The organism is Fibrobacter sp. UWOV1 (assembly GCF_900142495.1).
GTDB lineage: Bacteria > Fibrobacterota > Fibrobacteria > Fibrobacterales > Fibrobacteraceae > Fibrobacter.
The window spans coordinates 346,028-461,370 of the sequence record NZ_FRBA01000002.1 but is presented as its reverse complement, the minus strand read 5'-3'; the positions used below and the strand labels follow the sequence as shown (position 1 = coordinate 461,370).

Below are 115,343 nucleotides of genomic sequence, written 5' to 3'. Positions count from 1 at the left end.
CGGAATCGCCCGAAAGTGGGTTAACTCCCCCCGCCGAGGGCGATTCCCCAGCAACGACTCTTCCGGATTCGTCAAACGCTGATTCTCTTCAGGAAATCAGCTCCGAAACCGCTTTCAGCGCAGGCGATACCCATTCTTCGAGCGGACTCACTGCAACAAGTTCATCGGACGTCTTTTTTGTTAGCTCCTCCTCGTCTGGTGAACTTGTAGCCTCTCCAAGTTCTTCAAGCGAAACCGGATTTTCATATATTGCACCCGCAAATTTTACCGATACCGTAAACGGTGTCTTATTTGACATGGTTCATGTTCCGGGAGGTTCGTACACACGCGGGTGCGACAACTGCGCCGAACAAGACAAAATTTACGAGACTCCCGCGCACAAGGTAACCGTCAGCGACTACTTTATCGCCAAAACCGAAGTCACGGTCAGCCAATGGAACGCCGTCATGGGCGGCAAGAAAAACGCATGGGAATCAGAAAACGCCCCCAAAATAGGAGTAAGCTGGTTTGATGCGAACAATTTTGCTTGTAAATTAGGGCAATTGACAGGCAGGCAATACCGCCTGCTCACCGATGCCGAATGGGAATTTGCTGCTCGCGGAGGTAAGGATGGGATTGCCGACAGCTTCAAATTCTCAGGAGGCAACGCCATTGATGATGTCGCCTGGTACTCCGAAAACAGCGGCGGCAAGGCACACGATGTCGCCACCAAAAAGCCTAACAAGCTCGGGCTTTACGACATGAGTGGCAATTCCTGGGAATGGGTGTATGACTGGCTCGTGGGCTATACCGCAGGCGACAAAGTCAACCCGGTACAACTCACGGGGTCTGGCAACAAGACGCGACGTGGCGGCAGTTACGGCGAACCTGCCGAATTCGCTCGGGTGAGCCGCCGGGCCATCCGTAGCCGCGATGGCGCCGCCGACATGGGATTTAGGCTAGGGGCCTCTACCGAACTTCCGCCGGGAATGATTAGCGCCTGCGAAGCGGCGAACCCGAGCGACGCGGTTTGTGCCGGAGACAAAAACCGCGACTGCCGCCTCATTACCGCAGCCGACGAAGCCTGGATCAGCGATGACTACACCGTTGTCATCGGCGAAGACGGAATTGCAGCCGTTTCAGGATTCCCGAACGTTTCTGGACAATGGTACACGCTCAACAACCGCAGCTTTAACGTGGTCACCAAAACCGGGACCAAGACGTTCGCCTACTACGTATTCAGTCAAGATGAGCTCACCATGATCAGTGACGACGGCATTCCCTACCGACTGTACCGCCGTGCTGCAAGCGAAGCTAAGAACAAGGTAAGCCTTACGACCGTAAGCAACCCGAAAACATTGGAACAGTTAATCGCCGCTGTTGAGCCCGAGCGCCTCGTGACAGACGAACAGCTCGCCCACCCCGACACAAGCGTGCGCGACCCGCGTATTGCTGCCGCAAGTGGATACACCTGGTTCTTTGACGGGCGCTGTTGCGGAGGCAACCATAAGTACCGTTTCCACCTCGACAAGAATGGCGACGCCGAATTCGTAGTCATGGATTACGACGATACACACCACGAGAATATTCTCGCAAAAGGCCGCTGGTTCACTGTGGGTAACATCGGGCTACACATCGTGCTGAACGGGAAATACTTCAACTACCTCTACACCGCTGGCGAACGCACCATGAGCTACAGCGAATATATGCCCGCAGGCCCCATTTTCTGTCACATTTCATTCCAAAGTTATGAACGAGGCGACTTCCGCATATTCAACAAGACCCTTTACGATGACAAAATCAAACGTCCCCGCGGCTTCAACGGAGAAAACCCCGTTTACGAACCAGGAGATTATCAGTGGGGGTCATAATGCGCACGTACATTTTCATCTTTGCCACAGCATGTATTGCAGCACTCACGGCATGCAACGACAAAGTATCTAACCCCGATATTGAATCAAGCTCGTCCGACAAAGCCTCCAATCACTCCTGGATACCCGTGCAGTCGTCCGAGCAAGATTCCCCGGAATGGTCGTCCTCGGCAATGCCTTCTCTGGCAATGTCATCCTCGACCATTCCGGCATACTCTTCTAGCGAGTATCTTCTGCTCGCCCTATCATCCTCAGCAGAACTGCAAGTCGGCAGTTCCTCCTCGATTGAGGAATCTTCTTCGTCTGCAATCATGGATACCTCTCCGGAAATCGTCTTGGACAAAGACGGATTCGCCACGGTCGCCGACGTCTACAAAAGCCTCGCCCCCGACGAAAAGGCCGTTTTTATCATCCGCCATTCCGAACGTGAAGACGACGTGGCTTTGGAAACTGAACTCACCGCAAACGGAATCCAGATGGCGCGGGATCTAGGAGCAACCCTCAAGAGCGAAGAAGAATTCTCGTACGTCACTTCGGGATTCGTGCGCACGAACGAAACCGCAAACCAAATCTCAAAAGGACGCGGCGAAGCGACGTCCCCGAAACTCATCACGAATTACGACATTACCGGCAATTGGTTCTTGAAAATTTCGGCCGACTCTCTCGCAAAGCAAGCGACCGCGCTCGGTCTAAAAGGCAGTTCAATAGAACTGATGGCACGCTGGGCATACGAAGGCGGATACCCGGAAACATTTTACGAAATGGAGCCCCGCGCACAAGAATTCATGCAAGCGGTCATCCTGAAAAATTTATCCAAGTGGAAACGCATCACCATCATGGTATCGCACGACATCTTTGTGATGCCACTCGCCGTTTTCGGTTCGCAGAAAAAGGTCGCCCTCAAGTATCACGAGGATTACCATTGGATTAACTTCATCGCGGGGCTAGCCGTTATTGCCGATGCGCAAAACAACCTGCGCTATATTCCTGTAAAAGGCGCCGATTCCGGCGTCATAGACTATCTGGCCCTCTACATGGCCGAGCATAAGATTTACACCAAATAGAACCTAGAACATTACCCTGTAGGGAATCTGCCTGTCGAAGCGGCGTCCCTTCAGGTCGCGGTATTCCTTATGCGTAGCCCCGCGCATGTCGGCAGGGCGTGCACGACGGAAATCCCGTATCACGGTTGTCGAATCCGTCGCCGTAGAATCACCCGCGACAACAGATGACGAGTCCTGCGGCTGCACAGTCGAAGTATCTGCGCCGGCGGATTTTTCCACCAGCACCTCGACGCGGCCCGTATATTCGGTATTGTCGTTACCCTTCACGGTGTACTTGAACGAGGCAAGCCCGCTGAAATTCGCCCTAGGCGCAAACCTTGCCGTATAGCCGTCACCCGCAAGTTCCACTGTCCCATTCTCCGCAGCCGACACGCTGTAGGTCGGCGATACATCCTTGAACCCGCGCGTAATCGTGCGCAGGTCAAAATCGAGGGACTTCCCGCCCGCAGCCGTCGCATGCATGGCGCCCAGCCAGTTGATATACTTCTCGATGCGCACGTAGCCGTCGCTTTCCTTGGTCATCGCGTCATCTTTTGACTTGTCATAACCCATCGCCTCTTCGAAGTAATCCGGCATGCCGTCCTTGTCGGAATCGGTCGCGGCCTTCCCCGCAATCACCTCGCCCCAGCCGTTGTTGGTTTTGATTCCCATGGCACCAACGCTTTTCACCAAGGCTCCTTCTTTCCCAAGTGTCCCCACCTGGTGCCATATCAGGGAATCAATGTCGTCGTACGGGAGCACGCCGCTCTGCGACGTCACGTAGCGCCAAGCGCTTGCCGCACTTAGCATCGGGCCCGATGTCGTAAGTTCGCTCCAGGGTTTTGCAAGTTCCTCGCCCACGCCCTGGTAATAGTAAATGTTCGAAGGCTCGCCGTTCAGTTTTCCGTCGCGGTCCGTATCGATCATGTTGCCGCTTGCGTAGATACTCTGGTTCTTGTCTACCTGGAACCACGGGTTACTCCCCTTCGGGCCATAGACAAAGTAATTGTTCACGATATCGTGATTGAAGTGCGTGCTCGTATGTGTCGTGTAGCCCGCCTCGAAGTTGTAGAGGATGTTGTTCACGAACACGTCGTTAATCTTGTCAAGCGGGTTTCGGTTGTGCGTATTCACGAAGGCGTTGTAGTACCACGCCCAGGTTCCGTCCACCGATTCGATATGCGCACCGAACTGCTGCCCGATGGGGTTTGCAATCAGCGAGTTCTGCACCGTTATTCCCGTCACGCGATAGGAGGCATTGTCCGAGGAGCCGCCGAAATTATTCCACGGAGCAAGTTCCACCGAGCAGTGGTCCACAATCACGTTCTTAGAATCGTAAAGGTTGAGCGCATCATCCTTCTCGGACGCGGTATTTTCGCCCGGACGGATTCGCAAATAGCGGATGATGATATTGCTCTGCTTGCCCGTGCTGAGTTTACCGCCATGAATGGCAATTCCCTCGCCCGGCGCCGTCTGCCCCGCGATGGTAATGTTACTCTTGATAGAAACAGCCGTCTTGATGTTGATAATTCCACCCACGTCAAAAACCACAATGCGGTTGCCCTGGCTCACCGCGTCGCGGAAAGAGCCCGCGCCGTCATCGTTCAGGTTCGTCACGTGATAAACGCTGCCGCCACGACCACCCGTAACCTGCGCGCCAAAACCGAGCGCCTCCGGGAAAGCCAGCGGCTCGGCACCCGCCCCGATAAAACCAAACACTGCTAGGCAAAGCGCCGAAACCGGCAATCCCTTACACAAACCAAAGCCCATATTTCCCATACCTTTTCTAGGCAGGATTCCGAACCACCGGAATCCGCCGTACATAAATATATACTAAAAGTTCCTGAAACGGGCCCGCAAAAGCGCATTAACGTTGTCTACGGACTACGGCGGCATACCCGGAAACCATTCCATCTCTGCATTCTTGCACCTTGTCAGGCAATTTGCGAAACAGCGATCTGTGCAGCCCCTATTTTGTTATTTTTCCGATATGCACAAGAAAATCGCCATATTTTCAGCGGCCGCAATCGCCGCCACCATCCTCGGGGCCTGTGATGCCAACGGGGACCTCATCATCGTAGATGATGAAGGCCGCATTTTGGGAATGGACCCGGTCTACAACTACTGCGAAGACCACACCTGCCTCCCCGCAGCCGAAATGGTGCACCGTCCAACGACACTCCAGATTTCGTTCACCGCAACAGACTCCATCACAAACGTGCACCTGGAAACGCTCGATTGCAAGCTACTCGAGAACGAGAGCGCGGATTCGGTACACCCCGCATGCGTCACGAAAATCAAGGTGGGTGACAGCGATTCCATTAGAAACATGCCGCCTTTCGATTACTACAACAGGCATTACAATTATGGCATGAGCATCGACCCCGACGGCGACAACCACTTACGATTCACCCTCGTCGACATAAAAGGCGAAGAGAAAAAGTTTGACATAGACCTTAATTTGTATGCAAAGATGTACCATAAGGTTTCTGCCGGCGACCACGATACGGCCTACTTCTCGTTCCCCGAGGGGCTTGACTCGCTAGAGGGCTACACGCTCGACACGAACTTCGACAGGTCGCAACTGCCAAGTGGCACCGAGTTCGAGACCATCGAGAAATGTTCTATCGCAAGCTATGAATACGACTACGATCTCGATACCACCTACAAATGCGTCTCATGCCCCGAATGGATGGACGATTCTACCCGGCGCGAGGCCCTCAAGAAAAACGACTGTCCTTTCTACATGGCCGAATCACCCGAAAAATGCAACGGAGACACGCTCTACGTCCTCCCCAGAAGATGGGAGCATAAGGATATAGGCTGCCTGCACTTCACGGCGACCGACCTACCCCAAGACGTCGCCATCGCCGACATGTTCTCGAGTTCGCGCATCAAGAACAACTACGAAGCCGACAAAGCCTACCGCGCCTCAGACCCAAGATTCTTTAACATCTGGCAAGCAACGTTCCGTCTCGGGAACCAGGGCTCGTTCAAGACCGACAGCCTGGTCATCACCGTGCACGCTCCGTACAGTTACGGCGAATAGAAAAGGAACCGCACCCTTTTTTGATAAGACGAATTTATCCCGCAATTTCATCAAGAGTCTGCATCAACTTGTGAGTTTCGATAAGGATGGCGATGATTTTGCGGTAATGCGAGATGTCGTCGAAGGTAAGGGTACGGTTTTTGCGGTCCTTGAGCCACTTTTGGGCGGGTTGGTAGCCGCCGATGTAGAAATTCCAGGCTAGTTCAGGAACTTTGCCGAAATATTGCTGCTTGTTAATAAAAACTTTGCCGTAGTTGTCATCCCCGACTTGGTCGGGGATCTCCCTTTCAAAACGAATCTCGCTTACGGCATTGTCGCCTTCGATGTCGAAGGAGGTTGCCTGCGGTGGAATTTCTTCCATCAGGTGCAATTTGCGGAGCTTGTTGCCGATGGAAACAATGCGTTCGAATTCTTCCTTGTTTTCGGGATAAGGAATTCGCGGGAAATCAATTTTCAGAAATTCCCTATATTTTTCACGATAGGACGGAGTATGGAGAACACCGTAGATGTAATCGAATACTTGTTCTGGAGTTGTAATATGCGAATTGTCATTCTGAGCGTAGTTCCCTGAGCTTGCCGAAGGGAACGGAGTCGAAGAATCTAGGCATGCGTCGATCTTGCGCCAAATAGTTTCATCTAGATTGGGCTTGCGAGTCTCGCCGAGTTGTTCTTCACCATCTGTTGGGTAAAGGTAGAGCGGGAAGAATCTGCAATTATCAAAAGAAGAAATACCATCTTTGTCGACAATAGTATTCGTAATAAAATAATTATTAATCATGCTGCGACGGGTATTCCGAACCGCAAGTAAAGCTATATTCTTTTTTAATAAATGTTGAGATTCCGGCATTCTGGGTCTTGCCATAAGACCGCTCGACTTTCCCGTAAAATAACACCACCGCCAATCAAATGGATGATACAGAACCTTTGCATACGAACCACCACTTTTGACATCATCTATAGCCCACGTTAATTTCCAGGCCACTCCATCATCCCCAATTTTTAAGAGATTTCGGACTATATCAGCATTCTCAACCGATTTCATCATTGTAATAATGTTTTCGACATCTTTTCTTTCAAATTGATATACAAAATCATCTCGTTTTGTTTGAATTCCTGAATTACACACACTCATCAATTCATCAACTTTAAAACCGTTCTCATAATCTTTCTGTATAGAAAAATCTTTGGGTACAAAGAAAAATTGCGGAGATTGTGGAAACACTTCTTTCCAAAGAATATCGCTAAATGATGTTTTTGCGAGAAAAGCGTATTTTTCAAAACGTTTACCGAAGAGTTCGTAATGGTAAACGCGGGCTAGTGATCCTTCGACTTCGCCCTTACGGGCTTCGCTCAGGATGACACTCTGTTTTTTCTTAACAAAAATGTTAATGCTTACGCCTTGCATGATGTCAAAAACATTTTCGTCTTTGCCACCATCAGGCGTGGTTTCTTTTTTCCTTGTATTTCCATGTAAATCAAGAATGTAAATTTCATCAAATGTTTCCATTAACGCTTTGCGCATTTGACGATGCGTTATTCCGTCAATAAAACTATTGTTTGAAATATATGCAAGAACTCCTTCGCCATTTTTTTCTACATAATAATGTCCGAGACGAATAAATTTGATATAATCGTCATCTAGATTTATCTTTCTTTCGTTCAGATTTTTCTTATAATCTTCCAATAGGGTTTGAATCCACGCACCCTTATTGCTGCTACTCACGCTATACGGTGGATTGCCAATCATCACCATCACAGGCGTATCGCGTTTGACAAGGTTCGCCTCGTTCGCTTCTTGTGCAAGCCATTGTGCAAACAGCGTTCCCGTGTCATGGTCACATTCTTCGAGAGAATTGGTAAGGAATATGCGAAGTCGTTTGTCCTGTCTTGCCTTGTAGCCTGTCTGCGCTAACACCATGTCCAATTTCAAATGCGCAACGGCGTATGGAGCCATCATGAATTCAAAGCCATTCAAGCGCGGGAGCAGGTGTTCTTCCACATAGTTTTGCCAAGCACCTTTCTGGTTCTCCATTCCAGAATATATCTTGCGGACCACTTCGGCAAGGAATGTTCCCGTTCCGGTTGCAGGATCGAGAATTTGGACTTTATGGTATTCTCGCGTTTCGTATTTCTTGTGGTCTTTGGTGCGATTGTCCGTATATAGATTCGAAGTCTGCCGAATCGTCACCTTACTCGTGTCAGCGAGACCATCGCTCAAACCAAAGCGCGTTTTCAGAATTTCATCGACAGCATTGACGATAAAATGAACAACAGGTTCGGGCGTGTAATAAACACCGCAGGCCTTTTTCTGCTTGGGGTCGTAATAGCGCAGAAAATCTTCGTAGAAGTGAATCATCGGATCGGCTTGCCCCGTAGCCTTTCCAAAATTCTTCATAACCTTCGGCATGTCCGTCACCCGGAATGTTTCTGCCAGGTCATCTACAATCCATGCGATGCTGGTATCTACATCGAATGCGGCAACATTCTGGAAAACTTTGCGCAAGAACGGATTTGTCTTGGGAATGAGCGTGGCCGCTTCTTCTCGACTGAAAGTGTCGGGAGTATCGTCGTGCAATCTCGCGGCAAACATTCCATAGCAAATTGTCTGTGCGTAAATATCGGCAAATTGACGTTCCGTCAAATCGTGAATCAACACCTTCTGGAAAGATTTCCATTGCCCCGCCAGTTCGCCTGCCTTTTCGCTATCGGTTTCGAGAGTCTTTTCAATCACTTCGGCAAGGAGGCGCGCCTTGGCCGCCATCATTTGCGCCAGCTTCGTAGAACTCGTAATCTTCTGTGGCGTTGATTCTGCAATGTGCGCCACCATTTCCAAAAACATCGGGACATTGGCATCAATCAGCGCAATCTTATTTCCTTTGATTTCCGCAATACGAATGCTATTGATGAATTCGCCGTTTTCATAAAGATGAAAATCAAGGTAATCCGTGAAAAGGATATGGTCTAGCGAGTTCTTGTAGCGGTTGAACTGTTCCTTGTGCTGACGGTTGCCATCCAGGTCACTATCGCCAATGTCTTTAGCTTCTACGAAGGCAACAGGAATGGATGTTGCTGCTTTCCCTTTCGCGATAATGTAGTCCGGAGCTCCGCACTGGATGCGGCTCGGTTCGTTAGTGATGGTGAATTTGGGAAGCAAGTCGCTAAGGAGTTTCGCGAGTGCTGGGCGGTAGCTGTGCTCTGTCGCCTTGCCCGTAGAAAACTGCTTGGAAACCTCGTCGATGTACTGTGCGACGGCTTGAATCTTGCTCTTGTCCAAATCGGCCATGGCGGCTCCAGCGTTGCGAGATCCGCCCTACTTGACTTACGATTAACCCAATAAAAAAGGGCGCGAAGTTGCCTGCAAGCTACTGTGTTTCGAGGCTCTAGCAAAGCCCAACTTACCAATAACTGCAAACAACCCACGCCCCAATTGGGACGTGAGCAGTCTGCCCTATTCTCGTAAGTTGTGAAACTGCTAGATTTCGAAACAGAGATTAGAGCAAATACTCAAAAATTCCGGTCGCTCCGAACCATTCGGTACGGGGCTATTTATCGTGCAATATAGATTATTGGAATGGCAAATATTGCAAAAACCGACCCTAAGGGGCCGGTTAACGCAAATATAAGGCTTAGCCGAAACAGCCCTACGGGCTACAAGAGACTTTTTATTTCTTCGACAACCTGATTGGGTTCAGAATCGATGTTCACAAACCGGATATTCCGTCTTTGGATCTCAGCCGCATCGCATTTAGATTCCACACCGGCACGGCAAATCGCTATATCCCTATAAGGAATGTATATGGGAATAACTTCACCATTCGCAAACAGCGGCCTTGCTTCTAGGAACATCTTTAACTGAGGAAGATATCCCTTTAAGTACTCAAATATCCGCTCGTGACGCTCTATTTCCCATGAGTCACCGTTTGATTTCATTTCAATAGCCATCTTTTCGGCATCTTGGCAAACAGAAACTATTGTTTTAGAGACAGGCTCCGCCGAAGCGTCAAACAGATTGTAAACTTTCGACTCGCATACGACACCAGGCAAGCCCAAATAGCACTGAACCGCATTTATATGTTCTGCCTTCGGAAGTTTCTTGAGTAGATTATACCAGCCCTTCGCATTGTCATATTCAGAGAACTTTTGATAAAGGCAGAACTTGTATAGGGCATAGTTATCGCGAATGAACTTGGAATAATAACCACCCGTAGCCATTATGATATCCATCGGATGGAGCGGAATATTTTCGCGCATGGCGACACCCACCCGCGATTCACTTTCTAATGAACAATGTCCATAGACACGTTGCATTTCTGACCAGTCCAAATAGCACTTGACATCGCCACGTTCAAGAGCCAAATCCTCAATATAAGGCCCACACGATATGAAGAACGTTTCCTCCGTATAGTAGCGTTCACAAAGACGCATGAGAATCCCTTTTAGGGACTCGAATGTCACCGATTGTCTTTTGGCTAGGAGTTCCTGAACATAAACCCACAGATAGTTTACATTTTCTTCGATATCAATGTATTCTTCCTTATCCCAAATCGCCTTGGCCTGGTGGTAAAAAGCCTTTTCTTCGGGCAACATGGCACTTTCAGGCGTGTGAGGCAAGGATATAGGGACTTTGTCTTTTACAAGACTTTTCCTTATCTTGTATACCCGGTCATCCATTATCGCGAGCAAATCACGATAGGCCTTATGGGCTTTTTTGAATTTTGGGGTTGCCTTTTTCCAAAAAGTATTTTCAAATTCTACTTGTTCTTCTGCGGAGAGTCTATCTGTATAAGGAATTCCGTGTAAATCTATAATTTCATATGTAAACCCTCTTACATTCCGCAAATATTCGTATAGCGCATCTGTTTTAACCTTAAGTTCAGAGTCATTTTGAACAAGTTCATCAACAACTTTTTGTCCATCATTAAAGTTTCGCTCCATATAATCGATGCGTTCTTCCATCGTCAAAACGAATCGACACAAATCAATGATACAATCTGATATTCGAAATGAAATGACAGACCAAAGATTTCTAGGAACGCTAAGCAATTCCTTTTTTTTCTCAAAGCAATATGCCAAAGAGCCCATGTACCAAACTAGGGAAGCCCTACTGCTATAGAAACTTTCAAATCTATTAATGTATCGTTTGTCCATATAGACCTACCTTGTTTAGTATTCATCAATGTTAGTATTTTTCCGTTTTTTCTTTGCGTCTTTCATTCCGCATGAGCATAATGACCATAAACAATAAGAAGAAACAGTAGCAAAAGAAAAAGAGCGTTCCAAAGTTTTTATCGAATTTACAGTCGAAAATCGAATTGATGGCGATAGATATTATTATAGCCTCTGCAAATGCACCTAGCGAAGCCGCCAACAAACCAGCAAACATGTCTGTAAAAATATCAGAGAAGAAACGGAGAACATAAGATATTCCGACAAACACAAAGATTGAGACTCCCATATACACGCAATCGAAATCAAGGCAGAAATTTTCTACAAACAGCACAGCAATAAGCAGGACTGCCGCCACTATGGCTATAATTCTGCTCTTTTGACTTGCCCGCATCGGCAATTTAAGATTTATGATGTTCCGATCCGACATAAGACACCCTTACTGCAATAATAGGAAAGAACGCAAATTCAGTAATATACTAATCCAAATACCAGACTGTTTCAACATTGACTTTCTATAAAAAAAGTGGTATATTAGGGAGGAAAGGTGTTATTTTATGAAACTCATCAGTACAGATTTCTCTAATTTGGGAGAAAAGACCATATACGATTTTGGCGATGACGAAGCCATTGATGAACTTTTGAAGGAGCATAAATCGACTAGAGAACATATTACACGCGATTTTTTCGACACCGCAGATTCGATGGTGCGCTTTAATTGGATGCGTGATTTAGCTAGTATGCTACTGCATGTAGACCCGAATGCGAAAAAATTTTTCAAAGCAGTCGAAAAAGAACTTGACAAATACTTCAAGCATCGCGACAAAATGTTTGCAAAAGGCATCATCATAGATTGAATATTGTTGCCTTATTGATTTTATCAACAATAAAATCAATCCTCTATTTTGTCTAATCCAAATACCAGACTGTTTCAACAGTATCTCCTGCTTCAATATCATCAGGGGTATAATCAACAGATTGCGAGCCGGAACTTTCTGCTAAATCAGCCACCATGTTATAATCTTCCCGACCAACATAAACGTCAATGCTACGTCTGGAGTAATCGACACTTACGATACCGCCTAGTTTATGTCCGAGCGTCATGGCGATCACCTCGGCTTTTTCGCGGGCATCCTTGACTGCCGATTCGAGAATTTGAAGCTTGACATCGTGAGAATCTTTCCTGATAAAAGATATGTTCACTTCGAGTTCAGGCCACGCGGCTCCCAAAGTCGACATAACCTTTGATGTAAGAACACTATCCAAAGGCAACTCAATAGAGAGACTTTGATTCAAATGATATTCGACAAGCCACCGGACTTCCTTGCTAATCCATTCCCGATGTTTACTTATCGAGAAATCTGATGTCTTAAGAGATTCCTTCGGAATATTCAGCTTTTCAAGAGCATCCCTCAAACCTTTGTTACCTAGGGAGGCCTCGTTATATGCCTTTTCATAGGAATCGTGCTTGGAATCTATAGAAAAAGTGAGTCTCGTGGTGTCCGGAGAGATTTTGACAAAGCCCGTCCCCATAACTCTAATAGTTTTCTGATTCTGTTCCATAATAGCCTCCATTTGGTTATACCACAAATATATATTCATAAACTGTCATAAAATGACAATTTATATTTTTTCAAATCTAGTTTCAAAAAAAACGAAAATCTCTTGACATTCACCCCTTGTGGAGTTATATTTATTAGTGCACAAACGTTCTAGTGCCCAAAATTTCAAACACGACGGTTTTACGCTTGTCCGTAGTAAAAAAGGAGTAAAAGATGAAACGAATAAACGTCATGAACCGTGAAATCAAAACAATGCTCGTTAACGGCGTCGATTATGTCTGCATTACTGATATTGCTCGGCAAAAGAATCCTGTGGAGCCTAAGGATGTTGTGAAAAATTGGATGAGGTCAAAAAATACAATAGAATACTTAGGTTTATGGGAAATGTTGAACAATCCCGACTTCAAAGGGGTCGAATTCGACCCCTTTTTAAAAGAAGCTGGTAGCCATTCGTTCACTATGAGCCCTTCTCGATGGATTGAAGAAACTGGTGCAATTGGACTCATTTCTAAAAATGGTGTTAACGGCGGGACATTCGCACAATATGATATCGCCGTCAAATTTGCAAGTTGGGTTTCTGTCGAATTCGAATTGTACTTGGTTAAGGAGTTCCAACGCCTCAAGGCTGCGGAACAAGCTCAATTAGGATGGTCACTACGTCGTGAACTCTCAAAAATCAACTACCATATCCATACGGACGCCATCAAGCAGAATTTGATTCCGGCAACACTTACAAAGCAACAGATGAGCATGGTTTACGCAAACGAAGCCGATGTTCTAAATGTTGCTTTATTCGGATTTACGGCTAAGGAATGGCGCGATGCACACGCCGATTTGCAGGGCAATGTCCGCGACTATGCGACGGTAAACCAGCTCATATGCCTTTCGAACATGGAATCGTTGAATTCCGTACTGATTAAGGAAGGCTTGCCGCAGCCAGAACGATTGCAAAAGCTGAACCAGATTGCGATTTCGCAGATGACAGTACTGGAATCTATCGGAGAGAACAAGCTTTTGAAATAAGAAAGCCTAGGCTCGTTTGAGCCTAGACTTTGAGGGGATACGGTATTTCTTTTGTAGTTTACTTGCGCATGACCTTGATGGTCTTGTTCAGACGGGATCCGTCGTGGGCCATTCCGCGGACGTTCACTATATAGACGCCCCTGCCGAAGGGTTGCAAATCCACCGAAGCGGTTCCGTCTGCGGTCAGCACATTCTTGCTGAGCATCGGGTTTCTGCCGCTCAGGTCGGTTACGCGGATTTGCGCATTTGCGGGAATGCCGTAGAGGCGCACGATGTTATCCGCAACGGTGTAGTGGAAAATTTTCACAGGAGAGAACGTCGCAATCGAAGTCGTCGAAGAATCCGTTGCCGTAGAATCGCCCGCGACAACAGATGTCGTGTCGTTTTCGTCTTGTCCGTCCTGCGAAGCGTTCACGGCAAGTCCCTGCGTCACGCCGATGTAGCGGCTAAAGGTGTCGCCCGCATTGTCCTTGAGCGTAAACTGCACGTAGTCCGCACCTGCAAAGTTTTCGGCGAGTTTCACAGTCAACCTGGAACCGTTCACGGTCGCCGTCACGCCGCTCGGGGCCGACACGGTGTAGGTTCCGCCGTCGTAACCGCGGGTAAACTGCGAAAGGTCTATCACCTGGGTTTCGCCCTTCGCGAAGGTGTAGTGCGCGCGGGCCATCCATTCCAGGTAGCGTTCCAGTTCCGTCCAGCCATCGCCCAGGCGGTCCCTGTTCGCTTCGCTAAAGTCACCGCTCTTCGACTTCGGATTGTATCCGTACATATTTTCCCACCAGTCAGGGAGCCCGTCCAAATCGCTGTCGTAGTCGTCGGCCCGGATTTCGCTCGGGTAAGGTTCCCAGCCCTTGATGTTCGCCGTATCCTTCACGTCGGTTTCGCGGTCGGGAATGCCCGCCATGCCGCCCACGGAACCCTTCATGCTGTAGGTTCCGTTCTTGGTCTCGTTTATCACGCGGGTGTCGTGATTGTCAAGTACCGGCATGCGCTGGCCCACATCGCTCAGCACATCCTTGTAGGCGGCCTTCGCGCTCTGGACAGTCGCATACGAGGCAAAGAAGGGCTTGCTGTTCCAGGGTTCCCAATCCAGCACCTGCCCGCCGGAAAGCGAATACTCGCGACCGCAATTGTCGTTGGTGCCGTCGCAGGTGAACTTGCCGCCCGCGGCCTCGAGAATATTGTTGTGGTAGTAATACGCCTGCGAGCCCTTGCCCGTACCTTCGAACTGCGCACGCAATGTATAGCCGTGCAAGGTAGTGGCGGCGCCCTCCTTGTAGTAATTGCCCACGAAGTTCACCTCGTGCGCACCGCCATCGGTCACGCGGCTCACCCAGTTATAGACAACGTTGTTGAATATGTCAAGACGACCCGCGTAATAGCCGTTCCCGTCGAGGCCACCGCCCAGGCTCCAGTTGCGGCCCGCATTGTGCGCAAGCAGGTTGTGGTGGAAACTGCCGATATCGCCGCCAATAGTCGCCGCATACCCGTGCCCCGTCCCGACAGGGTAATTCTGGTGGTCCGCAATGTTCAGCGCCTCCGAAATCAGCGTGCGCTGCAGCGTAAGGTTCTTGCCGCCTCGGCTACTGAAGGCTTCGTCAATCGTCCAGCTGATGCTCGCATGATCCAGTATGCTGTGGTCGCCACCGGTGAGCCCCATGCCGTCGTAGGTGGCGCCGTAGCCCAGGCGCACGCGCATGAAGCGGATAACCATATCCTTGCCCGTGAACCCGATGGGGGCGCTCTTGATGGTAATACCCTTGCCGGGAGCCGTCTGCCCCGCAATCGTCACGTAATCCTGATTGCAGACCAGGCGCGATTTCAGCTGGATCATTCCCGACACCTTGAACACGATGGTACGCGGGCCAATTTCTGCCGTGCACGCCTCGCGCAAGGAGCCTGCACCGTCATCGTTCAGGTTCGTCACGTACACCACCTTGCCGCCACGCCCGCCGACCGCATTGCGGCCGTAACCTTCGGCACCTTCGAACGCAACGCGGCCCGGCTTGAACGACCAGACATTCCCTGCCGTGACCATTCCGTTCGCATCGACCTCATCTACGCGCCAGTAGTATGTCTGGAGCGGAGTCGTACCGCTCACCTTATACGAACTGCCGGATTGTTCGCCCTTGTAAACCGCAGTGCTCGAGGGCGTTGCCGCAAGCACAGCCGCCGAATCCGTCCCGAAATAGACGCGATGCTTTACGGCCGACTTCGCCGCCGTCCACGAAAGTGTCAAGGCTCCGTTTTCGTGCGGTGCGTGATAATCCAGAGCCGCAGGCGAAGGCCCTGTCGCCTGTGCCGCCGCATTGGGCACGTTCAGCTCAAAGCCGTTCAGGGTAACCGTTCCCGTATTCAGCTTTATCGCAGTCGAGGCGCCCGTCCCGCCCACATTAAAAGTCACGTAGGCAATCGCCGCCTCGCCTGTCGAGAGCGCACGATTCGTGGGCTTGACCGACGCCTGCTTCGAGTTGTTCACATAGACATCGATGCTGTTGCTTGCCGCCGTCCCATCGACATTGTTCAGGTACAAAAGGAGGCTGTGCGTCCCTGCCGCAAGATTTGAGAAGGTGAGCGTAATCGCCCCACCGCCTTCGACCATCACGCCGTCGCACACAAGGCGCGCATAGCTCGGGGATTGCACCCCGGCCTTGTACCAGTTGGCCTTGAGGTTCGCGCTTCCGGCGATATTCACCTTCACGCCCGAAAGCGTCGTATCTTTCGAAGCGACACCCGAAACCACCCAGGGCACGTAATTCGGTTCCGTAACCTCGCTCGAATTGCGGCCGCTCATGTCAAAATCGACCTTGATGACGGGCGATGCGGCAAAGGCAAGCGCCGCCGAGAGGCCCAATACGCGAATAGAGTTCAAACATCCCATACATAACTCCTTTCTGCCCACAAAAATACCCTCGGATTTGCTCCGGGGGTAGGGTAAAAGAAATTTCCAGTTGTCCGCGGACTACGGCGGGCACCTGCGGTGCAAAAAAACGCCCCGGCTTCCGCCGGGACGTATCGTTTAGTTAGGAAACTACCGTTCTACTCTTACCTGCACCGCATTCTGCATCGTGCGACCATTGAACTTGACACGGACCATGTAGACGCCCTCGGGGAGAGTCCTGATTTCGCGGGACAAGTCAGACGCTCCTGCCGGAACATTTCTTGCAAGGCGCGCCACCTGGTGGCCAGTCATGTCAAAGAAATCCACCTGGGCATACCCCGATTCGCGGGCAATCAGCGTACCATCTGCAAGATTCAGGTGTATTCCGGCAGCAACGCGAATGTTACCTGCAAAGTCGTCTTCTGCGGTGTAATCGCCACGGGTAAGTCCCGTCGTTCCCGAAGAGTCTCCCGCGACTTCAGCGCTCAAGGTGTCTATCGCCGAGAGTTGCGTTGAATCCTCAAAAAGCACCACGCCTTCGACATCAAAACCGATCTGATCGATGTTCGGTGCACCCGCCTCTTCCAGCGATTTCAGATAAAGCACATTCAACCCCTTCTGGAGCGAAACGCCCACCGAGACGCTATCCCAGGTATCCCAATCGGCAGTGGGCTTGAACGTCAGCGAACCGACCAGGTCTTCATTCATCTTCACCATAATGCGACGCGTATCCGTTTTGCCGTGGGCGTAGCGCAGCACCATCGTTGCATTCTTGTATTCCTTCGGCGAAACCAGGTGGTAAATGCCGTAGCTATCGAGACTGTTTTCGAAATCGTAGAATCCCGTGCCGCGGAAATTCTCGTGGTTGTCGGCAAAGGCTCCCTTTGCATCGGTCGGTACCGCCGCCTCGATATCGCTCCGAACCATAAGAGGAGCAGGCCCCGATTCCACGACACTCAGGATGGTGAATTTTCCGTTGCGAGTCGCTTCGCCAAAGTCAGCATTCCCTCCTTTCGTCGTAATCGTATAGGTAAACTCGCCCTCGACAACGGGAGTCCCGCTAAAATAGAGCGATGATGTCGTCGCATTCCACACGGCCGTCACGCCTGCCGGGAGCCCGTCAACATTCGCCCCGTCCGCATGCTGGATCGCGAAGGTGAACGGGACAATCGAATCACCCTTCACAATCACCTGGCTTGAACTACCTGCGCCCTGCTTGACAATCGCGGCCGCCTTCGGCGTGTTATCGCCTATCAGCACGATGTCCGGCTTCGGGAACTTGCCCTTGTTGCCATGCAGCCAAAAACCCAGATGCGGCGGCTGGTTGTAGGCGGTATTCTGCCAGCTCATGCCATTGCGATAAACCGGGTCGTGCGCAAGCGTGTACATGCGATGTTCGGTAGGCGTGGTCGTCGTGTAAATGTAAAGCTTGGAGGCTCCATCGTGCAAGATGACTTCCTCGCGCCAGTCGCCCAGAATGTCACCGCTGAAATTCGGTGTCGCCTTGGTGGTATTGCAACTGTTGCCCTGCATCTGGAAAAGCGTATTGCTCTGTTGCTTTGCGTGGTCCCACTTGCTGATGGTCGTATTGTCCAACAATTCGTCAAGCAGGTCACCATCCCAGTAGATACGGAAGTTGTAGGCGGGACGCTTGTCGGCCTTCCAGATTTTTCCCTTAGCCGTATAGGTGTTCCAGTTTGCAGCAGACCAAAGCTCATGTCCGCGGCTGTTGGAATCAACATCGCCCGCGACACCGCGCCCGTTATCGCCCGAACTGGTTTCGTAGAAAAGCACCTTGCCAGTACGTGCGTCGTGCAAGTTGTAGCCGTAGGGCTTTTCCTCGTGGACCTGCCAAACCTCGAGGCCGTCGTTATCGGGGTCCAAATCGCCAAAGTGGATTGCATCACCGTGACCGTAACCTACACGGTACATGAACTTGCCATCGTGATCGATAGCGCAGTTACCCTGCATTATTTCATCAAATCCGTCGCCATCCACGTCACCCGCCGAAAGGTTATGGTTTCCCTGCCCGTAGCATTCCTTGCCGCTCGTCGCCGAATTGTGGTACCAGCGCTGCGTCAGCGATTTTCCGTCCCAGTCGTAGGCCGTGAGCGCCATGCGCGTGTAATAGCCACGCTGGAAAACCATGCTCGGTTTCTTGCCATCGAGATAGGCATTTGTCGCAAGGAAGCGGTCGACGCGGTTCCCGTAACTGTCGCCCCAGTTCTTTACCGTACCGCGCCCTGGATTATAGGCGACGGTCGCCATTTCAAGTCCCGTTTCGCCGTTGAAAACCGTGAGGTATTCGTCACCGGTCAGAATGTATCCACTCGAATTGCGGTAATCGCTGGTATGTGCCGCATTGGCCGCTGCGCCCTTGCTCAGGTACTTTCCGCTGGCATCCTTCGTTCCCGGCGCTGTCTTTACGGCAAGTTCCGCCTTGCCGTCGCCATCGTAGTCACCCACGAGCATCTGCGTGTAGTGCGCCCCCGCACGGATGTTTACGCCCAGATCGATGCGCCATAGTTTTTTGCCGCTCATCTTGTAACAGTCAATGATGACGTTGCCCGTCTTTCCCTTCTGGGAATTGTCCTTGGAATTGCTCGGATCCCACTTGAGAACCAACTCGAACTCGCCATCACCATCCACATCGCCCACGGCAATATCATTGGGACTGTAGGTGTAGTCGCTACCGCCTGCAGGCCTGTCCAGGTTCACTGTCAAGAACTGCTCGCCCCACACGGGTACGGCATCGTCAGATGCAAGTTCCTTGCCGTTTATGACAGCCTTTACGGAATACCTGCTCGAGGTTGTCCCTTTCGCGTCGGTATAGTTGCTCGCCTGTGTCCCGCTGAGGCTCGCGATTTTCTCGCCATCGCGGTACAGGTTAAAGCCCGTTTCGGAGCCCTCGGTTCCAAGGACGCGCCAGCTGAGGAACACGCCCCCGCCAGTCTTAACCGCCACAAGCCCGCGGTTCAGCCATTCCATCTGGCGAGCCGCCTGCGACATGCCCACTCCAAGCGCGAGCGAAAGCCCAAACATCCACAACTTTTTCATCATCCAATCCTTTCTTTGAATTACAGGCCCCCGCACCACCGGGAACCTGCACCTATAATATATCTCCGGCACTCCAAATAGTACCTTCACCACCACACTTCCGGTTGTCCATAGACAACGGAGACAAAGGAGACAAGTTTCTTCGTGGGCACCTGCGGTGCTTTTGTTACTTCGCAAAAACGGGCTGTCGGGCCTTGCGCAAACGCATTTCCTTTACCCGCGGGCTGTCCGCAGTTCCCAGAAGGCGACCGCGCACATCGTAAACCTTCGCGCCACGCATATCCTGCAGGCTGCGTCCCGTTTCAACGCCATTGCGAACCGCAAACGACGTGGTCAAAGAATCAGGATCTTCCACCTGGATTTGCGTGCTGTCGCCCGCCACGCTATTCACGGAAACCGAAAGCAGGTCGACTACGCTCTTCTCGCAGGTAAACCCGAGCGACATCTCGGCAGTCGATGCGCCCCTGTTTACCGCCTTGTAGTGATACGCCTTGCCATCTTGCGCCGTGATGCGGGCCGAGTAGGTAACGACATCCTTTTCGCGCGAGACATCCATCACCACTTCGGCGTTGCGCATGATGCCAGCGAAATCGTCCCAGTTCCAGTCGAAATCGTAATCGAACGTCCCCGCGTTATCCATCGCAAAGGCATCGGCACGCAACAGCGTCGTCGCCCCGCCGGCAGTCGCACGCACAATGTAATTGTCCCAGTTGTTCACCTTGTTCGCATCAGCAAGCCCGTAAACCGGCTTGTTCCCGTAATTCATAAAGCGGAATGTTGCGCTAAAGTCGCCCGAGACCTTGTATTCAGCCGTCTTCTGCGCATTGAACGCTACATTGTATTCGCCACCGTCGTTTATCGTACCCGCCACGATGCGATTTTCAAGTGCTCCGTAGGCAACGCGGCTCAACTCGAGCGACGCCGCGTCGGCACCGAGCAAGATTTCGTAATCGCCAACCGGTGTCCCCGTAGCCGTAACCGCATACACTAGCGAGTCGGATCCATCCTTCGCCGCACCGCGCAAGAACGCATACACATTTATCAGGTAGCCGTCCTTTTCTGCACGCAGGCGGACTTTTGCACCGTCGTACATCTTCTTGAAGGCATCCCAGTTTTCACCCCAGGCATTCCAGTAGTGCACCGTATTTTCGCCACCGAACGTTTCCACGGAATAGCCGTCGGCACGCAGGTACCACATGTCGCCACCGTTCCTAAAGACGAGCACCCAGTTGTTCCAGTTTTCGGCTCCGCTCTTTACCTTGTTCCTGAATTCAAATTCCGCGATAAAGTTTCCGCTTACCTTCACGGACTCAAATTCGTCATAGGCATCCCATGCCGTGCTAAAGTCTTTTTTCCCAACGACCTTCACGCTGTCGCCGTAATAGCGGGCATCCTGCAGCACTTCGGTTTTCGGCACACGGTAACCCCAGAAGGCACGGTTCCCCGCCTTGTTCATCGCCGAGAACGTAAGCGTCCGCTTGCTCATATCGTTCTGCAACTGGTCAAGCACCACGCCCTCGTAGACAGTTCCACCCAGAGTGAGCGTCACGTAGCTCCGGCCCTTCGCATAGTCGTAATCCCAGGTTCCCGTGTAGGCGCCTGTCACCGTACCGTCGGCATTGAGCTGCATGTTCTGTTCCTGGTTCACCGCCACGGAATCTTCCCAGGTCTGCGGGTTGTTCCTGGGCGGGTTATGCATAATCACCTTGTATGGGCCCGCGATATCGCTGCGGTCGAGCGCACGCGCCGGTAGCCCGTAACCCTCGTGATACTCGAAAGGTGCCGCCACAATCCAGCCCATCCTGTTAAAGAACAGCTGGTGAGTCTCGACATTGTGCCAACCCGTATGGTTGTTGAACTTGCGGTGATAAACCAGGTACATGCCGCCATCGTCGTCGCGCAATAGCGAATTGTGCCCATCCGCAATTTCGGCCCGGTCTTCGGCCCAGAAACTCCAGCGGTAATTCGCGATAATCGGGAATCCGCGGTCGGTATTGCCCCAATAGTTCAGGATAAACTTTTCAAAAATCGCAGGAGTTCCATCCACATCGACATAGGGCCCCTTCACGTCCTTGCTGCGGAACACGCGCATGGTGTAGCCGCCCTCGGGCGAATAGAACCCGTAACTCACGAACAGATAGTAGTAGCCATTGCCATCCGCATCCTTGAAATACTGGATGTACGAACCCTCGCCACTCACATAATAACCGCCACCCACGTGGATGCCCATGTAAGGGTCCTCGAGCATCGAAGTCCCGCTCCACTTGGCTGCGCCGTTGTTCCCGTACTTGTACGAATAGTCCCTGAGACCGGTAGACTCATCGAGCTTGACCAGGAAAAGCCCGCCGCTCCACGAACCGTACAGGAGCCACAGGTTTCCGTCCTCGTCGTAGAACACGTTCGGGTCGATGCAGCTGGAACCATAGCCGCCATCCCACTTGCCCAAATTAGTGACACCGTTGTTTGCGATATAGTAACGCTCGTCGATTGTCGAAGAACCGGTCACCTTCGCGTAGTCGGCATTGGCGGCAGAACCCGCCGTCTGCTTGTCCATCCCGCCGTAGACGACCGCACCCTTGTACTCGTACGGCCCCTCGATCTTGTCGGATGTCAGGAGCACAATGGAACTTTTCCAGTCCTCGCCCGCCATCGAAAAGTACAGGCACCACTTTTTCAGCTTCTTGTTCCACACGATATCGGGCGCCCACAGGTTCCCCTTGGCGGTCGCGGAATTCGTATGTTCCGCATAGTCGGCTTCCGCCTTGAACACGCTGTAGTAATCGTCCTTGGCCTCGTTGCCAGTGACATACACCGTGCCGTCCCTCGAAAGCTGCGGCGTAAACGGGGTCCAGTCCAGCATATCGCGGGAATATGCCGCCCCGTTCATGGTCCCGAATATGTAATAATACTTCGTCCGCGACTTGGCCGCATCGTTTTCAGGATACGAATTCCCGCCCGCGTCCTTATAGACCACAATGACGGAAGGATCGTGAACGGCGACCGAGGCCGCAAATGCGGCAACAGCCGCGAGAGATAAGGCGACACACGCCGCCCTGAATGTTTCCAATACACCCATACCACACTCCTTTCCAGAGAATATATAAAAAATCTACACTTTTTGCAATTAAAAGTCAATAGTTTTACAATATTTTAGAATAATATGATGAGATTTTAACAACGTTTTGCATAAAAAAAGTCCACATTATTAAAAACAAGAAGCCGAGCTCAAGGCCCGGCTTGTGTAAAAGGTGATCCCGCAACGAGTGCGGGATGACAATGTCAGTTAGAGATTGCCGCGACGCTCTCAGCCGCGAAGACTCCCTACCCAAACGTCATCCAGCCTATCGCTAACGTGGAGGCATTGATCTTCATCAAGCCCGATGTCAAAAACCAAAACATCATTGTGGGCGATTTCACCTACTTTGCCGACAAGGACTTTGAGCAGCACGAGTTTCGGTGGCAAAAAAGGGGAAAAAAGAGGGAAAGTAGAGGTCTATGCCTCCAATCTCCCTAGAGGGCCCTCTTCTCTGTTAAGGTTCCTTCTGGAAAACGGCATAATAGTTTTCACCATAAATGGACGCCACATATTGTCCATTGCCATAGACAACCCGCAGAATATCCCTATAGGCGACCTTGTCTTGCTGTACCCAGTCCTGACCATTCTCAGAAACAAGTAAATACGAAGTTGAACCGGCCATCATCCCGCCGCCATAGGCAAGAAAGATTCCGCCATCAAAGATAACGCCCTCGTAGAAAATAGACGACGCATTGCCATTTTCAAGCCTCGTCGGATTCCACTCAAGACCATCCCTCGACCACTGCAATGCATCGCGTCCACTATAGGTGCCCCTTACATAAACGCCATTACCAAAAGCAATCTGATATCCGTTAAGAGTACCACTCGTACTTGTAGAATCCCATGTAGTACCATCATCCGAATACATAATTACACCACTTGCACCCGACATTCTATAGCCGGGTTCGCCCCAAGCCACATTGTTTCCACATGCAGATCCACCATTACGCAGTTTCATCTCGTGCCATGTTTCCAAGTCGGACGTCACATAACAAGGTACGTTGCCAGTCACAAAGACTTTGTTGTTCGACGCATGGAAATTGGCCCTTGTCAGTATAGCATCGTCCATAAATTCCGCAGGGAGCCCAACCAAAGGAATCGAGTCCCATTGAGCGCCATCTTCCGAGCTGAAAAAGAAGGTTGTCTCCTCATCTGTATGAAGCAAATAATAAAAGCGACCATTCCATGTAAAAGCCGATTTTATATTGTCAGATCGATTACACCTTAGCGTATCCGTTTTTTCCCATGTAGCCATATCATCTTTGGATACGAAGAAAACGTAATAACGATCATATATTGGCAGTCCATTCTCTTTCGTCCCTACCCTTTTTGTTTCAAAGCGACCCATTACCCACTTTCCGTCATTATACAAGGGAGGCGCAAGATTGCTAATAATCGCATTAAAATCTGGGTTATATTCCCTGCCCGACAATTTAGGAGGAGCTACATATTCCAAGGTATCCAAAGAAGAACTACTTTCGCCCTCATACGACGAAGACAAAATATCGTTCTCTGCGCTAGTGTCAACAGAACTATCATCACAGGCGACAAAAAGAAGCGTCATCACGAATAATACAAGAATATTTACCATAATAACTTACCCCCGTATTGCAGTTCACAAAATATATATTTATTTTTCACATTATGACATACAATCTTCTCTTTTGCATTGCAATTACTCTATTTTCATTAGCATCATTTGTCGCATGTAGCGACAAACCTTCCTTGCCAAGCAATCAAGAAGAGCAAATCGATTTCCAACCCAAATGGTGGGAACTTCAAGACCAAACTAGATATATGTTCCAAAGCGGATCCTTAGTATCCTTCACCAAGGATAGCGATACCGGATTAAGAATGTTCTTTCGCGACATTCACACCTGGACAGGTGATGCGCAAAATATACTGGACACGACCTTCACACTCAATGATTTCCGGTACATCCTGTTGGACTACACTATCTCGGATACAAGCTCCTGCACTGTAGACAAAATGAAACTGTACATGGACGGAGAACCCATCGCCTTCGACTTAGACTCTACCCAAGATTTCCCCCAAAAACATTTCCGAAATACATTCGACTTCCCTGATTTTATCAACGACCATATTTTCAAGATCCATTTTGACTCAGAAGAATGTCGCAATATCCAAATGACCTTCAATGTCACCATGAGTAAAGAACCCGGCACCTGTTGGATGGCTTCGGACATTCAATCAAATCCAGAATACAAAGATTCTTTCTACAAAGGCGATCTCATTATCGGATTGCAGCCAATACTTTGGTACACTTTTGGCGAATTTCTAATTCCCGACACCACATACTCCCATTGCATCCTGGTAAAAGCAGGAATGCCTCCAGATACACTCCGGCTTCCACTCCAATTTACAGAGCCTTCAGGCCACGACATTCCCGAAGCATACCTCAGTTACCACAATAGCGAAGAACTTTCCAATTTTTTGGGAACAGATTCTATAGCCCAGCTTTCCTGCGCCCTTTTCTATCAAAAATGGCACATCCCTTCCGCACCCAAAAACACAAATCATTATACTTTCTCTAGAACTTTGAGTTTCTCCCCGAAAAAGACCACACTCCCTGAACGAGAAATCGTAAAACAGGACAGCGTCAAGTTCCAAGTCATCTCGAGCAAGAATTACGGGTTCGGCTATTTCATAGCGAAGTACAAATTGAAGGGGAACGACACCCTCTACTATCAAAAAGTCAATTCAGACAACAAAAGCCAAGACCAAGATATACAAACGTTCTCTATTTCACCAAATGATACGATTACAGCGCTCATTGACACCGTGAGCATTCTTATGGTCAGAGATGGCGATGCAGAATCATACCCCATCTATAAAGACTTGATCTATTTGAAATACTACGTTCCCGCACCGTCCAATGGAACACGCCTCCCCATTGACAGCACCGGCATCATCACGGAGACGTTCAACCGTCTGGCAGAAACGCTTGTCAAGGACACAACCATAAGGTCCTACATGATACTCAACACAATTATCGAAAGCCCAGTCATTGAAACTATTCCAGATGAAGCTATAGATGAATAAGCCTGGTCGCGTGGTATAACCTAAAGCCATATAAAAATCCCCGGCCACCTCGGCTGGGGATTTTGGATTGGACCGCACAACCCATTACACAGCTTTTACACGAAAACTCAACGGCACCTTGCCCAAAACCTTCTTTTTCGCTATATTGCGTAGCGAGGTGTAAAAATGGGACATGTTTGTAGACTGGCGAAAGGTGGGCTGTTTCTGGTTTTACTATCAATCTGCGCCTGCGGAGATTCCGTTTCCGAAGCACCAACCGGTACCGAAGTCGCAGCCACCGAAAGAACCACAAGCATTACGCCCGTCGATTTTCCGAACAGTTCATTTTTTAACAGTTCATCTTCTCTTTGGGCACCGCAAAGTTCTTCATCGTCTCAGGTGCAGCAAGGCTTTTCTTCGCCTCAAATGCAGCCGACATCGTCTTCACTATGGAATTCGCAGACATCGTCTTCTTCCGTCAAAAACATCCACCTGCCGAACAACGGCATTCCCTACGTGCGAATCATCGCCACCGACAGTATCGACACGGAGTACGTCGCCTGCACTATCGAGATTGCAGGTAACGGTCAATACGAGGACATCACACCGGCAGGTGCAAGAATTCGCCAGCGCGGCAACTCCACAAGGCTCTGGTACGACAAGAAGCCGTACCGCATCAAGCTTGACAACAAGACAAGCATTCTCGGGCTCCCCGCCAACAAGGACTGGGTGCTGCTCGCCAACTACCGCGACCAGAGCAAGTTCATGAACGCCATCGCGTTCGACATGGCACGCTATATGGGCAGTTTCCCGTTCGTGAACGCGAATCGCTTCGTGGAGGTCGAAATCAACGGGGATTACATGGGCATGTACCAGTTGACCGAACAGATCGAGAGGGCCACAAGCCGCGTAGACATCGACACAAGCGGCCTGCTGCTCAGCCTCGACATGGATGACGGCCCGGAACTTTCCCCCGACGCAGGCAACAACTTCTACAGCAAGGTATACGGGATGCCCGTCGCCGTAAAATACCCGAAAAACATTTCCGCAGAACGGCTCGAAACCATCGCTACCGACTTCGCCACCCTGGAACAGGCAATCGTAAGCGCCGATTACGACAACGTGCAGAAACTGATGGACATGGAAAGTTTCATCGACTTCATCCTGCTACAGGAAATCACGCGCAACGTGGAACTGGAAGCACCGCGAAGCATGCACCTCTACCGGGACGATACCGGGAAATACCACATGGGGCCCGTCTGGGATTTTGACGGAGGTTTCGGCTACGGCTGGGACGAGGATACCAAGGAGTACTTCACGAGCCAAAGCTGGATTCTCGGGACAGGCAACCCATCAAAAAGCCCCTACAACTGCACAGCAGAAAGCAAGAACGACTGGGGAATGTGCAACGGCACAAACACGCGCTTCAACAATTACGACGGCAGGGCGGTTCCAGGTTTCTTCACTAACATGTTCGCGAACGGCACGTTCCTCGCCGCATACAGGGCGCGCTGGGAATCGCACAAAAATGGAATTCTCGCAGATGCCTTCGCAAAGCTCGACGCCTACGTTTCGCAGACCGCAATCGCTCTCGAAAACGACGCTACCCGCTGGCCGCCAATCCGCCGGTACGATACCGAAATCCAGACGCTAAAAAAATGGCTCGCCGAGCGAGCCGATAATTACAGCAGCGTGCTGATGCAATACTAGCCCCCTCCATGTAACATTCACCCCAAAAAGATTATATTAAAATTTCCTATGATCTGACACAAAAGCCTCCGGCGAAACTGCCGGAGGATCTTTGGTGTGAATAGCAGAGGAGCAAGCTATCTGGTAATATTGATCGGTCGTGCCTCGCGGTAGCTGCCGGTCGTCACCTTCACGATATAGGTCGCCATAGGCAAGCCATTCATATCAAACGCAAACGTATGCGCACCGGCATTCTGCACGCCAACCATTTCTTGGGCTATTAGAGCGCCAAAGCCCGTAAACAGGCTGATTTTTACATTGTCACGCAGCGGAAGCGTGTAACGCACCTCGATCTGGCCGCGACGAAGCGCAAGGTCGATATGAGTCGAAAGTCCCTCGAGTCCATACATCAACGCCGCTGTCGCCTCGCCACTCCCCTTTTCGTTGGTGATAGTCACATTTACCTTGAACAGCACCGACTTTCCGTTGTACGAAAGCCCCTGCGTAAAGCTGTACTTTTCGCCGTCCTTCACGCTGTTCGGATAATGTCCGACGGCAAGCGTCCCCTTCGACAAGTCGGCTTCGCTGAACACGTAGGCGGACTCACCCCATTCCACCACCTTGCCGTCTTTACCGAACCAGTGTCCCGGAGCGGTGGCGGTGCTGTTGGTCACCACTTTGCCGTCGCTTTCCTGGGCAAAGAAGGTCGCCTGGGAAAGAGTCGCCGCAGTAAGTCCAAGCTTTTGCGCGATTTCATTTACATCAAATTTTGCCGCAACCGTCGCATAATTGTCGTCAATCGGCAGCGTCACCGTGATGGTGTAAGTCGTGGCACCGTCCAAGACAACCTTTTCGGAACTGCTGGATGCCGGCACGCTGCTAGAACTTGCTGGTGCGACAGAGCTGCTCGAAGCTACAGAGCTACTGGACGCAACCGGGGTTTCGCCGATTTCGGGCCACTTGTAATCAAGCTTGAAGTCGTTGTAATACTTGACGTTTGCTGCACCCGCGCCACTTACGCCCGTTTCCAGTTTCAACTTATAATCGTAATGCAGCTTGCGAATTCCCGTATTGCCGGTGTACTGGTAATCGGTATTCACGATGACCGCGAAAACCATCTGCGTGCCATTCGTCGAAGAAGGCGTCTTGTCCAAGCGAAGCGTCGCAGAGCCCTCGCCCGTAATGGGTTCACTGTACACAGGTGTACCGTCAGTTGCGCGGTAGCACAGCAAGAAGTTCATGTTCTTGTTATTGGAATTTGTGCCGTTCGGGTAAAAACTCACCGTCACTTCCTTTGCGCCGTTTTGCACCTTCAGCGGAACCACGTTCGAGCCAGACCAACCCGGAGTTGTTTCCTGATTCGGTACAAGGTAACCGTTGCTTTCCGTTACCGTCTGGTAAGGCGTCATGGTCCAGGTGTAGCTTTTCCTGTTATTGTCCCACATGTCCTGTTCCCAGTAGGTGTCGCTTCCAAAATGCTGGTTCAGCAAATTCTTGATTTCGCCGGACCATTTTTTCATGTCAAGCATCGCAAGCCTTGCGCGGAATTCGGTAATGAGCCTGCGCACGCCCGCATCGCCAAGGCCCTTGTCGAGGCCGTAGGTTTCAAGCAGGTATTTGGTCTTGCCGTAAGCGTTTCCGTAAATCCAGCGAACCGCACCCGTTCCAATCCATGTGCCGATAAACGTCGGGAAAATGTTACTATACTGCGAGCCGCCCAGCAGGTAACGCTGATTCTTGCCGGTCACACCACCGCCATCGGCACCGCCGCCGGGGCCACCGAAAGTACCGTCGATGAGCCAGCCCGAATAGCATTCGATCGGCATAAACGGCGCAATGACCGTTGCCGCATTCAAAAATCCCATACCGCTGTATACACCATCGCGGTGGCTGAACATATCCTGCTGAATCCAGGTGTTACCCGCTTCCTGAAACCAGTGCGCATCCTTTGCGCCAGGGTAACCGTTCGTCATCGAGTGGATTCCCTCGTGAATCATCGCATCCATCTGCGCCACACGATCGCGGTAGGGGCAACTCGTGTTAAAACTGTAGAGCGGATAGAACGAAGCCGCCACCGCCGTGTAGCCCGCCACCCATGTCTGCCAACCACCCGTGGTATCGTCCTTCGCACCACCGGCACATGTCCCCGAGCCGTAGTAATAAACGGCACTGTACTGGCCTTCTTGCGCCTGGGCATCCGGCGCCCAGCCCATCTCATTGTACAGATACTCGAAGTCAGTATCGTACTTCTTGAGGATCGAATCAATCGTCACGTCGGTAATGCGGCTGTCGCGATCCTTGCCCCAGTAGAACGCCCACCATTTACCGGCCTTCTTTCCGGTAACGCCCGAACAATTGTTATTGAACTTGGTCGGCGGCTGAATGTCGCCCAGATTAGACTTCGTGTCGTAATCCAGGTCGCTGCGGTAACCGGGCCATGTGTAAGCATCACCCGACGCAGCGTATGTGTGAACACCTAGGGCAGCCGACAAAACGGCGCCCGGAATCAATCCCAAACAATTTTTTTGCATAACACACTCCAACTTTTATGCTGACATAAAAAATACTCCCTAGCAAGCTAAGGAGTGTCGAAAACTTTGTTTACGTGTTGTCTACAGACAACGATTGCTCCACTACCTTAAAGACGAGAGCATTTTCTTCGGGACTGGAATATTAATGTTTGGTGAAGCCCTCGCACAATGTAGTGGCCTTGCGGGAGGCTAGACTTCAATTGTTCCCATTCGCTGTAAAAGCCCTGCTTGATCAGTTTTCCTGTCAAGGAGAAAATTTGCACCTTGGTCATAGGCGAAATGGTGAACTCGACATCGGTTGCAATCAACCGCGTTGTGTTTTCGGAGCTACTTGAAGAATTCGTAACGCTACTAGAACTCACTTCGGCGACAGAACTTGAGCTAACAATCACCGGGTCGATTTTCGTTCCTTTTTCATATTCGCTGATATCAATTTTACCAATGCCAGAATAATTTGTCACCAAGCCCTTCACATCGCCTACGGGATCTGCACTATAGCTGTAGACGCTCTTGGGATTGAAAGTTCCCTTAGGGATTTCCGTATCGTAAGTGACCCATGCGGTATCCTTGGAAGTAAGCGAAGTACCGGGATTTACGGAAATCTTCATTTTTTTGCTGTTACAGCCACTACTCTGGAAGTTGGCGCAGCCTTCGTAATAGTTTCCAACAATGGTTGCCACGCCATCATCGCCAGCGAAAATCGCCTTGCTGAGGCCCGCATAGTGATTATTTTCAAAGTAGTCGTCAGAACCATAGCGAACATTCGGGCCGTTGCCTGTTCCCTGACCGAGAACATAGTTGTTATAAAGGTGAATTTTAGTATGGCGCATCATGGGAGTACGCGCATCCAGGTCCTTATAAAAGTTATGGTGGATAGTTATTTCATGACGAAGACTATCTCCGTTGCTATTGCCAATGAGGCTTCCCTTATGATGGTTGTGGAAATAATTCCAGCTAAAAGTCGCATTGTAAATGTTGTTCTTGGCATCCAGCAGACCATCGTAGCGGTCCTTGTTGCTGGTGTAGGCATTATAGAATTCGCAGTGATCGATCCAAATGTTATGGCTTCCCTGCTTATTCTTGTCAGCCCAGTTAGTGGCAGCAGAGTCCGCAGAAATCGCGATGCAGTCCGGGTCATTGAGGACAACTTCTGCCCCATTGCGGAAAGCGATCACCTTGTTTTCGTCGGTCTTGCTAATGGGAACATCGCTCATGGTGAACTTGATGTTACGAATGATGATGTTATGTTTATTCTGAATCATCAGGCCCACTCGATTAAGAAACGCCGATTCGCCTTTACCGATGATCGTCTTGTTATTGCCGACCAAGACCAATTCGCCATAAGTCGTTGCCGTACCCGAAGAGGCCACATGGCCATTTTCATCGATAAACGTCTTGATACCGGTATTGATTTCACCCTTCACGATAATGACGTAAGGAGTTTCCAAATCTTCGGCGTACTGCTTAAATTCTGCAAAGTTGGAGACTTCCACAACCTTGCCCCCGTTACCGCCGGTAGTGCCCCCTTCCAAAGTGGCATACCCCACCATATCGAAGTTAGGGGTAGCCGCAAAGAGCCCCACATTCATCAAGAGAATTGCCAAATATTTTGCTTTCATTTTTCCTCCTCTTTATTAAAACCAACTGACGCTCCAACGGAAAGGTTCCGCGGATTTTACCGAACGCCCCAATGCATTGAACCTCGGAGCAACTTTACGCCTGTCAGCAGGGGCCACCCTGCGGCGAATAACAGTCGTTGCAGCACTGCTAGAAGACACTTCCGAAGAACTGGATTCTGCTGCAATTTCGCCATATTCGTAAGGTCCAAGATCCGGTGCCGAGCCAACATAATCAAAGCCAATTTCCGTCCCCTTGTCAATCAAGACGCTCCCTTTTTTCAGGCGGAACAACTTTGTGTACGGGAGCAGTCCATCCGCATTTCGGGCAATCGTCGCAAGGCTTGTGTCCAACGACTCAAAGTCATCGTCACTCACAGTCACCGAAATGTTCCAGGAATTCGTTTTCTGTTCGCTAGACGAACCAAAAGAGTCGGCATTTTTGCCCTTATAAGAGATATTGTTCCGCAGGTGATGCTTTTGCCCAGCATTCAGCGCCCCACCCATTCCATAATTGGCGGCACCACTGCTTCCGTTGCGGTAAGCAAGGCTCTGTTCCACCGTAATGCCACCCGTATTGTTGTTCTGGTCAAAGCCCTTTACCGGATTGTCAAACGCAATACAACGCGTGCAACGGTGATTCGCTTGGGCTTTATTGCCGCCCATCTTAAAGCCATTACCGTTTCCATCAAAGAGCTCGGCCGCATAGCCAAAAACATTGACCCCATTCCGGAACGCCCAGGAATCATAGACAATGACACTGTCGGGTGAATCAAAAAAGTCAAAACCGTCGTCGGAATTTTCCCAAGCACGGCAGTTGATGAACACATTTCCTGCTCCCTGAGTCTGCTTGCTCGCAAAGCCGTCAGCCATGCCGCCCTTTTTCTTGGGGTCATAATTACGGTACGCATCTACGTTGACCACCAGCGTATGATTCCCGCCCTTGTTAATTTCCAAACCGGAATTGCGGTTTTCGAAAAACGACATGTTGTAGAACTTGTTGTACGACCCTGTCACATAGGCTCCCTGATATCCCGCACGGGTAATGGCGAGACCGTGAAGTTCGTAATAACTGCCGGTCATGCTCAGCCCCACGCCCTTGTCGACATAGGTGAGTTCCGGGAACTGGAAGTCTATCACGGCAGTCGCATGGCCCGCCGCATAGAACACAATGGGCTTGTCCGCCATTCCTGACTTAGAAAGTGTAATCGTATTCGCCTGCCCCTCTGTATAGGGCACCTGGTATGTTCCCGCTTCAAAAAAGACGGTATCTCCGGCGGAGGCCTTAGTCATGGCCGAAATAAAATCGTCGCCAGGCTTTACATGGGTATTCCCGGCAAGCGCCAAAACGGCAAAAGCTGCCGTCAAAATTTCCACCAAGCGGATATTCTTCAAATAATTCATCCCAAGTACATCCTTTGATATTCCGACAAACATTCATTCCCGTTCTCAAAAATGTTCTCAAAATATCAAAACAGAATATAAGTTATTCTTTTCGTAAAGTCAATAGATACAGCGATTTTTTTTGTAAAAATGTTCTCATTTTTACAAAAAAAAAACAATTATTTATGGATTACGCCTAGCGGGCCGAAAGGGCTGGCCAGTAATTTTCGGGACGCTGGTTCAGGTAGGTAAGGCGTGTCCAGTCTTCATCGCGGAAACAGCTACCGAGCATGAGTTCGTCAATCGTACCGGTAAAGCCGCCGACTTCAAAGTCTGCGATATCACGGACGCCCGTCCAAGCGATTTGTTCCGGCTCCGTTTCTATCTTACGGTCGTTCACGTAGAAATTGGACTGCGATATCGTATGGCGGCTAAAGGCGACATACACCCACTCGCCCGCCTTGATATCTGACATTCCCGACAACCAAGCATATTTCACAGAATCGGAACTTGAATCGGGAACCCAGAGGTCAACCACAAAGCCCTTCTCCGGATCATAGCGCAACGCATATTCCTTGGACTTTTCAAAGAAGGTCTGTTTTTCTTCGAGATTGTCAAGTTTTACCCACACCGAGAAGCAGAAATACCCGCTTCCGTCATAATTCAAGTTCACCTTGCGCGAGGAATCAGCCGCACTCGAATTCTCTGCAACAATAACATCGCCTTCATCAAGCTTTGCACCCTTGCCCACAACACCGTCGGCAGGCACAACCCCTGTCGGCAGTCCCGCGAAGTAGCCCTTTTCCGCACCATCGCCCACAGGTTCAAGGCCGCTATCGAAATGCCACACCAGCGAATAGCTGCGGTTTGTCGGGAACACATCCTTCGCATATGCGGGGTCCATGGTGTTGTCAAAATGGAGTTCCAGCGAATCGGAAACATTCAGCGAATCGACACTCACCCAGAACACGGCTTCCTTGGCAGAAGCGTCAAAGTAGGTTTGCGCAATAGGGAGCTTCTTGCTGCGGTTTCCGTCCTTTGAAATGCGCACGGCCTCCCAACGGCCGTTCACCACCTCCGCAGAATCGAAAGCAATTTCTTTTTCCGTCAAGCGGATGGCCAGCGGGAAATCGCTCACGACGGTACCGAGCGAATCGATTCCTTCGGGGAGTGCGAGCGGAACCTTGAAGGTGTATGTCACCGAATCACCCCAAACAGTCGTTTCTTCAGGCTTTACGGAAACATCCTTAAATCCAAACGGACTCATGCCATCCATGTAAACAACAAGTTCAAAAGTATCCGCAGGGAGGCTATCGACCACGATTTTCCCGTTCTGCACGGAGACACTTCTGCGAATAGTCGTCCCAATGACAATCGCCTCGCCGCTTTGGTTTTCGCGGAAAGCGCCCGATACGAGAAGTTTGACCGTACCCGGACCTTGCAAGGTGTCATTTACAGCAAGGGGCTCGTCCTCTTCGGCATTCAGGTTCTGCAGCAGGAGCATCTGGCCAGATTCCTGGTGGAAAGCCTCGAGAGAAAAATTACCCGACGGAATGGAGTCAAATTCATAGTTTCCGTTTTCATCCGTTTCGGTTTCGAACGCGGAAGGCAGAACCTGTTCGGCCTCGCTTGCGGCAATGATGTTGTAGTTGCCCGGCACGCACTGAACCTTAGCATATGCGGCCGGCTTGCCGTCGTTCAACATCAAGACACCCGCGAGTTCCGGGGAACCCGTTTCAGCACTATTGCCCGCCACTTGGCTGTTCGAAGAACAACCCACAAAAAGGGCAACGAAACCCGCTAAAAAGTATTTCAAAGTATCCATCACCACTAATATAAATATAGTTTCGCTAAAAAGGAAAACAAATATTCCCTATTATAACGCGTTGTTTCTAGACAACGGGAATATTGCACTATCACCCCTCTTCGCAACCATTTTTCTTACATTTAAGGCATGGGCGAAAAGAAACCGACAAAAAGAATCTTCGAATACCTGGATTACCGGGAATTTTTGAAAGATTACTACAACGCAAAGAAAGAGGCGAACCCCGCCTTTTCGCTTCGCGTGTTTTCGGACAAGATCGGTTTCAAGGCCAAGGACTTTATTAGCCGCGTCATGAACGGCGACAAAAACCTTTCGAGCCAAAGCATTCCCAAAGTGGCTTCGGGGCTTCGCCTCGGCAAGCACGAAACCGAATTTTTCGTAGCGCTTGTCAAGTTCAACCAGGCCGAAACAACCGACGAACGCAACGTCGCCTTCGAACAAATGCAGGCCGTGCTCAAAGTCGTACGATTCGCCGAGAAGCAGCATTTGCTCGGGCATGCACAGTACATGGTGTATTCCGACTGGCGACATCTCACAATCCGTAGCCTGATTGGCATGTTCGGTTTTGACGGCAACTACGAGGCGCTCGCCAAGCAAGTTCGTCCGAACATCACTGTCGAACAGGCAAAACAGTCCGTAAAGCTACTCGAAGAATGTCAACTCATCAAGAAAGATGAATCGGGCAAGTACGTGCTGACCGAAAGCGCCATTACCACTGGCGATCGCACCTCGAAACTCGCACTCCGCGGCTATCACCAGAATTGCCTAAAGCTCGCTGCAGATTCCATTGACCGCGACGCTCCTGGCACGCGCCATGTTTCGGGCCTTACGCTTGGAATCAGCCAAGAAGGCTACGAACGCATTGTAGAGCGAATCAACGCCTTCCGTAAAGAAATCGCGCTCCTCGCCGAAGAAGACGAAGGGAGCGATAAAGTTTTCCAACTGGAATTTGCCCTATTCCCCGTCGGCGGGAAATAATTTTCCATAATTTTTATACAAAAACGCCCCGACATTCGTCGGGACGCCTTGTTTGGTATTGAAAACTACTTCGTGAATGTGGGCTGCATTGCCTTGCGGTTACCTGCACGCCGGGCATTCACCGAGCGACCGTTCACGTAGAACAGGCGGCCCGGCCGTTGCATGTTCGGCCTGCGTTGCGGAAGCGGGCGCACAAACGTCGTCGAATCACCCGCAGAAATTTCCGTAGAATCCGCAGTCGAATCGACCGGCGCAACCGACGTATCGACCGGAACGACAATCGGCGTTACAGCAGTATCCTTCGGCGTGGTATCGACCGGCACTATAACAGGCGACACATAGCCGTATTCGTACGCACCCAAATCCGGAGCCTTGCCCTCGTACTTGAGACCCACATTCACGCCCTTGTCAATCATCTGGCTATTTTTCGCGAGCTTCAGGAAGTCGATATCCGGAAGGCTACCGTCGGCCTGACGCGGGCCGAATGCACCGCCGAGAGGCCCGAGTTCCTTGCCCGTCACGGTCATGCTCGGGTCAGACACGCTCACGAAATCCGATTCCTTCGGGGTAATATTCAGGTTCCAGGTATTGTATTCGCCCGCCGCATATTCACCGCCGATGTAGGCCGTCTTGTTCGGGAAGGCGATGTTGTTCTTCATCACGTGAGCCTTGCTCCCCTTGAGCACGACGCCGTCGGTGCGGTTGTCGTTTGCATCCCAGGTACTCGCCCACATGTTGAACGCAGTGCCGTTCATATAAGCCGTATTGTTGAACCAGTCGTTACCACCGCTGCTGTGATTTGCATAGAAACCAGACGCCTTGTTTTTCCAGGCCACGCAGTTGCGGATGGTGTGGCGCACCCCCGTCTTGCTGCTCCCCGCCTTGAAACCGTTGCCGTTGCCATCCTTCGGCTTGCCGGTGCCGTAGTTGCTGTAGCCGTGGCCCATCGCCCAGCTGTTCTCAATAACCACCGGGAATTCCTGGCTAATAAAATCCCAGCCGTCATCGCTGTTCCACCAGGCACGGCAACCGATGAACTTTGTCGTATCGCCACCCTGCTGGTAGTGCACGCCAAAGCCGTCGGCATTCTGACCATCTCCCTGGCGCCCGTTCGGGTCGTAGTTGTCGTGACTGTCGCAGTTCAAGAACAAATGTCCGCCGCCGCTTCCCGAGCCCTTCTCGTTCACGAAGAATCCCGAACCGCCGTTGTGGTGGCTATCGATCAGTTCCAAGAAGATATGCTTACTGCGGGACACGTACACGCCCACATTTGATTCGCCCTTCATGGGAACATTCTTGATTTCGAGCCCCTTCAGGTGCAGGTACTGCGCCTGGATAAGGATACCCGAAGTGTACCTTACGTTGTTCGAACCGTTGGCAATCGGCATCTTGCTGAAGTCGATGACCGGCTTTTCGCCCGGGTATGCGAGGTAATGAATGCGCTTGTTGTCGCTTGAACCGCTCTTGGTCAGGTGAATGCCCGCGAACATGTTGTCGTTTTTCACATAGTTCGTGTCCGTATGCAGGTAGGTTCCGCCGCGAATCCACACGGTATCGCCCGCGTTCACCACGGAATTCGCCTTGTTGAGGGTCGCAAACGGGCTATCCTTCGTTCCCTTGTTCGTATTCTTGCCAGCGGGGGCCACATAGTAGGTCGCTCCGAAAGTTTCCGCAGCAGCCAAGGCAATCACGGCCGCACACAACACGCGCTTCATTTTCATAAACACCTCATCCCGTTACTTTGAATATATCTTAATTTTCGATGCACGGTTCTTCAATGCACCCGCAGAACGCCCGTTCACCAGGAAGTTCCGGCCACCGTTACGGAGCGTATTGCTACGCACGGGAATCCTCTGGAGTACCGTCGTGCCGCTGTCGCCCACCACCGAGTCGCCGGGATTGACGGGGATTACCGCATTCTTATTCACGAACTCGATACGGTCGATATTCGGGCCGCCATCCTTCGTGAGCGAGGCGATAGTGATGGTGCTTGCACCCGCAGGCAACTTGAGCGTCACCGTGCTCGAATCCCACGATTCCCAGGCACCCGTCGATTCGAAGTCCACCGATTCCACCTGCACCTTGCCATTCACCGCAATACTTACCGGGCGATTTGCCGTAGAGCCGTTCGCAAAGACAATTTTCACGTCCTTGTCGCCCTCGCCTGCAGTAACCACGGAAAGCGTCAACGAAGAACCCACCTCGTTATCGAGATTCGCGTAGCCCTTGCCCGAAAAGCCCTCGTGCGTCGACTCGAGAACCGCCTTGTTGAACACGCCGTTTTCCGCTTCGTACTTGAGCGAATCCTTGCCCACGAACTTGAAGGTCGCGCCCAGGTTCACATCCTTGCCGAGACTTGCCACCGTGTATTCCTTGCCGTTACCCGTGTTGTCGCCGGTCCACGCCACGAATTCCCAGCCCTCCTGCGGAACGGCCGTAAAGGTCACCTTGCTCCCTTCCGCAATTTCACTACCCTCGATGCTCTGCGCAATCGAACCGCCGTAAGCGACCGTTGTCTTCACGTTGTACTTCTTTACGGCCTTGCCGTTTTGCACCCAGTCCGGGAGCGTCGCGTTGTATTTTTTCGCGATATCGCGCAGTTCCCTAAGGCGTGCATTCGCCGTGTATTTCTGGCCATCGCGATCAAACATCGGTTTTTTGCTGTAACGGGTCGGCTCCCACACGAAGGTTCCCCAGCCCAGGTCGCCAAATTCATAGAACACCGAGTTCACGAGGGCCGTGCGTTCGCCCGTATATTCGCAGCTCAACACCGCCTTCTTGTTCTTGACCACCAAGCCGAACATATCGCGCCAATCCTGCCCGTTGTTCGTGGTGCCGTAGGTGGAACCGCAAATGGCATCGTAGTCGATATTCGCGTGAATCTTGCTGTACCAATCCGCGAAGCCCTTCTCGGGGCGCGGCTGTCCATGCTGCATCACAATCTTGATAGAAGGATCCGTCTCGCGCACCGCACGCACGCCCGAATTGATGATGTTCGCGAAGTCCGCCGTCTTGCTCAGCGAAACGCCCGCCACCTTCGAGTTGATTTCGTTACCCACCTGCACCATGTCGGGGCGAAGTCCCGCCTTCATGAGCGCATCCATGGTCGTCTTCACGTGATTATAGGCGAGTTTGCCCATCTCGGCATTGCTCTTGCCCGCCCAGGAAGCCGGAACATTCTGGTGGCCGATGGATGCCCACGTGTCGCTCATGTGGAAATCCAGGAAGAATCCCATGTTGTGCGCCTTGATGCGCTTGGCGAGCGCGATGGTATGTTCCAGGTCGCACCAGCACACGTTGGAATTTGCACCGGAGTAACTCTCCTTGGCGTAGCCGATGCACGAATTTACGAAGGTGCGCACGCGGATAAAGTTGATTCCGTGATTCTGCAGGATATCAAAGAGATCCTGCTGCTTGCCGTTATCGTAGTATTTTGCCCCCAAGGACTCGTCTTCGAGCACCCACGAGACATCAACACCCACGATATACGGGCGCGCAAGCGCCGCAACCGCCACGGCACCCAAGACCAGCGCCGTTTTCTTGATGATTTTTCCCAATCCAAACATCCTTCACTCCTTTGTTTTTAGTTAATATTTTGTTGTACTATAAGTTGTACTACAATTTTCCATAAATATAACTCTTTTTACTATAAAACGTACTATATTTTTTGAAAAAATTTAAAATCGCCGTTTTCGAGCAAAAAACGGCGATATTTAATGTAGAACAAGCGTTTTCTCACCCATAAACAAGCCCTAGCGCGATGGCAAGCAGGCCGAGCACCGCAATCTGCTTGACGATGGCGAAATTTTCACGGTCGAACACGCTTTACCTCAGCTCGATTTTCTGGATGCGGCCGCCGAGCCTTACCACGTATGCGCCGGGAGCAAGATCCCCCACCGCAACTTGCGCAGCGTGACCGCGGGCAACAACCATGCCGTGCAGGTTCATCAGGGCGTAATCCGCAGCCTGCGAGAACCGCAACCCATCCACGCGAGAAACCCCAACAATCCGCACACCGAGATTCCCAGGCGCTGCGACTAACGACGTGGTTTCTGCGGAACTGCTCGATACAGCCTCGGAGCTGGAACTTTCGGGCGCGACCTCTACGCTGGAAGAACTATATGCAGATTCGTCGCCCATATATTCAAACTTGAACGACTGATTCTGCGTCCCGGTCTGTTTCCACACGACAAGCGGCATTCCCGCCTCCGTAGAGATGTTCAGGACATCGCCCAGATATTCACTTGCGGTATCCGCGTACAGGCGGTAACCATCATCCACGTTAAAGTTCTCGATGACAATGCGGTTTTCGGCCACAACAGTTCTTGCCGTATCAAGCAGGTTTCCCTTTCCGAACGAGAGATACTTTCCCGTTTCGATGTTCCTGAGCGTGTAGGTGTAACCATCGATTCTCTTGAGCGCCCACAACTGCGATTCGCTTTCTTCGGAATCCATCTGGATTACGACGCTACGGCTGTCTTCGAGACTCAGGCCGCTGTGCCGCGCCTTGATGCGGTAAACGCCATCCCTGATCGGCGCGTGGTCAACCTTCTTTACGCCCGCGTCGGTCATGGTGATGTTCGCGATGGTCGAGTCGTTTTCGTAGTAGGCGTAGTCCACACACAATGCACGGCGAAAACTGCCGCCAATCGCGCCCGTATGGTATATGTAATACCACTGGTTATGGAATTCAACGAACGCCTGATGGCTCGTATTGGAATTCTTGTTGTAGCCGACAATGACCTTGGAATTGGATACGGGCCCCGTCGGGCTTTTCATGGTCGCCTGGCCAATGCGTTCTTCCCAGCCGTAGGCATACGTCAAGAAGTAGTAGCCGTTCCTTTTATGAACATACGGAGCCTCGGTAAAACTGGGCGGCGTCACGTTGAACATGTTGCCTTGCAGTTCGACCATGTTTTCCTTGAGCCTGTAGCCCATCACGGCGCCATTTCCCCAGTAAATATAGGCCTGTCCGTCGTCATCGATAAAGACGGTCGGGTCGATATCGTAATTCACGCCGCTATTTGCCGGAGTCATGTCGCTGGTAATGAGCGCCTTGCCGATGGCATCCTTGTACGGGCCAGCCGGATGGTCCGCGACGGCCACGCCAACCGCAAAGTCCCTGCCGTCGTGCACGGTCACGTACCAGTAGAACTTGCCGTTCCGTTCGATAGTCTGGCTCGCCCAGGCGCTGCCACGCGCCCACTTGAACGACTTGATAGAAAGCACGGCCCCGCGATCCACCCAGGTATCCATATCTCCCGAAGAGAATATGTGCCAGTCGTTCATTATGTAGCCTTCATGACCGGCGGGCGCCTCGTCATGTCCCGTGAAGATATACATGGTATCGTTGTAAACGAGCCCTGCGGGGTCTGCCGTGAACATATTCGTGACAACGGGATTGCTTGCCGCAAATGCGCCAACGGCTAGCGACAAGCCGACACCCATAAAGCCGCCCCGTAGGGCGTTTCCCAATCCGAACATCCAAACACTCCTGTTTTTAACAAACTAATTTTTGTTAGAACATCACCCGATACGGAATCTGCCTGTCAAAACTACGGCCCTTGAGGTCACGGTAACCCTTGCGAGCAGGCACCTGCATTCCCTGGCGAGCTGCGCGCGGAGCAATCGCGGTAGTTCCGCTGCTAGAACTTTCGGGCGCAACTTCACTGCTCGAAGAATTTTCGGCGACAACAGAGCTGGAAGACTCCTTGATGCTAGAGGACGATTCCAGTCCAACAGCCGGCGGGGTTGCCTTCGCGAGTTTCACCTTCTGGTTGTCCGCACCGGTGCGCACCCAGGTAATCACAGGCATGCCCGAATCCTTCGAGACATTCAGCACGTCGCCCACAAAGTCGCTGTCATAGTCGCCGTACAGGTAGTAGCCCTTTGCGGCAGAGGCATTTTCGATGCGGATTTCGCAGGCGGTCGCCGACGTCTTGACGGTATCGAGCAGCGTCTTGGGCGGGCAATAGTAGCGGCCGGTACCGTAATTTCTGAGCGTGTAATGGCGGGCATTTTTCGCGCTGCGTTCCACGGTCCAGAACTGGTTTGCATCCTTTTCGCTTTCGGGACGCTGCACCACGATTCCGTTTTCTTCAACCAGCGAAAGAGCGCTGTGCGAAACGGTCAGGCGGTACGTGCCGTTTTCCACGAGCGCGTTATTTACTTTATCTACACCCGTGGTGGTACGCTTGATTTTCTGGATATTCGCATTCTCGTCGTAGTACAGGTAGTCGATATTCACGGAGCGGCGGTAGGTCCAGCCACCCGGAGCATTCGCACCATGATACATAAAGTACCAGTGGCCGAGATACTTAAAAATCGCCTGGTGATTCGTCTCGGAATTGTCGAGTTTGTCGTTCAGCACGCCCTTCTGCGTCCACGGGCCATTCAGGCTTGTGGCCATCGAGTAGTTCGTGGTGGACGGGTAACCCGAAGCATAACTGAAGTAGTAGTTGCCGCGGTACTTGTGCATCCAGGGCGCCTCGAAAAAGTCCCTGATCTTGATGTCTTCGGGCGTACTCGCAAGTTCAATCATGTTTTCCTTGAGTTTCACGCGACGGCCCGCGTTCCACGAACCCCAATACATCCAGATATCGTTCCCATCGTAGAAAATTGCGGGGTCGATATTCAGCGCGACATCGTTCGGGGTGTTGTCGGTCACGAGCGCCTTGCCAATAGCATCCTTCCACGGGCCCGAGGGGTGATCGGCCACCGCGACGCCAATCGCAAAACCTTCGTCTTGTTTGATGGTCGCATGATGTACGGCCACGTACCAGTAGAACTTGCCATTACGGTATTCGCAATGGCCCGCGAAGGCGTTGCCGCTCGCCCACTTGAAGGTCCGCCACGAAAGTACCGCACCATAGTCATGGTAGTTTTCCATGTCGTCGGTCACCAGCACATGCCAGTCGTTCATCAAGAAGAACTTGTTGTTGTTCCCCTGAGCGCCCTGCTCGTCGTGGCCCGCAAAAATAAACAGGCTATCGTTGTGCACGAGCGCCGCGGCATCGGCAGAGTAGAATTTTGTAGTGAGGGGATTCGCAGCGAAACAAGTCGCAGCAAGAAGCAGCGTGATTGAAGAAATTTTATGCATAATAAAGCCTACCTTAAGGGAGATCCCCACCTTGGTGGCCACGCGCACTAAGCAACAAGTTGCCAAGTGCTGTCCGCCCGCCTACGCGGGGATGACAAAAGGGTTACATCATTAGAACATCACCCTGTACGGAATCTGCTTGTCGAAACTACGGCCCTTGAGATCGCGATAACTCTTGCGTGCAGGCACCTGCACATCGTTACGAATGACGCGCGGGGCAATCGCGGTCGTTCCGCTGCTGGAACTTTCCAGCGAAGTCACGCTGGAGCTAGATTCCACCGGAGCCACGCTGGAACTAGATGCAGGCGGAACCACACTGGAACTCGAAACAGGCGGTTCAGCAATCTTGCCGAAGCGAATGTTGCCTACCAGCACTTCGCCGCTCATGCCGCTACCCGTGAGGTAGAAGTCCTTGATGCCCGAAAGCTTCTTGGTGGCAGAGCAGTTCACTTCGGTCCAGGCGCCGCTTGCGCAGCTCGAAGGAACGGTGCACTTGGAAAGTTCCGTACCCGAGACAGAACCTTCGCGGATACTGAGCGTTCCGCCGCTGCACTGCTGCAGTTCGACCTTGACTTCGGTACTCTTGATGGAATCCGTCACCACGTTTTCGAAGATTGCATAACCGCCGTTCTTGACGGCAAGCTTGTCGTCGTTCGTGAGGCGCACTTTGATGCCGTTATCGAAGCCGTTGCCCGGAATGGTATCGCGAATCACGCGCAAGAAGTCGATGCGGTCCAGTTCCGCAAAATTCTGGTCGGGTTCCACCTCGATAAAGTTGCCGCCACGCTTGAGCTTTGCAGGCACCATCGCCACAGACTTTTCGGGGAAACTGCCCCAGGAGCCCGTTTTCGGGAGTTTTACCGTCTGCGCCTTTCCGTTGACGGTTACCTTGTGCGTGGCGTCGGCATCGCCGCCGTTCGCGTAGCGGTAACGCATAATGTAGTCGCCCGCCTGCATAATGTTCATCGGCAAGCGAATCTTGGAACCTTTCGTATTGATGTAGCCCACGTATTCGCCGTTCGAGGCTTCCTTCGTGTAATTGAAGGTCAGGTCATCCGTCGCACCGCGTGTCATAATGCCGTGTTCCGCCTCGGCACTCAGGTAGCGTCCGAGGAAGGGCTGCCCCATTTCGGGCCAGTTGTCGTCGGTAAACACCAGGTCGCGAATGTGGATGTGGTTGAACTTGTCGCCGGTCAGGTCGTAGTAATGGTGCACGAAGCGGATGCGGTTTAGGTCCTTGAAAGCCTCACCGCCGCCCGGGCCCACGTAACGGCTGTATCGCTGCATCAAGATGGTTCCGCCACCCTTGTTGAGTTCCTTGCCGCTGCGGTCCTTGTAGGTTCCGTTCACCTTGTCGGCGCGGCCCATGGCCGTCTTGTAAGTGGTCTGTTCGATTTCATTACCTTGTTTGCAACATACGTCCCAAGCCGTGAACAAGAAATACTTTCCACCGTGCTCGATGAGGCTCGGGCCTTCGATACCCGTACCACCGCGCGTCGCAATCTGGTAGTTCGTCTTGTCGTCGCTCGCCTGCTTGCCCGTCTTGGGGTCCAGCTTGATCAAGCGGATACCGCCCGCGTTCCACGAACCGTACGTCATCCAGTACTGGCCATCGGGAGTCACCACCACATCGGCATCAATCGCGTTGTAGTTGTTGCTGTTCGTAGTGCGCGTTACCTCACCCTTGTCCGTCCAACCCTTCGCCGGATCCGAGAAGTTCAGGTTCGCGTTCGTCGCAACACCGATGGCAGACGTGCGCTGGCCAAAAACGGAGCCGCAGTAGAACACGCCGTACTGGTTATTGAAATGGAACAGGTCCGGAGCCCAGATGCCGTCAGTCCTTCCGCCCACGGCATTCTTGAGCCACTGCGGGCTGTCGTTGAAAATTCGCCCCTTCGAACTCCACTTGACCATGTCCGTCGAGGTCCACATTGCCAGGTTGTTATTCGTGGACATAAGGATGTAGCCATTCTCGTCCCTGTACATGGAAGGGTCATGGCCCCCTTGGCGCACGTCAGTTGCATACCACGACTGGGCGAACGCACCTTGGCCCGCAAAAGCGAGCGTGAAAATTGCCGCGGACACCACTCCGCGAGAATTCAATCCCATCACACCAAACATAATTATCTCCCTTTTTACTATAAGGTTTACTACTTTAAATATACACTAATTTTTAATAAAAGTCAATAGTTTTTACGCAATTTCAAACTAAATGATGTAATTTTTACAACACTTTACTTAAAAAATGTCCACATTTTGCAAGATGCGCCACGAAAGGGGCCTTAGGCGCCCGTTTATTCCCTTATAACCGCATATTGCAGGGCGTAGAAGAGTCGCATCCAGTTGTTGGACTGCGTACCGTCGAAGAAGAATACCTCGTCGATACCGCCGCGAAGCCCGCCGTAGCCAATTGCCGGGTTAAACGCGGCAGCAAAGCCCTCGCCCGAATCGAACTGCCTGGATTCCAGCAGCGTTCCGTCAATGAATGTGGTCACGCTATCGCCGTGAATCTTGAATGAATAGTTATGCCAGGTTCCGTCAAGCACCCCGTTCGCACGCCCCACGACCGTGTTGTAGACACCCGTGCGCGTATCGAGCCTGAGGTTCACCGCACCCGATGTTCCGCGCTTCTGCAGGGTGAAACCCACGCTGTCTTTCTTGGCCGAAATAATTTGTGCGTACTCGTCCACCTGCATAGAATCGATATTGAACCAGATGGAGAGCCCCATGTAGTAGCCGTCTTCGGAGAAGGGCTTGAAATCGGGAATGTAAAACCAGTTGTCGGTAGAATCCACCCAGCGGGAATTGCCGAGCACAGACGCAAGCTCGTTGCCGGTAGCGAGCGCCGCTTCGGACGGCACAACCGAATCAAAATGCTCCACATAGCGGGCCAGAGCCAAGTCAATGCGGTCGCTGGACTGGCACGATTCCACCACGTCGAGAGACACGGCATTGTTCTCATCGAAGGCAACCTGCGGCAGCACGCCCCAATAAACAGCGGAATCAGAAGCCTTTGCCGTAGGGGCGTCCGCAAGTTCGGCACGACTGAGGCGCACCATGCTGCCGTCAGCATCCAACAAGCAGGGGTTCTTTACTTCCGGGAGCCGGACCGCGAAGGGCATGCTTTCGAACACCTCGTCCGAACTGGCCAAATCTTCGAACCCCTCGGGAAGCACAAGCGCGACAGCGCCCTTGAATTCCGCATCCAGCGCACGGTCGATATTCGTGGAATTTTCCTCGACGTTCCAGGAAACAGCCACCGTACGCACGTTACCCTCCAGAGGGTGCACCGAAACGGATTCGTAATCGCCCACGGGCAGGCTATCGAGCGACATCACGCCCGACGCACACTCAATCGAGGTCGCCACATGCCTGTAGTCCACCGTATCTACATACAAAGTGTCACCCACGGTATCGGCACTCGCCTTGAACACCACAACAGTATCGCCCGCGACAACATCCAGATTTTCGGCAGAAACAAGAATCCGCGCAAGCCCCTTGTTGCCCGTATTCGTCTCGATGAGGATTCCTGCGGAATCCGTAGAAGACGTATTGCTGCAGCCCGCAAAGAAGGCGAGCACGCACACCGCGACAAAAGCGAACGCAAGACGCTCCGCATCAAAGATATTCCTAAAGCATCCCATAAACACCTCCCTACGCCTCGCCCGTTCCGGACGGTTTATTGTTTTCGCGGATGTTGCTGAACACGTGCAGGTTCACATGCTCCACGACGGTTGGAGTCTCGTTGTCGGCCATCACGATCTGGCGCACCTGCGCCTTGAATTTTTCGGCAGCCTTTTCGACCTTCGCCTGCGCGGATTTCGACACCGCGAACGTGAACGTGGTCATGTCGCGGGACTCGCTCCCTTCGGACTCCAGCGCCTGCTTCGAGAGTTCCAGGCACTGCTTCTGGAACTGGAGCACCATCTGGCTCTTGCTCTGCTGCACCGTGGCAAGGCTATCCTTCGTCGGCTTCCAGAATCCGCGTTCGTCCTTGCGCACGAGCGACATCTTTTTCATAAGTTCAAGACTCGCCTTCAGGCGCTTCTCGGATACGGGCGGGAAAATCTTCGCCGCGAGTTCCGACACGTCGTCGCCCACATCCATCACCTCGAGAATCGCATAGACCGTGCTGTTGTACCAGTTGCCAAAGAACTCGTAACTGTCCGGGTCCACAATCGCCTGCGGGTTCTTGTTCAGGCGCATCATGGCATCGAACGCCGCCTCGCGCACCTGGGCAGTCTTCCCCTGGTCAAAATCGACCATCGCCTCGAAATACTTTGCCTCGTTCCCCTTGAGCCCGATAACGTTGATAAAGCGTTCGCGCATGTTGTCGGTCACACGCTTGCCCTGCACCACGTCGTTGAAATAGCTGCGGGTATTCGGGAGCCCCAGCAAGTTGCAGAACTCGGTACGCGAAAACGATGGCTCCGCCGCCTGACGGCGCTCCTGGTATTCTGCCAGGAACTTGCGGAACTTGGTAAACTCGAAAATGTTTACGAAGGTATTCATGATATTAAATATACATAAAAATGTAGTACATAGTATAGTAAAAGTTGAAAATTTTCCCGGTACGGGACGCGTTCAAGCCCCGCCTCGGGGTGTTGACATTCGAAACAGGCGCAAAAAACGGCGAAAACGGAACTTTTTTCAGCAATTTTTCCAAAAAAATGTAGACATTTTACAACAACGAACAACTAACAATCTTTGTAAATTAAGGTAAATTATTGAGAAAATGTAGACTTTTAATAAAATTTAGATTATATTAAAAATCGGTACGATAAGTACCTGTTTGGTATAACTTCGACCCTTTTGGGGAGGAAAATATGGTGTATTGTGGAAAGAAAACGCCGCTTGCGGCGTGTGTAGCGTTGTCCTTTGGACTCGCCATCCCGTCTTTCGCGGCCCCGCGTCAGATGGAAAACCTGAGCCGCGGTCTCGTGGCTTCTAACGTCGGGAAAGGCATGCTGGTCAGCTGGCGCCTGCTCGGGAGCGACGCCCCGAATACCGAGTTCAATCTTTACCGTGACGGGACAAAAATTGCGACCATCGCAGGGAACGGCGCGACAAACTACCTCGACGCTTCGGGCAAGGCGACCTCCAAGTATACGGTCGCCGCAGTCGTGGGTGGCAAGGAAGGTGCGCAGTCCGGACTCTCGTTTGTGTTCGACAAGTCGGCCAATTCCGATGGTAAGAACATCCCGTATGCGACTCTCAAGCTTGACCGCCCGGGCGACCTCAAGATGCCCGACGGTTCCAGCTGCAGCTACACCTCGAACGACATGAGCGTGGGCGACCTGGACGGCGACGGGGAACTCGAGCTTGTCGTAAAGTGGGACCCGAGCAACCAGAAGGACAACTCGCAGAGCGGCTACACGGGCAACGTGTATATTGACGGCTACAAGATGAACGGCAAAAAGCTGTGGCGCATCGACCTGGGCAAGAACATCCGCGCGGGCGCCCATTACACGCAGTTCATGGTCTACGACCTAGACGGTGACGGCATCGCCGAAGTTGCCATGAAGACAAGCGACGGCACCATTGACGGTACAGGCAAGGCCATCGGCGACAAGAGCAAGGATTACCGCACAAAGACCGGCACCATCATGAGCGGGAACGAGTTCCTGACCGTGTTCAACGGCAAGACGGGTGCAGCCATCACGACCATCGACTACGTGCCGGGCCGTAATGTCACCAAGAACTGGGGCGACAACTACGGCAACCGCAGCGAACGCATGCTCGCGGCCATCGCCTACCTCGACGGTGTACACCCGAGCCTTGTGATGATGCGCGGCTACTACACCTACGCCTACGCGGTCGCCTACGACTTCGACGGCAAGCAGCTCAAACAGCGCTGGTACCACAAGTCCGAAACGAGGGGCAAGGGCATCTTTGGCGAAGGCAACCACAACGTTTCCGTAGGCGACATCAACGGCGACGGCAAGGACGAAATCGTGTTCGGTTCTGCGGCGCTCAAGTCCGACGGCACGCTCCTTTACCGCACAGGGCTCGGACACGGCGATGCACTCCACCTCTCTGACATGGACCCCGACCGTCCGGGCCTTGAATCGTGGGACGTTCACGAAGAAAAGTCCGCCGCCTATACCGACGACTTCCGCGGCCCCGACGGCAAGATCATCTGGGGCACCAAGCAGCCGAACCCGGGCGTCGACAACGGCCGAGGCCTCGCCGCAGACATCGACGCGGACCACCGCGGATTCGAGATGTGGAGCAGCGCGGGCGACGGCGTGAAGAACGTGAAGGGCCAGAAGATTTCGGGCAGCAAGCCCTCGGTGAACTTCCGCATCTATTTTGACGGAGACCTGCAAGACGAACTGCTTGACGGCGCAATAGACAAGTGGAGCACCAAGGACAAGAAGGCGAACCGCTACTTTACCTACGGCAACGTGAACAAGTCCACTACGAACAACGGAACAAAGAAGAACCCGAGCCTCGTGGCCGATTTGTTCGGCGACTGGCGCGAAGAACTTATCCTGCGTTCGGGCAGCGACGCCTCCATGATTACGATTTTCGGCACTCCGGTCACGACGGATTACCGCGTGTACACCCTGATGCATGACCCGCATTACCGCGTAAGCATTGCCTGGCAGAACGTGGCCTACAACCAGCCGCCGCACCTGGGCTACTACCTGCCCAACGCGGTAAAGAACCTGAAGCAGCCTTCCATTTATCTCGCAGGTGACGGTACTACCCCCGTGGTTATCGACCCGGTGATCGTCGACCCCGTCATTCCCGAAATCAAGCACGACATGACAAAGGAATCGTTCGTGGATGCATCCGCCCCGGCAGAAGGTAAAGGCTCCTTCGAAGACACGAACGAAGGCTGGAAGGAGAAGGGCTACTACAACTTCGATAACGATGCAGCAAGCTTCGCCACCTGGAAAGTGACCGCAAAGGAAGACGCGAAGACGACCGTCTCCATCGTGTTTGCAAACGGCGGGAACGATGCCCGCGACATGAACCTGTCCGTAAACGGCGGCGATGCGGTCAGCGTAAGCCTACCTTCTACCGGCAGCTGGACCACCTGGCAAGAAGTCCAGGTTCCCGTGAACATCGTGAAGGGTGAGAATACGCTCAAGCTCTCCTCCACCACGGAGAACGGCGGCCCGAACGTGGACGGTTTCTACTTCGGGGTACCGGGTGTGACGCTTTCCTCTGCAGAAGGGACGACCGCCCTTGCGACAGGCGTGCAGAATTTTGCCCGCGGCGGCTACGCCGAAATCGAGATTTACAACATGAGTGGCCGCATCGTGGGGACCATCGCGAAGTTTGTCGCCGCGGGCGAGAGCGCCGTGGACCTTTCGCAGGAACCGCTCCCGAAGGGGAGTTACCTTGTGCGCATAAAAATCGACGGCAAGTATATCTCCAAGGGAATCTTTAAGAAATAGAACCCCCATAAACTCCCCGTCTAGCGCCCTTTCTCAGAGGGGGGCTAGGCGGCTTTTTACCGTTAACGGATTTTAAAAAAAATTGAAATTTTTCTTGCTTTTTTGAAAATTTTATAGTACATTTTGTAGTACAAACACAAACGTGTGTAAAAGGGATGTTATTATGGATTACAAAACTGAAATCAAGGGCTACGACACCCTTGTCAAAACCGCCACGATGGTGACTATCGCAGCGCTTCTGGCCGCATTCTCCATGGCCGAAGCCGCCGAAAACTACAAGTTCGACTTCGGCGAGGGCCCGGTTGCCGCGGGCTACACGCAGGTCAAGGCCAACACCAAGTACAGCGACTCGCAGGGCTACGGCTTCGAAAGCGGGACGGTTTCTTCGGTAGACCGCCTGTGGGACGACGACCTCACCACGGATTTCTTGACGGCGAAGGGCGACATGGTTTTCTCGGTAGCTCTCCCGCAAGGCAATTACGAAGTGACGTTCATTCTCGGTGACGGCGAAAACGAAAGCGAAACCACCGTATGGGCCGAAAACCGCAAGCTCATGCTCGACCGCATCACCCTCGCCGGCGGCGTGTTCAGCAGGCAGACCGTTTCGCTCAGGCGCATGGAAACAAGAAGCATGGACGGCTCGGTGACCATGAGCATCAAGGACCGCGAAAAGGATTACCGCACCTGGGACAAGAAGCTCACCTTCGTCATCAGCGGCAAGGCGCCCGCCGTCGCAGGAATCGAAATCAAGCGTAACGACAACGTGACCACGCTCTGGCTCTGCGGAAACTCCACCGTGGTCGACCAGATAATGGCACCGTGGGCGGGCTGGGGCCAGATGGCCCCGGGATTTTTCAAATCCAGCCTTGCCATCGCGAACTACGCCGAATCGGGCCTTACCGCCAGCGGGTTCTACAGCATGAAGCGCCTCGCAAAGATTCTCGCCGAAGTCAAGAAGGGCGACTTCGTGACCGTGCAGTTCGCGCATAACGACCAGAAGAATCAAAACGACGTGAACAACTACGAAGCGACTCTCACCAAATACGCAAACGAAATCAAGGCGAAGGGGGCCACTCCGCTGTTCGTGACATCTACCGCGCGGCAAAACGAAACCGACCCGAAAACAGCTGTGGGCGGGCTTCCCGAACGTATGCGCGCCATCGGGAAAAAACTCGGCGTCACCGTACTCGACCTGAACCAGCACAGCATCACGCTCGGCAAGGCGCTCGGAGGCAACAAGGAAAAAATGTACATGTACACCGCGAGCGACAAGACGCACTTCTGCGAATACGGCGCCTACGAGCTCGCCCGCGCGAACATCGAAGAAATCAAGGCGAAGGTGCCCGAACTCGCCAAGCACCTGCGCGACGATCATGAAGCGTTCGATTCCAGCAAGCCCGACCCGCTCGACGTCCTCACACGGGCAAAGACACCCATCACCGAAGGCGGCTTGATTCAGGTGGAGCCGGAATCCAGCAGTTCCGAAGAATCGGAATCCTCTTCAAGTGCAGAAATCGCCGGTCCGGAATCGTCCAGCGCAACAGAAGGCGCATCCTCCGGCACAGAAGATACCGAGGGCATCACCGCCGCCGAATCCATGACTCCGCACAACGCCATCAGCGGACGAATCGACGGTAGCAAGCTCCGTCTCGAGGGCATCGACGGCGGCGCACACGACATCAGCGTCTTCGACATGCAAGGCCACCGCATCGCGGAATTCCGCGCCATGCAGGGGAACGAACTCCACATCACCCTGCGGCAAGGCGCCTACCTCGTCAAGGTCGCGCAAGGCAACAGAACCCTCGGGATATTCAAGGCCGTAAGGCGCTAACTCTCTCGCAACAACACACCTCCAAAAAATCCCCGGCCATCTCGGCTGGGGATTTTTCTTAAAGTTCAATTCAGTTGCGACGTAATCAGTCTTTTCGGACCAGCTTATTTATTACGGTTACCTTGGAAATCCCATAAAAAATATCCTTTTACTGAAAGATGTGGACATATTTGTCCACAGCATAAACAATTTGAACACCATATCTATGCTATTCAAGCATATATTTAAAGTACCCATTATAATTAAGGTTGTTTAACACAATGGGTTTGGGTTTCTGTTTGGCGAAAGGAGTGAAACATGAAAAAGGGCCTCCACACGGCGCTTCTTTTTGGTTTATGTTCCATGGTATTTGCAGAAATACCGCTCAATTTCGACCTCGAAAACCGCGGCAAGGATCTTGGCGCCAAGGCGGGCGAACTTAAGAGCAATAGAAAACTCCCCAACCCATTCGAATTCCACGACGGTTCCAAAGTCACCAAGTATGGCGACTGGAGCAAGCGTCGTAACGAAATCAAGGCCGATATCGAAAAGTACGAAATCGGCGACAAGCCGATTCCTTCCGACGTGAGCGCCACTTACAGCGGCGGCACCCTCACGGTCACCGTCAAGGAAGGCGGCAAGACGATGACGATTACGTCGAAATTCAGCATTCCGTCTGGCAACGGCCCGCACCCGATTATCATCGGCATGAACAGCGGTACGGGGTCGCTTTCCTCTAGCCTGTTCAGCGGCTTTGTGCAGGTGCCTTTCAGCCACGACCAGGTGGCGAAATACTCCATGAACGGTCAGAAGGACACGAACGTGGGTTTCTACAAGTTCTACGGCAACAAGAACCAGAACGGCGACTATTCCGCATGGTCTTGGGGTGTAAGCCGCCTGATTGACGGCCTTGCGCAAATTGCCGACCAGTACCACCTGGACATGAGCAAAATTGCAGTCACAGGTTGTTCCTATGCGGGCAAGATGGCACTCTTCGCAGGCGCCTTCGATGAACGCGTGACGCTCACCATTGCCCAGGAATCGGGTGGCGGCGGCATCAACTCGTGGCGCACTTCCGCAGACTTCGCAAGCCGCGGCACGAACATCGAAAAAATCGACAACACGAACTACAGCTGGTTCATGCAGAGCCTCAAGAGCCAGGACCCGTACAAGCTCCCGCACGACCATCACGAACTCATCGCCATGATCGCCCCGCGCGCAGTGATTGCACTCGGCAACCCGCCCTACGAATGGCTTGGCGACGAATCGGGCTACAAGTCCATCATGGCAGCGACCGAGGTGTGGAAGGCCATGGGCATCGAAGACCGTATCGGTTTCGACTTTACCGGCGGCCACGAGCATTGCCAGGCAGCGCCGAACCAGAACAATTCCGTGACAGCGTTCGTGGACAAGTTCATGCGCGGCAAGAACGCCAATACCGATATCCACGTCAAGCCCACGAACGGCAAGGGTTTCAAGATTGATAACTATGCCGACTGGATTGACTGGGAAACGCCTTCGCTCCCGTACGAAGAACCCAAGCCGGACACTTCCAAGCAGGACACGACCGTGCAGGATACTTCCAAACAGGACACTTCGAAGACCTCCCTGAAGATGGCACACCTCGCTCCGTCAATGAACATGTTCGTATCAAACGGCTTCTTGCATGTACAAGGCGCACCCGAGGGCACCAAAGTCCGCTTGTTCGACTTGCAGGGTAACCTCGTCCGTGAATTTGGCGAAAAAGGCGGAAATCTTGCAGGCATTCGCGTCGGTAAGTTGACCGCTGTATTTGTCAGCAGTTGTGGCCAAAAGCTCGGCCATAAATCGTTCAGCTATACCGGACTCTAGAAGTCAACCTGAACAAATTCCAAATTATCATTCCTTATTGATTCGAAAAAACTCCCCGACGAACGCCGGGGAGTTTTCGTTGTAACAAAGAGCCTTAGCGCAGATTCACTTTCAACTGACGATTACCGCTTTTGGCGATATAGACGCCTTGGCGCAAGCCCTGCAACGAAAGCCCGGAAGTTCCTCTGCGGAGCATGTTGCCATTCATATCGAACAGCTTGATGGCTCCACTAGCATAAAGCATCGCTCCTTCGCGGCGGAGATTAACGCGACCAAAAGAACTCGTAACGCCGCCATTCCGCACGGCAATCGTTCCGGCTCCGCCTTCCACAAAGTTTTCGTCATGAGTAATTCCCGTATTCACGTAGTCACCAAGACCATACGCTTTCCGCATAATGTCTAGCACATCTTTGTCAAAAATGGAGCCATCGGGCTCACTCTGCCTGCGGATAATGGTCATGTTGTTTTCACCTTCGTGACCCGTATCCCAAGCAATCGGCACCACCTGATTCGCCTTGCAGGAACTCATGAACGCCTGGTAATATTCAAGGCGACCTTTGCGGTGCTTGTCATAGTTGCTACCCGTAAGCACGCCTACGCGGTCGTTTGCGCCAAATTCACCGATAATCACCGGCACGCCTTTATCCACGTAGTTTTTCTTCATCTTGCCAAGCGATGCATCCATCTGGCTCTTGGTGCAGGGATCACCCATGCCACCGCCCCAGGCATTGTAACCGCAATTATGGACGATATCGTCACCCGTAGCAAGATTGTCGCCCGTACCCCAATAATACTGCGGTTCCACAATGGCGCCCCAGTTGGCAGGTTCATTCATCAGCGTATAGGTGTACGGATCGTAGTAGTGAACCTCAAACATCAAACGGTTCTCGATCACGTCTTTCGGGAGCTTATCCACCGTATAGACTTCAACCGAGCGGTCAATACTCGTAGAAGGCCCTTGAATCACAAGCGTACGGCTTGCGTTGTTACCACCCGTGGCACGCACGGCGTCCACGAAAGTCTGGTGGTATGTTGCCAAGATTTCGGTTTCATGCTTGTAATTATCGTCAGTCGTAGCAGGCTCGTTTGCGCTCGCGAAAAGCAGGCGTTCGTTGTAGTTCTTGAAGCGTGTGGCAATCTGGGTCCAGTACGCCTTTTGCTTGGCGTTCACCTCGTCCTTCTTGTCGTCACTCAAGTTCCCTTCGAGCCAGCCGCCATCCCAATGAATGTTGAGAACCGTCACTAACCCTGCGCGCATGCACATGTCCACCACCGTCTGCACGGAATCCATCCAACTTTCGTTAATGACTCCGTCTTTGGCGTGGCTATCCCAGGCGCAAGGAATGCGAATCGTGCTGAATCCGGCCGCCTTCACCGAATCGATGTAGGCCTCTGTCGGGAACTTATTGCCCCAACCGGTCGGATTGCCCGGCACTTCCATCGTGTTACCGATGTTGATGCCGAAGCCCATTTTATTGAAAATTTCGGTCGCAGTCGGAAGCGTAGCGCCCCACGACATCGAAACCAAAGACACGGAAGCGGCCACCGCCGCAGTCCTGAGGAAGCGTCTTTTCATAACAACCCTTTAGCGCCTCTAACTCCAGAGGCACTTATTTAAACAACCTTGCCCTAAATATAATATCAAAAAGGGGACGCTCACGGCATCCCCAAAATATTCTTTTTTGACAAAAAATCCACACCGGCAAGCGCGTTGCCGAATGGGGTTTAAGGGCAAGACAACTTGCGTTGCGAAGTAAAGTTCCCCGCCGTAAAGCGCACCACGAATGCGCCGTGGCTCATGCCCGCAAGATCAAGCGTCATCGCGCTGCCGGAGAACTTTTCCGAATAGAGCAAGCGGCCCTGCATATCAAACAGACGTACCGTCTTTAAACCCGGCATATCGGCCAGTACATGAAGCTGGCGACCTTCCAGCGAATAATGCACCTGCGGCATTACGGCGCCAGCATCAGCGATACCCATAAACGCAGACGAGCTGGAACGCTGCCAGATATTGAAGCTAGACGAAGACACAATCTTTACGCTGGAGCTGGACGCCACACTGCTTGACGAATTCCGTTCACTGCTAGAGCTGCGTACGCTGCTAGAACTTCTGGCCAAACTACTGGAACTTCTCGCAATACTACTGGAGCTTCTGGCGATACTGCTAGAACTAGCAATGCTGCTGGAACTGGCAACAGATGAACTCGATTCTTCGGGGCAAGCCGAAAGCGACATTCCCTGCGATGTGGTAAAGCAAGCCCTGTCGTTACCGTCTAGCACAATATTGTAAACGCCCGGCACAGAGGCTTTGCCATTCTTGTTTACGTAAGTGAAATTGGCGTAATAGCCCTTAGCGCCCTGCACGGCCACAATCGCCACTCGCTGGTGGTTAATGTCACCGTTTGCATTATTGTTCGTCACGCAAATTTTCTGGTCAAAGTCAATATACCACACGTACACGCCATTGGCACTGGAACGCGCACCCCAGCCCAGAGAATTCTTGATATACGAATCATATGATTCCGCAGGGCGATATTCAACAACAAAGTATTCGTCGTTTTGGTTCGGGTTCGTAACGGAATACGCCTCCATCTTGCTCAACTTCTTGAGCGAGTATGTTTTATCGGCTTCCAGTTCTTTCAGCTTCAGCCAGCCCATGATTTCTTTTTCGTAGGCGGAATAGCCCATGGGTGCATTGCCCTCGTTCATCGTAGAGCCGTTATACATACCCAACGACATAATGTCGTAGACACTCGGACCGTCGACCTGGTTATCGTTTGCGTCCTTGCCGTAATGGTCATTCAAGCCCATCACATGACTGAACTCATGGGCAAACGTACCCATCTTGTTGATTTTCGAATTCCTGGAACCATCCGCATACTGGGCGATAAACAAGTACTTGTCAAAAGTGTAGCCGCCTGTTTTATACGCCGAAGGGAACCAACCCGAAGAAGATCCGTTCGACTGCATCCAGAACTGGTGTCCCCAGAACAGACCGCTCTGCTTAAGGGCATCTTCTTCCATGCCCGGGAACAAGAAGATAAAGCCATCGACATTGGTTCCGCTGAAACAATACTTGGCCGCATTAGCCTGGAAATCGGCACGTTTTGCCAACTCCGTAAGGCCCTCGGCAGTAAACTGGCCTTCCTTAAAATTGTCGCCGGTGCCATAGTCCGTCAACGCCTTGTTGAGCTTGATCGGGTACACGTCGAAATGCGGCGAGAACATGCTGTCGGACACATACAAGAAGTAGTCACGCAGGCTTCCGATATTGTTGTTGACGTTGTAGCCCGGCTTGTTCAAGAAATCATAGAACGCAGCCGAATCGCCATGATTTTTATCGGACGTGCCAATCAGAAGTACCGGGAACCAGCGCTCTCCCTTCGTCCACTTTTCAGAAACCGCACGGCGAAGCATCAAGGCAGATACGCCATCTTGGTTGTATGCCATTACAGGCGTATGGGTAAACTTCTGTTCGCTGTTCAGTCCTTCTTCATCGGGAAATCGGCCACCATTCAGTTCTTGGTGCTTTTGATGAACCGCCTCCTGATTTAAACCGTTCAAAAAGGATTTTTCTTCGGCTGTACGGTCCACCGGATTCTTTGCAATAAACTTGCTCGGAGTGCCGTCTTCACCCACATACACGTAACTACCGTTGCCATCACCCGCTACAAGGAAACCGTCAGAAGTTTCTGTAAAGAAGTAATGTTCATCACCGAAATGACGAATCGAAACGGAGCTACCGTCTTTGTTGGAAACAGTCTGGAAACCCGGAGCAGCCGGACGCGCACTCACTTGCGAAACCAGAGTGCATACCGCCGCCATCATGTATACAAATAACACCTTTTTCATTTCCCAAAATCCTCATCTATAAAATAACCCCTTTTTTCCGAAATATTCCAACTTGTTGTAGTAAAAATGTGTTAGCATCGTGTAATAAAAGCTTAAAAACAGCTCATTTTGACGAATTCGGTGTAAAAATTCCCATTTCTTAGCCGTTTCCCGCCATTTTGTGACCTGCGTAACATGTTCTCAAAAATTTCAAAAAAAATTATACAATATCCGCGTAAAAAATCTATATTAAGACCGTGAATCGTTTTTTAGACATATACCAGTTTACTCACTTCCGCAAGTTCTTGGAAGAATACCAGGTTGCCCGTGCCAAAGAGGAACCCGGTTTTACCCGTACTGAAATTTGCAACCTGCTCGGCCTCGAAAAGAGCCGCAGTTACTTTGCAGATGTTGTCAGGGGCAAAAAGGTTAGCCCCCGCATGGTGCAAAAATTTATTGAAATCCTGGAACTCGACAAAAAAGAAGCCAAATACTTCGAAACCCTGGTCGAACTGGACCAGGCCAAAAACGAATCTATTCGTAACGCCGCGATGCAGGAGCTCTTGAAGCAGCACCCGAATCCGCAGCACATTTTAAACGAAGACGCCTACGACTACTACAGCCACTGGTACAACAGCGCCCTTTTCGCAATCCTCGACGCCATGGACGTGGACGACGACATGACTCCGGTGCAAAAGCGTATATTCCCCAAGGTTCCGCTCGGAAAGCTCAAGGACTCGCTTGCACTCCTGGAGCGCCTCGGACTTGCGCGCAAGAACGAAAACGGCTTCTGGAAGCCCACCAAAGAAAGTATCAGCAGCGGCCCGTACAACAACGCGGAACTCATCAAGCAATACCAACTGCAATGCTTCGAACTTTCGAAACAGGCCCTGATGACGCCGCCCAAGCAGCCGACCGTCATGAGTACGCTCACCTTCAGTATTTCGAGCGAGGCATACAAGAAACTCGAGGCGGAACTACAGGAATTCAAGGCGAAGGCAAGGCGCATTATTGGCGAAGACAAGGAACAAGCCGACGGCGTGTACCAAATGAATATTCACCTGTTCTCAAATTTGGAGTAAACCATGACAAGACGAGAAATGACAAAATTTGCAACGCTCGCCTTCTCCATGGCGACACTTTTCAGCGCATGCGCAATACCCGAAGACAACGGGACCTCTACCGCAGGCGTACTCACCGAGACAGAATCCGGGCACACCGTGGCTTTCGCCATTGAAGAAGATCTTGACCATGTCATGGTCCCCATGTCCGCCAAAAAATCGGGAACAGTCCAGTTTGCCCTGACAAAGATTGTAGACGGGAAAACCAAGTTAATGGATTCCGCCACTGTCGAATACGGGGATTACGCCGTATTCGAAGACATAACGGGCGCATACAGCGTTGTGGCAACCGTAACCGGAATGGACGGCGAAAAAGACACCCTCTATGGTGCCGACATTTTGAAAAGGAACGATGTCGACACCGTCGTGGTCGGAGTTCGAAAGCCAGCCACATTACAGATTTCAACCGATTACAAGATTTGGGAAAATTCCGATTCTGTCAGTGTATTCGCCAAAGGCGACACGCTCTGCATTACAGGCACACTCGCTTGCAAGCAAGTCACCAAAGAAGACATTAAACAAGGCTATGCCACCCTCGGAAACATTCCGCTTTTCAACAATGGCGATGTTGCAAAGCAAATTGAGATTTCTAACGGCGAAGATTTCCGCGCTGTCGGAGTCACGCTGAACCTGAACGCCGGCGACACTCTGTTTGTTGACAACGTCTTGAGCATCAAACATCTCTACGACATCGAGCTTACCTTGCCGAAGTCAGACCTGTTCGATTCCCTGGGTGAATACTCGCTAGATTCGCTTATAGTGCCGATCCATTTCTGGTACAACAGCAAATCTTACATAAGAAGCGCCAGTTACTACACAGATAAATTTATTGACGCTCAGAAAAACATTCTTCTTGGACCAAGATACAGCAGAATGTTCGCAGAAGACTCCTTTTACGCCTGGTATGTGATTCCCAAGATGGATTCCATCACGATGTTGACCGCATTCGAAGGAGATATCAACTGGGACAACGTTCCTAGTTCGTATGACCGCATTCGCGAGTTCGTTTCTGAACCCGTAACCGATTCTCTCCTTACGACCCGCAAGGTATTTACCGACAGCAGTTTCGCACTTTCGTTCTGGTTCGAACTGGACAATCTTGAAAAAGACGGTCGACTGTTCTACTCGGGCACCGACAGCCTGGGCTTTGAAATCCGCCGCTGTGAAAAGGATTCCACCGCACTCTGCGCAAGAATCTACAATGGCATCGATACGGTATCGACCGACTCTATCGAATACGGCAAGGCAAGCGTCATTGACGGCAAACGCCACCACTATTCATTCGTCATTCACAAAAAGCACCTGACGATTGCCATAGACGGCGAAACCGTTCGCGACACCGACCTCAAGCTTTCAACGGAATTCTTCAAACTCGAAGAAATCTACACCGGTAGCGCACCAGCGCAAGACGTGATGCTCTACTCCTTCGGCGACTTTATCAAGCACAAGAAGGACAAGAACTGGACCCGCCTCAAGGCCTGGCTCTACGCCTTCTACGAAATGCAGAAATAAATTACTCGCCGACAACGAATTTCAAATAAAGTTCCTTAAGGGCATCGCCCCACAAATACATAAACGGGGCGGCCACTGCGAGGAACGGGCCAAAGGGAATCTGGCCGGCGCCTTCGTCTTCCGCCTCGTCTGCGGAAGCTTTTTTATTTTGCGAAGCCTTGTTTTGAGCAGCCTTTTTAGCAGCCCTGCGTTCAGCAACCTTTGCGTACGGCACCATAATGAGAATGCCAAGAATCGAAGCGACCACCAAGACTTCGACCGCGCGGGTCACACCCATAATTGCGCCAAAGCCGGCCAGCAACTTGACATCGCCAAAGCCCATGGCAGCCTTGTTCAGCACCTTGGTCGCCACCCAGCCGAGCAGGTAAAGTCCACCGCCCGCGGCAACAGCGCCCACAATACTTTCAACCGGAGTCATGCCACCCGGAATAAAAGAAATGACAAGGCCAGCGACAATGCCGCCCACCGAAATGGAATCAGGAATTAATTTGTACTTAAAATCGACAGCGCTTACCGGGTAAATGCCAAGCAACAACCAGAACAGGGCGAGGGCATCGGCCCACACTTCGAGGCTTTGCACCGGAGCCGTAAAATCCGTAGTGAATCCGGTCGCCGCATACAGGGCAAGCGCCCCCAGCAAACCGCACAGAGATTCGCCAATCGGGTAAATAATGCTAATGGGCTGCTTGCAGCAGGCGCTCTTGCCGCGCAAAATGAGCCAGCCCACAATAGGCAAGTTGTAATACAGCGGAATATGCTTCTTGCAAAGCGGGCAGTGCGAAGGCGGGTTAATCAGCGAAATTCCGCGGGGCATGCGGTACACAATTACGTTATAAAAACTGCCAACGCAGGCGCCCAGCACAAAAAATACGGCCAGGCTGTACCAAAGGGGGATTTCTTCCATAAACTTGCTCCATCAGTGTAAATTTTCACTCACGCTTTTCAAATAAAAAAGATAGATTTAAAGTGTAAAAATTGTTTAGTATTTAATTGAGGATGTGCTATGCGTGTACCCCATTTTTTATTGTTCACCCTCGGCCTTAGCGCTACGCTAGCCCTTTTCGGATGTTCTAGGGAGTCGTCCGTCAAGGAAAACGTAAATCTGAAGAATAACCACTCCCGCGTATTCGCCTTCGACAAGCCGATCGAAGATGCGCAGGCATTCGCCGACTCCATGGCAAACGTCGCCGCAAGCGAAGCGGACACCATTCCGGACACCCTGACCGTGACCGTGAACGACACCGTGTACCTGATCGGTCTCTTGCCCTACAACGTGGACAAGATATACAGGTTCCAGTGGACGCTTACCAAAAAGAACGGCAAGGACACCACTATTATTGGTGACAACGCCAAACCGCAAGCATGGGCTTACGCAAAACCGGGTCTCTACGAACCCAAGTTCGTCGCCTTTGACGGCAACAACGCAACCGATACCGCCGGTACCGCCACCCGCAAGTCTTGGATTCGCGTCATCGACACCAAGCCGATCCTGGTCCTCCCCAAGGACACCCTCTGGACCAAGCACGACGGCGACATCACCTTCCCGATTCTCGCAACCGATTCCTTCGGAACGATTGTCGACGTCATGATCGACCTGGACGCAAGCGGCAAAAAGGAATCTGCCAAGACCGTCAAGTACAAGAGATACGAAGACAACGACTCGCTCTACCTGACCATCAAGAACAAAGACGCCAAGATGGATTCGCTCGGCAACCAGAAGATTTACGTAATCGTAAAAGACGACGATGGCAACGAAACCAAGGACAGCGTGAACTTGCACTTCAACCGCATCCCAAGGCTCAAGGTCATTTATCCGCAAGACGGCGCACGCCACAACATTAACGATCGATTCTACTTCTACTACGAAGGCGAAGACGACGACAACCCGCAAGACCTGCAGTACTTTATTTACGCCCAGGTTTCCAAGAACGGACAGCCTCCGCAAAAGGCGTTTACCGACGAGGACTTGATTGCAAAGGCATTCACCTCGAACATCTTTGAACCGATCGATGCCAACGGCAAGAACAACATCACCCTGATTAGCGACCCCGGCAAGACCATGACGGGTCGCATTTACTGGGACATGTACGCCACCGACGGTTACGACATCGTAAGACTCACCCGTATTTCTACTGGCGAAGAGACAAGCCGTCCGTGGAACTTCTATATCGGCGACTTGAGCTCGACACAAGGTTCGTTCACCGGCGTCGTCAAATACCAGGGCCGTACGGTTCATTCCGGCATTCACGTGGAATTCAACAACGGCAACAAGACCTTCGACGCTTACACCGACAGCAAGGGTAACTACACCGTCAAGGCCGATGCCGGCAACTACACCGCAACCATTACTTCCGATTCGCTCAAGGAATACCAGAGCGCAACGGTCAAGGATCTCTTTATCGAATCGGGCAGCCTGCTACGCATGGACGAAATCGAATTGAAAGATTCCGTCAAGCCAGTCCTGCTCGTAAAGAACATCGACACGCTCAGGACCCGCAACTACAATCAGACCATCTACGTCCGCGACTTGGGTGCAGGCATCGAATCGGTCAGCGCAAGCATTGACGGCGAGGCAAAGTCCTTGACATGCAGTGTCAGCGAAGACAGCGCCGTTTTCAACTGCGCCCTGGACCTGAAAAACCTGCTCGACGGTGACCACAAACTCGTTTACAACGCCAAGGATAAAGCCGGCAATGTCGAAAAGTTGGAACAGACTATTACTATCATGGCGACTAAGATTGCTCTCAATGTCAACGGAGACAAGAACGCTCGTATTGGCGAAGGCGAATCGCTCGTATTTACAGCGATCATCAGCGAAGCGGTTCCTGCTCCCAAGAAAGTTGAATGGTCCTGGGACTTGAACGACACCAAGAAAACAGGCGATGTCGACGAAGACGGGAAGGCCTCAATCACATACACTTACGACCAGCTCAAGGATTTAGCTGTCGCAGGCAGCGAATACCTGATGACGGTATCTTACACCGAAAACGGAGCAAACGTAAAGGCCCAGGTCAAGTTCGGTATCCGCGGAGACGACCCCACAATCATCTTTGCGGAGCCCGCTTTCGACGATACCGTAAGCCTTAACGACCCAATCGCATTCAAGATTAAAACCTATCCGGGCAAGGCCAGCACAAGCATGGTTATCAAGTGGAACTGTTCCAACAGCGATAAGCTAGCTACCGGTTACAGCTGCCCTGCAGACGATACCAAGGAAACAAACCTGGCTTACAAGGCTGTAGGCACGTACACGGTTACCGTAACCGTTACAGACCAGGACAACAAATCCGGTACAGCCTCTACCAAGGTAATCGTGATAAGCGACCCGCCAACGATTGATGTCACTACCGACAGCAAGACGAACGAATACAAGATCAACAGCGTTGTCACCGTGAAGGCGTCTGCAAGCGACAAGTTCGGCACCATCAACAAGATTGAATGGGGCTGCAGCAACGGAATGGTCAGCTACGACTACAAGAAAGACATTGACCCGCCCGCAGCATCGGTCAGCGATATCGCCCTCCAGTTGACACTTCCGGGCGCCGAAGTCAATAACCACCGCTGCATCTTTAGGGCAACCGACGACGACGGCGAACAAGGCTTCGACACACTCACCTTCAAGACTTTGCTCGACCCGCCCACCGTGCGCCTGAACACCAAGAGAGACACGGTCAAGATCAACAGCAACCAGACTATAAAGGCAAACGCTACCGACAAGCTCGGTTACATTGCCAAGTACGAAAACGCCTGTAGCGAAAACTTGAACGAACTCAAGAACCCGACGTGGGAAGAATCGACCTCGTCCCAGTTCACCGTGCGCATGCCGCAGACTGCAACGAATGCCTACTACTGCGTGGTTCAGGTCACCGATGATGACGGCAACACCGCCCGCGACACGGCGATTTACAAGGTCATTGTCGGCATGCCGTCTGTCACAGCCTATGTCAACCACAACAAGGTCACCATCAAGGACGTCGTCGAACTGAACGCGCACGCCCAAGATTCCTTGGGCAGCATCGCCAAGTACGAATGGGGCTGCGGTTCCGCCTCGGCCGAAAACATCGGCTTTACCTATTCGTCGTCCACGACGCCGCGCACGACCATGACCATGCCTTCTACCGCCCAGAACGGCTACAAGTGCATTGCCCGCGTCACCGATGACGACGGCAACATTGCCAAGGACACTGTCGAAATCGATATCGTCCTTGCACCGCCGAGCATCGAAGTGACCAAGAAGAACTTGACCGTTCGCGAAGGCTACAATATCACCTTGAACGCCGACGCCTACGACAACAACAACCTGCCTTCGGACCCGGGCAGCATTGCCAAGCGCGAATGGAGCTGCGGCACGCCCGAACAGATTGCAGGCAAGTGGAGAACCGTAAGCGACTTTGACACCGTCTGGAAAGCGCCAGCCGCCGAAACGCAGTTCTACTGCGTTGCCCGCGCCACCGACAACGACGGCAACATGGTTTCCGACACCATGAAGATTACCTTCTCCACGGACATTCCGCTGATTCGCGTCAAGGAAGAACTCATCTATATTAACGAAGGCGACGGATTCACTCTCGACGCCACCGTAAACGACGTATGGCAAGGCATTGACTGGTTCACCTGGGAATGTAAGGACAAGGCCACCGGCAAGACTTTGGAATCCAAGGTCAGCAAATACGACTACGCCGCCAACGGCAAATCGTTCCGGATCAGCAAGGATTCGACTTACTCCGAAAAGGGTAAAGACATGAATTGTATTGTGTCCGCTCAGGAAACCAGCACCAAGGCAACCTTCAGCGATACGACCGCAGTCCTCTTGATGAAACACCATCCGGTAGGCGTGATTTCGGCAGCGGACACCGTTTACCTATGGAGTGGCGACGAAGCGGTCGATGATGAAGCCATCTACTTCTACACGCCGGAATGGAACGCGAAGAAATCCATCATGGGAGACCTCGGTAACGAAAGCATGCAGGATTACTGGTGGAAATTCAGCAATGTCGACGGCAACTTCTATCAGGGCAAGAAAGACGGTACCCTTGATACAAGCATCGCCGAATTCAACACGGCCTTCATCCGTAAAACGACCGAAGGCTCCATGACCATTACTCTGGACTATCGCGACAGCACGTCTACAGCCCCGACGCATTCCTTCTACAACAGGCACCGCGCCGAAGAAGTCAGCCGTAAGGTGTACTTCCGCAAGGCATGGCAGAACCAGGGCAAGGACACCGTCTTCGCTCAGACGAGCGTCAATACGGCACCGGCAATGGCCCTTGTAAACAACAAGCCTGTCGTTGCTTATCTTGAAAGCAAGAACGTCCTTGCGGCGGCACGCTTTGACGGAAGCGTATGGAAATCGCTCGGAACGGTTTCGCTAACCGATTCCATTTCACAAATCTACGTAAACGCCCATGGAGGAAACTTCTACGTCGGCGCTCTGGAAAGCAGCAAGAAACTCTCCGTCTACAAGTCGACAGGCGGAACGTCGGCTCTTTCGACCGTCGGCTCAGCATTCACCAAGGCGCTCGCCGCAAAAATCGTGAGCAAGGAGTCCGAATCGTCCCCGCATGTCGTGCTGCTGAACAGCGATGACCAGAAGATCCACCTGTACGACTTCAATGGCAGCACCTGGAGCAAGAACACAAAGTTCGGCACATTCGACGGCAACCAGAACTACCGCGAAGTCGAAGCCACCTACGATGGCAACGGCAAGCTGATCGTGATGGGCATTACGACCGGTTACACCGCCTACTACGGACTATACAAGACCGACTACTCGCTGATCAAATGGAACGGTTTCAGCGCAACGGATGCAAGCCAGCCCAAGCTCGTTTGCGACGGATCCACCATCTACATGGGCTTCCTGAGCCGCGACGTAAACACCTACGGTCCGCGCATGGGTAAGGGAACGATTAAGGAGGGCGAAATCTCCTGGATCAAGCAGAACTCCAAGTTCGCAAGTTCCCCGATTTCCGAAGGCATCATCGCCTACCACATGAGTTTAGTCATCCATAACGGAATCATCTACGCCGCCGTCGACGACAACGGCAAGGCAGCCTACTCGCAGGTGCATGTCTACAGGTACGAAAACAACAAGTGGCACCTGCACGGCGAAAACCAACTGCCCTACTTCAACACGGTCTTCTACAAAAGCAAGGGATACTTCCTGCGCGGCTGGGGTCCGATGCTCGACATCGATGGTTCCGGCAAAGTTTACTTATCCATGCTCGCCCGCGAAAACGTGGGCGGGGCAAGCCGCAACAACGGCCCGCTCGTCATGAAGTACGTGGCCGACAACTGGGAGATTAAATAATGAATATTGAAATTGCCTCTATTTGTGATGCTGCAACCGCCAACGGCGCTGGCGGACGCTTGAATATCCTTGGAGCTTTCGACCGTATATATGCAAACTTTCCGCTGGTGATTCCGCAGTGCTCTACGGCTTTTAGAATCCGTTACATGCGCAGCGAAGCGGGCCTGCACGACTTGACACTTGTATTCGAAGACGTTTGCGGCAAGCCGATCGTGCCGCCCATGCAGTCCAAGATTCCGCTGGAACCTGTGGCCCAGGGCTTTGACACCGCCGCGGTGAACATGGTCCTGAACTTGCAGCGTTTCCAGATCAAGCGCCCGGACAAGTACATCATCCGCTTGCTGGTCGACGGCGAAGAATTGGTCAGCTTGCCGCTGTATGCACTCGAAGCACCGCAGCAGGGCGGTCAGGCTCCCGACGCCCCGATTGCCCAAGGCGAGCAGGACTTGCCGAATTAGACGAGAGACGAAAGGACGCCGCTAAGCGGCTACAGACGAGAGACTGCGACGCAGAATGCAGCGCGCATCGGGGCCCCGACTGCAGCCGCTTCCAAGTCCACAAAATGAACCGCTACAGGTTCAACAGAATCCGGCCGCTCCACAAGCACCGGATTTTTTTGCATATCACGCCTAAGGGTGCCTTCAAAGAATTCACCGCCCACACACTTGTAAAACGCCTCCTTGCGGCACCAGAGCTTAAAGAATTCCTGCATGGCGCACGCTTCATCGAGGCCCGCAAGCCACGTAGATTCCTCTTTGCTAAAGAACCGTTCGGCCAGGTGCAGGCGTTTCGGCGAAAATTTCTCCAAATCCACCCCAATCTTCAAGCGACCACGGGAGCCGCGCTCACCATAGGCACACACGCAGTAGCCCTGGGAATGCGTCCAGTTCACATCAAAGTCTAGCTTCGGGAACTCGGGGCGAGGATTCACCTTGGACTCACACAGGTCGGCCGCACTCACGGGGCAGCCCGAATACTCCGACAGAAGGCCAAAAATCACCGAACGGTGATCCGGCTTTTGGGCAAACCCAGCCAGGTGGATTACCCCCAAAGGAGTTTCGGCATCGAGCCTATGGATTTTATTTTCACTCATAATACGTTCAAACCAAAGATAATTTCTACTTTAGGGGCATGAATTTGACTTTCCACAAAAAAGCAGGTTTGGCCCTAGGTACAATCGCGCTTGCGCTCGCTGCATGCGGCGACATCAACAACAGCTGGGAAATCAAAGGCGGCGGCTACCTCAAGTACACGCTCAACGGCGACGGCCCTTACACCATCGAGCTCGACAAAAACGACGTAGAGCCCCCGTTTTACGTAAACAACAGCCATCACTACTTTTACTTTTGCACACGAATCGAAGAAAGCAAGGAAGGCGACCAGCTTTCGCTCATGGTCAACAGCCCCCAGACCGGCAAAGATCTCACTCCGGTGGGCCGAGCAAGCTTGAACGGCAGAATGCAGACCGTTTCATGGTTCCGCGCCAATTTCGCGACAGAGGCCCCCCTTATCGTCGACAGCAGCACCATCAAGTTCGACGAAATCATCAAGGATTCCCTGTGGACAGCCGATTTGGACCTGTATTTCATGGATTGCCGTTCCGGAAGTTGCAGCGACAGCCTTCCACCGCTCCATTTGACCGGCCGATTCCGCTACTGGGTACCCGATTCAGAGAGATAAGTTGGCAGAACTTAGACCGCTGCGCTCTTAGAACTTAGAAAAAAACATCTAATCACTAAGATCTAAGTTCTAATAGCCCCTTGACAACCTAATTTATATTTTCTATAATTGGTCTCACCTCGGTCGATTAGCTCAGTTGGTTAGAGCGCTACCTTGACATGGTAGAGGTCACAGATTCGAGTTCTGTATCGACCACTGAAAGAACCTCGCTTCTAGCGAGGTTTCTTTGTTTTCTAGACTTTTTTATTCATCTCTTTAAATTTAAAAGGGAGAAGGCTCTCCCTAATTACAGCCCCTGCTCGAGCCTGCTCCGCACACGAACATGGATTCGGCCTTCGGCCTCTAATGTTCGCTTAGCGGCCAGTCTCTCACCGGGTCTTCCATTACCCTTTCGCCTAAGGGCTCTGCCCTTAAGAACCCGAATTTCAGAAAACAAATCTTGTTCCGTGAGCAAAAAAGCCCTCGGGTGTTAACCGAGGGCGTTTGCGAGAGCGAGGCGATATCACATTTTCATTTATGCGATAAAGCCGAGCGGTCTGTTACTTTGCTGCAGTGGAGTCGACAACTTCCACCTTAGCAGCGGCTGCGCTATCGACGGCAACAGCAACGGTAGAGTCGGCGGCAACTGCGGCAGCGCTGTCGGCGACGGCTTCAGCAGCCGGAGCGGCCGGGGCCTCAACCTTTTCAACTGCAGCCGGAGCGGCAGGAGCGGCTTCAGCGGCCTTCGGAACCGGAGTGCCGAAGAAGTTTACCTTGGCAAGGAAAATCATCATCACCCAGGAGAGGGCAAGGCCGGAAATACCCATCACGATACCGGTCTTAGCCATACCGTTGGTGTCAGTGTAACCTGTAGCGTGGGCCAAGGCGTTAGGCGGCGTCGAAATCGGGAGGCTCATACCGAGAGAGCTTGCAAAGGCGACGGAAACAAGCAGAGCGGTCACGCCACCGAGGCCAACGAGGTTGTCCTGGCAAGCAATGCCCACGGCGCAAAGAATCGGCACGAGCAAGGTCGCGGTAGAAGTATGGCTCATGAAGTTAGCCATGAACAAGCAAATGACACCGCAACCGATCATGAGGGCGAGCGGAGACCAGCTTGCAAACGGAATCGTCTTGATCAAGTGAGCAGCAAGGCCTGTAGCGTTGAGGCCAACACCGAGAGCGAAACCGCCTGCTACGAGCCAGAGCACGTCCCAGCTCATTGCGTTCAGGTCTTTCTTGGTAATCACGCCAGTGAGAGCAAACACGGCCATCGGAATCATGGCAATGGCGTTATCGTTGATGCCGTGGACACCCTTACCGGTCACCCACAGGAGCACGCACACGACAAAGGTAATGTACACGATAATGGCCTTGGGGCTGGTATCGAACTTGCCGGCACCTTCAATGTTCAAGACCATTTCCTTCATCTTGATCGGGTAAATCTTGAGGAGCAAGAGCCAAGCAATCACCATCAAAACAATCACGTACGGAATACCGAAGGCCATCCACTGACCGAAGCTCACCGGGTTAGCAACGAGGTCGCCACGGGCAATAGCGTCGTTCAAGGCACCAAGGGCGATAGCGTTCGGGGGTGTACCGATCGGGGTGCCCATACCACCGATGTTGGCACCCAGCGGAATAGCAAGGGCAAAGGCTGCTTTACCGCGGTCATCTTCGTCGAAGAGTTTGAGCACCGGGGCGAGAATGGCAAGCATCATGGCGGCGGTTGCGGTGTTGCTCATGAACATGGAGAACACGGCCGTAATGAGCATGAGTCCGAGGAGCACGAACTTCGGGTTCTTTCCGAAGGGCTTCAGGAGCACGCGGGCGAGGTTCAAGTCCATCTTGTACTTGGTAGCGGCTGCAGCGAGGAAGAAGCCGCCCAAGAAGAGCATGATAATCGGGTTTGCAAACGTTGCCATAATGGACTTATGGCTGATCATGGTCACGCCGTCCACGCGGAAAGGCGTCAGGGACGAATCGGACATCGTCACGATCATGAGCACAATGACGAGCATCGAGGTCGACCAGATCGGGAACGGTTGCAGAATCCAGAACAGAGCCGCCATCACGAAAACGCCAATGACGCGAATTTCGAGCGGATTCAGGATTCCCATGGGGCTTGCGGCATCGAATCCGAGGGATTCGTAGGGCAAGAAGAGGGCGACGATGGCGAGCACCGACGCGATGATGAACTTGATGAATTTAGCCTTTGTCATAGTGCGGCCAAATTTAGAAAAATGCCGCACTTATGGCAAGATTAGCGGGAAATTGCCACCTTGCGGACAGCATGGTGGCGGCCGAGGGTCACGCGGAGCAGGTACAGGCCCGGTTTCGGGGCTGTAAGTGCGAGCGTGTTGTGGCCTGCGGTCGATTTGCCGCTATAGGTGGCGGCAACCTTACCGTTTACGCTCACGAGCTGCACACGGTAGCCGGCACCGGCCAAGTCGCTGGACACGTCGAACCCGACCTGGAGGGCGCCCGGGACGCGCTCAAAGCGCAGATTTTCAATCTTCGAGGCGACGGTCGTGACTGCAGACGAGGTTACCTGGACGGTCGCCGTAGAGCCTGCGGCCTTAAGCAACACCTTCAAGGAGTCCCCGGCACCCATTTCGGTCGTCTTGCCGTCAATCGTCACATAGACCTTCAGACCTATCTCGTTCAGAGCCTTTACGCCCTCAAACTTGAGGTAGCCCACGCGGTCAGTCGTCGCGCTCAAGGCAAACTTCCATTCATGTCGGTCGTCTTCGGCACTCTTGATAGACTTGAGCAAAGCCTTCTTGCCCTCGACCACCGACAGATTCACAAAGTCGCCCATGCCTGCAGGCGGTTCCAGGCGTTCCTCGGCCGCGCCCACGCCAAGCACGTTCCAGGAATCGCCGTGGCCGCGTGTATCGCGAAGCTCGGCCTGCAAGGCCCAGCTTTCGCGAGTAGCCTTCGCCAAGGCGGCCTTCTGCAAAGCGGCAACATTCACAGGATTATCGAACGAAGGTTCCGCCGCAAAGCCAATCGGGGTCTTGGTATCGGAATGCAGCCACACGGCCTCGTAAGGTTCCAGTTCAGTCACCGGAGCAAATCCAGACCCGGCAGACCACTTACAAATTTCAAAAGTATTCAAAATATTCTCGGGCAGTTTCACTTTCCAACCGTAGGGGTTTGCCACCATATTCCAGCCAGCGTTCACTTCCCAAACGATTTGAGGAGCACCCTGCACATTGCTGCCTGTTGCCACATCACGACGCAACGGGAGCGCCCTACCTTCCCGGGAATTGTACCAAATGCCCTGCTGCGCCTTCACAGCGCCGCCATTATACCTCTGGTACTTCCAGACAACGCCATATTCGGCAGATTCGTCCCAGTAATAGAACGCCGGATCGGCATCCCACACGATTGCACTCTCGTCTACATCCGAAAGCGAAACCATGCGCCAGGTATTCGGAGCAACGGCAATTTCGGGCAAAACCGTAAACACCTCCGTTACATACGACACAGAGTCAACACTGCCGCTCTTCATTTTCACGTTGACACGATAGACACCCGGCAACAGCGGGAACACATCCCAGTTGAGAGAGCCATTGCCAGCAACACTATCCACCAACGGTTTAACCTCTACACCCAAAGCATCTAGAAGCGTCGCACGCAATTCTGCAACGGCACCTTGTTCCACATGCCATTCAATAGGCAGACGCATTGCATTTCCATTTCTAGTCCCAGACAGTTTCACCTGATTCTCAGCTAACACAACATTGCCATTGGGGCTTACCACCTGTTTCTTTTCTTCAGAGAAATAAGCCTTCATCGGCAAATAGCCCGTAATGGAATCCGCCAAGACATCGCCATCGGCAAGCTTAATACGGCCGTCGATTACAACGGAATCGAGCTTATAGCCTTCCTGAGGAACGCCATGAATCACCCACTTGGAGTGAGCAAATTCTAGCGGCAAAAGCATCGTGGAATCGGCCGCAAAAGAATGCATCTTTACGGAGCCATCATCCACTTCGCCAATTTCCACAGTCCCATGGTCCGATTCCAGTTTCAGGCGACGGTAATCTGCATTTGCCACGCAAGCATCCGCATTGCCCCATACCCCATACAAAGTTTTTTCGCTCGTCACCTTGGCACTCAAAACATCACTCGAGACCGAGCCATGATCATAATCTGCACCATCAGGCGTTACAGACCATCCAAGCACGCATTCCGTCGGGGTATAGACCCACATAGGCAAATCAGTGGTTCCACCATCCACCAAGTGAAGCGTCTCCTTGTAAGAATCATAGCCATAAAAGACATTGTTTCGACCGACTTTAACATCAACATCAATGTAACCACCAAACATGGCATACAGCGTATCCGTCACACCCGCCGCAGGCGCAATCTTGAACGAAGTATCTTGAGAACCAAGCGGAATCGACAATTCAGTTCCATCAGCCTTTTTCAACGTGAGTTTTGCAAGATCGTAATCCTTATTGGTTTGAGTAGATGTCACATGCAGAGTCATCGGTTCGGCAGAGGTCGGGACTTCAATTTTTCCATCGACAAAGTCGTGTTTTAAAATCACCTTTTCTTTTCCTGGGTTACGGTAAGACTGACTCAGCGTAACCGTACCAAAATTACCTTCGGCACCCGTTTTGTCAACCACCTTCAAAAGCACTTCGGCTTTTTCAACCGTACAGCCAGCATCCCAGGCTCCATACAGATCGAACGATTCTCTATCTTTCGGGTTTGCCTTTTCAAGTAGCGTGCCATCCATTTTTATCGACGGCGTCAACGCTGGATTTTCAGCATTTTCAATCCAGCCGGTAAAGCAGGCATCCGTTGCAAGCAGACCTTCGGGGAGTTTTGCCGTTTCGTCATTTTCGCGGGAATAAGAATCCTTAATCACAAATTCATCCGTCAGGAATACGTTCTTGCCGCCCGCGTTTATATCAAATGCAACCTTATACGGGATTCCCGTCAGATGAGGTTCCACGGCCATGAACATTGGCGCCTTCGCAGCCATTTGGGGAGCAACTATAGACATGGCCTGGGCCATCGAATCCAAGTTCAACATTTCATCGGCGTCAAGCTTCGTCGACCACTTCATCAACCGAGACTTGCCGCTGGTTACCATTGCATTCAACTGATTTTCTATGTCTGATTCACTATTGAAATAGTTCTTGGAAAGATCTCCATACATATTAGTTTCTGCGCACTTCGCCGTTTTGCTTCCTTCATTATAACATTCTTTAATCACGTCTGTAGATGTTTCGTTCAATCCGAGCCAAAAATCAACTATTAAAGAATCCAGCTTAAAGCCACGTTCTGCCAGGTTGAACCCATACTTCGAAGCCATGTCTACATCGGATCGCAAAGGCTGGGTGATTCCTAGCTCATACGAATCAATCTCATCAAGTGCATCATTTTTATTATAGCCGTATGTGGTAACATTGATTTTAGCTTTGCTATTGAACAATCCTATATCCAGCTGCGGCATGTAGCTAATGCCCTCGCTTAAATCAACCAGCTTATAGTATAACTGTATTTCATCTCCATTGTTATTGTTTATATGCGTTCTCACTTCCTTAAGAACAGCCTCAATATTATTCATTTGCTTTTGCGCCAACGAAATTCCACTTGCAAAAACATTTTTGCAACCGGCAAAGAACGCTGCGCCCGCCGGACACGTATACGCTTGATATAAAACCAATTCATATTTGGCATTGTTATAATCTAAAAGAGCCGTCGGAACGATATCCTTACTAGACAACAGGCGAACTTTTTCCACCTTCGGCCATGCAAAAGTCACGTCATCCACATAATCGTCCATTGACACAGGCATAGGAGTTCCCCCGCTTAACTGAGCCGGATTTTCTAGATAGTAAGTCACCTTTATTTCACGGTCCGTTAAGCCTTTCGCTTTATCATCTTTGGAAAATTTTTGACTAAAAGCATAAGCGCTGCCGTCATCATCAACAATCATTAAACCGGCGCTCAAAAATTCAGAATTCAAGCCCGATTTTAACATTTTATCATTTTCTGTATAGACATACAAGGAACATTTTCCGGCTTCACATTTTGCCGGCAAATAATCTTTTAAAGCAACCTTATCTTCATCCTTCAATTCTTTATAATCCGCATCTGTCAAGCTAATCGCTAGTTTATATGCAGTTCTTTCTTTCGACGAAATCACAGGCAAACTTGACGGTTCACTTTCCCAAGTGACAGTGGAACCACTAGGTTGCGTTGCATTCATCACGTAAGTAAACAAGCGAGACTTCATGACATCGGCATCGATAACGCCGTTATACCCCAATGCACCAGTTTCCGCATTCACAATAATATCACCGGAGCCATCCTTTTTCAACTCACCATCGGCACTCAACGTCGAATCTGCTTTCGAATTCAATGTATTGCGGTAATTGTAGCGCACATCCAAATCTGACGAATATGTATTTCTCCAAGTCGAAACAGGAATTTCCTTAGAATCGACCTCCAAGACGCCAACAGCAAGGTAAGTTCCCATATCAATTGAACCATAATGAAAATTGTTTCTTACCTTGATTTTTGATTCAGAATTGTTACCCTGAAGCTTTCCAGCAACATACCCTCGACAAATCTTTGAACCCGCAGCTCCTACAGCTTTTTTAACAAGCAAATCACCCACAGAGGTATTGTTGTATATCTTCGCTCCGTAAGACCACGTTAAACCTGCTTCGGCACCAACACCCCCCGGAGCAGTCAAACGATCGTTAGCGATGTAGACAATTCCTTCGGCATGATTTTGTTCAATTTCAACATTTCCACCCAGACTCACTGCATTACCCACCAAATAGCTGGCATTGACCAATATGCATTCTTTTGCAGTAGTCGTAATTAAATTCGATTTTTTAGCTTTAACGTTTGATTTTAAAATACGAAGAGAGCCGCTACCGATGATATCATCTTTTTCAAGATTCACTCTTCCCAAAATTCCGCCTGCATAGACATTTCTCGAAGATGTCAACATTTCAGCCGTTACCGTATTGTTTTCTGCCAAAACATCAACAAGGGAAACGCCGTCTTCTTTACCTGTAATAAATCCTGCAAGTCCTCCCATATAGGCCGTTCCTGCAAAATCCTTATCCCCACGCCAATCCGCCGAGACATCGACTGTATCATTCGACAAAACAACTTTTCCCCTTAGCCAAATCCATTCGCCAACAAGTCCACCAAAATAACGATTCCTGTTATCGCCAGTATTTCCCAAATATACAGGCGAGTTCAACGTCACCTTCGCGTTCGTTACATTAAAATTAGACGAACCTAAAAGATTATCATTATCAATAGAAACCCTTCCAAACAAACCGCCTACCCAAAGGCCGCTCAAATCAGCAGATACTTCTATACTATCCAAAGTAAAATCAGTATCCTCTGCCGAAGGGGTAAAACGCCCCGCAATGCCACCGACATAGCGATTCCCAATATATTCAGTCCCCGAAACATCCTTATAAATTTTCGAAATCGAATCCGGAACACTCAAATTCAGCACTTTGATGCTATCTTCCATTGAAACATGTCCGCCGACATCAGCAATAATGCCTCCACTAGCCGATGGAGCACTTTCAATAAGGTCTAGCATCGGGTGTTCTGCAATGACATCGGGTGTCATGCCCAAAGTCACATGATCAATTTTAATCTTTTTAAGAGAAACCGCCGGTGTATTCTTGTCCGTGTTCCCAGTTCCAGCAGTTATAGCCAGCGTCGAGGTTTGCCAACCATAAACCACGGCACCTCGTACCACCACATTTTCAAAGTTGACATTTTGCACAGTGTTTGCCACAACCGATGCATTACAAGCCCCACCACAAAGATGTGCCCCAGACACCGTTTTCGCCTTGACATAAGCATCGGAGAATGTAATATTCTTAACAGTTGTACTACTCAGATTTGAAAAGAACGCAGCATTTACATCTTCGGCAATGTAGCAGAAATTCTTGATTGTTTTATTTTGACCATCAATCGTCGGCTGGAACGCAAGCGGTCCAAAATTCATGGGAGCAAAAGTATTATCCCTACAAGTGACAACACCATTTGTTTTTTGGTATCCACCAAAATCGATATTAGAATTAAAACGAATTACAAACCCACTATAATCAGTCTTTGCAGAAGGATTTTTGGAAATATCCAATTTCGATTCAATCTCAGTCTGAAAAGCCTGTAAAAAACTTCCCCATGTCGTGTAGGTATTTGCAGTCGGCTTTGACGATTGAAGCTGTTCAATATCGCAAGTATAGACATCATCAGTAGACTTAGAACAACTAAACTTAAGCGCATACGGCAAATCTGCAAAAGACTCCCCTACCAAAAGCAGGGTGCAAATCAAAAAAAGCTTCGCTATTTTTCCCATCATAGCCTCCAACAACGTTTATCCCAAACGCCACAAGTTAATAATAATTTTTTATGCAACAAAAAAGTAAGAACGAGTGCAAAAAAGGCGGGCCCCAGGCCCGCCTTTTGAGTAGCGTCACATTTCTGCTTATATTTCCGTGAGTTATCTCACAAGTACCTTGCCCGAGAGCTGCTGGCTACCGACCTTGATTCGCACAAAGTACACGCCAGACTTCGGAGCGTTCAGGCTAAACCGGTTCGTACCGGCGGTCGCCTTGAACTGGCCCGCGGCCACCTTCTTGCCGTCGACACCGACCACGGCGTAGCTTGCGCGTGCCCCGGCCAAAGCTTCAGGAGCCGTAAAGCCAACCTGCAGCGCGCCACCCGCAAGGGTCGAGCCAAAGCCGCTGATTTTGGAAGAGGCCATCACCGCATTGCTTGCAGCCACGCGGACTTCCACCTGCTTGGCGGACTTGGCGAGCGCCACATTCATAGCCTTTTCGTCCGTAACTTCCGTCGTCACGCCTTCTGCGGTTACAAACAGCTTGAGTCCCTGGCTGTTCAATTCCTTGACGCCTTCGAACTTAAGCTTGCCTTCGCGGGCAGTGTTTGCACTCACGTCCAGAATCCAGCTGTATTCGCTTGCAACCGCCTTGATGCTCTTGGCAAGCTTAGCGCCCTTTTCGCTATTGCGGATGGCAAGCGACACACGGTTACCCATGCCTGCAGGCGGTTCATCGAGGCTTTCTTCGGCGCCGGCACCAATCACGTTCCAGGAATCCTGTTTGCCGTAATCGTCGGCAAGCGAAACCATCAGGCTCCAGGCTCCCTTGATACCAGCGGCATCCTTATGCATCGCTTTCTTCGTTTCGGCATCGGAGGGCACAACATCAAACGTGAAATCCGGAGCGGCAGGCATGCGCCAGGTGGTAGACTTGGAAACCTTAGCCCACACGGCTTCGTAGGGCCCAATCACATCGTGCACCAATTCGTAACCGCCCTTAGACGGGATCCAGCGCCAGAATGCAACCTTGGTTCCATTATCGGAAGAACCCTTCTTGATGTTCACATTCCAGCCATACGGGTTAGCCACCAGGTTCCAGCCGCTGTACAGGCTATCGAGTTCCCACACGATTTCAGAATCCTTGGAGCCGGTAGATTCGCGAATCACCAGCGGATTGCCTTCGGTCGTACCATACCAGAAGCCGCGAGTGGCATCGGTATTTTCGCCGTTAAAGGCGCGGTACTGCCAGTAGTCACCCACCGGGTTCTTTTCATCCCACCAGTAGAACGCGGCATCGCTAGTCTTTACCTTCTTCTTGTCGAAGGCGGACAGCGAAACCATCTGCCAGCTACCCGGAGTGGCCTTGATTTCAGAGGCGACTTCGAAGTATTCCTCAGTTTTGGCATGTCTTGTACCGTCGTCCACCATCAAGACCACTTTGTACTTGCCGATCGGAGCAGGAGCCAGTTCCCACTGGCTACTGCCAACAATCGGATTCTTAAGGGTATCAATCCAAATGGTATCTTTTCCGCCAATCACAAGGACGCGTGCGACTGCAGATTCACTGACGTTTTCGGTACCGAAGGTCAAGCGGATTGCATTGTTGCCGGACTTTTTAATGGTCGGCTGCACAATCTCGATTTTATCGGTGAAGCTAGAGCTAGAGGCCGGAACGCTGCTAGAGCTTTCGGGTTCACTGGAGCTAGAAACTTCGACAGAACTCGAAGATTCTTCGACACTGCTGGAACTTTCGGATTCGCTAGAACTAGAAACTTCGACAGAACTCGAGGATTCCGGCTCGCTGCTGGAACTTTCGGGCTCGCTCGAGCTAGAAACTTCGACAGAACTCGAAGATTCCGGAAGTTTTTCGTAGGTGGCCTTTACTTCGACACTCTTGGTAATCACATCGAATTTACGGTCCCAGCCCACAAAAGTGTAGCCTTCACGCACCGGGTCAGCAGGCGCCACGGCCGCAGAGCCGTATTCCACCATTTGAACGTCACCAATCTGGGTATCATCGTAATCCAAGAAGGTTACCATGTACTGCACCTTGGTAGAATCGTAAACAGCCTTGTAGACGGCATCGCCCTTGACCCTGATCACTTCAGGATCCCAGCCCACAAAGGTGTACACGTATTCAGCCGTAGCAGCACGCGGTTCCGGAATCGGAGCCAACACAACCGCACCGTATTCAATGGAATCGCTAGCAACTGATTCACCATCGAAATTCTTAAACACAATCCAGTATTTTTTCGGGTTGTACTCCGCCTTGATATTCAAGTTGTCCTTGACCTGCATGTAAGACATGTCACTCCAGCGAGCAAATTCATAGCCTTCGCGGGCCGGAGCCGGCGGAGCTTGAGCCGATTCCATATACTTCACAATCTGCTCTTTTCCAATCTGCGAACCGTCATAGCTAAAGAACTTGACCGTGTACACGTTAACGTCATACTGAGCTTCTACAGTCAGGTCACCCTGAATATTATGGAAATCCCTATCCCATTCGCCATTAAAGGTATGACCCTCGACCGGGTGATCTAGCACATCTTCTAAGGTCGGTTCGGGGGAATCTTCGCCAGCCTTCACCTGATATTGCTTAATAATATCCTGCTTATCCTTAGTCACAAAAGTGACCATGTAATAAACGGTTTCCGATTCAGGCTTAACGGGGTCATACAGGCCCTCAACCGCAAAGATCGGGAGGTCGCTGTTGCTGCCCTTCAAATAGCTCCACGCATAATCCGCTTCTTTGCTATAGGCGCTGTTCAAGAACCCGGCAAATTGGGAATTCTTTACAGACTTGACCGTTCCGTTATGGTCGCCCGAAAGAGATTCCGTTTCAGCATTGCGGACCACATAGTGGATATTCTCATCTGCAGCCCATTCCGTGGCTCCGGAATAGCCCAGCTGGCCAAACGGGACCAAAATGTCGGTATTGTCAATGTCATCGTAATGGTACACCGACTTAATCTCATAACCCTTGCTAGTCACCATCTTGCCGAACAGGTACCCCACCTTCTTTTCGTAGCCGGCAACGGCATCGCTATGGGTAGCGGTCACCGAAATTTCGCCAATGCTAAAGGCGTTGCGCAATTCCATTGCAACTTCGTTTGCGCTGGCAGCCCCCACAAGGCCACCCACCATGAGCGTATTGCCGGAATGCTTACCACTTACCATGATTTCGCCCGAAACACCGACCCTGTTCATGAGGGTAATTTCGTTACAGACGCCGCACAGGCCGCCCACGTTCGTTTCTTGCCTGTTCGTGGTAGTGACTGCAGCACCTTCTTTCGCCTTGTAAGAAATCAGGTTTTCGTTGCGGGCAATCACGTTCTCGAACTTCACCGTCTTGCCGCCCTCGACCTTGGTAAAGCCGCCAAGAATGCCACCCACGAACACATTGTTCAAGCTGTCTTCAACCACAATGGATCCATCGTAATACACGCCAGAAAATGTCGCGGGCTTATTGGCGACAGCGACACTTGCAAAACCGATTACGCCGCCCACGAACACGCTGTCACGAGCAGGGGCGCCATTAACTTCTTTTCCACCATCCACAGCCGTTTTGACCTTCGAGGTAATCTTGACAGAAGAAGTATCGTTCACAAGGCCCATGTCCTTTGCCTGGGCCAAGCAAGCAGACCCCACGATACCGCCCAAGTAGGCGTCACTATGCAAGCCGTCAACAGCCGCAGCCGATGCCGAAAGCGAAATGGCGCCTTCGGTTCTGGAATTCTTTATACTCAAGAAGTCGGTGTCCGCAGTGCTTCCGCTCGTGCAAGAGGCGCCATAACCGACAATGCCGCCGGCAAAGTACTGGTACTTGCCCGCCACCTGCAATACATCGGTCAAGTCAATGTCGGCGTAACCATCCACAACCTGGAACGACGTGTTCGTTTCCGTAGAATCAAAGCCCACAAGGCCGCCCACCGCGATTACATCAGTAGAAGAAGCGTCGTAGATTTTACCGCTAAACTTGCTATTACTGAGAACGAATTTTCCGGTATTGGCGTTTGCACCGAACGCATTCGACTTGAACACCGTCAGCACGCCGAAAAGGCCACCCATAGACGAACCGCCCGAAATGCGGGACGGCAAGACTCCGCTTTGTGCTCCGACCGCTTTAACGACCTGCAAGTTTTCATTGGTATTGCCAACCGTCTTGACAAAACCCGCAATACCGCCCAAAGCGGACTTGTGGCCCTGAGCCTCGTCGCGAACGTCAACCCAAATAGAATCGTTTATAAAAGTATTGTCGTCTTCGCTCGTGTCACGGACAACAAACCCAACCAAACCGCCCAAGAATACGTTATAACCAGTCTCACGCTTTAATTCGGCAGAACCGGCATAGCCTTCGGTAATAGCGACCGTATTAGAGACAGCAACGCCATCGCCTACGACATTCGAAAGAGTCGAATTGCGGACATAACCCGCAAGGCCACCTGCAACGGGCCCTTGGATTACGGCATTCGTAATACCGATGCTGTCGACCAGCGAATAGGTCACCACGCCCGCTATGGCACCCACAGGGTGGTAAGCATCACCCTTGGTGCTTTCGCCACTGACAATAATGCGTACGCCATCGAACTTGACGTTTTTGATAGTCGAGCGGTTAACGCTTTTGAACAAGCCCACAGGTTCTTTCGCATCGGATGCTACATAGCAAAGATTTTTAATGTACTTGCCATTTCCGTTTAACATGGTGCTGTCAATAGCCGAGAACGGCACATGGTTTACGTCACACTTGCCCTCTTCAGTCGTGGCGGAATATTCACCCAAGTCGATATTGGTAGCGAGTTCAAGGGTCACGCCTTTGTACGTAACCGACTTGATCCAGTTTGTTTCAAGCATTTGGGCTAGGTTTTCGGGAGTAGCGGTAACACTGGCTACACAGCCATTGGTGGCCCCCCCCCACATACCCATGCCAGGCGTCACTACAGGCTTACAATCTTTGGCTTCTTGGCTAAGCACCAATATGGTGGTGGCGTTCATGCCGAAACCATTAACCTGCGATTTCAGGTTAAAATAAGAGGTTGCCGCCACTTCGTCACCGGGTACAGCAAAACCCATGCCGGTCCACGCCAGCATGGCAAACAAAAACAAACCGATTTTTGCTTTCATAAAACCCTCAACTATCTTCTTCTATATGTAAAAATACCTTAAAATTTTCAAAAAAGATAGGGGGGCGCCTCCAAAAACCCCGTGTCTGTGACATGGAACAAAAACCGCTCACATATCACACTCCACTAAAAAAAAGCGATTTTCGTAACTCATTGTCTGACAAGCACATATTTTACACACTTTGTTGTGAAAATTATCACACTTTACGCAAAAGCCATTGACGCAGGCGCACGTTTATGTTACATTTAGGTTACAAACATTTTATAAGGAGACACTCTAATGCTTAAGAAGATCGCACTCGTCGCAGCAGTCGCTGCAAGCGCGTCCTTTGCAACCTACAACTTCTTCCCGGTAATGGATGCAGGCAAAGGCCAGGTCGAACTCGGTGCCCAGTACGGCTGGACCGACCACACCTCCGACATGGAAATCATCGCCGGAGCAGAATACTCTGTCATCCAGAACTTGGCTATTTCTTTGACCGGTATCGGTTACCAGCTTTGGGACGAAGATGACGATTGCGGCGAATCCGGCCACCCCGACTGCCCGGATAACGACGGTTTCAAGGGATTGACCCTTGGTGCCCGTTACCAGTTCATGCCGATTTTGATCGCCGCCTTGGATGTAAGCATCCCGCTGACCTCTGACGACGTGATTGGCCCCAGCAAGTACGACCCATTCGGTCTGTATGGCGCCATCCAGTTCACCAAGGAATTCGTACCCAACCTGTGGTTCGGTAGCGAAGCTGGTATTAGCTACAAGTTCGAAGACGAACACACTACCGAAGGTCTCGGCCTCACTGTTCAGGCAGAACTCGACTACACCATTGCAAGCATCGGTCTGACTCCGTGGATTGGCGGTGCTTTGAACATGCGCATCAGCGATGTTGAAGAAGATTTCGGTGGCGTCAAGACCGAATACGGTTCTGGCGACAAGGCTATCTTGGTTTGGCTCGGTGCCGGTTACGACATCAACCCGATGTTCACCATCAAGGCTAACTTCATCATGAAGTTCGCTGACGAAAAGGAATCTATGGGTGGTGACTGGACTGGCGTTAACGCTAAGCTCGCCATCAACTTCTAATTGTAAAAGAAGTTTAAAACTCAACGCCCTAGGCAAGCCGCCTAGGGTATCTTTTTTTTACACCCCTAGCCCTAATGCATTTACTAAATTGTAACACAAAAACTTTTTCCAAGGAGTCTGGAATGTTCAAAAAAATCGCACTCGCAGCGGCCCTCGTTTCTAGCGCCGCTTTCGCAACTTGGGACTACTACCCCGTTCTCGAAGCCGGCAAGGGTTCTGTAAAGGGCAACCTCTATTACAACTGGGACCACGATTGGTCTAATGCCGGCCTTGGCATCGGCGTTCGCTACAGCGTAATCCAAAACCTCGAAATTTCCTTGCAGGATTGGGGTTACCAGTTCTGGGGCGAATCGGACTGCAGCGGCTGCGTGAACGGCGGTAGCGGCCTGCGCGACCTGACTATCGGCGCACGTTATCAGTTCGACCCCTCGTTCAACGGCTTTGTGGACCTTATTCTGCCCGTCGGTAACGACGAAATAGAATACGGTGCAAACGGCAGTAGGACTACGCCTCCTTCTAGCGAAGAAATCGCCCTCTATTTGGGCGGCCAGTTCAGCATGCCGATTAAGGAGGCTCCGGGTCTCAAATTCGGAACCGAAGCCGGTTTGTTCTGGGGCTTTGAACACGACAACAGAGAACGCGGTTTGGAATTGCACATGGGTGGCGAAATCGCCTATACCGTTCCGAACACCGAAATTACACCGCTCTTTGGCATGCAGCTCAAGTTCCGCCTTACCGAAAGCACTTGGGAAGAAGGCGATGTCGAAGTGGGTGGCGACGACGATGGCGACCACCAGATTACCATCTGGCTCGGATGCGGAATCTACGTAATCCCGAAGCAGTTGGAAGTCACCGGCAAGCTCTTTGTTCGTAGCGGCGACCATGATAACATGGGCGGCGACGCAACCGGCCTGTACGTCGGTGCCGAATTCTTCTTCTAAAAAGAACTTAGTCGGTAGAGCTTAGAACTTAGACAAAAGGCGTGCTTTTCAGCCCGCCTTTTTATTTTACATTCTTCTAAGTTCTGCAGTGCCGAAGGCACGATCTAAGTTCTATCAACTATTTCACGTCGTATTCAGGCACGGGCAGGCTCTCTCCGGCCTTCATGGCCTTGTCGAGGGCAGCAGACTTCGCGGGGTCCAGCCACCAGTATACCGGAATGGCGTCTTCTCGGTTAAAGCGATCAAAGACTTTTTCGGGAGTGCCGTAGCGGTTCCAATAGAGAATGCGGTGATGGTCGCATTGCCACATGAGCACATACGGCACGATTTCGGAGAGACGATTGTCGAGCGCCTTCAGGATTTCGTTACGCTTCGCGAGGTCGAATTCAGTCTTCTGTAAGTTGATTAAGCTGTCGACGACTTTATCCTGTACACCGGCCAGGTTGTTCGTGCCCTTCTGCAGTGCGGTTGTGGAATACCAGCTAGCTTCCGGATCGCGAAGGCGGCCAGCGCCCCAGTTCACCCAGTACAAGTCGAAGTCGGCATCGTCAAGGCGCTTGCGTAAGGTACTCTGCGACATCTGTTCGATGGTCGCCACGACGCCCACCTTCTTCAGGTCTTCCTGGAAAAGCGTGAGGTGACGCAAGTCTTCTTGGCTCGTGATAAAGTTAATGGCAAACGGCTTGCCGTCTTTTTCCAGCACACCCTGGGAGTTTACCTTGTAGCCCGCCTCCGCAAAGAGGGCGCGGGCACTATCCGGGTTGAACTTGTAGAGCGGCGCCGTCGGATTCTGGTTGCCTTCCCACAAGTCAGGGTAATAGCTGTTGAGCAAGAAGTACTGGTTGTACATGTACTTTTCGTTCATGGCTTCGCGATTCAAAAGCATGTTGAGGGCGCGGCGCACACGTACGTCTTGGAATTGCGGCTTGCGCAAGTTGATGGCCATCCCCTGGAAACCGATGGGTTCCTTGTTGAAGATACGCTGCTTCACGGCCCAGCCTTTTTGAAGGGCGTCAAAGTCAGTCTGTTTCATCCAGATGCTGCTAGTGTAGATGGCGTAGGCGTTGATGTCCTGCTTCTTGAAAGCTTCCAGCGCTTTAGTCTGGTCATTCATGAAACGGTAGCGGATTTTTTCGAAGTTATACTTGCCGCGGTTCCAGTTCTTCTTGAAGCCCCACCAGTCGGCACGGCGGGCAAGTTCCACATAGCGGTCTTCGCGGAAGGTCTTGATCTTGTACGGGCCCGAGACCACCGGGAACTCGTAGCGGATCTGGTTGAAGTCCTTCCCTGCCCAGGCGTGCTTCGGGAACGCAAGCATGCCAGCAGCTTCCCAGAAGTTACCCCAGTGGCTTTCCTTCGCGGTCATCTTGATCGTAAGGCTATCCACGACCTCGGGGCGGTCGAAGCGGCTGAGTCCCACCTTGAAAATGGGCGTCAGGTTTTTCTCATCCATGATGACGTCGTAGTAGAACTGCACATCTTCGGCGGTCACCGGCTTGCCGTCGCTCCACTTGGCGCGGCTGTCCACGTGGAAGGTAAACGTCTTGCCGTCTTCACTCACATTCCAGCTGTCGGCGAGAATACCCACTTCGCGGTCTTCGGTAGAATGCAGGCTCACGAGAGGCTCGAACATCATGCCCATGAGTTCAGCGGAGAAGCTGTTGTAGTCTTCCCACATGTTAAAGGACTTCGGCATCGCGGAGCCCCACAAGGTAATCGCACCGCAGGGGCGGGCATCCTTCGAGGCAATCGGGTCGAACTCGCCCGTGGCCGTAGAATCAAGCGGCAGTTCGGGGCAGTTGAGTTCGGCAGATTTCGCAGACTTTGCCCCCTTGGAACCGAATTCGTTGCAAGCGGTAAACGACAGCGTCGAGGCCATCAAAGCCGCAGAAATAAACGCAACACCATAAAACTTTTTCATATTTTCAATCTTCATTTTTCACTATGGATTGCTTCGGGGCTACACCCCTCGCAATGACGTTTTTCACAAAATAGTTTATTTGGGATAAAGCATCAAATCACTTTATCGGTAACCACGCGCCACTCGCCCGGTTTTAAACCACCCAGGGGAATATTACCGATTTGTACACGAATCAGGCGAAGTGTCGGGAACCCCACCGCTGCCGTCATGTGACGCACTTGGCGGTTTTTGCCCTCGATGAGCGTGAGTCGCACCCAGCTCGTGGGAATATTCGCACGGAATCGCACCGGCGGATTGCGGGGCCAAAGCCAATCCGGTTCTTCCGCCATTTCTGCCTTGCAGGGCTTGGTATGGTAGCCCTTGATATCGACACCCTTGGCAAGCTTGCGCACCGCCTCTTCGGTAATTTGACCATCCACTTGCGCCAAGTAGGTACGCGGGTGTTCAAACTTCGGGTCCAGCAGTTTTTTGATCAGTTTGCCATTATCCGTCAGCAAGAGTGCGCCCTCGCTGTCGTGATCCAAGCGCCCTGCTGCATACACCCCCGGCGGGAACCCGAAGGTATCGAGCGCTGCATGGCCCGACTCCGGCGTAAACTGGCTTAAAACGCCGAAAGGCTTGTTGAACAGAATGACGGTGGACATCGGGAATAAAGGTAGAAAAAATTGCCTTTTGTCATTCTGAGCGAAGAACCGCAGGTTCGTAGTCGAAGAATCTAAAAAAGTTAGAGATCCTTCGACGCGCTTCGCTTGCTCAGGATGACACACCGTTTCAGTTCTAAGTTCTAATTACTATATTATTATGTATGAAAATTCTTGTTACAGGTGCAGCAGGTTTTATTGGTTCCAAGCTCATGTTCATGCTCGCGGAACGCGGCGACGAAGTGGTAGGCCTCGACAATATTAATGACTATTACGATGTACGCCTCAAGTACGGTCGACTCCGCGAAGGCGGCATCGAACAGCCCGGCGACAACTTCGCCTACGGCGCCATGGTGCAAAGCACCAAGTACAAGAACTGCCGATTCGTAAAAATGGGAATCGACGACAAGGAGCCGCTGGACAAACTCTTTGCCGAAGAAAAATTCGACAAGGTCGTGAACCTCGCCGCCCAAGCAGGCGTGCGCTACTCTATTACGAACCCGTATGCCTACCTGCAAAGTAATTTGGTCGGATTCCTGAACATTCTGGAAGCCTGCCGCCACAACCAAGTCAAGTACCTAGTGTTCGCCTCGTCCAGCTCCGTGTACGGTCTCAACAGCAAGGTGCCCTACAGCGAAGACGACAAGGTGGACAATCCGGTGAGCCTGTACGCCGCCAGCAAAAAGAGCAACGAACTTATGGCCCACAGCTACAGCAAGCTTTACAACCTGCCCGTCGCGGGTCTACGGTTCTTTACCGTTTACGGGCCGTGGGGACGTCCCGACATGTCGCCCATGCTCTTTGCCCGCGCGATTTCCAAGGGTGAACCCATCAAGGTGTTCAACAACGGCGACATGATCCGCGACTTTACCTACATCGACGACATCGCCGAAGGCACCATCCACACACTGGATCATGTGCCCGATGCAGCCAAGTGCCCCAACAACGTACCCTACAAGATTTACAACATCGGCTGCAGCCACCCCGTAAAGCTTATGGACTTTATTGCGGAAATCGAAAACGCTTACGGCGAGCCCGCCAAGAAAAACTTCTTGCCCATGCAGCCCGGCGACGTGTACCAGACCAACGCCGACACCACCAAGCTCGAAACCGAGTGCGGCTACAAGCCCCACTGGAGCCTGCACGACGGCATCGCCGAATTCATGAAGTGGTATAAGAGCGACAAGAACCCGTTGAGGTAAACATTTTCGGAGGAAACAACATGAAAGCTATCTCCCGCACTATTGCAGGCGCACTGTTCGCAACCGGTCTAGCCTCTGCTCAAGTCCAAATGGGCGGACACGCCGCGGTCAACTTCAGCACGCTCTGGGGCGACGGAGCTTCTGAAAAGGAAATTCCCTGGAGTCTCGGCCTTACAGCCGGCGCCGCCGCCAAAGTCACCGTAAACGAAAAAGTCAGCGTTGTACCCGAGCTCGATGTGGACTGGCGCCGCCAAAAAGACGACGAATTCACATGGAACACGTGGGCACTTGAATTACCCGTTCTCGCCCGTTACAACGTGTTACCTCAAATGTACTTTGAAGCGGGCCCGCGATTCGCGCTGCTCCTGTCCTCTGAAATGGAGCAAGACTTAGGCAGCGTTGTCGAAACAACCAACTTCGGCAAAAATGACGCACTCAACGTCTTTGAATTCGGCATCGACGTAGGCATAGGCTGCTCGGTCACGCCCAATTTGGACCTGGGCATTCGCTACGGTGTGGGCCTGACCTCTATCATTGACGGCAAAAAATTCGAAAGCGACGACCAAGCCTTCAAGAACATGCAAATCCAAGTCGGCGGAATTTACTGGTTTATGTAAGAGAACATGGCGTTCTAAAAAACGCCTTTTGTCCCTTGGTTAATCTGAAAAATCTGCCGGAGCGGCTGTCAAAATCGTCAGTATACGCTGACGATCTGATTTTGTGAATTTGCCTTTCAGCGAATTACGAATTGCTAATTGACGAGATGCCACATCGACTCCCGTAAACATCGGAGAATTGACCAAGCCCCGTATATAGCCATCCTCAGACTCAGTCACCTTTATCCGAGCGCCCTTAACGTTGCCATAAGCAGAGGTTTTCAAAACCATGCGTACACGTTCTTTCAGCGGTACATCTTTCGCTACTGTTTTAATCTTTCTATTCTCCATAATACAAGTCATACCCTCTCGCAACAATTGCATTTGCAGCATCATTACATTGGTCCGCAAACAGCCTTAGCACGTTAACTTTCTTTGAATCTCTCTCAATAAAAGCCCTTAAAATACTTTCTACTGCGACTCCCGCAAAATAAATTGATGCCGAAAAACGTTTCTTCTCAAAAAGGATGTTTGACGTTTCAATACGAGCAAGCGCCGCATCTATACGATTTTGCGGACGAAACAGCTCTTTGTGATTTCCCTTTTTCTGCATATAATTAAAATAGATTAATGTATTCTAAAATGCAAGACAAACAACCTTCTCTCATTCATGTTGCAAACAACTGTTTGCAAGAAACACGCATTTTCTTGCTGTAAGTAAAAAAATTATTCGCACGGAATAAAGCTGAAAAACTACGAAGAAAACTACGGAGGCTAGGTCGGATTCGCCGAGTTGGTGGAAATCGCGGCGGCCACTGGGAGATTGTAGAGTAACATTGACGGCAAAAAGTTTGAAAATTTGCCCTGCTTACGCAGGGCGTTTTTTTTGATTACCATAGTTTTAGGACTAGTACACAGTCACCGTTTTAGTGCAAACACGAGCACTTTCCGGAGCCTGTCCTTGAGTACATACAATACTAAATGTTGTATTTGACTGAACCGTATAATTCATAGTACTAGTTGTAAAATTCTGGTTTTGGTTATTATTCAACCAATTTCCATTTATCTTAAATCCACAACTTCCAGCTTGCGCACCATAATCAGTATTTGCGCCTCCCGAGAATGTGATTTGCGTCCCTACAGGAACACTTTCGTCTGGAGACACACTACAACTTACAGGAGGTACTACATTGAACGTTGGCAAAATTGCGCAGGGATTGAATCCATTCAACTCAAACGAACATATATACGTTCCCGGAACAGACGGAGCTGTAAAATTCACATTATCACAATTGCCACCAGGTCTACAAGTTGGAGTAGCCAACGTTTCTCCTCCACATTTTAAAGGAATTTGCGTTTCCGTGGTGGGGGCAGGGTTCATACCAGAAACAGAAAACACAAGATTCTGTTCACCCGCCCTAACATTCGTCTTGTTTACAGTACATGTTGCAACACCACCTCCTGCATTTCCCTTATTATAATCCACAGAGCAGGCGTGCGTTGTTGTACCGGACTCATTTGTCAAGGAGACATTATAGCTCTTAAATCCAGCATCTGTTACAGAATTATCCTTAAACGAAGGTAGTGCACCCGATTTATAGCCATTACCCGACACTGAAGTTCCTTCAATAACGTAACTACAATCCGTTACTTCTTCATCGCAACCAGAAACACTTCCCAAAGTAAATGTCACATTGCTTCCAATCGTAACACCAGGAGCCGTAGGACAAGCAAATCCAGGCTTATTTTTTGATAAAGATACAGAGCAACTCGTTTCCTCACCATTAATCCAGAGGACATATGTACCATAGCCATCCAAATTAAAGTTGTATGTTTGGTTTGATAAGTTTGTCCCTGAAGCATTTGCAAGATTAGACGTCGTGTTTTTATAAGTCTTCTTCACCTGATATGGGCAAGCATTATTTTGACACGGGTTAGCAACCTCAACATGGAATTGACCATTGTTTGAGCATTCCAAGCCAATGTTCAACACGCTCAAATCCGCTACGCAAGAATTTTTATAGGTTCCATCCGTATCTTTTATTTTCAATGTAAACGAACGACTCTTGCTTGTTGCCGTACCATTTATATCGAACGAAACTTGAGTATTCGTTCCCATATTTCCCGTTTTCACTTCTATTTCTTCTGTACCGGACATATAAACCAATTTGTAATCTTTACCGGCCACATTCGAGCCATTGGTCGCAACGAAATTCACGTTGGCACCCGGTTTAATAGCAGCTGTATTCTTAAAACTACAAGCCGTTTGCAAACCAACATCAGGGCCAGCGGCTTTCGTAATTTCAAAAGAAACACCGCATTCCTTGAACGGGAATTGCGAATTAGACGGGTTTTTCGCATAGTAATGATACGTTCCTTCAGAAAGATAACTTGACACAGTACCAACTTCCGATGTAGAGCCTTCACCAGATGACGTTGTATTCGTATTTCCATTCGGCGTCACCGTAACAGTTCTATCAGCCTGTGTCGCTGTACCGGTAAGCACAGGATAACTTTCTAGATACAATTCATACGAACATCCCGCATCGGGACAATTTGCAAATTGCACCTGGAATGTAGGCAAACCTGCCCCCTGCACTACAGACGTTACCCCACCAACTATTGAACAAGAAGCCGACATGGCACCAATTGTTTCCGGAGATACAGAACATTCCTTCGATGCCGTTGTACCTGTCGAATTCAAAATAGTTGCCGTAAACTGATAAGATTTGCCTTGGTTATTCAAGTAAGGATTATCAGCCTTTACAAACTTAGCCTTTCCATCAGTCCAAACCGGCGTCACTCCGGCAATAGTGAATTCATTAAGGCCATCCACCTTAGCGTCAATGGTATACGAGGCAACATTGTCCTTATTGGCAACGTCAACTAGAACTTCCCATTGATCCAGAGCATCATTGTACGTTGCAGAACAGCTATTAATATCAACCGCTTTTTTACAGGAAGCAACGGCACTCGTTATGGTCACATCATCGCTTCCGTGGTTCTTGAATCCAATACGCACAACATGCTCAGGATCAAAGCCATCCGCACCGCCAAGCATTTCGGCATCCACATCAAATGTGCCATGAGTTCCCGTCAATACGACTGACTTACTCGTATATATCGGAGACTCATCATCTTCCTGACTTTCCAACCAAATTTCTATTTCAACGTTGGATTCATTCTGCAAGGTAATTGACAAGATTGTCGCACGCAAATTAGCAGGCGGCTCGGTAGTACTCTTAAACAACGAGGGCACCTCTTCTTCTTGCGCTTCAACACCTAGATTCGTAACATTATCAAAAACAACATGTTTAGAACATTCATGAATTGTTCCCGTCCAGAACGGACCGCAATGAGCACGTTCAGCGGCGGTTTCCGTTGCCCACGCACTAGTCTCAACATCCGATGAAGTACAATTAATCCACGCCTTCGCCGTTTTTATATCTTCTCCATAACCATGTTGTCCGGCACCATCTGCATCAAACGAATAATAACCACTTGAACATTCCGCTGGAGTATTTCCAGAAGAACCTCCGCAAGCATCACTACCATTGTAGTAGTAGAACTTGGTTTCGCAATCATAGCTACGCGAATCAAACCATCCGGAATGGCCCACCCATGGTGTTATATTATGCGGGTCTGTATCCGTTGCCGTAGGAATCACACCTTGATTCGCAACCGCAGCAAAAGAGCATTTTACCGTCGGGAATTGCTCATGACATTCCGATGAATAGGTGTCGCTCTTCCAACCGATTCCATAAAGTTTGAAATTGGGGTCAGCTAAGCTAAAGCCTACATATTCATGCGTAACATCGTTATACATCGATCCAAGTGTCGTCAAGTCAAACGAGCACTGGTATTCCGTCGGATTCGTTCCGTAATAATCACCCGTAAACGCGCTCACATTCAACTTACTATCCGTCGTCAGCGTCGCCGCCATCATAATCATATTAGAAACAGATACCGACGCAGGGTAATTATTTTTTTCAAGCAGGGCATTTAGGCAATTACCCGAGCTCGTACAAAGTTGAGCTTCCAGATAACCAGACTGATTGGCAAAGAGGTTTAGCATCAAATACTCCGACCCCGTCGCATTTGAATGCAGCATAAAGCCGGACTTTGCGATATTCATGGAATTGCGTTTGAAACTACTCGTTTCTTTGGGCAACTGGAACAACGCTTTCATTGTTCCATACACACCTGCATTTACCGTACTCATGACAACCACAGGGTTGACCAAATTTTTAGTGGTATAACGCTTTATAGCAATTCTAGTCGATGTAACATCGATGTCGCTCAACTTACCCGAAATCAAATGCCATTTTGCATTCTTATACTCCCCCTTTGCATCTACCACGCCAGTACACACATTGCCATCTGCGCTACCGCATTGATCAATGCAGTATTTCGGGTTCAGCGAACTACATGCAACACTTCCCGACTTAAACTCATCAAAGAAACAATGCTTATCATTTTCTTTGAAATGAGCGTAGATCGTCGTATTGTCATCCTGAACCTTAAAAGAAGGATAGGTAACACTGGTAATCGTCCCTGTCTGATCAGGGCAACTCGGTCCAGAGCACTTCCAGAAGCTAAAATCCTTGTTATCCGTATATTTTTCCTTATCAATATACAACGAAACAAGTTCATTATTGAAAACAGTCACTTGACACGAATGGTTTGTCGTACTATATACACAAGGCGGCTGAACTTGGTCACCAACATTAATGCTAACAACCGGTTTGTCGCCATCCATTTCGCCAACAAACTCAATCGTAAGGGTACGTTTTCTCGCCTTTAGACTAGCCGGCAATTCCTTGGTAGAATTCGCATTAAATGTTCCAAGATCAATGCTTTCATCCGGAATAATCGCGACACAGTCCCCCGCATTCCTTGGCGTCAATTTCAAGGAGCCCGAACCGCCCACAACGATTTTCCATTCTTCATTTTTCTCAGACACACTAAAGCTTGCACCAGAAGGTTCCACCCAGGTATCAGTCGTCGTACAATTCGGCCAATCTTCACTACTGCGCTGGTCTTCCGGCGGGCAATCACCCGGGTTGCTGTTACAATAGGCCGTAATATCAGCATGGCTCACTTCTTTTCGTTTCAAAATCGCACTGGAGGCAACCTTGACTTGCGTATTCGCCGGGTTACCAATTTGATACTCCGGATCCTGAATCAAGCTAAAGTCCACAGAGCCTGAAGTCGCATTCGTCGTATAAACGCGGAACAATTCTAGCACTACGCCTGCATCACTATTGGCAGAAATATTAAATGTGCAAACACCACTAGCTTCATCTCTTGCGCTTGTCACCATGGTTGTCAAGGAATATTTCCATTGATCCCCATCCGGATTATCAGGACACGAAACTTTTAGCGTATAGGGATTACTATGTGGCGGAATGATAACATTGACACCAACGCCAACCGTATTGTCGTTTGCAGCAATTTCATACCAGCTTCTTTCAAAGACCACCGGAGACGATCCACGGGCTTGGTTGCCCACCACAACCCAGAACGGGACCTTGTCATAGCTGGCGGCACTGGCTTCGCACTTATAAATACCCCTAGCCAGGGTTGTACCATTGTACAATTTTCCTGCCGTAGGCAAGGAGCCTGCAGTTCCTGTACAAGAGGTCACCGCGACATCAGCACGCTTAAGAGTTGAACCATTCAGCGGGAGCACACTATAGTAATCGCTCAATTCGCCATACGGATCGGACGGCATATAAATAATTCTCGGCAAAATAATAAAGGACGGCGTCAGCACGCTTTGAGCAGCAGCTGCCGGTTCCGGCTCCTTGTTCTTATACTGCGATTCAAGAGAAATGGTCAACTGCGGAGCCATCGATACGTAATATTCATCAAGACCCGCGACGGTTGTCGTTGTTTCTTCGCTACCGGTTCCTTCACCAGAGCTACTACTAGATTCCGGTAGTTCACTCATTTTGCCACCGCAATCACCGCCGTCATTATCACAAATAACACCAGAATTGGTTAGTTCAGACACCAGGTCAGCGTTATAGGTAACGGACGACGATTGAAGTTTTCCGATACCCGCACAAGATTCCGCCGTAGCATAAATAGAACCGGTCAAATTAAACTGGTTGCCGTTCGAGATGTCGCCTTCGGTATAAATGAAGTAATTTTCAACGGTTACATCATTTAACGTATTAGCTCCCTTTTCTAGATAAAGGAACACATACGTCTTTTTACTGGGATCCGACTGGTCTGTCGGAGGCAATTTTGTGTAAAGAGCATCCTGGGCGATAATAATGAACTTACCCTTCAGCGTTCCCGTCGGATTCGTGCTATTCGTACCACCAGACACCTTAACCACTAAGTATCCATTATAAAGATCCGTTTCAGCCTTAGTCTCATTAGTTGACGTAGACTGATAGCATTCGTTCAACTTTGTCACCAAGTCCTTATCATACGTCTTAATATCTTTGGCACAACCCTTTTCTGCATACGGCTCAAACTTCGCCTTTGCGGTAACGAGAATGTCGTCAACCTTATACGCAGAGCCATCACAACCCGGCTTTTTCTCCCAAATATCATCACACTGCGACTGAATATCATCAGCACAATCAAAATCAGGAGTTCCGCTCACATTGCGAGACACCGATGTGCTCAAAGACTTAAACCACGGAGTCACATTACAAGAAACCCTATATTTGTTACGGCCATGCTTATCTTGGCTATCCGTACAATACGGAGAACCTGTCGCAGTCGTTCCATTGTGGTTCAAGCGATGATGCGGGTGAAACGCTTCGGGGTCGTAACCATCCCAATACTTGACTCCTCCCACAAAATACGCTCCATAGCCCACGCCTTCTGTAAAGTCTTCACAGAATTTAGCCGCGCCATGGCCCCTCCACTTGTTACACTCAAGCCAATAAGTATCTACATAATCCTTAAATTCAACTTCATTTCCCGTTCCTCCATAGTAGAAAGAACAATACAAGCTATCCTTTTGTTCTCGCAGCGGATAAGGATAATATTCATCTCCATTCCATTTCTCTTCAGGACCCGTATGGCAATATCCATGGCCAACAGGGCTCACCACGCCAGGTTCATAATTGCAACGAGCAATCTTGTCTTTTTCTTCAACAGCCTTTGTAGCAGTACGATGCGCATCATACTGTTCCCACGAAAAAGCAGATTTCATAAAGACCTTTGATTCTTTCGTATCCCCAAGAATAATCTTTCCATAAGAGTCATAATTATCACCACCATACACATAGGATGTATCCGAACAACCGATTAACGTGTAGGTAGCCTTACCACCTCCCCAAAAGCCCATCATTTCATCTTTCTCTTCGCTCTTTGTACAAGGAACTGTCATAGAGGGAGTACAATGGCCCATATAGGAGCACCACGTTTTTTTACAAGTACATCCGGTATACTTGACCGAGCCATACCACAAATTCTGTGCGCCCGGCATCCACACGTTTTTCACGACCTTGAAAGTATAGTTGGTGCCATGCGACACGATCTTGGCATTTTCATCCATACAAAGGTTTCCGGATAAGGTCAGATTCTTTTCAGACTGAACCGTCGTCAGGACACCATTCAAAGTCGTATTGCCGGCAATCGAAAATTCACCTGCAGAACTCGGCGAAACATCCTTGTTGAAATAAGCATCACCCGTCAGCTGGATATTTCCTGTAAAATCGCCATTGACAAAAAGATTATGCCCTTGCAAACCATTGTTTTCCGGTTTCATGCTGCCGCCAACGCACGCAAGCTGTCCGATATTGACCGTATTACCGCTCAACATCGCATTACCCGTCACAATAAAATTCTTTGTAATTGACTGCGGGTTTCCGTGCCAGTCACCATTCACCACGGCAGAGGTCAACGTCAAATCACCGGCACCATTATAAGTACCACCGAAATAGGCGTAATCAAAACTAGTTTTCTTTGCAACATGCTGAACCGGCAGCGAAACCTGATACAAACCATCCACATTAAAGATGGCCACCTCGCTATGTTTTGAACCTCCGCGAGCTTCACCCGAAGAGAGAATTTTCAACTTGTACGTTTTATTTTCGGTATTTACACCCGTCAACCACACATGATAATTCTGGCCGGCGCGCTGCAGCGGACGCAATTGTGCATCTAGATTCACAGGTACATTGCCGCCCTCAATATACTGCTTAACAAGAGCACCCACGTCATTTGCATGGAACGTCATCCACGAGCGAGCATTTTCAATACCCGCCATAGAGCTCTGATACGCTTCACGCTTAAGCATACGGCTTGTGCTGGAGAAGCCTTCACTCGTGATCCATTTCCATGTGGCCGTGGCCGCAATGGTCGCAATCAGCATAAACAAAAGCACGGCGATTAAGGATACGCCGGCCTTATTCAATTTGAAATTCGTCTGCATAGGAAATCCCTCCCTTAATCCCTAGGTCCATTACTAGGAATAGGAACAGCAATCAAAACTCTACCTGTTTCGCCAGGGCCGCCATTCTTTTTACCACGGCTGACCTTCAAAAGCAATTGCAAAGCCTTAATATTCTTCTTCAGCTTCTTATTGGCCTCTGCATCAAACGGCGGGTCATCAAAGGTGTAAGTCGCAGTCGCCACTTTTTTCACTCTCAAGTCCTGAATACTAATTCGACCTTCAGAAACCAACGGAGAATAAAGAGCAAATGTGAACGCAAGGCAGACATCCGTAATCTGTTGCGGAACGGAGAAGCGCATTGTACGGAAACCATTTCCTCTAGTATCCAGCGGCGGGAAGAAGAGGAAATCATCAATCAACTTTTTCCCGTTCTGTCTGGGGAAATCCCCCGTTCCAATTTTTCTAAATCCAACAGACATATGGTCTTTGCCAGGGACAAACACAAGGCTTTTATCCCCTTCTCCCGGATACGGGACTTTAAAGGAAATTTCGTACTCCTGATTCGCTTCTAACGTCAAGTTTCCATAAGAAGAGCAGGAATTTGACCATACCGGAACTCCCGCACCGGGAACAGTTTCATTTTTTATAGCAAATGCTTGATTCATCTTCTGGTTCGGAGAATCGAAGACATCTTCTGTTGCGACATTAAAATTAGACGCAAATTCGGAGACAACCACACTTGTTCCACCACCATACAAAGTACCCGTGGGGCTGGCCGTTTTAAAGGAGGCATACTGCATTTCCCCGGTTCGCGGAATCAACCTGAACTCAGTCGCATTGTTAGGAGGGAAAATCTGTTGAGTCGTTTCGTCTGTCACACCCGGAGTTGCCGGGATAACATAGAAAGAATCCACACTCGTTGCCATTTCAACGGGAGTCTTTTCAGTCGCTCCCACATCAGAGCAAGGATCGTCGTTTGCGACCACCAATCCCGTTTTTTTCGCGAGCAATTTACAGGAACGCTTCAAGACATTGTTTTCGACAAACCATCTCACTTCTTCAACAGCCTCATAGTACCCATTTTCGTCATAGCGCAAACGCCTAAATGTAACGTCGCTCATACCATCTGTTGAAGTAATCGTAAAAGAAGAAGAGTCTTTCTGGTCTGCATCAAGATTGTTCGGATCCATATAGACATTAGGATTTACCGCACTGAACTGGACGCCATATTCAGCACCTGAAGTAGCATCTCCCGATTCTCTCGAACTTTTGGCGCCTAATTGGGCCGCATCTTCCTTGAAGAGCATCGCCACGTTTTCGGCTTCTTGCGTAGCACGAATCATATTGTCGGTACGAACACGGAACTTGGTGGAATTACTGAAAGCTTCACCAGCAATTACGACAATAATGCCTACAATAGCCATGTAGACAAGGAGTTCCATGAGGGTAAAACCGGACTTAGAGAACTTCATCGGATAACCCCCGAAACTGTAATTGACTGGACAGAATTTTTAAAATGCCAACTCACCTTGACATCAAGACGCTTGGCATACACATGCGAAGCACTATCCGTGTTCAAAAGCAACGACGACGTTTTCGCCATGTAATCGGCATCCGGAGAGACCGTCACCTCTGCATTATAGACAACCGTCATCTTATTGGGAAGTACTCCCGGCTGACCATCCCAAGTACGGGTAATGGGAGGCAGAGCCTTCGTGTACTCTACATCGCCGGCCGCATTTTTAAGCTTGTCGTCAGAAAGGCTTGCAAGACCAAGGGAGCCGAGGGAATCAATAATGTTTTGAGCGACTTCCGTTGCACCATCACGGCCACGAATGCGCAACAGGGCATCGCGATTTCCGCCTTGCAGGTTGAGAATAGCCACGTACAGAATGCCAAGTACAGCGGCTGCGATCAGCGCTTCAACAATGCCGAAGCCTTGCTTGTTTTTAAAGAACTTTCCCATACGCACCACCTACACCTACAAATCCATCCAAGAACCCCAACCAGCACCAGCCGCAGGGAGATCACCCACTTTCCACATCGGCTTTACTTTGTTGAGATTCTGTTCTTTGACGACAGCCCCATACACAGCATCGGAACCATACTGAATGCAAATTCCCCCGTGCGGAGGTGCAGCAGACAGTCCTAAACGGGGTTTAAAAGCGGTATTTGCACTATACGCTTTGCTAAACCAGTCCGTTTCTACGCCACGACAAGTTGCCAGAGACACAAACTTACAAGGTTCATCAATTGAAAATTCAGCGATTACGCCATCATGCGGAGAGGTACAATCTTTGGTTCCATCATCCCTTACCACAAGCAAGGTTTGATCACTATGAGGATCCACTCTCAAACACAGCACCTCATTACGCTGGTTAGCCAAATTCGCCACCCTTTCTACAAAGGCAGCGGTGTTAACAGCAGCATCTTTCACTCTGGCATTTGCGACAGCACGCTGCAGGCCGGCCACACCCATTGCCGAGAGAATGCCCATGATAGAGACAACCACCAGGACTTCGACTAGGGTGTAACCCGCCTTAGCATAACAAGCTGTTCGCTTTGCAAACACCATATACCTACCTTACACAACTTTCCATAAAAATAGAACAAAGTACTGTGGGCGTCCGACTTCGGGCGTTTCCGACAGGCTTATTCTAAAATAACTTATTTTTTTACAAAACGTTCAAAAAAAACACAAAAATGGCGAAAGAACGTCAAAATCGCCCATTTTTTGTAAATTTTATAGCAAAAAGGGTGTTTTTCCGCACACCCCTAAAAACCGCAAGTTTTTTGTAAGATTACTTGGTGTAATAGCTGATGCCGCCCGTTGCACCCCAGTGCCAGCCGGGGAACTCGCCAACGATATTAGAGGCGCCCAAGCGGACTTCCCAATTTTCGTTTATGCGGTAGCCAGCAGTAATGTATTCCGTCACGACGAGCGGGAAGTCGAATTCAGATATTGTGCGTCCCAATTTGGAGGCACTGCCGTCATCGTCTGCAGGATATTCGGGGTCAGGTCGATAAATATTTACCGAGAAGTTCAATGAGAGGGGGCCATAATAGGCGCTGGCGTACCCGCCATAGGTAACGACCACGCCCACGCCATTGCCGCGTTCAAAGGAGGATTTGTCAAAAGAACCACCTGCGCCATAGAAGGGGTCGCAACTGTATGTTGTTCCCGAATAATCGAAATCGCGGAAGTGCATCCACATACCTAGCGAGCCACCCACTTCGAAATACTTAGTGTTTACGCCTAAAAGAAAACTGCCGTACACGCCTTTATCGAGCGCGAAACTAATACCCCAAAGGAAGAGCTCTTTTTTGCTGATGTAATCTAAAGAGGCTTCTACGTACGGGTACTTCATTTTGTAGGTACCATCTACCGTCTCATTAACTTCTTCGGATTTATAGGCCTTGCACTGGGTAATATCATTACAGCCGTCCATTTTGTTCCTGAGGCCGCGAAGCTGTTCCTTGTCTTGCGAGCCCACGTGCACGTTTGCAGACATGCGAACGTTAGCGGTGTTGGGTTCTTTATAACCGCCCGCACCGCGGATTTCGGGAGCGGCGAACGTTTCCATTTCAAATTTTTCAACATGGGCATAATGGCGGGTATAGCCACAGCCTACGAAAAGAAACGAACTTAGCAAAAGGACGCATAAATATTTCATACAACATTAAATATACATTCGTTTTTAAGAAAGTAACCTTTTTTTCAAAAAAGAGATTATTTTAAAGACAGGTTGTTTTTAAAAGGGTGTTTTATGAAAAGTATTCTGACCGCGTTCTCCACGAAGGCAAGTCTCGCCACCGTGCTCATCGCAAGTGCTGCAACATTGTCCTTCGCCGCTATCGACATCACCGTCGACGCACAAAAAGGCATCAAGAAGATTTCGCCATACATTTACGGGCGAAACATCGACAAAATCAGCGATACGGACGCCGCAAGCGACGCAGACGAAGAGGCTTTTATCGCCCAGATGCTTGACGCGGGCATCCACATGATGCGCGCGAACAACGGCAACAATTCTACGCGTTACAACTGGAGCCACAAAATGACGGTTCACCCGGACTGGTTCAACAACGTGTATGCGCACGACTGGGATATCACCGCGAAAAAGGTGCTCGACAAGATGCCGGGTGTCGACGCGATGTACGCTTTCCAGCTCACGGGCTATGCGGCAAGCAGCACCGAGTATAATTTTCCCGACTGGAACTGGAAACAGGAACACGGCTCTTATCCGTCACGAGCGTTCGACCTTGCAGGCGGCGGCGAAGTTTCCGACGATGGCGAAACACTCATCAAGGCGGGCGACGCCTCGCTATACAACATGGAATGGCCCGCCGACTCGACCGTCGCGATTATCCCGCACTGGAAAGACGAACTCCAGTATGACATGAGCCGTTTCAAGTACTGGAGCATGGACAACGAAATGGAAATCTGGCGCGGCACGCACAACGACTTGGACCTGCCCGTCACGGGAGACTTTCTCGTTGAACGCTACATCGATGTCGCCAAGAAGGCCCGCGCGCAGTGGAAGGACATCAAGCTCACCGGCCCAGTGGTCGCAAACGAATGGCAATGGTGCCACATCAATGCCTATAACGACGAAAGCAGGCCCAAGATCGACGGCCAGGAATACTGCTGGTTGGAATTTTTCACCAAGAAAATCGCCGAAGCTGAAAAGGCGAGCGGCGTGCGGCTCCTCGACGTGTTCGACATCCACTGGTACCCCACCGAAAAAGACTACGAAAGCCGCGTCAATTGGCACCGCGTTCTGTTCGACACCACCTACTACTACAAGGGCGGTAACGGTGTGCGCTGTGCCACAGGCAAATGCGACTGGAGTGACAAGGAGAAGGGCTACAAGTCCTACATCTTCGTACGCATCAACAACTGGCTCGAAAAATATTTCGGCAAAGGTCACGGGATCTCGCTCGGCATCACCGAAACAAGCCTGATTGACGAAGACGACCCGATGGTCACGGCGCTCACTTACGCGTCTTTCCTCGGAACCATGCAGGACAACGGTGTCGAGATTTTCACCCCGTGGACATGGGGCGACGGCATGTACGAAACGGTGCACCTGTTCAGCCGCTACGGCCACCCGAACCGCGTGCAGTCCACCTCCAGCAACGACTCGCTGGTGTCCGCCTACAGTTCCATCAGCAACAAGGGCGACTCGCTCACGGTCATCTTCGTGAACCGCGCCGAAAAAGATGCCCAAGACGTGAACCTCAGTCTCGCAAACTTCGCCTCCGACGGAAAGGTCAAAACACTCACCTTGCAAAATCTCCAAGGCGAAACATTCGTTTCGCACTCAAGCAACGCCTTGAAAGAAAATGCAGTTGAGGCAAATGCGCAGGGCGGAACAACCACTGCGACGAGCTACAGCATTAACAGTTTCAGGATGACGCTCCCCGCAAAGTCAATCACCGCAGTGCTACTCACTTCCAACAGCCCGACCGTCGTTGACGCCATCAAGCCCAAAGCCACGATTCGACCCGCGCCCCAATACGGAAACACGAGCCGCTTCGACACCAAGGGCCGAAACGTCACGCACACCCGCACAAGCCCCGGGTTCTACATTCTGCGATAAAAAAACTCCTAATGGCAGGCATACACCTGCCCCCTCCGGGATTCGCGGAGTAATCCTAAATAGACATCGCTGCCCAGAAGCCCAATGTAATATCAAGGGAAAATGTATAATACACTTTTTTGGAATTGATTAAACAACCAAATTCGTGAGAACCAAAGCCTAATCCCGCAAGTCCTCCTATACGGACAGACCATCCGTAGTCAAATCCAGTTTTGTATGCCCATCCAATTTCTGGACCAGAGGTAACCGTGAATATCATGTTTTCAAACATATAACGCAAATTGGGCTGAAAATAGAATCCCACTTGATCATTATCAAAATCATAAATCAATCGAATTCGATTGGTCCACATGAGCTCATTGGTTGGTTCCCAAAATCCTATCAAAGAATCTGGTCTAGCAGTTTCGTACAAAATAGCGGATGCGCCAACTATAAAGTCAATCCCGCCAGAAGCTATATATGGTCCGCCGCCCATAGACCATCCCCAAAGCGTCGGTGAAAAGCCATCTAAAATGCAGTAGTAATTATCTGATTTTTGACATGCCGATTCCTCTGCCATCGAAATACCCGGCAAAAGCAAAGCTAAAACAAAAATCAGGTTCCTAACAAACTTCATTTATTATCGTGGACCAACGACAACTATCACTTAGACTCTCCGCAAGCAGCTAAAGCGTTTGCAATATCGCGTTCAAGTTCCGCTTCGTCCATGTCAATATACGGAATGCCCATAGAACCATACAACTGGATAAGAGACCACTTGTCCATTTCAAGAATCTCGGCAGCACGGCCATGCGAAATCGTCCCGTTCTGGATATAGGGGTACAGGAGCATCGCACGTTGCTTCAGCCACATGTCACGCTTATTTACATAAGGTTCCATCGCAGTCGTTATTTCAATTGTTGCGGTTTGCATATTCATACCTCATCTATAAATATACACTTTTTCAAACAAAAGACAAAATAAGAAAAACGCCCTTTCGCAAGGAAAGAGCGTTTTTAGAATCTTTTTGAGAGTATTTAGGCTTTTACTGTCGTAAACGAGAACGCTTCCCCATCAGCGTCGTTGGCTTCGAGGCCATCGGCAGCGGCAGCCCAAGCAATCTTCACAGCCTGAGTCTCGCCAGCAATGTAAGCCTCGTTCTCCGCGACAGCTTGCTTGAATACGTCGCTTGCAGAGAACAGAGTCACTTCGATCTTGTCGGTGATGGCGTAGTTCTGGTCCTTACGGCGGTTCTGGATGCGGTTCACGAGTTCGCGAGCCACGCAAGCGCGGCGAAGTTCGTCCGTAATCTTCAAATCCAGAGCCACAGTGAAGTGCTGGTTGGCTTCCACGGCCATGCCGTCGGCCACGATGCGGTTGAGCATCAGGCAGTCGGCACCGACTTCACCGAAGTCGAACTTGATGGTTTGCGCTTCGCGCCCAACCTCTTCGGCTCGGTCATGAGAAGACAAGTCTTCTCGCGACTCTCGCCTTGCGTGGTTGTCGCCATTCTGCAGAGCCTTGATTTCGTCAACGCTCAGCGAATTCAGTTTGGCAGAAATCACCTTCATGTTCTTCGCGTAATCCGGGCCCTTCGCCTTGATGGCGAGGAAGTTCGGCTTGGCGGAGAGCTTCACGAGCTTGGTTTGCACTTCGTGCCAAATGCTAGGCTCGGTCATGCCCGTGCAAGCACGGTCGCGACTCTCGCCTTACGCATTTGTCGTCTTCGAGGAACATCATTTCGCGAACGTTGAGTTCTTCTTTTTTAGGGCGTTCCCCACCTTGGTGGCCATGCGCACTAAACAACAAGTTGTTAAGTGCTGTCCGTCCACTTCGTGGGTCGGGCTATATTTTATGGGTTGCCCGGTTCACTTCGTTCCCGCCCAACCTCATAAAACCGAGACCACAGTCTCGGCCCCAAGGGGGCACTTATAGAACACTTGGGAGTTTACTCCCTTAGTGTTCTTATCCTCTATGAGGAATCCCTAATGCAAATAGTCTCCCCTAGAAAATGTCAACTACAATTTAATTCGATAACGATATTGGCAAGTTATAAAAACATACTCTAATTCTTGACACAACGAAGCCTAGCTTTGTATTCGCCATGAAATTGAGAAGAAACATCTGCACTAGAGGAAACAACATTTTCAATAGTCGTACGAGTCATTGTTAATCCCAGCGCTTCAGAAAAACTGACTATCCGCATACGCATGTTAAAAACACTACCATCAGAGTTATACAAAAAATAGTCATCTTCAGAAAATTTTGAAGCTAGGGATGACGTCCAGAAATATGTGGATCTACTCCCACCATCTCCACAAAAATTCATTGGGAAACCTGCCTGAGCAAGTTTATTTTTATTAAAATAATAGAGATAACCATCATTAAGGGACGAGTCACTCAAAGACTGCGCCAAAACCAACCATTCACTTTCTTTAGGAATATGCCAGCCTACAGGGCAAGCTCCTTGGATAGATTGAGAAAAGGCTTGTTTACAATTTATGGTATTGCTGGAACAAGAATAAAAACCGGTGTTAATATCAGAAATAGATCCCCAAGCCCCCTCACAAACACCATCTTCTGGTTCACAATATCCTCCTAAATAACTCCAATAGCCGCTATTACCACAATTTCCACTCACATCAATATCCTCCGCCATCCAGACCTGACTTCCAATTGTCACCGTCCGATATGTTTTATTGCGCCCCCAGCGCAAGTCCGTCACATATCCAGGACCTTCCTCAACTTCCTTTGCCGTCCCATTGGCATACTCATTCCAATTGGACGGCAATCCATTATTGCATGTGCCATCGGCAAGTATACCATTAGGACAATTTTGGGTATTGTTTTCTCCCGACTGAACAGGCTGTTCTGTTTGAGGATTATCTTCCTGGACTAAAACCCAAGTCCAAGCACCTGTTGCAGCATCCACAGTGCAAATGAAATTTGCATTTTCCAATGCCGTATAAGCAACAGAGCCATTCACGCTCTCGTTACATACAGCATTTGCGGTAAGTTCCTCGTAGCTATTGAACGCGGTACTTTGCTGTGGCTGAGCAGGAGTCGGAGTTGTGGTAGCGGCATTGTCACTACAACCAGTGATGGCCGCAAATAAGCATACAACTCCGATAAAAACGGCTAGAATTTTGATATGCATAGAAAAGTCTCCTTATTTCTAGTCTTTCTGCTTTCTAATCCTTAATGCAACGGACAGAGTAATCTGATGTTCGAGAATCTCCACCGCGACGATAGAAGCAGGGATATTCTTCTCCCATATCCGCAGCATCATGGCCAAAGTCAAGGCATACCCCGTATGCCATATCAAAACCATAGGGCGTTGAACTCCAAAAAGACGCAAACCCTTCAATGCCAAAGTAATCTTCTTTTCCTACGCCGGAACGATAACCAGCCGGAAGTGCCGAAAAACCATAGGAATCAAGGCCCCCGCCTGCTGGTCCCCATCCACTCTGAGATTTGAGTATTTTCCCTGCTATGTTTTTTCCGCCTACGGCAACAAACAACACATTCCATTCATCAAGACTCGGCAAATGCCATCCATCTGGACAAACTTCTATCGCACTAAACCATGAATAGAGTCTGCCATACTTATCGCAATTAGAAGCACTTTCGTTATAGCAAGTACCCCTTCCATCCTGGTAGTTTAAATTCTGCGCCATCCAAACTTGTGTACCTATGGACACAATCTTGTAAGATTGCCCATCTCGGGAATCAGTCAATATTTCTACAGTTGCATCTGTTGTTGCAGGAGTCGGAGATGTTGTTGCTGCATTGTCACTACAACCAATAAAGAGCACCACCAAACCAACAAAAGTCATGAAGTTTGTTACATATTTGAAATACATGTTAGCACCTCCTTTATTCGGTTTTTATTTGACATGAAAGATTCATACGAGATACAAGATTCTTTTGTTCTTTCTCGTTAACAAAATCCATTCCACCAGGATTGTAGATTTCTTTAATCTGTGAGTAGTTTTTCAGAATCATTTTTATTAATTCTTCTAAAGCGGATATAGCCGTGTCATATTCGCGACCAACTTGATATAAGATTCCGTCTTTTATTGTATCAGCAGCAATGGTGTAAATGCCATTTTCTGACATAATGTGGGAACGGACGATATAATCACCAATGACTTTGAAATAAATTTCTTGTATTCTAGGCATACTTTTCTCCTTACTTAGTTATGTTTAAAAGTCTAATCATTTCTTCAATAGAATTCCGTGATGCAATGTCCAGCGTTCTAAAATGCATCATGGCATTTCGAGCCACACGTACTTTTTCAAGCAACTGAACGAACAAACTGTAATCCAGAGACCCCATCTCCAATTTTTGCCAATTCTTTGTAAAAAGGCCGATGAAGTCACTAAAAACAAATTTATTCCCATAGGCATCATCTGAAGAGAGAATGTTGAATTTAACAAGTCTGTCTCGAATAAAGCATTCAATGAATTCAATTTGTGAATAGGGAATGACTTTTTGCTTATACAGGACGGTAATATCAAAGGCCGTAATCAAGCGCTTAACAAAAGTTCCTTTACTATCCAGCACCAAGATATACTCACTTTTTCCCAGGTCATCCAACACAGATAGCAGGCTACTATCTTCGGTGCATAAGGACATTTGTCCTTGCTCAACAAATTTGCGCACGGGCATTTCCAGCGATATGCTAGAAACCATCAAACGGCTAACAATAGATTGCAGGGAAACCACCCCAACAATATGCTCTCTCAACACCATGTCTTTCGGCATTCGCCTCAATACCAACAACTGCGAGAATCCCTTAGACAGCATTATGGTGGTTGCCTTGGATAAAGGGTCCGTTTCCAAGACACAAGCCACATCTTCGTCAAGATTTATAAGGTTCTTTAATGTGTGGTCTGACATATAGTCATAAGCCTGTTCCTGTTTTTCCATAGGATTGCATCTCCATCGTTTACACCATTGGAGTTCCGCCCCTGCTCAACAAGGAACTTCGCCAAATTTTGTATGAATACAAAAAAGGCGCAGATCGTTGCATTTATCCAAACGGGGCTCTAGACTGCCTCTACACGATAAACACAAACGACCCACGCCCCAAAAGGGCTGTTGCCATTGGTCGATACGACCGTAAATCAGCCGAATAGCTGACACGACAAACCGAGATATGCCGAAAACGGCATACCTGCGTGAGCGTTCGCCTTGTCCTCGTGTATTTGGAAGTGTCTAGATTCCGTTTGGAGAACAAGAGCAAAAACTCTTTTACTCTTTAAAAATAACATAAAAACGAGAAAAAAGTCCTAAAAGTTTACAAAAAAGTTCTTTTTTGCAATGAAAACGTTGAATTTTCGCTATTTTGTAAAGAAAAAGGGTATTCCAGGTTGTAATGCATAAGGTTAAGCCGATTAAATCGATTGCTAAATCACAATGAAAAATCTATATTGTACAAGAGGTGATATGGCTGGATTTATTTCTGTACATATTGATGATTTTACCCCTTGTCTCAAGGACAATTCCACAGGTGAGCTTGTGGATACCGAGGTCGTGCGCATTCGTCGGTCATCCTTTCTTTCAAAATACAACAAGCAAAATGGTTGGTATGTAAATTGGGGCTCTTTGGCAAAAAACTCTGAAATCTATGCTCTTGTTGTTAAGGGAACCGTAGATATTCAAGGGTTAGTTTCTCTTCAAAACAATTCTGACGCTAAGGCAATCTACATCCAGTGGATGTGCTCCGCCCCACAAAACAACAAACTGCTAACCGAAAACATTAAATATTCTGGTGTAGGCGGCCATTTATTTGCCATAGCCGGGAAAAAATCGGAAGATTATGGATACAACGGCGATGTATTTGGGTTTGCTGCAAGCGAAAAGTTACTTGGTCATTATGTTGAAAAATTGGGAGCGGTTCCAATTTGCATGTTGCACCAATTCCATTTTGGGATTTTCAGTGAACAGATGAAAAATATTATGGAGGTATATACTTATGACTGGACTGACGAAGAAATATAAAGAATACCTCAACGACAGTTATTCGCCCATTGACGTCAATACATTACCCGCGTTCGTTGATATGCGGGCGATGTTTGAGTATGCGAAAAAGAAATGCGTCCAGATTTCGCAATTGACCAAAGAAGAGAAATCAAAATTTTTAATTCCAAACACAAGGGTTTCTGTCCCCTAGCATAAAGAACTTAACAATCTCTGATTTAGAGTGATTTTTGTACAGAAAAGACCGCAGCGGTGAGCTACGGTCTAAATTTTTGTCTTGCGAACCTTCGGTTTCAAGGTCGGTGAGCTTGCCGAACCGACTTTGCGGTGTTCACTTCGGCAAGCTCAGCGAACTTATGCGCGGACCGTCGTGAAGCTGAACGCTTCACCGTCGGCGTCGTTGGCTTCGAGGCCATCGGCAGCGGCAGCCCACTTGATTGCGACTGCTTGCGTCTCGCCGGCAATATAAGCCTCGTTCTCCGCGACAGCCTGCTTGAAGACTTCGCTTGCAGAGAACAGCGTCACTTCGATCTTGTCGGTGATGGCATAGTTCTGGTCCTTACGGCGGTTCTGGATGCGGTTCACGAGTTCGCGGGCCACGCAGGCGCGGCGGAGTTCATCCGTGATCTTCAAGTCCAGAGCCACGGTGAAGTGCTGGTTGGCTTCCACGGCCATGCCGTCGGCCACGATGCGGTTGAGCATCAGGCAGTCGGCACCGACTTCACCGAAGTCGAACTTGATGGTTTCGCCAGCCTGGAGAGCCTTGATTTCATCAACCGTGAGGCTGTTGAGCTTGGCGGAAATCACCTTCATATTCTTCGCGTAATCCGGGCCCTTCGCCTTGATAGCAAGGAAGTTCGGCTTAGCGGAGAGCTTCACGAGCTTGGTTTCGTCTTCGAGGAACTTCATTTCGCGAACGTTGAGTTCTTCGAGGATCAAGTCCTTCATAGTCTCGGCGACGTTCTTTTCTTCGGTGCCGTGAGCAACCACCGTCATGCTGGCAATCGGCATACGGTTCTTTACGTTGTTCGTTGCACGGATCACACGGCCCATTTCGACCATACCACGCACCATGGCGATGCGTTCCACGAGCTTTTCGTCCATCAGGGACTTGTCAGCACTCGGGAATTCGCAGAGGTGCACGCTCACCGGAGCGTTAGCATCGACTTCGCGAACGAGAATCTGGTAGATTTCTTCGGCGAGGAGCGGGAGGAACGGAGCGAGAATCTTGGAGAAGTCAACCAAGACCTTGTACATGGTGGCGTAGGCGGCGTTCTTGTCGCCATCGTTTTCGGACTTCCAGAAACGACGACGGCTGCGGCGCACGTACCAGTTCGTGAGGTCATCAACCGCGGCAATCACAGCAGGCACAACGTTGTACAGGCGGTAAGCCTTCATTTCCACTTCAACCTTGGCGGCCAAATCCTGCAGCGTTGCAAGCATCCAGCGGTCAAGTTCATTCTCGCTCTTGACTTCTTGCCCCGGCTTCCAGTTGAGCTGGCCCTTGGCGGCATCGGCATTGTGGTTAGACACAAAGAATGCCACAGCGTTCCAAAGCGGGAGCATCACCTGTTTGACGATGCCCTTCACGCCTTCTTCACTGAAGCGGAGGTCTTCGGCCTTCAAAGCGGCGGAGTTGATCATGAACAAGCGAATGGCGTCGGCACCCGTGCGTTCGATGAGGTCGTTCGGGTCCGGATAGTTGCGCTTGGACTTACTCATCTTGGAACCGTCTTCGGCCAAGATAATACCGTTCACAATCACGTTCTTGAATGCGGGCTTCTGGAACAAGGCGTTAGAAAGCACCGTCAGCGTGTAGAACCAACCGCGGGTCTGGTCGAGGCCTTCGGCGATGAAGTCCGCCGGGAAGCTGCGTTCCACCAGTTCCTTGTTTTCGAACGGGTAATGGCGGCTGGCATACGGCATGGAGCCGGATTCAAACCAGCAGTCGAAAACTTCCGGCGTACGGCGGTAAACCTTGCCGTTCTTTTCGATGGTGAGCTTGTCCACAAAGTGCTTGTGCAAGTCGTCGAGCTTCACGCCGGTGAGTTGCTGGAGTTCTTCAATGGAGCCAACAGCAATCATGTCGCCGTCATCAGAGAGCCACACTGGAATCGGCGTACCCCAGAAACGGTTACGGGAAAGGTTCCAGTCGCGGGCACCTTCGAGCCACTTGCCGAAGCGTCCGTTCTTGATGTGGTCCGGCACCCAGTTCACGGTCTGGTTGTTTTCGACCATCCATTCCTTCAGGGTCTTGGTCACGCCGTCCTTGCTCGTGACAGGCGCGTCAATCTTGAGGAACCACGTCTTGAGGGCGCGGTAAATCAGAGGAACGCCGGTACGCCAGCAGTGCGGGTAGCTATGGACAATCACGTCCTGCTTGAACACGCGGCCCTGTTCCTTGAAGTAGCGGATAATTTCCTTGTCGGCTTCCTTCGCACCGAGGCCCTTCCACATCGGGACCTTGTCGGTGAACTTGCCTTCGGTATCGAGCGGGTCGAAAAGGCCGAGGTCGAGTTCAGCACCCTTCTGGAAGTCTTCTTCACCGAAGGAGGGAGCGGTATGCACGGCGCCAGTACCATCTTCGGTACTCACGTAGTCGGCGGGGTAAATCTTGTAGTGGCGGGACAGCTGGTCCGGCGTCACGAATGCATCGGAAATGCGGGAGAGCGGCTCGTAGTCCTTGCCCACGAGTTCAGACCCCTTGCAGGTATCGACGATGTTCGGGTTCTTGAAGTAAGCGGCGGTACGGCTTGCGGCAATCCAGTACTTCTTGCCATCCTGTTCCACAAGGTTGTAGTCCATGTCCGGGCCCACAACGATGCAGAAGTTGGAGTACAGCGTCCACGGGGTCGTCGTCCACACGAGGATGCTCGTGTCCTTGAACTTGGGCTCGTTCGAGTTAATCGGGAAAATCAGCGTGAGGGACGGGTCCTGACGGTCCTTATAGCCCTGGTTCGTTTCGAAGTTCGAAAGCGGAGTCGCGAGAGCCGGGCTGTACGGCTGGATGCGGTAGCCCTGGTAGATGAGGCCCTTGTCGAAGCACTGCTTGAACACCCACCACACAGATTCCATGAAGTTCTTGTCCATGGTCTTGTAGCCCTTGTCGAAGTCCACCCAGCGGCCCATGCGGCGCACGGTCTTCTTCCATTCGCTGGTGTACTTGAGCACCTTGCCGCGGCAAGTTTCGTTGAACTTGTCCACACCGAGCTTCTGAATTTCGGCAACGCCAGCGAGACCGAGTTCGTTCTGCACGAGAGATTCAATCGGAAGGCCGTGGCAGTCCCAACCGAAACCGCGGGGAACCTTTTTGCCCTTCATGGTCCAGTAACGCGGAACGATATCCTTGATGGTACCGGCAAGCAAGTGACCGTAGTGCGGAAGGCCCGTTGCAAACGGAGGGCCATCGTAGAAAGTGTACGGTTCAGTTTCCGGACGGGAGTCCAGCGACTTCTTGAACGATTCATCCTTATCCCACAGGGCGAGCACGCGCTCTTCTATTTGTGGAAAGGTCTCTTCTTTCTTTACTTCACGAAACATGGGTTACCTCAAACCCCGCAGCACAGCGCTGCGGGCACTAAATTTTCGGCGGTAAATTTAGAAAAATGATGATTGTTGCGGCAATACAGACCGTCAACGAAGCACCCCAAACCGCCCTAACGACTAGCCTATCTTAAACTGCAGAATCTCTTCGGCGGTCAGTTCTTCAATTTTTTTCCCGACACGCCTTGCATATCGTCCAAGCTCCAAGAGATTCAATTTGCTCTTTGGAGGATTTTTATACGGATTCGGAGGAGCCATATACTCTTCCATAGAATCCGCCAAAATAACAGCGGGTTTCCTAATTCCACTCATAAGTATAGACCTCCAAAAGTTTTAATGATGCCTCGCCATCAATGTAGAATTGATAGGGATGCAAGGCGCCCAAATAAGACGCTCCCAAAACTTCAATATAGTGATTTAAAAGCTTTTTGTTAAGGGCAAATCCATGAACAGTTCCTTCATACCCCCACGCAAGAGAACGATCCACAGCAACAGCAAAAAGATGCCCTCCAACACCGCTATATTTGGGACTTTCCGTAAGTGTTTTGTTGTTATGCGGAGCAGCACAAGCCCAATGCAAATAGGCAGCGTGAGCATCCACATCATTCCGCACTCCAACAAGCCCCTGAATTTCGTTATTCTCTTTCAAGGCGAGAGCATACACATCTACTTCTTTGGGGACATTGATCCAATTGATTCCCCACCCATCCTTTTCCTTGAATTTTCTTAGAAACGAGCGACTTTCAATTTTGAATACCACAGTTTCTTTGATTTCGCCTGTTTGAATATCCTTGAGACAAGGAACAATTTCATCCAGCCAAATGTCAACACATCCGCTATTCAGCGTATCATTCATCTTTCACTCCTCCCCGCCTACAAGCTTAAAAAGGCAGGGCTTTAGATTGTTTTATGTCGTGCGTCGAAAACTATTTTCTACACACTTGTGCACTAATATAAATTTCTAGAATCGGATTGTCAAGAGCGCTGCAACATTTTTCTAAAAAAAATATTGAACGAAAATTATCTGCACAGAAGGGAAATGGAAATGTCTACCGAGACAGATCAAAATAGTCATAAGTATCTTCGCTTGCAAAGATACCATTATCAGATAAATTCTTTCTTACGGTTTCAATGGCCATTTCCGATTGATCAATTCCAATCCACTTTCGACCCAATTGACTAGCAGCAACAAGAGTTCCTCCAGAACCTGCGAAACAATCCATAACAATAGAGTCTGCATTAGAAGACGCCTTAATTATCGTTTGAAGCATTTCATGATTCTTTTCTGTCGGATAAAGCGGATTTATCGGATCCTTAAATGTCCAAATATCCTGCATTTTCTTTGTAGAATGTTCATCCGCATAATTAATTTTTCGAGGATTGCCTTTTGCAGACCATTCTATTAGGCCCTGTCGATCTAGTTCTTCTAATTCCTCTACACTACAACGCCAATGTCTACCTGGAGGAGGCAACAAGCCCTTAAATTTTTGGGATGATTTTCCATCCTTCGTTTCTCCCGGTGCATGTATAGGAACAGTTGTGTAATGACGTCCCTCTTTATCGACTTTTGCATAGAGCTTAGCAATATCTTCTTCCGACATGGGTTCTCTTGGTTCGTGCCAAATCGGCTTCTTGCCCTTTGTGTAGAAGAGAATCATGTCCTTAATATTGCCATAGCCGATTCTTGAAAAATTTTTCGGATTACATTTAATTCTCGTAATATCATTTCTGAAATTCTCTATTCCGAAAACTTCATCAAGCATACATTTCACATAATGACCAATTTTGTAGTCAATATGCAGATAAAACGAACCACGATCAGAAAGTAAATCGTAAATTATTTCTACGCGTTCTTGAAGAAACTGTATAAAATCTTTACCCTTTAATTTATCAGAGTAGGCGATTTTCCCAGAAGACGAATTACTTATTGTGGATACGCGACCCGTCAAGTCTTTCTTGAATTCACCACCTGTTGCGAACGGAGGATCAATATAGACAAGATCAACCTTGCCAGCAAGGTCCTTTTCATCTATAAGGTAATGTAAGGCTTTTTTATTGTCGCCCTTGATAAGTATATTTCTCATAAGGACTCCAAAAATTCACGAAGAACCAAAGCCGACATGATGTTGTATTCAGTCTTCAACAAATTAAGGAATAGTTTCCCCGTATTTCGTATATAAGGAACGCCGTCAATAATACCGACTTTGACAACATCGGTTCTCGTCAAAGGAGCTTTAATGGTTTCAATGGCATCAACGAATTGGTCGTTTTGATGACCGCCAAAATCTGATATAAACTTCGCTTCTCCGATTACATATGTTCCATTATAACGCGCAATAAAATCAAGTCCTTTTTCTCGCTTATACCCAAATTTTCGGCGAGCAAATTCCATCATTGAATTATCGGAGCCGTCTAAGACTGCATTACATGTTGTTCTTTCAAAGGTGTTTTCACCAACAGGCGTTAAGCCAAGCGCACCAGACTTCAACCAGTTCCTAAACATAGGACCCATCTGGCGGTTCGCTTCTTTTGGTTCAGTGCATCGCTTAAAAAGTTCCTGATAGCCCATTTCATACAAGTCGCCACAAATTCGCTTGATGATATTAGGGTTTCGTCTTATCGCATCCTTTGATTTTCTAAGGTAAGGAATGTAGCTGTCTTTTACGGGGAACAGCGGTAACTCCAGCAACGAACTGATTAAGTTGTAATTATCCCGTTCGTTGAAATATCGTTCTACACGATGCATGACGGACACGTCAATTTTGCGAACATTTTCATGCACGACGGGATAAACCGAGTACAAATCGTCAAGGTACGATTGATTGGCCGCGTAATCAATGCTTTTCTGCGTCCATTGATTTTTTGCTCTCTGTAAGCCCAGCATTTTTACTCCGTTCCGAGGTGAACGAGTTCACTCTCGTCGGAGCTTTGATCATGACATTTTCATAGAATCAACGACACGCAAAACCCAGTGCATACAATACGCACAGGATACAATACGCCCATATACAGTACGGACGTTGCGAGTTTCGTCTTATTCCTTGTATCTGAAAGTGTCGAGTTTTCTAGCCAAGAACAAGAGTTAAACTCTGGATGCGAGTTTAATCCCATTCAGGCATTGAATCACGGATTTTAAGAAAAAAGGCGTGAAGTTGAATGCATTTACCAGCTAGAGGCTCTCGACTGCCCGATACAAATAAACACAAACAACTCACGCCCCATAAAGGCCGCAAAGCCAAAAAGACAAAAACAAATCTGCCTACAGCTAAACGATACGGTAGAGCCAATCTACCGCAGACGTGAGCGTTCGTCTTACTCTCTATATCTGGAAACTGTCGAGATTTCTAGCTGAGAATAAGAGAAAACCCTATTTTCTATGAGAAATATAGATTATTCTGCTGTCAAAAGGTGTCTTTGGGGGAAAACATTGCATTTTTGGGGCATTTGGGCGGGTGGGTGGGGTAAGCCGAACATTGCGAATATGGCGCCAGAGCACCCGCAGTAGAGGTTGCGGATGACCCGGTGGGCCCTATCGGTCGCGAAGCTCCCTCCAGGGTGCCATGAGAAAAGCTACCCTTTCTTCAGGATTTCTTCGATGTCGGCGCGGCTGAGGTAGGCTTTTTCGTTCAGGGCTGCGGCAATTTC

General features: G+C 50.4%; 71 protein-coding genes and 1 tRNA gene (2 of these 72 running past the window's edge). 23 read left to right on the top strand and 49 right to left on the bottom strand.

Annotation, left to right across the window (positions count from 1 at the left end):
- Both BUC02_RS05560 and BUC02_RS05550 read left to right on the top strand, forming a co-directional pair.
- Nucleotides 1-1,850: the 3' portion of a formylglycine-generating enzyme family protein gene (locus BUC02_RS05560; RefSeq protein ID WP_073319863.1), read on the top strand. It extends 64 nt beyond the left edge of the window; 1,850 of the gene's 1,914 nt are visible here — the last part of the coding sequence; its start codon lies off the left edge, out of view; it ends in the stop codon at nt 1,848-1,850.
- Nucleotides 1,850-2,914: a histidine phosphatase family protein gene (locus tag BUC02_RS05550; RefSeq protein WP_083564406.1), complete on the top strand. Its 1,065-nt coding sequence runs from the start codon at nt 1,850-1,852 to the stop codon at nt 2,912-2,914. Before BUC02_RS05560 ends, BUC02_RS05550 begins: the two co-directional genes overlap by 1 nt.
- A gap of 3 nt (nt 2,915-2,917) precedes the next feature.
- Here the strand turns inward: BUC02_RS05550 and BUC02_RS05545 are convergent, their stop codons facing one another.
- A complete protein-coding gene (locus BUC02_RS05545) occupies nt 2,918-4,672 on the bottom strand; it encodes an Ig-like domain-containing protein (protein WP_073319705.1) in 1,755 nt (584 codons plus the stop codon).
- 211 nt (nt 4,673-4,883) lie between these two features.
- Between BUC02_RS05545 and BUC02_RS05540 the strand changes: the two genes are divergently transcribed.
- On the top strand, nt 4,884-5,942 hold the full coding sequence (locus BUC02_RS05540) for a hypothetical protein (RefSeq protein ID WP_139261030.1): 1,059 nt from the start codon (nt 4,884-4,886) through the stop codon (nt 5,940-5,942).
- Nucleotides 5,943-5,976: 34 nt separating this feature from the next.
- Here BUC02_RS05540 and BUC02_RS05535 read toward each other — a convergent pair whose 3' ends face one another.
- The 3 genes from BUC02_RS05535 to BUC02_RS05525 form a co-directional block, all read right to left on the bottom strand.
- Complete coding sequence (locus BUC02_RS05535) at nt 5,977-9,225, bottom strand: type ISP restriction/modification enzyme (RefSeq protein ID WP_073319699.1); 3,249 nt, start codon at nt 9,223-9,225, stop codon at nt 5,977-5,979.
- A gap of 365 nt (nt 9,226-9,590) precedes the next feature.
- On the bottom strand, nt 9,591-10,898 hold the full coding sequence (locus BUC02_RS05530; protein WP_139261029.1) for a hypothetical protein: 1,308 nt from the start codon (nt 10,896-10,898) through the stop codon (nt 9,591-9,593).
- Between the two features lie 223 nt (nt 10,899-11,121).
- Nucleotides 11,122-11,538: a hypothetical protein gene (locus BUC02_RS05525; RefSeq protein WP_139261028.1), complete on the bottom strand. Its 417-nt coding sequence runs from the start codon at nt 11,536-11,538 to the stop codon at nt 11,122-11,124.
- 127 nt (nt 11,539-11,665) lie between these two features.
- Between BUC02_RS05525 and BUC02_RS05520 the strand changes: the two genes are divergently transcribed.
- The gene (locus BUC02_RS05520; protein ID WP_073319689.1) at nt 11,666-11,965 is read left to right on the top strand and encodes a hypothetical protein; all 300 of its coding nucleotides are present in this window, start codon (nt 11,666-11,668) and stop codon (nt 11,963-11,965) included.
- Between the two features lie 52 nt (nt 11,966-12,017).
- Here the strand turns inward: BUC02_RS05520 and BUC02_RS05515 are convergent, their stop codons facing one another.
- Nucleotides 12,018-12,671: an SIMPL domain-containing protein gene (locus tag BUC02_RS05515; protein WP_175549808.1), complete on the bottom strand. Its 654-nt coding sequence runs from the start codon at nt 12,669-12,671 to the stop codon at nt 12,018-12,020.
- Between the two features lie 212 nt (nt 12,672-12,883).
- Here BUC02_RS05515 and BUC02_RS05510 point away from each other — a divergent pair, with 212 nt between their 5' ends.
- Nucleotides 12,884-13,693 (top strand): KilA-N domain-containing protein, encoded by an 810-nt coding sequence (locus tag BUC02_RS05510; protein WP_072798892.1) that lies wholly within the window; start codon nt 12,884-12,886, stop codon nt 13,691-13,693.
- Between the two features lie 58 nt (nt 13,694-13,751).
- Here BUC02_RS05510 and BUC02_RS05505 read toward each other — a convergent pair whose 3' ends face one another.
- The 4 genes from BUC02_RS05505 to BUC02_RS05485 all read right to left on the bottom strand — a co-directional run bounded on the left by BUC02_RS05505 (nt 13,752) and on the right by BUC02_RS05485 (nt 24,298).
- Nucleotides 13,752-16,574 carry a T9SS type A sorting domain-containing protein gene (locus BUC02_RS05505; RefSeq protein ID WP_254794113.1) on the bottom strand — a complete coding sequence of 941 codons (2,823 nt, stop codon included), beginning with the start codon at nt 16,572-16,574 and terminating at the stop codon, nt 13,752-13,754.
- A gap of 150 nt (nt 16,575-16,724) precedes the next feature.
- On the bottom strand, nt 16,725-19,631 hold the full coding sequence (locus BUC02_RS05495; RefSeq protein ID WP_371340958.1) for a rhamnogalacturonan lyase family protein: 2,907 nt from the start codon (nt 19,629-19,631) through the stop codon (nt 16,725-16,727).
- Between the two features lie 166 nt (nt 19,632-19,797).
- Entirely contained in the window at nt 19,798-22,707 is a 2,910-nt protein-coding gene (locus BUC02_RS05490) for a glycoside hydrolase family 43 protein (RefSeq protein WP_073319683.1), read from the bottom strand.
- 454 nt (nt 22,708-23,161) lie between these two features.
- Nucleotides 23,162-24,298, bottom strand: a complete 1,137-nt coding sequence (locus tag BUC02_RS05485) for a beta propeller repeat protein (RefSeq protein ID WP_073319680.1) — start codon at nt 24,296-24,298, stop codon at nt 23,162-23,164.
- 263 nt (nt 24,299-24,561) lie between these two features.
- Between BUC02_RS05485 and BUC02_RS05480 the strand changes: the two genes are divergently transcribed.
- A complete protein-coding gene (locus tag BUC02_RS05480; protein ID WP_139261027.1) occupies nt 24,562-25,770 on the top strand; it encodes a hypothetical protein in 1,209 nt (402 codons plus the stop codon).
- Between the two features lie 165 nt (nt 25,771-25,935).
- A complete protein-coding gene (locus tag BUC02_RS05475; RefSeq protein ID WP_083564404.1) occupies nt 25,936-27,459 on the top strand; it encodes a CotH kinase family protein in 1,524 nt (507 codons plus the stop codon).
- Nucleotides 27,460-27,575: 116 nt separating this feature from the next.
- Here the strand turns inward: BUC02_RS05475 and BUC02_RS05470 are convergent, their stop codons facing one another.
- From BUC02_RS05470 to BUC02_RS05455, 4 genes are all read right to left on the bottom strand, one after another.
- Nucleotides 27,576-29,969, bottom strand: a complete 2,394-nt coding sequence (locus tag BUC02_RS05470; protein ID WP_073319671.1) for a DUF4859 domain-containing protein — start codon at nt 29,967-29,969, stop codon at nt 27,576-27,578.
- Nucleotides 29,970-30,076: 107 nt separating this feature from the next.
- Nucleotides 30,077-31,588: a pectate lyase family protein gene (locus tag BUC02_RS05465; protein WP_083564403.1), complete on the bottom strand. Its 1,512-nt coding sequence runs from the start codon at nt 31,586-31,588 to the stop codon at nt 30,077-30,079.
- Between the two features lie 15 nt (nt 31,589-31,603).
- The gene (locus BUC02_RS05460) at nt 31,604-32,989 is read right to left on the bottom strand and encodes a right-handed parallel beta-helix repeat-containing protein (protein ID WP_073319665.1); all 1,386 of its coding nucleotides are present in this window, start codon (nt 32,987-32,989) and stop codon (nt 31,604-31,606) included.
- A gap of 175 nt (nt 32,990-33,164) precedes the next feature.
- On the bottom strand, nt 33,165-34,793 hold the full coding sequence (locus BUC02_RS05455; protein WP_073319662.1) for a LamG-like jellyroll fold domain-containing protein: 1,629 nt from the start codon (nt 34,791-34,793) through the stop codon (nt 33,165-33,167).
- 129 nt (nt 34,794-34,922) lie between these two features.
- On the opposite strand from BUC02_RS05455, the gene BUC02_RS05450 reads away from it, so the two are divergent.
- Entirely contained in the window at nt 34,923-35,771 is an 849-nt protein-coding gene (locus BUC02_RS05450) for a TIGR02147 family protein (RefSeq protein WP_073319660.1), read from the top strand.
- Nucleotides 35,772-35,836: 65 nt separating this feature from the next.
- Here BUC02_RS05450 and BUC02_RS05445 read toward each other — a convergent pair whose 3' ends face one another.
- The 7 genes from BUC02_RS05445 to BUC02_RS05415 form a co-directional block, all read right to left on the bottom strand.
- A complete protein-coding gene (locus tag BUC02_RS05445; RefSeq protein ID WP_083564402.1) occupies nt 35,837-37,492 on the bottom strand; it encodes a right-handed parallel beta-helix repeat-containing protein in 1,656 nt (551 codons plus the stop codon).
- 15 nt (nt 37,493-37,507) lie between these two features.
- On the bottom strand, nt 37,508-39,337 hold the full coding sequence (locus BUC02_RS05440; RefSeq protein WP_073319657.1) for a glycosyl hydrolase 53 family protein: 1,830 nt from the start codon (nt 39,335-39,337) through the stop codon (nt 37,508-37,510).
- 259 nt (nt 39,338-39,596) lie between these two features.
- Nucleotides 39,597-41,255 carry a family 43 glycosylhydrolase gene (locus tag BUC02_RS05435; protein WP_073319654.1) on the bottom strand — a complete coding sequence of 553 codons (1,659 nt, stop codon included), beginning with the start codon at nt 41,253-41,255 and terminating at the stop codon, nt 39,597-39,599.
- Nucleotides 41,256-41,289: 34 nt separating this feature from the next.
- Complete coding sequence (locus BUC02_RS05430; RefSeq protein WP_073319860.1) at nt 41,290-42,870, bottom strand: glycoside hydrolase family 43 protein; 1,581 nt, start codon at nt 42,868-42,870, stop codon at nt 41,290-41,292.
- A 111-nt stretch (nt 42,871-42,981) separates the two neighbouring features.
- Nucleotides 42,982-44,991 (bottom strand): family 43 glycosylhydrolase, encoded by a 2,010-nt coding sequence (locus BUC02_RS05425; protein WP_175549807.1) that lies wholly within the window; start codon nt 44,989-44,991, stop codon nt 42,982-42,984.
- 173 nt (nt 44,992-45,164) lie between these two features.
- Entirely contained in the window at nt 45,165-46,514 is a 1,350-nt protein-coding gene (locus BUC02_RS05420) for a LamG-like jellyroll fold domain-containing protein (protein WP_073319651.1), read from the bottom strand.
- A gap of 10 nt (nt 46,515-46,524) precedes the next feature.
- Nucleotides 46,525-47,382 (bottom strand): TIGR02147 family protein, encoded by an 858-nt coding sequence (locus BUC02_RS05415; protein ID WP_073319648.1) that lies wholly within the window; start codon nt 47,380-47,382, stop codon nt 46,525-46,527.
- A 314-nt stretch (nt 47,383-47,696) separates the two neighbouring features.
- Here BUC02_RS05415 and BUC02_RS05410 point away from each other — a divergent pair, with 314 nt between their 5' ends.
- The 3 genes from BUC02_RS05410 to BUC02_RS05400 all read left to right on the top strand — a co-directional run bounded on the left by BUC02_RS05410 (nt 47,697) and on the right by BUC02_RS05400 (nt 53,940).
- Entirely contained in the window at nt 47,697-50,279 is a 2,583-nt protein-coding gene (locus tag BUC02_RS05410; protein ID WP_083564401.1) for a rhamnogalacturonan lyase family protein, read from the top strand.
- Between the two features lie 163 nt (nt 50,280-50,442).
- Nucleotides 50,443-52,110: an SGNH/GDSL hydrolase family protein gene (locus tag BUC02_RS05405; RefSeq protein ID WP_254794112.1), complete on the top strand. Its 1,668-nt coding sequence runs from the start codon at nt 50,443-50,445 to the stop codon at nt 52,108-52,110.
- A gap of 297 nt (nt 52,111-52,407) precedes the next feature.
- Nucleotides 52,408-53,940, top strand: a complete 1,533-nt coding sequence (locus BUC02_RS05400) for a glucuronyl esterase domain-containing protein (RefSeq protein ID WP_073319642.1) — start codon at nt 52,408-52,410, stop codon at nt 53,938-53,940.
- Between the two features lie 94 nt (nt 53,941-54,034).
- On the opposite strand, the gene BUC02_RS05395 is transcribed toward BUC02_RS05400, so the two are convergent.
- Together BUC02_RS05395 and BUC02_RS05390 are read right to left on the bottom strand one after the other, a co-directional pair.
- A complete protein-coding gene (locus BUC02_RS05395) occupies nt 54,035-55,516 on the bottom strand; it encodes a glycoside hydrolase family 5 protein (RefSeq protein ID WP_083564400.1) in 1,482 nt (493 codons plus the stop codon).
- 149 nt (nt 55,517-55,665) lie between these two features.
- Nucleotides 55,666-57,792: an immune inhibitor A domain-containing protein gene (locus BUC02_RS05390; RefSeq protein ID WP_073319639.1), complete on the bottom strand. Its 2,127-nt coding sequence runs from the start codon at nt 57,790-57,792 to the stop codon at nt 55,666-55,668.
- Nucleotides 57,793-58,028: 236 nt separating this feature from the next.
- Here BUC02_RS05390 and BUC02_RS05385 point away from each other — a divergent pair, with 236 nt between their 5' ends.
- Both BUC02_RS05385 and BUC02_RS05380 read left to right on the top strand, forming a co-directional pair.
- Nucleotides 58,029-58,853 carry a TIGR02147 family protein gene (locus tag BUC02_RS05385; protein WP_073319636.1) on the top strand — a complete coding sequence of 275 codons (825 nt, stop codon included), beginning with the start codon at nt 58,029-58,031 and terminating at the stop codon, nt 58,851-58,853.
- A 3-nt stretch (nt 58,854-58,856) separates the two neighbouring features.
- The gene (locus tag BUC02_RS05380; RefSeq protein WP_139261025.1) at nt 58,857-60,404 is read left to right on the top strand and encodes a LamG domain-containing protein; all 1,548 of its coding nucleotides are present in this window, start codon (nt 58,857-58,859) and stop codon (nt 60,402-60,404) included.
- 1 nt (nt 60,405) lies between these two features.
- Here the strand turns inward: BUC02_RS05380 and BUC02_RS05375 are convergent, their stop codons facing one another.
- Nucleotides 60,406-61,308: a prepilin peptidase gene (locus BUC02_RS05375; RefSeq protein ID WP_073319630.1), complete on the bottom strand. Its 903-nt coding sequence runs from the start codon at nt 61,306-61,308 to the stop codon at nt 60,406-60,408.
- A 99-nt stretch (nt 61,309-61,407) separates the two neighbouring features.
- On the opposite strand from BUC02_RS05375, the gene BUC02_RS05370 reads away from it, so the two are divergent.
- Together BUC02_RS05370 and BUC02_RS05365 are read left to right on the top strand one after the other, a co-directional pair.
- Entirely contained in the window at nt 61,408-66,714 is a 5,307-nt protein-coding gene (locus BUC02_RS05370) for a hypothetical protein (protein ID WP_073319627.1), read from the top strand.
- Nucleotides 66,714-67,172, top strand: a complete 459-nt coding sequence (locus BUC02_RS05365) for a DUF6941 family protein (RefSeq protein ID WP_073319624.1) — start codon at nt 66,714-66,716, stop codon at nt 67,170-67,172. Before BUC02_RS05370 ends, BUC02_RS05365 begins: the two co-directional genes overlap by 1 nt.
- A gap of 29 nt (nt 67,173-67,201) precedes the next feature.
- On the opposite strand, the gene BUC02_RS05360 is transcribed toward BUC02_RS05365, so the two are convergent.
- On the bottom strand, nt 67,202-67,807 hold the full coding sequence (locus tag BUC02_RS05360; RefSeq protein WP_073319621.1) for a 4'-phosphopantetheinyl transferase family protein: 606 nt from the start codon (nt 67,805-67,807) through the stop codon (nt 67,202-67,204).
- Between the two features lie 38 nt (nt 67,808-67,845).
- Between BUC02_RS05360 and BUC02_RS05355 the strand changes: the two genes are divergently transcribed.
- Nucleotides 67,846-68,394 (top strand): hypothetical protein, encoded by a 549-nt coding sequence (locus BUC02_RS05355; RefSeq protein ID WP_073319618.1) that lies wholly within the window; start codon nt 67,846-67,848, stop codon nt 68,392-68,394.
- 121 nt (nt 68,395-68,515) lie between these two features.
- Nucleotides 68,516-68,589, top strand: a tRNA-Val gene (locus tag BUC02_RS05350).
- Nucleotides 68,590-68,933: 344 nt separating this feature from the next.
- Here the strand turns inward: BUC02_RS05350 and BUC02_RS05345 are convergent.
- From BUC02_RS05345 to BUC02_RS15655, 3 genes are all read right to left on the bottom strand, one after another.
- Nucleotides 68,934-70,592, bottom strand: coding sequence for an SLC13 family permease (locus BUC02_RS05345; RefSeq protein WP_073319615.1), 1,659 nt, complete (start codon nt 70,590-70,592; stop codon nt 68,934-68,936).
- Nucleotides 70,593-70,633: 41 nt separating this feature from the next.
- The gene (locus tag BUC02_RS05340) at nt 70,634-76,384 is read right to left on the bottom strand and encodes a hypothetical protein (RefSeq protein ID WP_073319612.1); all 5,751 of its coding nucleotides are present in this window, start codon (nt 76,382-76,384) and stop codon (nt 70,634-70,636) included.
- A 498-nt stretch (nt 76,385-76,882) separates the two neighbouring features.
- Complete coding sequence (locus BUC02_RS15655) at nt 76,883-81,844, bottom strand: InlB B-repeat-containing protein (protein ID WP_083564399.1); 4,962 nt, start codon at nt 81,842-81,844, stop codon at nt 76,883-76,885.
- A 279-nt stretch (nt 81,845-82,123) separates the two neighbouring features.
- On the opposite strand from BUC02_RS15655, the gene BUC02_RS05320 reads away from it, so the two are divergent.
- Together BUC02_RS05320 and BUC02_RS05315 are read left to right on the top strand one after the other, a co-directional pair.
- Nucleotides 82,124-82,924 (top strand): hypothetical protein, encoded by an 801-nt coding sequence (locus BUC02_RS05320; protein WP_073319609.1) that lies wholly within the window; start codon nt 82,124-82,126, stop codon nt 82,922-82,924.
- 122 nt (nt 82,925-83,046) lie between these two features.
- Complete coding sequence (locus BUC02_RS05315) at nt 83,047-83,865, top strand: hypothetical protein (protein ID WP_073319607.1); 819 nt, start codon at nt 83,047-83,049, stop codon at nt 83,863-83,865.
- A gap of 118 nt (nt 83,866-83,983) precedes the next feature.
- Here BUC02_RS05315 and BUC02_RS05310 read toward each other — a convergent pair whose 3' ends face one another.
- Nucleotides 83,984-85,786 carry an extracellular solute-binding protein gene (locus BUC02_RS05310; protein ID WP_073319851.1) on the bottom strand — a complete coding sequence of 601 codons (1,803 nt, stop codon included), beginning with the start codon at nt 85,784-85,786 and terminating at the stop codon, nt 83,984-83,986.
- A 92-nt stretch (nt 85,787-85,878) separates the two neighbouring features.
- Nucleotides 85,879-86,430 carry a pseudouridine synthase gene (locus BUC02_RS05305; protein WP_073319604.1) on the bottom strand — a complete coding sequence of 184 codons (552 nt, stop codon included), beginning with the start codon at nt 86,428-86,430 and terminating at the stop codon, nt 85,879-85,881.
- 161 nt (nt 86,431-86,591) lie between these two features.
- On the opposite strand from BUC02_RS05305, the gene BUC02_RS05300 reads away from it, so the two are divergent.
- Nucleotides 86,592-87,629 carry an NAD-dependent epimerase/dehydratase family protein gene (locus tag BUC02_RS05300; protein WP_073319601.1) on the top strand — a complete coding sequence of 346 codons (1,038 nt, stop codon included), beginning with the start codon at nt 86,592-86,594 and terminating at the stop codon, nt 87,627-87,629.
- A 20-nt stretch (nt 87,630-87,649) separates the two neighbouring features.
- Nucleotides 87,650-88,246, top strand: a complete 597-nt coding sequence (locus tag BUC02_RS05295) for a porin family protein (RefSeq protein WP_073319598.1) — start codon at nt 87,650-87,652, stop codon at nt 88,244-88,246.
- Nucleotides 88,247-88,285: 39 nt separating this feature from the next.
- On the opposite strand, the gene BUC02_RS05290 is transcribed toward BUC02_RS05295, so the two are convergent.
- From BUC02_RS05290 to BUC02_RS05260, 7 genes are all read right to left on the bottom strand, one after another.
- Nucleotides 88,286-88,588 carry a hypothetical protein gene (locus BUC02_RS05290; protein ID WP_175549806.1) on the bottom strand — a complete coding sequence of 101 codons (303 nt, stop codon included), beginning with the start codon at nt 88,586-88,588 and terminating at the stop codon, nt 88,286-88,288.
- Entirely contained in the window at nt 88,566-88,838 is a 273-nt protein-coding gene (locus tag BUC02_RS05285; RefSeq protein WP_073319592.1) for a hypothetical protein, read from the bottom strand. Before BUC02_RS05285 ends, BUC02_RS05290 begins: the two co-directional genes overlap by 23 nt.
- A gap of 294 nt (nt 88,839-89,132) precedes the next feature.
- Nucleotides 89,133-96,626: a hypothetical protein gene (locus tag BUC02_RS05280; RefSeq protein WP_073319590.1), complete on the bottom strand. Its 7,494-nt coding sequence runs from the start codon at nt 96,624-96,626 to the stop codon at nt 89,133-89,135.
- A 14-nt stretch (nt 96,627-96,640) separates the two neighbouring features.
- A complete protein-coding gene (locus BUC02_RS05275) occupies nt 96,641-98,059 on the bottom strand; it encodes a type II secretion system protein (RefSeq protein WP_073319587.1) in 1,419 nt (472 codons plus the stop codon).
- Nucleotides 98,056-98,553 carry a type IV pilus modification PilV family protein gene (locus BUC02_RS05270; RefSeq protein ID WP_073319584.1) on the bottom strand — a complete coding sequence of 166 codons (498 nt, stop codon included), beginning with the start codon at nt 98,551-98,553 and terminating at the stop codon, nt 98,056-98,058. The genes BUC02_RS05275 and BUC02_RS05270 overlap by 4 nt, the downstream gene beginning before the upstream one ends.
- 15 nt (nt 98,554-98,568) lie before the next feature.
- A complete protein-coding gene (locus BUC02_RS05265; protein ID WP_073319581.1) occupies nt 98,569-99,162 on the bottom strand; it encodes a pilus assembly FimT family protein in 594 nt (197 codons plus the stop codon).
- Nucleotides 99,163-99,388: 226 nt separating this feature from the next.
- The gene (locus tag BUC02_RS05260) at nt 99,389-100,171 is read right to left on the bottom strand and encodes a hypothetical protein (RefSeq protein ID WP_073319579.1); all 783 of its coding nucleotides are present in this window, start codon (nt 100,169-100,171) and stop codon (nt 99,389-99,391) included.
- A gap of 183 nt (nt 100,172-100,354) precedes the next feature.
- Here BUC02_RS05260 and BUC02_RS05255 point away from each other — a divergent pair, with 183 nt between their 5' ends.
- Nucleotides 100,355-102,190 carry a glycoside hydrolase family 44 protein gene (locus BUC02_RS05255; RefSeq protein WP_083564398.1) on the top strand — a complete coding sequence of 612 codons (1,836 nt, stop codon included), beginning with the start codon at nt 100,355-100,357 and terminating at the stop codon, nt 102,188-102,190.
- Between the two features lie 55 nt (nt 102,191-102,245).
- On the opposite strand, the gene BUC02_RS05250 is transcribed toward BUC02_RS05255, so the two are convergent.
- The 7 genes from BUC02_RS05250 to BUC02_RS05220 form a co-directional block, all read right to left on the bottom strand.
- Entirely contained in the window at nt 102,246-102,806 is a 561-nt protein-coding gene (locus tag BUC02_RS05250) for a hypothetical protein (RefSeq protein WP_073319578.1), read from the bottom strand.
- 26 nt (nt 102,807-102,832) lie between these two features.
- Nucleotides 102,833-103,108 carry a UPF0175 family protein gene (locus tag BUC02_RS05245; RefSeq protein ID WP_073113499.1) on the bottom strand — a complete coding sequence of 92 codons (276 nt, stop codon included), beginning with the start codon at nt 103,106-103,108 and terminating at the stop codon, nt 102,833-102,835.
- Nucleotides 103,109-103,206: 98 nt separating this feature from the next.
- Nucleotides 103,207-103,848: a DUF5915 domain-containing protein gene (locus BUC02_RS05240; RefSeq protein WP_073319575.1), complete on the bottom strand. Its 642-nt coding sequence runs from the start codon at nt 103,846-103,848 to the stop codon at nt 103,207-103,209.
- Nucleotides 103,849-104,234: 386 nt separating this feature from the next.
- Nucleotides 104,235-105,326 carry an FISUMP domain-containing protein gene (locus BUC02_RS05235; RefSeq protein ID WP_073319572.1) on the bottom strand — a complete coding sequence of 364 codons (1,092 nt, stop codon included), beginning with the start codon at nt 105,324-105,326 and terminating at the stop codon, nt 104,235-104,237.
- 34 nt (nt 105,327-105,360) lie between these two features.
- A complete protein-coding gene (locus BUC02_RS05230; RefSeq protein WP_139261024.1) occupies nt 105,361-106,032 on the bottom strand; it encodes a fibrobacter succinogenes major paralogous domain-containing protein in 672 nt (223 codons plus the stop codon).
- A gap of 13 nt (nt 106,033-106,045) precedes the next feature.
- Nucleotides 106,046-106,351 (bottom strand): hypothetical protein, encoded by a 306-nt coding sequence (locus BUC02_RS05225; protein WP_073319569.1) that lies wholly within the window; start codon nt 106,349-106,351, stop codon nt 106,046-106,048.
- Nucleotides 106,352-106,361: 10 nt separating this feature from the next.
- Nucleotides 106,362-107,102: a CBS domain-containing protein gene (locus tag BUC02_RS05220; protein ID WP_073319566.1), complete on the bottom strand. Its 741-nt coding sequence runs from the start codon at nt 107,100-107,102 to the stop codon at nt 106,362-106,364.
- Between the two features lie 519 nt (nt 107,103-107,621).
- Here BUC02_RS05220 and BUC02_RS05215 point away from each other — a divergent pair.
- On the top strand, nt 107,622-108,176 hold the full coding sequence (locus BUC02_RS05215; protein ID WP_078777106.1) for a hypothetical protein: 555 nt from the start codon (nt 107,622-107,624) through the stop codon (nt 108,174-108,176).
- 333 nt (nt 108,177-108,509) lie between these two features.
- On the opposite strand, the gene ileS is transcribed toward BUC02_RS05215, so the two are convergent.
- The 6 genes from ileS to BUC02_RS05180 all read right to left on the bottom strand — a co-directional run.
- Complete coding sequence (gene ileS / locus BUC02_RS05205; RefSeq protein WP_072809108.1) at nt 108,510-111,695, bottom strand: isoleucine--tRNA ligase; 3,186 nt, start codon at nt 111,693-111,695, stop codon at nt 108,510-108,512.
- A 123-nt stretch (nt 111,696-111,818) separates the two neighbouring features.
- The gene (locus tag BUC02_RS05200) at nt 111,819-111,968 is read right to left on the bottom strand and encodes a hypothetical protein (RefSeq protein ID WP_254794111.1); all 150 of its coding nucleotides are present in this window, start codon (nt 111,966-111,968) and stop codon (nt 111,819-111,821) included.
- A 28-nt stretch (nt 111,969-111,996) separates the two neighbouring features.
- Nucleotides 111,997-112,554, bottom strand: a complete 558-nt coding sequence (locus tag BUC02_RS05195) for a hypothetical protein (protein WP_072809112.1) — start codon at nt 112,552-112,554, stop codon at nt 111,997-111,999.
- Nucleotides 112,555-112,747: 193 nt separating this feature from the next.
- Nucleotides 112,748-113,782, bottom strand: a complete 1,035-nt coding sequence (locus tag BUC02_RS05190; RefSeq protein ID WP_072809114.1) for a site-specific DNA-methyltransferase — start codon at nt 113,780-113,782, stop codon at nt 112,748-112,750.
- Nucleotides 113,779-114,582 (bottom strand): restriction endonuclease, encoded by an 804-nt coding sequence (locus BUC02_RS05185; protein WP_072809117.1) that lies wholly within the window; start codon nt 114,580-114,582, stop codon nt 113,779-113,781. The genes BUC02_RS05190 and BUC02_RS05185 overlap by 4 nt, the downstream gene beginning before the upstream one ends.
- Nucleotides 114,583-115,268: 686 nt before the next feature.
- A protein-coding gene (locus tag BUC02_RS05180; protein WP_072809628.1) for a hypothetical protein crosses the window boundary here: on the bottom strand, nt 115,269-115,343 show its 3' portion. 417 nt of this gene lie beyond the right edge of the window; 75 of the gene's 492 nt are visible here — the last part of the coding sequence; its start codon lies beyond the right edge, outside the window; its stop codon occupies nt 115,269-115,271.

Coding starts and splice junctions, on each gene's coding strand:
- BUC02_RS05550 (WP_083564406.1), top strand. CDS start 1,850: ATGCGCACGTACATTTTCATCTTTGCCACAGCATGTATTGCAGCACTC.
- BUC02_RS05545 (WP_073319705.1), bottom strand. CDS start 4,672: ATGGGAAATATGGGCTTTGGTTTGTGTAAGGGATTGCCGGTTTCGGCG.
- BUC02_RS05540 (WP_139261030.1), top strand. CDS start 4,884: ATGCACAAGAAAATCGCCATATTTTCAGCGGCCGCAATCGCCGCCACC.
- BUC02_RS05535 (WP_073319699.1), bottom strand. CDS start 9,225: ATGGCCGATTTGGACAAGAGCAAGATTCAAGCCGTCGCACAGTACATC.
- BUC02_RS05530 (WP_139261029.1), bottom strand. CDS start 10,898: ATGGAAGAACGCATCGATTATATGGAGCGAAACTTTAATGATGGACAA.
- BUC02_RS05525 (WP_139261028.1), bottom strand. CDS start 11,538: ATGTCGGATCGGAACATCATAAATCTTAAATTGCCGATGCGGGCAAGT.
- BUC02_RS05520 (WP_073319689.1), top strand. CDS start 11,666: ATGAAACTCATCAGTACAGATTTCTCTAATTTGGGAGAAAAGACCATA.
- BUC02_RS05515 (WP_175549808.1), bottom strand. CDS start 12,671: ATGGAACAGAATCAGAAAACTATTAGAGTTATGGGGACGGGCTTTGTC.
- BUC02_RS05510 (WP_072798892.1), top strand. CDS start 12,884: ATGAAACGAATAAACGTCATGAACCGTGAAATCAAAACAATGCTCGTT.
- BUC02_RS05505 (WP_254794113.1), bottom strand. CDS start 16,574: ATGGGATGTTTGAACTCTATTCGCGTATTGGGCCTCTCGGCGGCGCTT.
- BUC02_RS05495 (WP_371340958.1), bottom strand. CDS start 19,631: ATGAAAAAGTTGTGGATGTTTGGGCTTTCGCTCGCGCTTGGAGTGGGC.
- BUC02_RS05490 (WP_073319683.1), bottom strand. CDS start 22,707: ATGGGTGTATTGGAAACATTCAGGGCGGCGTGTGTCGCCTTATCTCTC.
- BUC02_RS05485 (WP_073319680.1), bottom strand. CDS start 24,298: ATGGTAAATATTCTTGTATTATTCGTGATGACGCTTCTTTTTGTCGCC.
- BUC02_RS05480 (WP_139261027.1), top strand. CDS start 24,562: ATGTTCTTTCGCGACATTCACACCTGGACAGGTGATGCGCAAAATATA.
- BUC02_RS05475 (WP_083564404.1), top strand. CDS start 25,936: ATGGGACATGTTTGTAGACTGGCGAAAGGTGGGCTGTTTCTGGTTTTA.
- BUC02_RS05470 (WP_073319671.1), bottom strand. CDS start 29,969: ATGCAAAAAAATTGTTTGGGATTGATTCCGGGCGCCGTTTTGTCGGCT.
- BUC02_RS05465 (WP_083564403.1), bottom strand. CDS start 31,588: ATGAAAGCAAAATATTTGGCAATTCTCTTGATGAATGTGGGGCTCTTT.
- BUC02_RS05460 (WP_073319665.1), bottom strand. CDS start 32,989: ATGAATTATTTGAAGAATATCCGCTTGGTGGAAATTTTGACGGCAGCT.
- BUC02_RS05455 (WP_073319662.1), bottom strand. CDS start 34,793: ATGGATACTTTGAAATACTTTTTAGCGGGTTTCGTTGCCCTTTTTGTG.
- BUC02_RS05450 (WP_073319660.1), top strand. CDS start 34,923: ATGGGCGAAAAGAAACCGACAAAAAGAATCTTCGAATACCTGGATTAC.
- BUC02_RS05445 (WP_083564402.1), bottom strand. CDS start 37,492: ATGAAAATGAAGCGCGTGTTGTGTGCGGCCGTGATTGCCTTGGCTGCT.
- BUC02_RS05440 (WP_073319657.1), bottom strand. CDS start 39,337: ATGTTTGGATTGGGAAAAATCATCAAGAAAACGGCGCTGGTCTTGGGT.
- BUC02_RS05435 (WP_073319654.1), bottom strand. CDS start 41,255: ATGTTCGGATTGGGAAACGCCCTACGGGGCGGCTTTATGGGTGTCGGC.
- BUC02_RS05430 (WP_073319860.1), bottom strand. CDS start 42,870: ATGCATAAAATTTCTTCAATCACGCTGCTTCTTGCTGCGACTTGTTTC.
- BUC02_RS05425 (WP_175549807.1), bottom strand. CDS start 44,991: ATGTTTGGTGTGATGGGATTGAATTCTCGCGGAGTGGTGTCCGCGGCA.
- BUC02_RS05420 (WP_073319651.1), bottom strand. CDS start 46,514: ATGGGATGCTTTAGGAATATCTTTGATGCGGAGCGTCTTGCGTTCGCT.
- BUC02_RS05415 (WP_073319648.1), bottom strand. CDS start 47,382: ATGAATACCTTCGTAAACATTTTCGAGTTTACCAAGTTCCGCAAGTTC.
- BUC02_RS05410 (WP_083564401.1), top strand. CDS start 47,697: ATGGTGTATTGTGGAAAGAAAACGCCGCTTGCGGCGTGTGTAGCGTTG.
- BUC02_RS05405 (WP_254794112.1), top strand. CDS start 50,443: ATGGATTACAAAACTGAAATCAAGGGCTACGACACCCTTGTCAAAACC.
- BUC02_RS05400 (WP_073319642.1), top strand. CDS start 52,408: ATGAAAAAGGGCCTCCACACGGCGCTTCTTTTTGGTTTATGTTCCATG.
- BUC02_RS05395 (WP_083564400.1), bottom strand. CDS start 55,516: ATGAAAAGACGCTTCCTCAGGACTGCGGCGGTGGCCGCTTCCGTGTCT.
- BUC02_RS05390 (WP_073319639.1), bottom strand. CDS start 57,792: ATGAAAAAGGTGTTATTTGTATACATGATGGCGGCGGTATGCACTCTG.
- BUC02_RS05380 (WP_139261025.1), top strand. CDS start 58,857: ATGACAAGACGAGAAATGACAAAATTTGCAACGCTCGCCTTCTCCATG.
- BUC02_RS05375 (WP_073319630.1), bottom strand. CDS start 61,308: ATGGAAGAAATCCCCCTTTGGTACAGCCTGGCCGTATTTTTTGTGCTG.
- BUC02_RS05370 (WP_073319627.1), top strand. CDS start 61,408: ATGCGTGTACCCCATTTTTTATTGTTCACCCTCGGCCTTAGCGCTACG.
- BUC02_RS05365 (WP_073319624.1), top strand. CDS start 66,714: ATGAATATTGAAATTGCCTCTATTTGTGATGCTGCAACCGCCAACGGC.
- BUC02_RS05360 (WP_073319621.1), bottom strand. CDS start 67,807: ATGAGTGAAAATAAAATCCATAGGCTCGATGCCGAAACTCCTTTGGGG.
- BUC02_RS05355 (WP_073319618.1), top strand. CDS start 67,846: ATGAATTTGACTTTCCACAAAAAAGCAGGTTTGGCCCTAGGTACAATC.
- BUC02_RS05345 (WP_073319615.1), bottom strand. CDS start 70,592: ATGACAAAGGCTAAATTCATCAAGTTCATCATCGCGTCGGTGCTCGCC.
- BUC02_RS05340 (WP_073319612.1), bottom strand. CDS start 76,384: ATGAATTTTGGACCGCTTGCGTTCCAGCCGACGATTGATGGTCAAAAT.
- BUC02_RS15655 (WP_083564399.1), bottom strand. CDS start 81,844: ATGAAAGCAAAAATCGGTTTGTTTTTGTTTGCCATGCTGGCGTGGACC.
- BUC02_RS05320 (WP_073319609.1), top strand. CDS start 82,124: ATGCTTAAGAAGATCGCACTCGTCGCAGCAGTCGCTGCAAGCGCGTCC.
- BUC02_RS05315 (WP_073319607.1), top strand. CDS start 83,047: ATGTTCAAAAAAATCGCACTCGCAGCGGCCCTCGTTTCTAGCGCCGCT.
- BUC02_RS05310 (WP_073319851.1), bottom strand. CDS start 85,786: ATGAAAAAGTTTTATGGTGTTGCGTTTATTTCTGCGGCTTTGATGGCC.
- BUC02_RS05305 (WP_073319604.1), bottom strand. CDS start 86,430: ATGTCCACCGTCATTCTGTTCAACAAGCCTTTCGGCGTTTTAAGCCAG.
- BUC02_RS05300 (WP_073319601.1), top strand. CDS start 86,592: ATGAAAATTCTTGTTACAGGTGCAGCAGGTTTTATTGGTTCCAAGCTC.
- BUC02_RS05295 (WP_073319598.1), top strand. CDS start 87,650: ATGAAAGCTATCTCCCGCACTATTGCAGGCGCACTGTTCGCAACCGGT.
- BUC02_RS05290 (WP_175549806.1), bottom strand. CDS start 88,588: ATGACTTGTATTATGGAGAATAGAAAGATTAAAACAGTAGCGAAAGAT.
- BUC02_RS05285 (WP_073319592.1), bottom strand. CDS start 88,838: ATGCAGAAAAAGGGAAATCACAAAGAGCTGTTTCGTCCGCAAAATCGT.
- BUC02_RS05280 (WP_073319590.1), bottom strand. CDS start 96,626: ATGCAGACGAATTTCAAATTGAATAAGGCCGGCGTATCCTTAATCGCC.
- BUC02_RS05275 (WP_073319587.1), bottom strand. CDS start 98,059: ATGAAGTTCTCTAAGTCCGGTTTTACCCTCATGGAACTCCTTGTCTAC.
- BUC02_RS05270 (WP_073319584.1), bottom strand. CDS start 98,553: ATGGGAAAGTTCTTTAAAAACAAGCAAGGCTTCGGCATTGTTGAAGCG.
- BUC02_RS05265 (WP_073319581.1), bottom strand. CDS start 99,162: ATGGTGTTTGCAAAGCGAACAGCTTGTTATGCTAAGGCGGGTTACACC.
- BUC02_RS05260 (WP_073319579.1), bottom strand. CDS start 100,171: ATGGAAACGTTCGCCGCTCCCGAAATCCGCGGTGCGGGCGGTTATAAA.
- BUC02_RS05255 (WP_083564398.1), top strand. CDS start 100,355: ATGAAAAGTATTCTGACCGCGTTCTCCACGAAGGCAAGTCTCGCCACC.
- BUC02_RS05250 (WP_073319578.1), bottom strand. CDS start 102,806: ATGAAGTTTGTTAGGAACCTGATTTTTGTTTTAGCTTTGCTTTTGCCG.
- BUC02_RS05245 (WP_073113499.1), bottom strand. CDS start 103,108: ATGAATATGCAAACCGCAACAATTGAAATAACGACTGCGATGGAACCT.
- BUC02_RS05240 (WP_073319575.1), bottom strand. CDS start 103,848: ATGACCGAGCCTAGCATTTGGCACGAAGTGCAAACCAAGCTCGTGAAG.
- BUC02_RS05235 (WP_073319572.1), bottom strand. CDS start 105,326: ATGCATATCAAAATTCTAGCCGTTTTTATCGGAGTTGTATGCTTATTT.
- BUC02_RS05230 (WP_139261024.1), bottom strand. CDS start 106,032: ATGTATTTCAAATATGTAACAAACTTCATGACTTTTGTTGGTTTGGTG.
- BUC02_RS05225 (WP_073319569.1), bottom strand. CDS start 106,351: ATGCCTAGAATACAAGAAATTTATTTCAAAGTCATTGGTGATTATATC.
- BUC02_RS05220 (WP_073319566.1), bottom strand. CDS start 107,102: ATGGAAAAACAGGAACAGGCTTATGACTATATGTCAGACCACACATTA.
- BUC02_RS05215 (WP_078777106.1), top strand. CDS start 107,622: ATGGCTGGATTTATTTCTGTACATATTGATGATTTTACCCCTTGTCTC.
- ileS (WP_072809108.1), bottom strand. CDS start 111,695: ATGTTTCGTGAAGTAAAGAAAGAAGAGACCTTTCCACAAATAGAAGAG.
- BUC02_RS05200 (WP_254794111.1), bottom strand. CDS start 111,968: ATGGAAGAGTATATGGCTCCTCCGAATCCGTATAAAAATCCTCCAAAG.
- BUC02_RS05195 (WP_072809112.1), bottom strand. CDS start 112,554: ATGAATGATACGCTGAATAGCGGATGTGTTGACATTTGGCTGGATGAA.
- BUC02_RS05190 (WP_072809114.1), bottom strand. CDS start 113,782: ATGAGAAATATACTTATCAAGGGCGACAATAAAAAAGCCTTACATTAC.
- BUC02_RS05185 (WP_072809117.1), bottom strand. CDS start 114,582: ATGCTGGGCTTACAGAGAGCAAAAAATCAATGGACGCAGAAAAGCATT.